Source organism: Streptomyces sp. NPDC045846, assembly GCF_056431605.1.
Window position 1 is genome coordinate 169,471 of the sequence record NZ_JBWKKJ010000002.1, and the last position, 114,608, is coordinate 284,078.

Genomic DNA, 114,608 nt, shown 5'->3' on the forward strand with positions numbered 1-114,608 from the left:
CGACGCGCTGACCCGGATGCTGAAGGCGGAGGCGGAGCCGGTCGGCATCGAGCTGTACTCGGCGCAGCCGACCGGCATCGAGTACGCGCCCGAGGTGGCGGCGGCGATGCGCAGACAGCGGATCGCGGCGATCGACGCCCGCCACCGCGACCAGGTGCTGACCTCGGTGGTCGACGCGGTGGACGACACGGTGCGCCGGCTGACCTCACGCGGTCTGGTGGAGCTCGACGACTACGAGCGCAAGGCCCTGGTGAAGGACCTGACGGTCGCCTTCTGCACGGGACGGGGCGCCGGAGAGAGCCTCTGAGCGGGCCGCGGCCGATCTCGTACGGGGCCTGGACATGACCAAGTCCCGTCCATAGTCTGGGAGTTGGTCTAGACCGGAACATGAAATACCGCACGCGTGCAGCTCCATCCAAGGAACTCCCCCACGTTCTCCAGGAGTGGTCAGCATGCGACACAAGCAGCGGCTCGGTGCCGCTGTGGTGGGGCTCGCCGTCGTCGGCGCGTCCCTGCTCGCGACCGGCAGTGCGAGCAGCCACGGCTACACCGACCAGCCCATCAGCCGACAGAAGCTGTGCGCCAACGGCACCGTCACCGACTGCGGCGAGATCCAGTGGGAGCCGCAGTCCGTCGAGGGCCCCAAGGGCTTCCCGGCCGCCGGTCCCGCCGACGGGACGATCTGCGCGGGCGGCAACGACCGGTTCGCCGAGCTGGACGACCCGCGCGACGGCACGGGCTGGCCCACGACACAGCTGACGGGCGGTCAGACCTACACGTTCCGCTGGCAGTTCACCGCCCGCCATGCGACGACCGACTTCCGCTACTACCTCACCAAGCAGGGTTGGGACCCCACCCAGCCGCTGACCCGGGACGCGCTCGACACCCGGCCGTTCCTCGTCGTGCCCTACGGCGGCAAGCAGCCACCGGGCACCCTCTCGCAGCAGGGGACCGTCCCCACCGGCCGCACCGGCCACCACGTCATCCTCGCCGTGTGGACGATCGCCGACACCGGCAACGCCTTCTACGCCTGCTCGGACGTTCAGTTCTGACGCTCCGTCAACTACGGTGCGGCGCCATGACCGCCATGTCCGAAGTCGCGTCGACCGTGTCGGAGTACGTACAGCGCCAGTGGGGCGACGGGCGCAGGGGACTGCGGTACGGCGGCCTGGAGCTCACCCACCACCAGGTCGCCGCGGGCTCCGCCGCCCGCGCCGCGCTCCTCGCCGAGCTGCTGCCCCGGGGTGTCGAGCCGCACCTCGGGGTCCTGCTCGACAACACCCCCGAGTTCCCGCTCTGGCTCGGCGCGGCGGCCCTTGCCGGGGCCGCGGTCGCGGGCATCAACCCCACCCGGCGCGGCCCCGAGCTGGCCCGCGACATCCTGCACACCGAGTGCCGGATCCTGGTCACCGGACGCGTACACCTTCCCCTGCTCGACGGGCTCCACCTGCCGGGCGTACGCGTCCTGGTGACCGGCACCGAGGAGTACGAGCGGCTCCTCGCCCCGTACGCGGACGCCCGGCCCGGCGAGTGCGCGGTCGGTCCGGTCGGCCCGGCCACCCGCCTGCTGCTGTACTTCACCTCCGGCTCCACCGGCGCCCCCAAGGCCGCGATCTGCACGCAGGGCCGGCTGGCCGCCGCGGGCGAGGCCCTGGTGAGCCACTTCGGTCTTGGCCCGGACGACGTGCACTACATCTGCATGCCGATGTTCCACGGCAACGCGGTGATCGCCAACTGGGCCCCGGCCCTGACCTCGGGCGCCACCATCGCCCTGCGGGACCGCTTCTCGGCGTCCGGATTCCTCGACGACGTACGGGCCTACGGCGCCACGTACTTCACCTACGTCGGCCGGGCCGTCCACTACGTGCTGGCCACGCCCGCCCGGCCCGAGGACCGCGCGCACCGGCTGCGGCTCGGCTTCGGGACCGAGGCGGGCGCGGTCGACGCGGACCGGTTCGCGCGGCGGTTCGGCGTGGAGCTGGTCGAGGGGTACGGGTCGTCCGAGGGCGGCGCCGCGATCCAGCGCACCCCGGGCACCCCGCCGGGCGCGATAGGAAAGCCCGCGCCGGGCGGCGACCTCGCGGTGGTCGACCCGCAGACGGGCCGCGAGTGCGAGCGGGCCCGCTTCGACGAGGCGGGCCGCCTCCTCAACGGGACTCGTGCGGTGGGGGAGTTGGTGAACCGGGGCCCGAACCCCTTCGAGGGCTACTGGCGCAACCCGGCGGGCGACGCGGAACGCCGCCGGGGCGGCTGGTACTGGACGGGCGACCTGTTCTTCCGCGACGAGGACGGCTTCCTCTACTTCGCGGCCCGCGCGGACGACCGCCTGCGCGTGGACAGCGAGAACCTGGCCGCCGCGCTGATCGAGAACATCCTGGCGAGGTGGGAGCCGGTCACGGGCGCCGCGGTGTACGCGGTGCCGGATCCGGTCACCGGCGACCAGGTCATGGCCGCCCTGTCCCTGCCGGACCAGCCCTTCGACCCGGCCGCCTTCCTCGGATTCCTGGGCGCTCAAAGGGACTTGGGCACCAAGATGGCGCCGCGCTTCGTGCGGGTGATGGCGCGCCTCCCGGTGACGGCGACCAACAAGGTGCACCGGGCGGTGCTGCGCGAGGAGGGGTTCTGGTCCGGGGGAGAGGTGTGGTGGCGGCCGCCCGGCGAGGCCGCGTACCAGCTCCTGTCGCCGGTCGACGTCACGCGGCTGCGCGAGCAGTACGCGGCGCACGGCAGGGCCGCGGTGTTCGGCGCGGAAGCGGGCGGAGGGGCGGGACGGCCGAAAGGGCCCGGGCCCGGGGCACCTGATCGCGCGGGCGGGTGAATCACCGGCCAGGGTCCCCCGGCACCCCGCCCGGCGATGGGTGGATGGGCCCGTGAACTCCCGCCTCCTGCCCACCGCCCTCGCCCTGGCCTCCGCACTGTTCGCCACCCCGGTCGCCGCCGCCCGCCCCGCGCCCCCCGGGGCGGCCGCCCGCTTCCACGAGTACGTAGCCCTCGGCGACTCCTGGTCCGCGGACGTCACCGTGCTCGGCATCGACCCCACCTACGCCCCCACGGGCTGCGCCCAGAGCACCTGGAACTACCCCAAGCAGGTCGCCGCCCGGCTCCGGGTGAGGGCGTTCCGGGACGCGACGTGCGGAGGCGCCACCACCGCCGAGATGACCAGACCGCAGAACGTCGGCCGCGTACCGCTGCTCGCGCAGGGCGTGAACCCGGCCCAGTTCGACCGGCTGACGCCCACCACCGACCTGGTCACCGTCGGCATCGGCGGCAACGACGTGGGGCTCGCGGACGTGGTGCCCGGCTGCGTCAACCCGCTGCCCGCCCCGCTGGCCGCCCCGTGCCGGAACAGGTTCACCGGCCCCGACGGCAGCGACCTGGTGTCGCGGCGGATCGCCGCCACCCGGCCCCGGATCGCCAAGGTGCTCGCGGGCATCCACCGGCGCTCGCCCCGGGCCACCGTGCTGGTCGTCGACTACCTGGCCGGGGTCGCCGCCGACCACGGCTGCTATCCGCGGGTCCCGATCCTCGACCAGGACCTGACGTGGCTCGGCGCCCGCCTCAGGGAGCTGAACGCCATGCTCGCCTCCGCCGCCGAGGAAGGCGGGGCCGAGTTCGCCGACACCTATCGGGGAAGCGTCGGACACGACATCTGCGAGCCCGCCGGTACGCGGTGGGTCGAGGGCCTGGTGCCGGTGTCCAGCGACCCGCCGGGGCCCGCCGTCCCGTTCCACCCCAACCGCCTGGGCGCCGACCACCAGGCCGCCACGGTGCTGTCCGCGCTGGGGAGTTGACCCCCGCGGGAAAGCCCCGGAGGGCCGGTCATCGGTGAGATGACCGGCCCTCCGGCCGCGCGGGGGAGCGGTACGGGTTCACGCCGCCGGTTCCGCGACGCGGGTCGGAGCGATGCCGCCGCCCTCGTCCTCGGCGCCCCGCGCCTGCTCCTCGGCCTGGGCCTTGGCCGCCGCGGCCGGGCCCCGCAGCATCCCGGCCGCCAGCACCGCGGCGACGAGCAGGACCGCGGTGCCGCCGACCGCCGCGTACCGCATGCCGTCCACGAAGGCCTCCTGGGCGAGGGAGACAAGGGCCCGGTCGGCGCCGGCGACGGCCGCGCCCAGGGTCTCGCGGGCGGCTGCGGGCGCCGAGTCCGGCAGGTCGGAGCGGTAGACCGCGGTGCCGATCGACCCGAGCACCGCCATGCCGAGCGCCCCGCCGAACTCCTGCCCCGTTTCGAGGAGCGCGGCCGCCGAGCCCGCCTTCTCGGTGGGCGCCGAACCCAGCGCCATGTCGGAGACCAGGGCCATCACGGTCACGATGCCCATGCCGATGACCGCGGTAGCGGCCAGCACTGTCCACAGCGAGTCGGTCCCGGCGAGCGCCAGGAGCGCGTATCCGGCGGCGCCGAGCACGCAGCCCGCGGCGATGACGTAGGCCCGGTTCACCTTCTGTGCCACGGCGGTCGCGATGGGGGCGGCCGCGCCGATGGTGAGCGAGGGGGCGACGCTCCACAGCGCGGCCCGCAGCGTGCTCATGTCGAGGACGGACTGGAGGTACTGGGTGGTGAAGTAGGCCGAGCCCATCATCGCGAAGGCTGCGATGGTGTTGAGGGAGATCGCGGCGCCGAACCCGCGGCCGGGGCGGAACAGTTCACGGCTGATCATCGCGTCGCGCCGGGTGAGCTGACGGCGTACGAAGACCGCGCCGACCAGCAGGCCCGCCGCCACACAGAGCGCGTTCGGCGCGGAGAGGCCGTCGGCCGCGAACTCCTTGAGGCCGTACACCACCGGCAGCACCGCGCCCATCGACAGCGGAACGCTCAGCAGGTCGAACTTCCCGGGCGCCGGGTCCTTGGCCTCCGGGACCAGCACCGGCGCGAGGACCAGGAGCAGCACCATCGCGGGCACGTTGATCAGGAAGACGGAGCCCCACCACAGGTGCTCCAGCATGATCCCGCTCATCACCGAGCCGAGCGCGATCCCGCCCGCCATCGCGCCGGACCAGATGCCGATGGCCCGGCCGCGCTCCTTGTCGTCGCGGAACATGGTGCGGACCAGGCCCATCGTCGAGGGCATCAGGGTGGCTCCGCCGAGGCCGAGCAGGGCCCGGGACGCGATGAGCATCTCGGCGCTGGTGGCGTACGCGGCGGTCACCGAGGCGATGCCGAAGGCGGCGGCGCCGAACAGGAGCAGCTTGCGGCGGCCGATCCGGTCGCCGAGCGAGCCCATCGTGATCAGCAGCCCGGCGAGCGCGAAGGCGTACACGTCGATGATCCACAGCTGCTGGGTGGCGGACGGGGCGAGCTCGCGGTTGATGGAGGGGAGCGCGAAGTAGAGGACGGAGACGTCCATCGAAACGAGGAGGAGGGGCAGCAGGAGGACCACGAAGGCGGTCCATTCCCGGCGCCCGGCGCGGAGGCGGGCCCCGCCGGTGGTGCTCGCTGTGGTGCTCGTCGAGTGCGTCATGGCAAGAAATGTACGAGCGTCTTAAACGCTTGTCTAGTACTTACGTTTAAGACGTACGTATAAATCTCTGGGCACGCGGGTGCGCCGATGGGTCGGTGGGTGATCCGTGCGGGAGTCGCTCTTGGGCGGGGCCGCCGCGGGCACGAAAAAGCCCCCCGCTTTCGCGAGGGGCTTTCTCCGTCTGTGCGCCGCCAGGGACTCGAACCCCGGACCCGCTGATTAAGAGTCAGCTGCTCTAACCAACTGAGCTAGCGGCGCCTGCTGACAGAGAAAATACTACCTGGTCCTCCGGGGTGCTCATGACCACCCCGGGGCCGGGCCGCGAGGGCGGTCAGATGGCCAGCGAGAGCACCACCGGGGCGGCCCGGCGGTTGAGGGTGTCGGCCGCGGCGCGCAGCCGGTGGGCGTGCTCGATCGGCATCGACAGGGCCAGGCAGCCGACGGCCGAGCCCGCGGTCAGCGGCACGGCCGCGCAGACCGTGCCCACCGCGTACTCCTGGAGGTCGAGCACCGGCACGGTGGCGGGCTGGCTGTCGAGCTTGGAGAAGAGGACCTTCTCGCTGGTGATCGTCCGGGAGGTGAGCCGGGCGATCTTGTGGCGCGAGAGGTGGTCGCGGCGGCCGTTCTGGTCGAGCTGGGTCAGCAGGCACTTGCCGACCGCGCTCGCGTGGGCCGCCGACTTGAAGTCGACCCACTCGTTCACCTTCGGCGCGGTCGGCCCGTCCGCGTACTGGGTGATCTTGACCTCGCCGTCGATGTAGCGGCTGATGTAGACGGCCGCGCCCACCGAGTCGCGCAGCGACATGAGGGTGTCCTGGAGCTTGGTCTCCAGGGCCTGCTGGCGGGCGGCGCCCGAGCCGAGCAGGACCATCGAGTCGCCGATCACATAGGCGCCGTCGGCCACCTGCTCCACGTATCCCTCGCGCCGCAGCATGAGCAGCATGGAGGTCAGATGGGCGGTGGGCAGGCCCGTCTCCCGCGCGACCTGGACGTCGGTCACGCCCCCGCCGTGCCTGGAGATCGCCTCCAGGACCCGCAGGACGTACTGCACCGAATGGAACGGCGCGGTCGGCTCCGGCTTCAGCGCCACGGTTTCCCCCTAGCAGGTCGAACTGCGAAGGTGGCAGGTCTGCCGTTCCACGATAGCCGCCAAGACCCGTTTCCGGTGGGGGTGTTGACAAGATTGGTGGCGCGCTCCAGGGCTCTGTCCTGGGACGCGCCACCGTGGCATATGCCAGAGTCACGATCTGGGGGCGCTCGGATGGCCGGAACGTGAGGTCAGCGTCGCGCACGGCGCGTGCTCAGGCGATCGCGCCGAGGAACTCCCTCGTACGCTCGTGCTCCGGTGCGCCGAAGATCTGCTCCGGCGGACCGGACTCGATGACCTTGCCCGCGTCGAACATCATCACCTCGTCCGAGATGTCCCGCGCGAAGCTCATCTCGTGCGTGACGCAGAGCATCGTGATGTCGGTGGTCCGGGCGATGTCGCGCAGCAGGTCGAGCACGCCGGCCACCAGCTCCGGGTCGAGCGCGGAGGTCACCTCGTCCAGGAGCAGCACCTCGGGCCGCATCGCGAGCGCCCGCGCGATGGCGACGCGCTGCTGCTGCCCGCCGGACAGCTGCGCGGGCTTCGCGTCCCGCTTCTCGTCCAGGCCCACCAGGTCGAGCAGTTCGCGCGCCCGCGCCTCGGCCTCGTCGGCGCTCATGCCGAGCACCCGCACCGGCGCCTCGGTGATGTTGCGCAGCACGCTCATGTTGGGGAACAGGTTGAACTGCTGGAAGACCATCCCGATCTTCTTGCGGGCCTCCCGGCGCTCCTTCTCACCGGCCGGGTGCAGCCGGGTCCCGTTGACCTGGATGATGCCGGAGTCGGGCGTCTCCAGGGTCATGAGCAGCCGCAGGATCGTGGTCTTGCCGGAGCCCGACGGGCCGATCAGGGTGACGTGCCTGCCCTTGCGGGCGGTGAAGCAGAGGTCGTCGAGGACGGTGTTGTCGCCGAAGCGCTTGGTCACGTTCTCGAAGCGGATCAGCTCGGCGCCGGTCTTCTCGCGGACGGGGGTCTCGGTCTGGGTTTCAGCGGACAAGGCGGCGCTCCAGGGCTCGTACGAACAGCGAAGCCGGATAGGCGATGAGGATGAAGGCGACGCCGACGACGGTCAGCGGCTCGGTGTACTGGAAGGTGCTCGCCCCCGCCAGGCGGGCCTGCTGGAGCATCTCCAGGACGCTGATCCCGGCGAGCAGCGGGGTGTCCTTCAGCATGGAGATGACGTAGTTGCCGAGCGCGGGCGCGATGCGGCGGACCGCCTGCGGCAGGATCACCGCGAACCAGGTGCGGTGCGTGGGCAGGCTCAGCGCGGTCGCCGCCTCCCACTGGCCCCTGGGCACGGCCTCGATGCCGGCCCGGTAGACCTGCGCGGTGTACGTCGAGTAGTGCAGGCCGATGGCGAGGACGCCGGTGGTCAGCGCGGAGAACTTCACGCCCCACTCCGGCAGCACGAAGAACAGGAAGAACAGCTGCACCAGCAGCGGCGTGGTGCGGACGAACTCCGTGAACAGATGGACGGGCCAGCGCACGAAGCGGGTCGGGGCCCGGAAGGCCAGCGCCCACACCAGGCCCAGGCTGAAGGAGATGAGCGAGCCGAGCGCCAGGATCTGGAGCGTGGTGAGCACGCCGTCCCAGAAGCGCGGCATGAAGTCCCAGACGGCGGACCAGTCCCAGGTCATCGGAGGTCACCTCGCGCTGTCGTGCCGCCCACGGCGACGGGCTTCTTCGCCTGCACGGCCGGGGAGCCGCCGCCCGGGGGCGCGGTGCCCACCCCGAGGTTCGCCTTGGTACGGCGTTCGAGCGCCTTCATCCCGCGGGTGATGCCGAAGGCGAGCACGAAGTAGATGAGCAGGGTGACGGAGTAGATCTGCGCGCTGTCCTGCGTCGCGAGCCGCACCAGGTACGCGGCGAACGACACGTCGCCCACGCCGAGCAGCGAGACCAGGGCGGTCCCCTTGAGCAGCTCGATCAGCAGGTTGCAGAACGGCGGCATCATCTCCGGCACCGCTTGCGGCAGCAGGACGAGGCGCATCCGCTGCCACGGCGTGAAGCTGAGCGCGATGCCCGCCTCGCGCTGGGCGGGGGCCACCGCGTTCAGCGCGCCGCGCACGATCTCCGCGCCGTATGCACCGTAGGAGAGGCCGAGCGCGAGGACCGCCGCCCACATCGGGACCAGCTGCCAGCCCGCGAGCGGCGGCAGCACGAAGAACAGCCAGAACATCAGCACCAGGGCCGAGGTCCCGCGGAAGATCTCCGTGTACGCGGCCGCCAGGAACCGGACCGCGCGGGAGCGGTGGGTGCGGGCGATGCCCACGCCGAAGGCGACGGCCGCGGCCAACGCGGCGCTGTACACCGTCAGTTGGACCGTGATCCAGATTCCCGGCAGCACCCAGTGCTGCCACAGTCCCGCCGTCATCGGCACAGCTCCTTGGCGGTCAAAGTGGTCATCTCGTCCTGCGTGAAGCCGAAGGGCTTCAGGATCCGGAACAGCTCGCCGCTCTGCTTCATGCGGTGGATCTCGGCGTTGAAGGCGTCGCGCAGCTCGCCGTCGGTGGGCCTGAAGCCGAAGCCGCCGCCGTCGATCTTCTTCTTGCCGTCGACGACCGCCGCGAACGGCTGGGTGGCCTCGGCCTTCGCGCTCTTCTTCACGACCTCCCGCACGGTGAGGGAAGTGCCCGCGAACACGTCCACCCGGCCCGACTCGACCGCGTTCAGGCCCGCCACCTGGTCCTGGAGGATGACGATGTCGCCCTCGGGGTAGCCGGCGGCGGTGGCGTGGCCGATCTCGGCGTAGCCGGTGCCGGTCGCGAACCGCGCCTTGGCGCGGACCACGTCCTCGTAGCTGTGCAGGTTCTTCGGGTTGCCCTTGCGGACGATGAACGCGTCCAGCATCTGGTACTCGGGGTCGGCGAACAGGACCTGCGCGCAGCGTTCCTTGTTGATGTACATCCCGGCGGACACGACGTCGAACTGCTGGGAGTTGAGCCCGGGGATCAGCGAGGAGAAGTCGGTGGCCACGGGCTGGACGCGGTCGATGCCGAGCCGCTTGAAGATCACCTTGGCGAGTTCGGGTGCCTCGCCGGTGAACTCGCCCTGCTCGTTCACATAGCCGTACGGAACCTCACCGGCGATGCCGAGGCGCACCGTCCCCTGCGACTTGAGGCGGGCGAGGGCGCCGCCCTGGGGGACGCGGGAGCAGGCGGCGGCGCCGGTGAGCGCGACGGCGGCGGCGCCGGTGAGCAGGGTTCGCCTGGGTATGGAGGGTCTGGGGCGTGAGGTAGCTCGGGCCATGGCGGCGCGGCTACCCCCCTTTATCCAGCCCATGCCCCCCATTTTTCGGGGCGCCGCCCGGCGCCGCCCGCTGGATTCAGCCCGTCGGGTGCTCCCCGAACGCAGCGGCGGCCCGCAGCGCCACCTCGTCCCGGTGGCGCGCCGCGATCAGCTGGAGGCCGATGGGAAGGCCGTCCGCGTCCGTGCCGACCGGGACCGACACCGCCGGCTGCTGGGTCAGGTTGAACGGGTAGGTGAACGGCGTCCACCCCGTCCAGCGGTGCGGCCCGGGGCCCGCCGGTGTCTCCCGGCCCGCCGTGAAGGCGGTGATCGGCAGGGTGGGCGTCGCCAGCAGGTCGTAGCGCTGGTGGAAGCGGGCCATCCGGCGGCCCAGTCCGGTGCGGGCGGTCTGCGCGGTCAGGAGCTCCAGGGCGGACAGCCGGGCGCCCTGCGCGGCGATCTCGCGCAGCCCCGGGTCGAGCAACTCCCGCTGTCGTGCGTTCAGTTGGGCGACGAGATGGGCCGCCCCCGCGTTCCACAGGGTGTGGAAGACGTCCACCGGGTCCGCGAAGTCGGGGTCGGCCTCCTCCACGTACGCCCCGAGGTCGGCGAGGCGGGCCATCGCGGCCCGTACCGCCGCGGCCACCTCGGGGTGCACCGCCACCTGTCCGCCGAAGGAGGGCGAGTAGGCGACCCGCAGCCCCTTGACGCCCGCCGCCGGGTCCTCGGGAAGGGCCGCCGCGTACGACAGGGCCGGGGGTTCGAGCGCCGTGGGGTCGCGCCAGTCCGCGCCGCTGATCACGTCGAGGAGCAGGGCCGCGTCCGCCGCGTCCCGGGCGATGGGGCCCACGTGCGAGAGCGCGCCGAAGGCGCTGGCGGGGTGCAGCGGGACCCGGCCGTACGTCGGCTTGAGGCCGAGCACCCCGCAGAACGAGGCCGGGATGCGGATCGAACCCCCGCCGTCGGTGCCGAGCGAAAGCGGCGCCGCCCCCGCCGCGACCGCCGCCGCGCTGCCGCCACTGGAGCCGCCCGCCGTGCGCGTCGCGTCGTGCGGGTTGCGGGTGACGCCGGTGCGGGGTGAGTCGGTGACGCCCTTCCAGCCGAACTCGGGGGTCGTCGTCTTGCCGACCAGGACCGCGCCGTGCTCGCGCAGCCGGGCCACCGCCGGAGCGTCCTCCTCCCAACTCCCGTTCGCGGACACGGTGTTGGACCCTCTCAGGGTCGGTCCGCCCGCCTGGAGGAGCAGGTCCTTCACCGACACCGGCACCCCGTCGAGGAGCCCCTGCGGCTCCCCGGCGTGCCAGCGTTCGGTGGCGGCGCGGGCCTGGGTCAGGGCCGCCTCGGTGTCGACGCGCACGAACGCGTTCAGGCGGGGTTCCACGGCCTCGATCCGGGCCAGTACCGCCCGGGTCGCGTCGAGGGGGGAGAAGGTGCCCGCCCGGTAGCCGGACAGAAGTTGACGTGCCGTCAGATCGGTGAGTTCGCTCGGCTCGGTCATGAACGATGTCGTACCCACCTTTCCGCCCCGCCACGTGACCGGGTGGCGCGGGCTTTCGCACCGCGACGAGGCCCCGCCCCGGTCCCCGGGCGGCCGGGAATAAAACGGAGACCGCCTCCTGTTTGGCTTGCACGTACGCGGAACGTGAGTGACGCGACGAACGTGAACGACGTGACGAACTGGAGGCGCGGACCGGTGGACGTGGATGCGATTCGAGGGACGGCGGCCGGAACCGCACCCGTACCCCTGTCGGTGCTGGACCTGGTGACGGTCGGCAGCGGCTACACCGCGCACCGTGCGCTGCGGACCAGTGTGGAGATCGCGCGGCTGGCCGAGCGGCGCGGCTTCCACCGGCACTGGGTCGCCGAGCACCACTCCATGCCCGGCGTCGCCTCCTCCGCGCCGGCCGTGATCCTCGCCCACCTCGCCGCGCACACCAGCCGCATCCGGCTCGGCTCGGGCGGGGTGATGCTGCCCAACCACGCGCCGCTGGTGATCGCCGAGCAGTTCGGCACGCTGGAGGCGATGGCCCCGGGCCGCATCGACCTCGGGCTCGGCCGGGCGCCCGGCACGGACGGTGCGACGGCCGCGGCCCTGCGCCGCACCGACCGCCTGAACGAGGGCGCCGAGGACTTCCCCCAGCAGCTCGCCGAACTGACCCGCTTCCTCGACGACGACTTCCCGGACGGGCACCCCTACGCCCGCATCCACGCGGTGCCCGGCCCGGTGCAGGGCCCCTCGGCCCGCCCGCCAATCTGGCTGCTCGGCTCCTCCGGCTTCAGCGCCCGCCTTGCGGGTGCGCTGGGCCTTCCGTTCGCCTTCGCGCACCACTTCTCCGCGGCGAACACCGTGCCCGCGCTCGACCTCTACCGCGACTCCTTCCGGCCGTCGGAGATCCTGGACGCGCCGTACGCCCTGATCGGCGTCTCGGCGCTGGCCGCGGACGACGAGAAGCAGGCCAGGCGGCAGACCCTCACCAACGCCCTGTCGATGGTCCGCCTGCGCACCGGCCGCCCCGGCCTGGTGCCGACGCCGGAGGAGGCGGAGGCGTACCAATTCAGCGCGCTGGAGCGGGAGTTCGTCGACAGCTGGCTCGCCAACGTCATCTCCGGCACGGCGGACGAGGTGCGCGCCGGTCTGGACGCCCTCCAGAAGCGCACGGGCGCGGACGAACTGATGCTGACGGCGAACGCGCATGGCCCCGAGGTGAGGGTGCGCTCGTACGAACTGATAGCCAACGCATACGAATTGCCCTCCCTGACCCCCTGACCCCATTGGCCCGGCTGACCCCAACCCCGCCAGGGGCGCGGGTACCCAATCGGCGCGGCTGCCCCGAACCCCGCCAGGAACGCGGGGAACTGCGCGATCGGCCCCCACGGTCCGCGGGTGGACGGGGAGAGTTGGCGATGCAATCGGCGCGGCTGTCCCCCAACCCTGCCGGGGGGCGCGGGGAACTGCGCGACCAGCCAACGTGGCCCGCGGGTAACCGGTCGGGTGCGGGAGCGCCTGGTCCCAACTCCCTCGGCGGCAAGCGGGGTCGCACCCCGCTCCCGCGTCGCCGCGTGCGCCCGCCGACCGTGCGTGGCTCGTCGCGCAGTTCCCCGCGCCCCGTGGGGGTCGGGGCCCGGCCGGGCCGGAGGGATGGCCCAACTACGCTGAAAGCGGGCCGGATTCGGCTGAGAGCAGGGTGGTGAGTACCCCGGTCAGGGCGCGCCGCAGGGCGGGGTCGGTGATGAGCCCGGCCGGGCCGACGGCGCCCCGCGGCACCGGGACATGAACGGCCGCGGCGTCGACGACGTACGCCCCCGTGTAGCCGAGCACAGTCCGCAGCGCCGCATGCGCCCCCGCCGCCCCGGTCGGGCTGACCGAGGCGTTGACCCAGCCGACGGGCTTGTCGGAGATCTCGGTGCCGCCGACCGTCCAGTCGAGCAGGTTCTTGAAGGAGCCGGGCAGGTCACCCGCGTACTCCGGGGTGCAGATCAGGATCGCGTCCGCCGAGGCGATGAGGGCGCGCAGACGGGCCACCTCCGCGGGCAGCGGGTCGACGTCGTCGTCCGGGTTGAAGTGCGGGAGCGAGCCCATCCCGTCGTACGTGACGGACTTCGCGAGGCCCTCGGCGAGGTCCGCGACCGTGCGGACCACGGCCGAGTTGGTGGAGGCGGCGCGCAGGCTGCCGCTGATGAGCGCGAGGGTGGGGAGACCGGCCATGGCGCCGATCGTACGTCGGTAAAACCTGGGTCACCGCGGCGGACTGGTCCAGCGCCGCTCCCGGGGGCCGGAGGGCCGCAGATGGCTGGACGCTGGCGACGCAAAGCATCTCAACTCGGCCCCTGACAAGGGCGTTCACCACCAGATTGGTCTAGTCCTCAATTTGGTTCAGACCATTGACGTGGCCGGGATTCGATCGCTATCACTTCCTCAACCGCTTCCCCGCACCCCCTGTGCCCCGTCCCCCCGGAGGTCGTCTTGCAGCGCCGCAGACCCGTTGTTGCCGCCTTGAGCACCGCCGTGCTCGCCGCCGGCGCCCTGGCAGCCTTCGCGGGCCTCGGCACCGCGTCGGCCGCGACCACCGCCCAGAACGCCGCCGCACCCTCGACGGGCGGCGTGAAGATCGCGTACTACGACCAGTGGAGCGTGTACGGGAACGCCTTCTACCCCAAGCACCTCGACACCCGGGGCATCGCGGGCAAACTGGACGTCCTCAACTACTCGTTCGGCAACATCGACCCCACCAACCTCACCTGTTTCGAGGCGAACAAGGCGGCGGGCGACGACAACAACCCCAACGCCGGTGACGGCGCGGGCGATTCGTTCGCCGACTACCAGAAGTCGTTCTCGGCCGCCGACAGCGTCAGCGGCGTGGGCGACACCTGGAACCAGCCGATCGTGGGCGTCTTCAACCAGTTCAAGGAACTGAAGGCGAAGTACCCCAAGCTGAAGATCAACATCTCGCTCGGCGGCTGGACGTACTCCAAGTACTTCCACGACGCGGCCCTCACCGACGCCAGCCGCAAGAAGTTCGTCTCGTCCTGCATCAACCAGTACATCGCCGGAAACCTGCCGGTCGACGGCGGGTTCGGCGGCGCGGGCACGGCGGCCGGGATCTTCGACGGCGTCGACATCGACTGGGAGTACCCGGGCTCGCCCGACGGCCACCTCGGCAACCACTACGGCGCCGAGGACAAGGCCAACTACACCGCCCTGCTGGCCGAGTTCCGCTCGCAGCTCGACGCGTACGGAGCCGCGCACGGCGGCAAGCACTACCTCCTGACCGCGGCGCTCCCGGCCGGTCAGGACAAGATCAAGAACATCGAGACCAACAAGGTCGGCGCGTACCTCGACTACGCGAACATCATGACGTACGACATGCACGGCGCCTGGAACGCGACCGGCCCGACCTACCACCAGTCCCCGCTGGTCTCGCCCGCGAACGACCCGACGGACGTCATCAAGCCCGGCACCCAGAAGTACTCGATCTCCAACGCGATCGACTCCTGGATCGACGGCAACGCGGCCTACGGCATCGCGGGCGGTTTCCCCGCCAACAAGATCACGCTGGGGTACGAGTTCTACTACCGCGGCTGGAAGGGCGTCCCGGCCACCAACAACGGCCTCGCCCAGGCCGCGACCGGCCCCTCGGGCGCCCGGCCCACCAGCCAGGTCGCGGGAACCGCGCTCTACAAGGAGCTCGGCGGCATCGTCGACAACCCGGCGACCACGTTCTGGGACGCGGACGCGAAGGCCTCGTACTTCTACAAGGACGGCGAGTTCTTCACCGGCCTCGACAAGCAGTCCATCCAGGCCCGCGCCGACTACGCCCACCAGCGGGGCCTGGCGGGCGCGATGATGTACAGCCTGCTCGGCCTGGACGACAACACCACGCTGCTCAACTACATCGTGGACGCGGTCGGTTCGTCCCCCTCTTCCCCGGACCCGACGCCGACGGCCACCAGCTCCCCGTCGCCGACCCCGACCGCCACCAACAGCCCGACCCCGACGCCGGGCGGCTGCACCGCGGCGGCCTGGGACAGCGGCGCGACCTACACCGGAGGCAACCTGGTCTCCTACGGCGGTCACACCTGGAAGGCCCAGTGGTGGACGAAGGGCGAGCAGCCCGGCACCACCGGCCAGTGGGGCGTCTGGCAGGACCTCGGCGCCTGCTGACCCGGCCCTCCCCGCGCATCCGGACGCCCCGCCCCTCCACTGCGGAGGGGCGGGGCGTCCGTCGTCGTGCGGAGCCTCAGGCGGTCTGCGGGCTGGGGGCGATCATCCTGGCGATCCGGTCCGGCGCGACGGCCCGGGAGTACAGCCAGCCCTGGCCGGTGTCGCAGCCGATCCGGGCGAGCCGGCCCGCCTGTTCGGCGGTCTCCACGCACTCGGCGGTCACGGTGAGCCCGAGCCGGTGGGCGAGCTGGACCATGGCCTCGACGATGGTCTCGTCGGCCGGGTTGGGGTGGGCGCCGCCCTCGTCGTACTGGAAACCGCGCACGAACGACCCGTCCAGCTTGAGGACGGAGACGGGCAGCCGGCTCAGATAGGCGAGGTTGGAGTAGCCGGTGCCGAAGTCGTCGATCGCGATGTGCACGCCCATGTCGGACAGCGCCTGGAGGGCCTGGAGCGGACGGCCCGCCGAGCCCATCACCGCGGACTCGGTCAGCTCCAACTGGAGCAGGTGCGGCGCGAGGCCGGTCTCCGCGAGGATCTCCGCCACGTCCGCCACCAGGTCGGAGTCCCAGACCTGGCGGACCGCCACGTTGACGCTGACGAAGATCGGCGGCACCTCCGGGTGCTCGATCTGCCAGCGCCGGGCCTGCCGGCACGCGGAGCGCAGCACCCAGCGGCCGAGCTGGACCACCGAACCGTCTTCTTCAGCAATTCCGATGAACCGATTCGGCGGAAGCATCCCGAACTGCGGGTGGTTCCAGCGCACCAGCGCCTCGACGCCGTGCACGACGCCGTCGGCCATCCCCACCAGCGGCTGGTACTCCAGCGTGAACTCCCCGCGCTCCACGGCCGGGCGGAGCGTGGAGGACAGCGCCTGGCGGGTCATGCGGTGGGCGTTGCGCTCGGGGTCGAAGAGCGTCCAGCGGGCCTTGCCGTCGGCCTTCGCCCAGTACAGCGTGGTGTCCGCGGCCTGCATCAGGCCGGTCGCGGTGGTGCCGGCGCTGGCCCGCTCCACCACGCCGATCGACGCCGAGACCGACAGGCGCTGGCCCGCCAGGTCGAAGGGCCGCTGGAGCGCGTTCAGTACGGAGCGGGCGAGTTCGGCCAGCTGCTCGGTGCCCGTGGAGTCCTCCACCAGGACGGCGAACTCGTCGCCGCCGAGCCGCGCCACCAGGTGCCCGCCGCTGCGCGCGTATCCGGACTGGTCGGCGCACTCGGTGAGGCGGGCCGCGACCGCGCTGAGCAGCCGGTCGCCGACCCGGTGGCCGAGCGTGTCGTTGACCGCCTTGAATCCGTCGAGGTCGAGGTAGCAGATCCCGATGCGGCCGGTGCCGCCGTTGTCGTACGCGGACGCTTCGAGCGCGGAGTTGAGCCGCTCGAAGAACAGGGTGCGGTTGGGCAGGCGGGTCACCGGGTCGTGCATCTGGAGGTGGCGCAGCCGGGCCTGGAGCTCGCGCCGGTCGCTGATGTCCGCGATGGAGAGCAGCACGCTGGGGCTGTCGGGCACGGGCGCGACGGTGACCTCGGCCCAGAGCGAGTGCCCGTCGGGGTGCTTGAGGCGGCGGGTGCAGCGGAACCGGGTGCGGGCGCCGCGCAGCACTTCGCGGTAGGCGTGCCAGGTGCGGTTGTCGGCGGCCAGGTCGACGAGGTCGGCGGCGTCCTGCTCGTGCAGGGCCGCCGGGTCGGTGCCGAGGAGGTCGGCGAGCGCCTCGTTGGCGGCGACCACGGTGCCCTCGCGGTCGACGACGGCCATCGCGAGGTGGGCGGCGTTGAACGCGGCCTGGTAGTCGCGCAGTTCACAGGCGCTGCGCCCGGCCGTGTACCGCGCGGCCTGCTCGGCGCGCTCGGCCCGCAGCGCGGCGAGGAGCTCGGCGGCCCGGGTGGCGAGCGAGCCCGGGCGTGGGGGCGCGGAGGCGTCCGGGGCGGGGTCGTCCTGCTGTGGCGGGTGCTCGGGCAGGGGGTTTCCGGCGCGTTCCGGGGGGCGCTCCGCCACGGCGCCCGCGGTGCGGTCCTTATGACGCTCTGTGACGGGCGACCGGATGGTTCCGGGCGCCTGGCCCGGTCCTTCGGGGGTTCCGCTCACCGCTGGCTCCCGCAGTGCGATCGAGTTGTGCAGAGGTAGTACGGAGTTGCTCGGGTTCTTCGGCCGGGGTGGACGACAGCCTCGGGAGGCCGCATCCACGCAGGAAAGTGTGCCGATCATAGAGGCTGGCGCGAGGCGCGATCCAGCTTCGTCCTCGTGATCAAGAGCACCCGGAGTTCCGGGTCGATCGTTGGCCGATCGTTTCTGCGCGGCTGTGGCCGGGCTCGGCCCGTCGGTGATCGGTCGTGACTTTCCGTAAGTCGCCGGGGTGTCGGGCGCCTCACTCGTCTGGGGCAGCAGAACAGGGCATATCCGTAGAAACCTGCACAAAGTGGGCGGGATGTTCCGCATCCCGCTCCCGGAGGTCGACGTGCAGCGTCAGCAGACACCCGGGGGAGTGGAGCGTGTCCGGCTGCGCAGTGCGGCGGCGGCGCTCACCTCCCTCACGGCGCTCGCCGCCATCTCGCTGGTGTCGGGTCCCGCTGTCGCGGCGAACTCCGCGGTGCCGTGCGCGCTGCCCCGGACCAAGGCCCACCACTCGCTGGGCGTCGACACCTGGAACGCCGCCTACCCGCGGCCCGTCCGCTCCCTCCGTGCGGTGATGGTCTTCCTGTCCTTCCCGGACTCCAGGCCCGCCACCTCCCCCTCCGACCTGGCCGCCGACTACTTCCCCGCCACCAGCCGCTTCTTCGAGCAGGCCTCGTACGGCAAGTTCCGGCTCGACGCCGAGCCGCAGCGCGAATGGGTGCGGATGCCCGCCGCCTCGACCTCGTACCGCATGGAGCGCGACTGGGACCCGGACCAGCGCACCCGCTACTTGCAGGACGCGATCCGGGCGGCCGACCCGACCACCGACTTCTCGAAGTACGACATCATCTATCTGGTCGCGGACCCGGACGCGCCCGGCGTCGACTCCGACGCCACGAAGGTCGTCAACTTCGACCGGCCCGTACGCGCCGACGGGCGGGACATCAACCGGGTGGTGACGGTCTTCGAGCACCACCCGCCGGACCGCAACGTGCTGGCCCACGAGACCGGGCACGTCTTCGACCTGCCGGACCTCTACCACCGCCCCCAGGACGGCAAGAACGGCGACTGGGACACCTACGTCGGCGACTGGGACGTCATGGGCAGCCAGTTCGGGACGGCGCCGGACCTGTTCGGCTGGCAGAAGTGGAAGCTGGGCTGGCTGGACCGGCAGGAGGTCAGCTGTGTGACCGGCGACGGCACGACCCGGCTCACCCTGGAACCGCTGTCCGCGTCCCCCGCGAAGGCGGGCACGGGCAAGCGGCTCGCCGTGATCCGCACCGGCGAGGACCGCGCGATCGCCATCGAGGTACGGGACTCGGAGGGACTGGACCGGGCGAGCTGCAACCAGGGGCTGCTGGTCTACCGGGTCCGCAGCGGCTCGGCCTCCGGCGGCGGCCCGGTCCAGGTGCTCGACGCGCACCCGGACACGGCGGCGTGCTGGGAGAAGTCGGTGTACCCGCCGCTCGCGGACGCGCCGGTCGCGCTCGGCGAGACGTACACGGTGCCGGGCGAGGGCATCCGAATCGAGGCCGAGGGCCGGACGAAGTCGGGCGCCTGGACGGTCAAGATCTCCCACTGACCGGCCCCGCGGCGCTCCGGCCCCGGACACGAAGAAGCCCCCCGCTTCCGCGAGGGGCTTCTTCCGTCTGTGCGCCGCCAGGGACTCGAACCCCGGACCCGCTGATTAAGAGTCAGCTGCTCTAACCAACTGAGCTAGCGGCGCCTGCTGACGTCGTAGACATTAGCATCCTGATCGGCGCGAGGAAAAATCGATATCCGGGGAACGTCCGTGGACTCGTTCCTGGCCGCCCGCACGCAGGCCCACAGCAGTACGTCGGGCCCCGGCAGCCAGGGGCGGCGGGTGTCGGGGGCCACCAGCCAGCGGGCCGCACCCGCGTTGTCCCGGGCCGGGCGGACCAGGGCCGGGACCGTGACCGCGTCGCCCGCGCCGTGGCACAGGAGCGGTGGGACCGGCACGTCGGCGCCCTGCCACTCCTCCCACTCCAGGAGCGAGGGCAGGCGCTGCGCGGTGCCGGGGGCGGCGAACAGGAGCATGCGGCCCCGGTGCACCGCGACCGGCCCCGAGCCGGGCCCCTCGGCCCACAGCCGGTCGAGCATCCGGCGCCCGAAGATCGACGGCACGTTCACGACGTCGAAGACCCTCCCGCAGGGCAGCACGCCGGGCGCGGTCGGCCGGGCCTCCCAGAGGGAGAGCGTGCTGCGGGCGTGGGTGGCCGCCGACGACAGCCAGGCGGCGCCGGCCGCCGTGACCTCGCCGACCTGGTGACCGCCCTCGTCGCGCAGCGCCCGGAAGATGTCGTACGCGTCCTCGCCCCGGGCGGGCCCGCCGGGGCGGCCCACCGTCGAGAGCGGACTGCCGCCCGTCCTGGTCCCCCGGGTTCCGCCGCCCGTGCCGTTGTCACTGCTCATGCTCTACGTCTACCGGCTGGACAGGTTCCGCTTCGTCGGCTTGGCGGAAACCGGGACAGGGCGGGGCGGGAGGGCGTATCTTGCCCCCCGGCATATGCCCGGGGCGCGTGGGCGGGCCCTAGGGCACTTCCCCGGCCCGCAGCAGGTCCCGGCCGAACTCGATCATCTTCTTCGCGTAGTCCTCGGTCCACTGGGCCCGGTCCGCCACGTCCGCGGGGGTCAGCCGGTCGAAGCGGCGGGGATCGGCGAGCTGGGCCGCCGCGACCGCCTGGAACTCGACCGCCCGGTCGGCCGCCGCACGGAAGGCGAGGGCCAGCTCGGTCGCGCGGGAGAGGAGCGCCCGGGGATCCTCGATGGACTCCAGGTCGAAGAAGTGCTCCGGGTCGGCGGTGGCCTCGGAAGGCTCGAAGAGCAACGGCGCGGGCCTGAGCCGCTGCCGCTCCTCCTTCCGCTCGTGCTCCGGCATGTCTGTCCTCCCAGGGCAGGTCGTAGTTCACGGTCCGGGCGCCCGGGCCACCGTCCATTCTCCCGCCCCGGCGCAAGGGGGCCTTCGAATGCTTCGCGCCGGGGGCGGCGGGATCCGGGGCGGGCCGTGCGGGCGGCTCCGGTCGTGGGGCGGCCCCCGTCCGGCGGGCCGTGCGGAGGCGGTGGGGGCGGTCAGGGGTGCCAGGGGGTTCGGTGTTCTTCCAGGTGGGACAAGACCGCGTGGTTCGCCTCCCAGCCGTCCGGGCTGTGGCTGTTGGCCGCCTCCGGCGGCGTGCCGGACGCTGTCCGGCGGTGGGGGTGGTCAGGGGTGCCAGGGGGTTCGGTGTTCCTCCAGGTGGGACAGGACCGCGTGGTTCGCCTCCCACCCGTCCGGAAACTTCACCGTCACTCCCAGTTGGACCGGCTCGGTCGAGGGGTGGTCGTCCAGGAGGTCGGTCACGCCCGCGCGGCACACCACGATGCAAGCGTGCCGGTGCCGGGAGGCCAGGACGCACAGGCGGCCCGTCTCCAGGTGGAAGGCCGTCGCGTCCGGGCGCCCCGAGAGCGGGTGGAGCACCACCGTCACGTCGAACTCCCTTCCCTGGAGCCGGTTCGCGGTGTCGACGGCCACCCCCGTCACGCCGAGCTCCGCGAGCGCCGCCCGGATCGCGGCCGCCTGGTCGCGGTGCGCGGTGCCGACCGCGATCCGGGCGGCGGTGAGCGGGACCGGCTCGGGCGAGCGCTCGCTCGTCGCCGCCCCGCCCCGGTCCAGGAGGCGCCGTACGACGTGGGCGACGGCGTGGACCGCCTCCGGGTCGGTGCGCGGGGTGTGCCGGGCGGGCAGTTCGAGCAGGGCCCAGCCCGACTCCGCCGCCTCGTCGAGCGCCCGGTCCGGCGCCGAGCCGTTCGAGGCGACGCCGAAGGCGAGCCGCCGGTCACCGGGGCCGGTACCGCTGCGGAACGGTGTGAACGGATAGAACGCGTCCGAGACCAGCGGCGCCGCGGACGCCGGGAGGCGCCACGAGACGGGCAGCCGGTGCTGCGGCAGCTCCGGGTTGTGCGCGAGCAGCGTCGAGACCGCGCTCGCCGACGGGTCGTAGGAGAGCCCCGCCCACTGCTCGGCGTCGGCGATCGCGAAGGGGTCGAGCTGCCCCGGGTCGCCCACGAACAGCGCCCGCTCGAAGAGCCCCGCCACGGCGAGCAGCGCGTCGGAGCGCATCTGGTACGCCTCGTCGACGATCGCGTGCCGCCACGGCTCGACGTCCTTCACGTGCGCCCACTTCGCCGCCGTCGAGATCACGACGTCCAGCCCCGCGAGATCGCCCGCCTTCGACGACTTGCGTACGTTCTCCAGGTCGTCGAGGGCCTTGTCGTACGGGTCGCTCTCACTGCTGTGCAGGCGGCCGACCGGCAGGTCGGGGGCCTTCTCCGCGAGGCGGGCCACCAGGTCGTCGACCTGCGAGTTGGTCTGGGCTACCACCATCAACGGGCGCCCCGCCGCCGCCAGTTCGAGCGCCGCGCGCACCACGAGCGTGGACTTGCCCGCGCCGGGCGGCGAGTCGACGACGACGCCGCGGGCCGAGCCGTGCAGGGTGTCGGCGAGGATCGCGTCGGTGGCCCCGGCCGCGGCCGCGCCCGGATCGAAGGCGGTCACAGGAGGTCCTCGGGGGTCAGCGGGTCGGGCGGTTCGGCGGCGCCGCCCGGCGGGCCGCCGTGCGTCCACGGGGTGGCCTCCGGGTCGGGCAGCTTGGGGGCGCCGCGCTGCTCGTGCTCGAACAGCGTCCAGCAGATCCGGTCGCCCTTCTCGGGCACGGAGCCCGGCGCCGGGTCCTTGCTCCGTCCCATCTTGTCCAGGAGACGCAGCACGAGCACGCCCCCGGCCTCGTACGTCACGAACTCGGCCTTCTGCGGCTTGCCGTCCAGGGCGCGGTAGACCTTCGCGCCCTCGGCGAGGTGCGGGGCGTCGTCCGTGCGCAGGGACACCAGCGGGCGCGGGCTCGGGCGCTTGGACTCCGTCCACGCCTCCGCCACCTCGACGACCTCGCCCACGAACGCCTCGCCCGCGAGCCTGCGGGCCGCCATCACGAGCGGATCGTCCAGCGCCTCGCCCGCCTCCAGCTCGGCCTGCGCGCGCTCGCGCCGCAGCAGCTTGGTGGCGGCCGTCACCGCGTCGTCGCGGCGGGGCTGGGGCGGCTCGCCCGCGGTGACGCGGTCCCGGTGGCCGGTGAACGACCAGCGGTCGCTCGTCCAGCGCGCGGCCGCCCGCTCGCCCTCGGGGAGCTCGCGCAGCAGGTCGAGCGCGTGCCACACCGCCGTCCAGGTGGGCATGAGCTGCGCCGCCAGCAGACGCCGTATCTCCCGCTCCGCCGCGGTCAGTTGACCGAGGCGCTCGTCCGCCGCCAGTCCGTCCTCGGCCGCCTGGAGGGCCTGGCGGGCCCGGTCGTAGCGCTCCACGGCGGGGGCCAGCAGGCGGTTGTCGAACGCCGGGTCGGTGGCCGGACCGGCCGGCGGGCACAGCAGCTGGCCGTCCGCGCCGCGCGCCAGCTCGGCCCGCAGCGCCGCCCGGGCCCCGGACTCGCCCGCCGGCGGGTCGATCCAGGCGAGCAGCGCGCCCAGGTGCTGGTCCTCCAGGCTGGACTGGCCGGTCGCCCAGTGCCGGTTCAGGAGGTCGGTCGCGGCCAGCAGCAGCGCGGCGCCGGGGGTGCGGGCGCGCTCGGCGTAGTGCGTGAACCAGCGGCCGAGCAGCGGGACGCGGGGCGGCGCCGGATAGGGCGCGTCCGGATCCTGCTCGGCGGTGCGGCGGAACCGCATCGAGCGGCCCAGCAGGCGTACGAAGTCGATGCCGGCCCGGCCGGGGACGATCAACTGCGGCGCGTCCGCGCACAGTTCGACCTCGACCTTGGTCTTCTTGCCCGTCTCCGGGTCGGTCTCGGAGCGCTCGGTGAGCTCGACGTCGCCGGCGTACGCCTCCAGGTACGGCAGGACGGCCTCCGCGAGGTCGGCCAGGAAGGTGAAGCGCAGATCGCGGTCGCGGGGCTGGGGCACCACGAGCAGGGTCGGCGCCTCGCGGTCGGTGCCGACCAGCGCGCCGAGCGGGGCGCCCGCCTCGCCCGCCGTGGTGAGCGGCACGAAGACGAGGGGCCGCTCGGAGAGGTGGCGGTGGCGGACGGTGGCCAGCGGCCGGGCCCGGCCGGACTCCACGGCCTCCAGGCGGGCCAGGGTGGCGATCAGCGACATGGCACACCCGCCTCCGCGCGCAGGGCGGCCGCACGGCGCACCGCGGCCACCGTGGGATCGGCGGGGTCGCCCGACTCGCCGCGCGCGGCCGCGAGGACCTCGCCGATCGTCGTCAGGCCGCCGAGCTCGCCGCGCAGGGAGCGGCCCAGCGCCGTCACCGCGCCCTCCTCGCGGGCCCGGCCCCGGCAGTGGAAGGCCAGCTCGCAGGCGGCCAGGCACTCCGGCGCGTACACCGCGGGAACCGCCTCGACGGCCGCGGCCAGGGCCTCGCCGGACTGGCCGTCCAGGTCGAAGGTGGTGCCAGGCGGCAGCGCCTCCGCGATGTCCTCGATGCGGGCCAGGCGGGCCAACTGGCGCCGGGTGACCGAGCGTTGCTTGCGTACGTCGACGACGGAGGCGGTCGGCAGGTTGGAGAAGTCCTTCGGGCAGACAAGGAGGACCGAGTGGTCCACCGAGGCGCCCTCGGTGCGCGCCGCGACCCGCTCCAGGGCCAGCACGTACACCGCGGACTGGCGGGCGGCGGCGCCCACCTTCGACGGGTCGGCCGCCGCGTCGATCATGGGGAAGGACTTGATCTCGACGACCGTCCAGCGGCCGTCGGGGTGCACCACCACCGCGTCCGGCTCCAGATAGGCGGGGGAGCCCGCCACCTCCAGGGCCAGCATCGGATGGTCGAGCAGCGCCCAGCTTCCGGCCGCGGTGGCCTCGCGCAGCGCGAGCGCGGTGCGGGCCGCGCGGCCCTCGGGACCGGCCGCCGCGAGATCGGGGGCCACCGCCTCGCCGGGCGGCTCGGAGCCCGCCGCGCCCATCCGCTCGTGCAGCAGACGGAGCAGCTCGGTGCCGCCGTCGCCCTTCACCTTCGCCTCGAAGGCGTTGCCCCGCATGAACGCGAACTGGGACTGGCCGAACGCGGCCGACGGCGCGCCGATCGCCTCGGCGAGCGCGCCCTTGTCCACCCCGGCGCCGTCGAGCAGGGCGCGTCTGCGGCAGCCCGGGTTCGCCGCGAGGGCCGCCAGCGCGCGGGCGTCCAGCGGCCGGGCCGCCAGGGACGGGCCGCGCAGCTCAGCGAGCCGTCGACGCAGTGCTGTCGTCGGCTTCTGCGGGGGTGTCGGAGGAGGTCCGCTGCCCAGGGATTCGCTCACCCGCCGAAGTCTCGCATCCGGCACTGACAATCGAGGCGCGGGTGGAGGAAGAGACGGGTGCGAAACGGGTGCGGACGCGTTCCGCGAGCCGCATCAGCGGCTTCGAGAGCAGCAGTCCCAGGCCCATCACGGCGGCGCCCGCGACCGCGTCGAGGAGATAGTGGTTGGCCGTGCCCATCACCACGAACGTGATGGTCAGCGGGTACGCGACGGCGACGGTCTTCGTCAGGCGGCTGCCGCCGAACCGCCACAGCATCACCCCGCACCACAGGGCCCATCCGACGTGCAGGCTGGGCATCGCGGCGAACTGGTTGGTCATGCCGCCCATGCCGCGCGGGGCGCTCGCCTCGCCGCCCCACCAGCCGTACGAGCTGTACTGGGCCATCGTGTCGGTGAAGCCGTGCACCGCCGGGAGCAGTCGGGGCGGGCAGGTCGGCAGGAAGGTGAAGCCGATCAGGCCGAGCAGGGTGGAGGTCATCAGCCAGCCGCGGGCGGCCCGGTACCGGGTGGGGCGCCGGTGGAACAGCCAGATCAGGACGGCCGGGGTGACCAGGTAGTGCAGTGACCCGTATATGAAGTCGGCGGGTATGCCCAGCGCCGGGGTGTGCGTGAACAACCGGTTCAGCGGGTGCTCGGCGTTGAGATGGAGGGCCTTCTCGATGCGCAGGATGGACAGCCCGTGCTCGACGGCGAGCGGTTCGTTGCCGCGTACGATCAGGCGTCCTGCGGTGTAGGCCCCGTACACGAGCGCGATCAGCGGGAGTTCGGTCCACCAGCGTGGTCGCGTGGCGTGCTGCGGTGGCTGCATCCGGCAGGTTCCCCCAACTGGTTCTCGGGCTGCCCGCTCGGGGCCTCCGGTTTTTTGGCGTGCGTTCAACCGTACGGTGTAAGTGATCGCCTTCACGCAGCACCCCGGTGTTCGGTCAGACGTCGGGATCCGGCTCGAGGTTGCCTCAAGCGGTACGCGATGATGGTGAGGGAACATTTCGTACGGATCGGGAGAGAACGCTCATGGCAGCCGCCGCACCGCGCATCCTGCTGGCCCGGCACGGGCAGACCGAGTGGTCGCTCGCCGGCAAGCACACCGGCCGGACCGACATCCCGCTCCTGGACGAGGGCCGGCGCGGCGCGAAGCTCCTCGGCGAGCGGCTGCACCGGGAGCCCTGGGGCGGGCTGCCCGGCGTCGAGGTCCGCACCAGCCCGCTGGTGCGGGCGTCCGAGACGTGTGAGCTGGCCGGGTTCGGGGACCGGGCCGAGCCGTGGGACGCGCTCATGGAGTACGACTACGGTGCCTACGAGGGCATGGCGCCGCCCGAGATCCAGGCCGTGCGGCCCGGCTGGTTCATCTGGCGCGACGGGGTGCCGGACGGGGAGACCCTGGCGCAGGTCTCCGCGCGGGCGGACGAGGTCGTCGCCTGGGCGCGGTCCGCCGGGCGGGACGTGCTGGTCTTCGCCCACGGGCACATTCTGCGGTCCATCGCGGCGCGCTGGCTGGGCGAGGACGTCTCCTTCGCGGCCCGCGTCCGGCTCGATCCGACGTCGCTGTCGGTGCTGGGGTGGGCGTATGGGGCGCCGGCGGTGGAGCGCTGGAACGACACGGGCCACCTCGAGCGATAACCCCGGGGCCCGCCCCCGCCCCCCTGCCTCCGGGGCCCTGCCCCACCCCGACCAGCCCTGGGGCTCCGCCCCAGACCCCGGGATGCCCCTCCCCGCCCCTTCCCTAGACCCTCCGGGGGTTGAAGGCGCTCCTGGGGGCTCCGCCCCCAGACCCCCGTTCGCGCCTGAACGGCGCTCGTCCTCAATCGCCGGACGGGCTGAAGATGCTGATGCTGACCAGCACCATGCCGCTAAGGGGCGCGGGGAACTGCGCGAGAAGCGGGCACGGTCCGCGGACGAAAGGGGGTTTCAAGGGGCGCGGGGAACGGCGCGAGCAACCACGTACGGTCCGCGGACCAGAGCGCTCCGAATGCTCAAATCCCTCGGCCCCCCGCCCTCTCGGCCCCCCCCCGCCCCCTCGGCCCCCGGCCCCTCGCCCCCGCCCCCGGAGGGTTTAGGGAAGGGGCGGGGTGGGGGAGGCGAAACCGGGTCAGACTGCTACCGCGGCTCGTCGTTCCAGGAAGGCGGCCACCTCCGGGGAGGCCCGGTGGGGGGCCAGGATGCGGGACGTGTCCGCCAGCATCGCCTGGATCCGGGTGGACTGGACCTGGTTCAGCAGGTCCAGGACCTGCTGCCCCGCCGCGGCGGACTCGGCGGGCGCCCCCGCCCGAGCGAGATCGTCCGCGAGCTCGGCCCGGTACAGCGCCAGGTTGCGGGCGAAGTGCGGATCCTGCAGCGTCGCCGCCCGGTGCGCGTGCCGGGCCGCCCGGGACCAGTCGCCGAGCGCCGAGAAGCACTGCGCCTGGAGCATCTCCAGCTCGGCCTCGACGAAGAAGGTCATCCACTCGGGGTCGGCGGACGAGGCACCCCGGGCGAAGTAGTGGTGGGCGCGCGCGAGTGACTCCTCGCACGCCGAGCGGTCGCCGAGCCCCGACCAGCCCCCGGCCTCGCGCAGCGCGAGCAGCGAGAGGAGCCGGGGCGAGCCGAGCGGGCGCGCCGCGCGTTCGCCCGCCTGCGCCGCCCGCATCGCCTCGCGCGGCCGGCCCATGTCCCTGGCCAGGAAGGACATGTTGCAGAACGCGTGGGCCTCCAGGCCCGGATCGCCCGCGAGGCGGGCCGTGGCGAGGGCCTCGGCGTAGTGCGAGCGGGCCTCGCCGAAGCGGCCCGAGTCGTGCGCCAACCAGCCGACGGAGATGGCCAGTTCACCGGCCCCGGTGTGCAGCCGATCCTGCGTGGAACGCCGTGCCGCGCTGGCGTCGAGCAGCGCGTACGCGGTGCGCAGCGGCTGGGCGGCGCGCTGGTAGAGCCCGTCCGCGCCGTGCCGGTCGTCCAGGAGCCTGATCCGGCGCACCGCCTCTTCGACGGCGTTCACCTCGGCCTCGCCGACGCGCTGGACGGCCTGTGCGGGTGCCAGGCCGAGGCCCAGCGAGACGGCCGCCACCGTGGCGGTGGAGCCCGTCATGAATGCGCGACGCAGCACGTCGCTCTCCTCGTGGTTCTGGGGGTCGTGATCATCGGGCGAATCGTGGTTCGGATGCTCGGGGCGGGGTGCGACCTGAAGCAGGGGCGCACCGGAGAGGGGACGCGCCCCTCGGCCCCGTACCGCCTCCCTTGCCGAGAACCCCAGATCGGCCAGGGTCAAACCGGGGAACATGTGCCGGAAGACCCTCTCGTACGCATAGTTGGGGCAGCGGATCTCGCCGTTCTCCACGCGTCCGATGTACCGGGCGTCGCAGGCCACCTGTTCGCCGATCTCGCGGGCGGCCCGGCGGACCGCGGCCGCGAACTCGCCCGGCGAACGGGCACCCCTCAACTGCCGGAAGGCCACGTTGGGTTCCCGCGTGAGCCGGCGCGGCGTCCGGGTGTTCCGCGCGTTCACCGGGGGGTCTGCCTGGGGATCGGGTGACGGCGCCATGGCTCGACAGCTCTCTCTGGCGGGGTGGTGCGGAGCAAGAACGTACCTGCTGTGACGACGCGTTCACGCAGTGTTTGGCTACAAACCGGATATCTCACCCGCGATCCGCCATGAACTGCCATCCTTTGCGGCGGCGCGGCGCCGTTCCCCTTGACGCGCAAGGGCGTTGAACCATGTGGAGAGCGCCAGACACCGCAGAGACGCGGAGGGCTTGCCTTGTTGGAGGACTGCGTGAACACCGACACCGACATCGACCTCACAGGCTCCGGTACGCAGACGACGGCCGTCCGGCATCCGCATTCACCGCAGGCGAGCGCCCCGCCGGTCCTCGGGTGCCCCGTCGAGGAGCCCTGCGACCTGGTCACGGTGCCCGCCCGTCAGGGCCTGGAGGCCGTCGACATCATCCGCCGCGGCGCCGCCCCGGCCGCCGTCGGGCCCGTCCTGCACGACGGGACCTGCGACACCCTCGGGTTCCTTGTGCCGTCCGGCACCGCCGCCGCCTGGGACGTGCCGGGCAGCGCCTGTACGGAGACCAACGGGCGGGGGCTGCGCATCGAGGGGCTGCCCGTCGCGCCCCCCGTCACCGGCTCGGGCTGGCTCCTCCCCCCGAACACCACCGAGGTCACCGACCCCGGGCTGCTCCGCGCGGCCCTCGGCGAGGCGGCCCGCATGATCGAGGCGGCCGACGGGATCCGCGAGGCCGAGGGCCGCTGACCGGCGCCGCGGCGCGGGAAGGCGGCACCCGCCCGGCCGGTCGATAATGGCCGGATGGCGAAAAGCAGCAGGCGGCGCGGGCCCGAGCCCGTCGTCGAGACGGTGGACGGCGGACTCGCCGAGCTCATACCCGACCGGGACGGGACCGGCGGGTGGACCCTGCTGCTCGACGGGGCGCCCCAGTCGCACGTGGACCTCGAAGCCCCCCAGCGGCTGACCTTCGAGTACCAGCGCCGCCTCGGCCACGTCATCGACCTCGCCGCCCCGCCCGGCCAGGCCCTGAACGTGCTGCACCTGGGCGGCGGAGCCTTCACCCTGGCCCGCTACATCGCGGCCACCCGCCCCCGCTCCACCCAGCAGATAGTCGAGCTCGACGCCGCGCTCGTCCAGCTCGTACGCCGTGAGCTGCCGCTCGATCCCGGGGCCCGCATCCGGGTGCGCGGGGGCGACGCGCGGGCCGGGCTCGCCAAGCTCCCGGACGGCTGGGCCGACCTCGTCATCGCCGACGTGTTCAGCGGGGCCCGCACCCCGGCCCACCTGACCAGCGCCGAGTTCCTCGCGGACGTACGCCGGGTGCTGAGGCCGGGCGGCACGTACGCCGCGAACCTCGCCGACGGGCCGCCGCTCGCGCATCTGCGGGGCCAGATCGCGACCGCCGCCCAGGTCTTCCCCGAACTCGCGCTCGCCGCCGACCCGACGGTGCTGCGGGGCAAACGGTTCGGCAACGCGGTGCTCGTCGGCTCGGCCGTGCCGCTGCCGGTCGCCGAGCTGACCCGGCGGATCGCGGGCGACCCGCACCCTGGCCGCGTCCAGCACGGGCGTGAGCTCGCCGACTTCACGGGCGGGGCCGCCGCGGTGAGCGACGCGAGCGCCAAGCCCTCGCCCGCGCCGCCGGCCGGGGCCTTCCGCTGAGCGTGCCGAGGCGGCGACTCGGCGGCTTCCGCGTCAGGTGTTGTTGATCTCCACCGAGGGCGGGTGGCCGTTCCAGGTGCAGAACACCGAGACCGTCTCGCTGCCGCGCGTGAACGTGACCCGGATCCACTGCGTCTGGATCCAGCGCTCCATCTGCCAGCCCGAGGCGGGCGTCGCGGAGACGAGCTGTGCCGAGGTGTCACCGAGGTCGAAGACCACCCGGCCGCCCGAGACGTTGTACCCCTGCACCGCGCCCGAATTGGCCGGATTGCCGGAAGTGGTCGATGGTGGGGGCGACTTGGCGCCCGACGGGTCGGGCGAGGGCGCGCGGCTGCCCGACGGCTTGCCGTCCCCGGCGTCCTTCGACGGTTTCCGCGCGGCGGAGGACGAAGGGGAGGGCGGGGGCTCCTGGGGGCGACGGGTCGAGGAGGCGTCCGGCCGCGAGCCCTGCGCGAGGTGCGCGTCGCCGCTGATCGGCAGGGCGCGGGGCGGGTCGTACACCGTGCCGGCCATCACCGTGTGGACACCCCACCAGGACAGCGTCACCGCCGCTCCGGTGGCCAGCGACCACGCCAAACCGTGTACGAGTCCTCTGTGCATCCGGGCCATACTGCACCACGAGCCCCACCCGTGTCCCGCCACCGCCGACTCCCCTCCCACGAGGGACTCCGCTGCTGCGGATGGCGTACGGTGCGGGCCATGGCAAGTGTGCTCGTGGTCGAGGACGACCAGTTTGTCCGCTCCGCCCTCATCCGCCACCTCACCGAGGCCTCCCACACGGTACGGAGCGTCGGCACGGCACTGGAGGCGCTGCGCGAAGTGGCCCATCTCCGTTTCGACGTGGTCATCCTGGACCTCGGACTGCCCGACCTCGACGGGTCCGAGGCGCTGAAGATGCTGCGCGGCATCACCGACGTACCGGTGATCATCGCGACCGCGCGGGACGACGAGACGGAGATCGTCCGGCTGCTCAACGACGGCGCGGACGACTACCTCACCAAGCCGTTCTCCGTGGAGCACCTCTCCGCGCGGATGGCCGCCGTGCTGCGCCGGGCGCGCGCCACGGCCGGGGCCGAACCGCCGTCCCGGGTGCTCCAGGTCGGCGGGCTCCGCGTCGACCCGCTGCGCCGCCAGGCCGAACTCGACGGCGCCCAGCTCGACCTGACCCGGCGCGAGTTCGACCTGCTCGCCTTCCTCGCCGGGCGGCCCGGCGTCGTGGTGCCCCGCAGGGAGCTGCTCGCCGAGGTGTGGCAGCAGTCGTACGGTGACGACCAGACCATCGACGTCCATCTGTCCTGGCTGCGGCGGAAGTTGGGCGAGACCGCGGCCCGGCCGCGCTATCTGCACACGCTGCGGGGCGTCGGCGTCAAGCTGGAGCCACCACAGTGAGGTGGGCGCTCGTCAAGGTCTGCCTCGCCGTCACCGTGATGGTCGTGGTGGCCTTCGCGGTGCCGCTCGGCATGGTCATCAAGGAGATGGCCCGCGACCGGGCGTTCTCCAACGCCGAACGCCAGGCCGCGGCGATCGGGCCGACCCTGTCCATCACCACCGACCGCGACGCGCTGGAACGCGCCGTCGCCTCCACCCAGTCCGGCGCCGAGAACCGGATGGCCGTGCACGTCCCGGCGGACCCCGCGGTCCCCGGCAGCGCGCCGGTGAAGATCGGCAAGCAGCGCGCCGCCGACAAGGACCTCGAAGCCACCCGCAAGGTCATCAAGGCCTCGACCACCGACGTCGCGGGCGGCTCCGCGCTGCTCCAGCCCACCGCGCTGAGCTCCGGCCAGATCGCCATCGTCGAGGTGTTCGTGCCGGAGGCCGAGGTGACCAACGGCGTGACGACCGCCTGGCTGGTCCTGGCCGGGGTCGGCATCGGCCTGATCATCGGCTCCGTGGCCGTCGCCGACCGGCTCGGCGTACGCATGGTCCAGCCCGCCCAGCGCCTCGCGGGCGCGGCGCAGGACCTGGGCGAGGGCAAGCTCGGCGCGCGGGTCCCCGAGGAGGGGCCCACCGAACTGCGCTCGGCGGCCGTCGCCTTCAACTCCATGGCCGACCAGGTGGTCCAACTCCTCGCGAACGAGCGGGAGTTGGCGGCCGACCTCTCGCACCGGCTGCGTACGCCGCTCACCGTGCTCCGCCTCAACGCGGCCTCCCTCGGCGACGGGCCCGCGGCCGAGCAGACCCGGGCGGCGGTCGAGCAGCTGGAGCGGGAGGTCGACACGATCATCCGCACCGCGCGCGAGGCCAAGCCCAAGACCCAGCCCGCCGGGCCGGGAGCGGGGTGCGACGCCTGCGAGGTCATCCTGGAGCGGATGGAGTTCTGGTCGGCGCTGGCCGAGGACGAGGGCCGCGAGGTACGGCTCGCGGGCGTCGACCGGCCCGTGCGCATCCCGGTGGCCCGGGCCGACCTCGTGGCCGTGCTCGACGCACTGCTCGGCAACGTGTTCCGGCACACGCCGGAGGGGACGGCCTTCTCGGTGGACGTCCACAACGGCGAGGACGCGGTGATCGTGCTGGTCTCCGACGCGGGGCCCGGCATCTCCGACCCCCAGGCTGCGCTGGCGCGGGGCAACAGCGGGGGGCGGCCCGGGTCCACGGGGCTGGGGCTCGACATCGTGCGGAGGGTCGCCGAGTCGACGGGGGGTGACGTCCGGATCGGGCATTCCGTGCTGGGCGGCACGGAGGTTCGCCTCTGGATCGGGCTCGGGCCTGCGTCGCCGGGGCGCCGCGGTCACCGGGTCCGCGGCCGCTCCCGCCGCCCCCGCCGAGGCGCCCCGGCCTGACCTTTCCCCACTCCGCCCCTTCCCGCTGTGACACTCCGCGGCTCCGCCGCGTGGCCTCCGGGGGAGGGGTGTTCGGCCAACGGCCGTGGGTGGTTGGCCGCGCACTTCCCCGCGCCCCTGTCAGCACTGGTGCTGGTCGGCATGGGCAACCTCAGCCCGTGGCCGGGCTTAACCTCCCCCCATCGCATCCTTAAGCCCACCCTAAGATCCCCAACCCACGCCCTGAACTGGGCATTTGTCCGGTTCGGCCTCGCTAGCGTGCTCCCGCACCCCGGAAACGGAATCCCGCACCCCCGTAACGCAGAGGCAGGCACGGCATGGGCAGCAGTACGCATCGGCGCAAGGCGAGCGGCACGACCAAGGTGATCGGCACGGTGGCCGCCGCCGCGGTCGTCGGCGGCGCGGCCTTCGCGCTCACCGGCACCGCGCAGGCCGCCTCGGTGGGCGCGGCGTACACCAGGACCAGCGGCTGGACCGGTGGTTACACCGGGCAGTACGTCATCACCAACGACACCAACAAGACGCTCCCCGACTGGACCCTGGAGTTCGACCTCCCGGCCGGCACCACGCTCTCCTCCCTCTGGAACGGCGACCAGAGCGTGAAGGGGCAGCACGTCACCGTGAAGCCGCCGAGCTGGGACAGGGCCGGGCTCGCCCCGGGCAAGTCGGTCACCGTCGGCTTCGTCACCTCGGCCAACGGTGCCGCGGGCGACCCGACCGGCTGCCTCATCGACCAGGAGAAGTGCTCCGTCGACACCGGGGCCACCCCGCGGCCCAGCGGCCGCCCCACCGGACAGCCCACCCCCCAGCCCTCCCGGTCGGCGAGCACCAGGCCGACCGCCGAGCCGTCGAAGTCGGCGACCGCGATACCCACCCCCAGCAAGAGCACCGGGGGCGGTACCGCGAGCGGCGCCGGGTTCGCGCCGTACGTCGACACCTCGCTCTACCCGGCGTACGACCTCGTGGGCACCGCCGACGCGACCGGCGTCAAGCAGTTCAACCTCGCCTTCGTCACCTCCGGCGGCGGCTGCGCCCCGCTGTGGGGCGGCGTCAGCGACCTCGCGAGCGACAAGGTCGCCTCACAGATCGGCGCGCTGCGTGCCAAGGGCGGCGATGTGCGGGTCTCCTTCGGCGGCGCCTCCGGCTCCGAACTCGGCCTCGTCTGCAAGAGCGCGGACGAGCTGGCCGCCGCATACGGCAAGGTCATCGACGCGTACAAGCTCAGCAAGGTCGACTTCGACATCGAGGGAGCCGCGCTGCCCGACACCGGCGCCAACGCCCGCCGCGCGCAGGCCATCGCGACGCTCCAGCGGTCCCACCCCGGGCTCGACGTCTCCTTCACGCTGCCGGTGATGCCCGAGGGCCTCACCCAGCCCGGCGTCGACCTGGTCGCCGACGCCAAGAGGAACGGGGTGAAGGTCTCCGCCGTCAACATCATGGCGATGGACTACGGCCCCTCCTACAGCGGTGACATGGGCGACTACGCGATCCAGGCCGCCACGGCGACCCAGGCCCAGATCAAGGGAGTTCTCGGTCTGTCCGACGCCGCCGCATGGAAGGCCGTCGCCGTCACACCGATGATCGGCGTCAACGACGTCGGCGTGGAGAAGTTCACCGTCGCCGACGCCACCAAGCTGGTGGACTTCGCGAAGTCCAAGGGCCTCGGATGGCTCGCCATGTGGTCCGGCGCCCGCGACAAGCAGTGCCCGGGCGGCGCCAAGAACTCCGCCGACCCGACCTGCTCCTCGATCGTGCAGGAGCCGCTCGCCTTCACCAAGGCCTTCGGCGCCTACAAGTAGCCGTCCGTCCACCCCTCAGCTCCCCGGCCGGGACCGCCCTTCCCCCACCCCGGCCGGGGTCCGCTCAGTCGCCCGCCGCCCTGGCCACGAGCGCCAGGACCCCGGCGGCGATCACCACGGCGGGCACCACGCCCCACCCGATCACTCCGAACGCGGCGAGCACGGCCGTCAGAGGCACGATGACCAGCAGGAACGGCAGCACCGAGTACCGGTTCATCCCTCGGCCCCCCGGCGTGCCGCGTCCAGGTAGCCGGTCAGCCCGTCCCACTGGCCCGGCCGTGCCGAGGCGTCGCCGGACAGCGCCGCCGGGTCCTCGCGCCAGGCCTCCCGTACGCCGGCGGAGAGCGACCGGTCGCCGCCGCTGAACAGCGTGCCCAGCTCGTCCATCCGGGCCGCGATCCGGCGTACGCGCGGATCCGTCGGCGGGGCGCCGGATACCCTCAACTCCTCGGCCCGCCGGTACAGTTCGGGCCATTCGACCTCCAGCAGATAGTGCGCGGCCGGGCCGAGGGCCGCGGTGTGGGCGCCGAGCGCCCGTACCTGGTCGTCGTCGAGGTGGCGGCGCACGGCCTGTTCGGCCGCCGGGCCCGCCGCGCCGGTGGCGCGCAGCGCGTCGAGCACCGCCGAGGCCGTCGGTGCCCGGCCGTCCGCCACCTCCCGCTCGATGTGCACGAGCCGGTCGCGCAGGGCGGTGAGGGAGGCGAGCCGCGCCTCGACGCTCTCGCGGTGGTCGCGCAGGACACGCGTCGGGTCGACGCCGGAGTCCAGGCAGACGGCGATGGATTCCAGGCCCAGACCCAGGCCGCGCAGGGCGAGCACCTGGTAGAGCCGGGCGATGTCGTCCTCGGTGTACTCCCGGTGCCCGCCCGCGGTGCGGCGCGAGGGCGAGAGCAGCCCGATGGTGTCCCAGTGGTGCAGCGTGCGGACGGTGAGCCCGCTGGCCTCGGCCAGGGGGCCCACCTTCCAGGTGGATGCGGTCATGGCTCCACTGTGCGTCCTCACGCGGCGTGAGGTTCAAGCCCGGCGCCGGATCGGTGACCCGGCACCGGCCGCCGCCTCCCTCGGGGCGTCACGCCTCGGGCAGCTCTCCCGTCCGGGCCAGCTCCGCGTACCAGTGGGCGCTCGACTTCGGGGTGCGGGCCAGCGTCTCGTAGTCCACGTACACCGCGCCGAACCGCTTGCCGTACCCGTACGACCACTCGAAGTTGTCCATCAGCGACCAGAGGTAGTAGCCCCGCACGTCCGCGCCCGCCTCCATCGCCCGGCGCACCGCCGCGAGGTGGTCGCGCAGGTAGCGGATGCGGTCCGGGTCGTGCACCGAGCCGTCGGGGCCGGGCTTGTCGTCGCAGGCCGCGCCGTTCTCGGTGATCAGGAGCGGCAGTCCCGGGGCCTCCTTGGTGTAGCGCATCAGCAGGTCGTACAGGCCCGACGGGTCGATGCTCCAGCCCATCGCGGTCCGCTCGCCCGGCGGCTGGTGGAAGGCGATGCCGGTGGCGCCCGGCCAGGGCGAGTGCGCGCTCGCGCCGTGGCCGTCCGCGCGGGCGTCGGCCCGGTCCGGGTCGGCCGCCGAGACCAGGGACGTCGTGTAGTAGTTGAGGCCGAGCGCGTCGAGCGGCCGGCGGATCGCGCGCAGGTCGCCGTCGTGCACGAAGGACCAGTCGGTGACCGCGGCGGTGTCCGCGAACAGCCGTCCGGGGTAGGCGCCGTGCAGCATCGGGCCGTGGAAGACGCCGTTGGCCAGGTCGTCGATCCTGCGCACCGCCGCCAGGTCTGCCGGGTCCTGCGAAAGCGGCCTGATCACGGCCGAGTTGAGGCTCACCGCGATCTGGTCCCGGGCGGGCAGCACCCCCCGCAGGGCCGAAGTCGCCTCGCCGTGACCGAGGTTGAGGTGGTGGGCGGCGCGCAGCGAGGCCGCCGGGTCGGTGCGGCCCGGCGCGTGGACGCCGGACGCGTACCCCAGGAAGGCGCTGCACCACGGCTCGTTGAGCGTGGTCCAGCGCTCCACCCGGTCGCCGAGCGCGGCGCCGACCAGCGCCGCGTACTCGGCGAAGCGGAAGGCGGTGTCCCGGGCGGGCCAGCCGCCCGCGTCCTCCAGCTCCTGCGGCAGGTCCCAGTGGTAGAGGGTGAGCGCGGGCGCGATGCCGTGGTCCAGCAGCTCGTCGACCAGGCGCCGGTAGAAGTCGAGCCCCAGCTGGACGGCGGGCCCGCGCCCGGTGGGCTGCACCCGCGACCAGGAGACGGAGAAGCGGTACGAGGTGAGCCCGAGCTCGGCCATCAGCGCGACGTCCTCGCGCATGCGGTGGTAGTGGTCCACCGCGAGGTCCCCGGTGTCGCCGTCGGCGGTCCGGCCGGGGGTGTGGCTGAAGGTGTCCCAGATCGACGGGGTGCGGCCGTCCTCCGCCGCCGCCCCCTCGATCTGGTAGGCGGAGGTGGCGGCGCCCCAGAGGAACCCGGGCGGAAAGCGGTCGGACATACGACACTCCCAACGAGCCGAAGAATGAGGGGACTTGGATCAGCCCTTGACCGCGCCCTGCATGATGCCGCCGACGATCTGCCGCCCGAACAGCACGAACGCGAGCAGCAGCGGCAGCGTGCCGAGCAGGGCGCCGGCCATGATGACCGACTGGTCGGGGATGTAGCCGCGGCCGAGCCCGGTGAGCGCCACCTGGACGGTGGGGCTGCCGTTCTGGGTGAGCGCGATGATCGGCCAGAAGAAGTCGTTCCAGGCCATGACGAACGTCAGCATCCCGAGCACCGCCATCGCGGGCCGGGCGACCGGGAACACGATGTGCCACACCACCCGCCAGCTGCTCGCCCCGTCCACCCGGGCGGCCTCGACGAGCTCGGTGGGCAGCGCCTCGACGAGGTACTGCCGCATGAAGAACACCCCGAACGCGCTGACCAGGGTGGGCAGGATGACGGCCTGGAGCTGGTCGGTCCAGGACAGCTTGGCGACCATCATGTACAGCGGTACGACGCTGAGCTGCGGCGGCACCATCATCGTGCCGATCACCAGGAGCAGCAGCAGGTTCTTGAAGCGGAAGCGCAGCTTGGCGAAGGCGAAGCCCGCCAGGGTGGAGAAGAACACCGTGCCCGCGGCGATCGAGCCCGCCACGATCGTCGTGTTGAGCAGGGCCGTGCCCATGTTGGCGTCGGTCCAGGCGATCCGGAGGTTCCTGAACAGGTTCCCGCCGAACCAGAACGGCGGGGGTGTCTGGGCGAGCCGGGTGTTGGTGCGGGACGCGGCCACCGCCGTCCACACCAGCGGGAACAGCGATCCGGCGGTGAACACGATCAGGACGGCGTAGGTGAGGCGGCCGCCGTGCAACTGGCGGCCGGCGCGCTGGGCCCTCAATTCGTCTCCCCCTTGCGCAGCGTGCGGGAGACGAGCCAGTTCACCGCGCCGATGAGGAGCAGGATCAGGAACATCGCCCAGGCGATGGCCGAGGCCCGGCCGAGGTGCAGGTTCACCCAGCCCTGTTCGTACAGGTACAGGCCGAGCGTCTGGAACTGGTGGTCCGAGCCGCCGGTGGCGCCCGCCGAGCCGTTGAACAGGAGCGGCTCCCCGAACAGCTGGGTCGCGCCGATCGTCGAGACGACGGCGGTGAACAGGATGGTCGGCCGCAGCGAGGGGATCGTCACGTGGCGGAACTGCTGCCACCGCGAGGCCCCGTCGAGCGCGGCCGACTCGTACAGGTCGGCGGGCACCGCCTGCATCGCGGCCAGGTAGATCAGCGCGTTGTAGCCGGTCCACCGCCAGATGACGATGGTGGAGACGGCGAGCTGGGAGGTCCAGCCGCCGTTCTGCCAGTCGACGTGCCCGAACCCGACGAGCCCGAGCGCCCAGTTGACCATTCCGTAGTCGCGCCCGAAGAGCAGCACGAACACGAGCGTCGCCGCGGCCACGCTGGTGGCGTACGGGGTGAGCACGGCGACCCGGAAGAACATCGAGCCGCGCAGCTTGTAGTTGAGCAGGTGCGCGATGCCGAGCGCGACGAGCAGCTGCGGCACGGTGGACAGGACGCCGATGGTGAAGGTGTTGCGCAGCGCGTTCCAGAAGAAGTCGTCGGACAGGAGCCGCGAGAAGTTCCTGAGGCCCACCCACGTCATGTCGTCCGGCGAGGTCAGCTCGACCTGGTGCAGCGAGGCCCAGCCGGTGTAGAGGAGCGGGAAGAGGCCGAACGCCGCGAAGAACGCGAAGAAGGGCGCGATGAACGCGTACGGGCTCCAGCGCACGTCGCGCCGGTAGCGGCGGCTGCGCCGCTCCTCGGCGCGGGCCCGGCCGGGGGCCGTGCCCTCCTGCCCGGGACCGGGGGAGGGCACGGCGGCCGTGGTGTCGCTCGCCATCGTCACTGGTCCAGCGCGTTGTCGATCGCCTTCACCGCGGCGTCCCAGCCCTGCTGCGGCGTCTTGCCCTTCTGCTCGACCTGGAGCATGCCGATGTCCGAGAGGTTCTGCTGGATGATCTGGTCCTTCGGGCCGAGGCTCTGCACCGGGGTGCCCTCGGCGGCCCGCGCGAAGATCTGGCCGATGGGGGCGTTGCCGAAGTAGGCGTGCTTGGCGTCGGCCACGGCGGGCAGCGAGTAGGCGGCCTTGGCGCTCGGGAAGCTGCCGCGCTTCTCGAACAGGACGGCCTGCTGGGCGGGCGCGGTCAGCCAGGCGGCGAGCTTGACGGCCTCCGCCTTGTGCTTGCCGGCCGAGGGCACGGTGAGGAAGGAGCCGCCCCAGTTGGAGGGCTTGGGTGCGGCGGCCACGTCCCACTGGTCCTTGCCGGAGGCGCCCGCCTTGTCCTGGATGTAGCCGAGCATCCAGGCCGGGCAGGAGACGGTGGCGAAGGAGGCGTTGGCGAAGCCCTGGTCCCAGGTGGGCTGGAACTGCTGGAGCTTGGCGGTGAGCCCGTCGGTGGCGAACGCGGCCGCGGTGTCCCATGCCTGCTTGATCGCCGGGTTGGTCTTGTAGACGACCTTCCCGTCGGCGTCGTAGTAGCGGGTGGCGCTGGACCCGGTGATCGAGTTCAGCACGCCGGACGCGGAGTCCACGAAGGCCGCGCCCTGCGGCGCCTTCGCCTTGTACTGGCGCCCCACGGCCAGGTACTTGTTCCAGTCGCCCGCCCACAGCTTGCCGACGGCCTCGCGGTCGGTGGGCAGCCCGGCCTTGGCGAACAGGTCCTTGCGGTAGCAGATGCCGGTGGGCCCGGTGTCGGTGCCGAGGCCGACCGTCCTGTTGTCCTTGGTGGTGGCCTGCGCCCACTTCCAGGGCAGGAAGTCGTCCTTGTTCACCCCGGACGCCTTGGACAGGTCCTCCAGCCTGCCGCTCTGGGTCGCGGTGACCTCGGCGATGTTGCTGACCTCGACGGCCTGGATGTCGGCGAGGCCGCTGCCGGACCCGAGGTGGGTCAACAGCTGGGGGTAGTAGTTCTCGTTCCGCTCGATCGAGGTCTGCTTGATCTCGATGTCCGGGTGGAGCTTCATGTACGCGTCGTAGAGCCCGGCCTCCTTCAGGCCGAAGGCGCCGAAGACGCCGACGGTGAGGGTGGTTTTCGCGCCGCCCCCGCCGCCCGCCGACGGGCCGTCGGCCGCCGGGGCCTTGCCGTCGTCGGCGCAGCCCGCGAGCAGCCCGGTACCGAGCGCGGCCACGGCCGCGAGGGCCGCCAGCCGCCTGGACATACGTGTACGCGTGCGCATGTGCTTCCTCCAACTGTCGTCCGGGCCAAGCCAGTTGAGGCGCGTCGGCGCGGGCGGAAGGTATGCGAAAGGTGTAGGGACCTACTAGTGTGGGAGCGCTCCCAGCCGTGATGTGTTGAAGGGTCGCGGCTGACTGTTGGACTGTCAAGGGACCGCGCAATGACTGTGGATGAGGTTCCCGGCCCGGCCGGAACTGTTACTTTCAGCGGAGTCGCGCGAGTGGGGGAGGCAGACGTGACAGCAGCTCGCACGATCCGGGGCCGCGGTGCGGGGCGGCCCACGCTCGAAGAAGTGGCGGCCAGGGCCGGGGTCGGCCGGGGCACCGCGTCCCGGGTGATCAACGGTTCGCCGCGGGTCAGCGACGAGACCCGCGCCGCCGTCGAGGCCGCCGTCGCCGAGCTCGGCTACGTGCCCAACCGGGCGGCCCGCGCCCTCGCCGCCAACCGCACCGACGCCATCGCCCTGGTCGTCCCCGAGCCCGAGGCGCGCTTCTTCGCCGAGCCGTACTTCTCCGACATCGTGCGCGGGGTGGGCGCGGCCCTGGCCGACACCGAGATGCAGCTCCTGCTCACCCTGGTCGGCGGCGACCGGGAGCGGCGCAGGCTCGCCCAGTACCTCGCCTCGCACCGCGTCGACGGCGTCCTGCTCGTCTCCGTGCACGCGGACGACCCGCTGCCCGAGCTCCTCGAACAGCTCGGGATCCCCGTCGTCATCAGCGGCCGCCGCCGCGAGGACGAGCCGCTCGCCTCGGTCGACTCCGACAACTACGAGGGCGCCCGCACCGCCATAGCCCACCTCGTGGCCCGCGGCCGGCGCACCATAGCGATGATCACCGGCCCGCTGGACGTGTACGGCGCCCGCCGCCGCCTCGACGGCTACCGGGCCGCCCTGGCGGAGGCGGGCCTTCAGGAACTGTCGGTCCCCGGCGACTTCACCGAGGAAGGCGGCCGCCGCGCGATGACCGAGCTGCTCGCCCGCCGCCCGGAGCTCGACGCGGTCTTCGCCGCCTCCGACGTGATGGCCTCCGGCGCCCGCCAGGTGCTGCGCGAGCAGGGCCGCCGCATCCCCGAGGACATGTCCCTGATCGGCTTCGACGACTCGGTGATAGCCCGCCACATGGACCCGCCGCTGACCAGCGTGCGCCAGCCGATCGAGGAGATGGGCCGCACGATGGCCGAGCTGCTGCTCGCCGAGATCACCGCCGCCGAGCCGAGCCGCCCGAGCCTGGTCCTGCCGACGGAACTCGTCGTACGCGCGTCCTCATGAAAGGGCCCCCGGGCCGGGCGGCCCCGGGACACGAAGAAGGCCCGCCCCGCGCGAGCGGGACGGGCCTTCCATCAGGGTGAGTAACGGGACTCGAACCCGCGACATCCTGGACCACAACCAGGTGCTCTACCAGCTGAGCTATACCCACCATGCATGACCGGACTGTTGTGGTCTTGGGAAGTCCCTGGGGGCTTTCCCTACCGGCCGAGAAAAAGTGTACAGGGTCCGGGAGGGTGCTCGCGCACATGTTTCGGGGCACCCTCCCGGACCCCCTGCGAAGGGCTACTCCGCAGGCAGGACGTACTTCGCCGCGATGGCCTTCGCGGTGTCCGAGTCCGGGCCCGGCTGCGGGACGAAGACCGCCTCGCGGTAGTAGCGGAGCTCCGCGATGGATTCACGGATGTCCGCGAGCGCCCGGTGGTTGCCGTTCTTGTCCGGGCTGTTGAAGTAGGCCCGCGGATACCAGCGGCGGGCGAGCTCCTTCACCGAGGAGACGTCCACGATCCGGTAGTGGAGGTGGGACTCCAGGCTCGGCATGTCCCGCAGCAGGAAGCCGCGGTCGGTGCCGACCGAGTTTCCGCACAGCGGCGCCTTGCCGGGCTCCTTGACGTGCTCACGTACGTACGCGAGGACCTGCTCCTCGGCATCGGCCAGCGTGGTGCCGCCGGCCAGCTCGTCGAGGAGCCCGGAGGCGGTGTGCATGGCGCGCACCACCTCCGGCATGGTCTCCAGCGCGGCGTCGGGGGGACGGATCACGATGTCCACCCCTTCGCCGAGTACGTTCAGCTCCGAGTCGGTGACCAGTGCGGCCACCTCGATGAGTGCGTCGTCCGTCAGCGAGAGCCCGGTCATCTCGCAGTCGATCCACACCATGCGGTCGTTCATGTGTCTTACCCTACGGGGCGCTCCGCTGACCGGGCAGACTCGGACGGCCACCGGTGTAGCCGGAGGCGTACAGATCGGAGCTGGGCTTCCCCGGCTCCGGTGCGGTGTGCGAGGTCGCTGTCGGCCCCACCACCGCGCTGGCCGCCGCCGTCCGCCGGGCCTGGGGGAGCGCCTGGGGCGGAACGGTCTCCGGCACCGGAGCCGGCATGGGCACCGCGATGGGGCCCGCACTCGGTTCCGGTTGCGGCCGCCGTGCCCGGTAGGCCGCCCGGTAGGAGGCCGGGGACGAGCCGAGCTGGCGGCGGAAGTGCCCGCGCAGCGCGACCGGGGAGCGGAAGCCGCAGCGGCCCGCCACCTCGTCCACGGAATAGTCGGACGTCTCCAGCAGGCGCTGGGCCTGGAGGACCCGCTGGGTGATCAGCCACTGGAGCGGGGCCGAACCGGTCAGCGAGCGGAAACGACGGTCGAAGGTGCGGCGGCTCATGTACGCCCGCGCGGCCAGGGTCTCCACGTCGAACTGCTCGTGGAGGTGTTCCAGCGCCCAGGCGACGACCTCGGCCAGCGGGTCGGAGCCGATCTCCTCGGGTAAAGACCTGTCGAGATAGCGCTCCTGGCCTCCGCTGCGGCGGGGCGGCACGACGAGCCGGCGGGCCAGCGCACCGGCCGCCTCACTGCCGTGGTCCGTCCGCACGATGTGGAGACAGAGATCGATTCCGGCCGCGGTTCCGGCCGAGGTGAGGACGTCCCCGTCGTCGACGAAGAGCTCCCTCGGATCCACGTGCACCGATGGATAGCGTTTGGCCAGTGTCGGCGCGTACATCCAGTGCGTCGTCGCCGGGCGGCCGTCGAGCAGACCGGCCGCGGCGAGCACGAACGCGCCGGTGCACAGCCCGACGATCCTTGCCCCTTCCTCGTGTGCCCGGCGCAGCGCTTCGAGCGCGGCGGCGGGGGGCGGCGAGGTGATGGAACGCCACGCGGGCACCACCACCGTTCCCGCCCTGCTGATGGCTTCCAGACCGTAGGGCGCGGTGAGTTCGAGTCCCCCTGTGGTCCGCAGGGGTCCTTCCTCACCGGCGCACACCAGCAGTCTGTAACGCGGAACTCCCGCGTCCTGACGGTCGATTCCGAACACGGAGAGCGGAATGGAACTTTCGAAGATGGGGCCGCCACTGAACAGCAGTACGGCGACGACTTCTCGGCGTCGGCGGCCGGCCAGCTTCCTTGCGGTCTCCGGTGATGCGGCAGCGGAGTCCTGGCTCATGGCGCTAAGCCCCCCTCGGTGTTCGCGGCTCCCCGTTCTTGTCGGGCCTGTCGCTCCTGCACTTTTCCCCTCGGTTTTGCACGAGTCCCCAGCCTTCGATACGCATGATCGAATCTACTGCGTCCCGTGGTGCCGGCGTGACAAGTCCGGCACCCAGCGCTATGTCGACAAGGCAACTTGGCGCGAAGCTTTCGATCACGAAGCGTTTCACTCGTGGGCCCCGCAGGGGAAGTGCGCCTCATGGGGATGGCCCGTACCCGTATGGTGCCAGAGGCCGCAATGGTCCTTTCATCCCTGGTGGCAAGGGGGTTGGCAGGCCATTTACCCAAGGAATCCGCCACTGGCGGAACTTGGCCGAAAACATATGGGTCCAGGTGTGCGATCGGCTCATTCGGTGGGTGTACGTCCCCCTCCGTGACGCCCACCGCGCTGCCCCTCGCGGCCCCCTTCGGGGGCCCCTCGGCCGTGCCGCCCCGATGCCCGGAGCGACCGCCGCGCGCGTTCCTCGGCGGCCGCCCGCTCGGACTGCCGCAGCAGCAGTCGGCACACCGCCGTCACGGCCGTCAGGCCCAGCGCCGAGCCGGCCGCCCCCGCGAACGAGGACCCGTACACGACGAGCACGACGGGCACGAGCACACAGCTGAACGCCGCCCAGCGGACGACGTCGCCGGCCGGGTCGGCCGGGGGCCGCCCGGTCGCCGCCCAGAGTGGTTCTGCGTTCACGGACCGGTTGGTACGTACGGTTTCGGCCGCGGACTGCGGTCCGGACGGCCGGCGGCGGGAGCCGGGCCGCGCGAGTCGGGCGGAAGGGTGGGCGACCGGGGGAGGGGGCACGAGGGGGTGCTTCCTGGATCGGGGTCGGGGTGATCACGCGTCTAACGCGGAAGCGGCCGGTCCGGTCACTGGAAGATCATCGATGCCCGGCCCGGACCGGCCGCGGGCGGGACGGCTGTAGAGGGCACCGGGCATTGCCATCCGGGGCGGGCTCGTGCATGCTCCGGGGAACGCCGAGTAGCTTCGGCGGCTCTGGGCAGGAGAGGAGTGTCGCCGTACCCTTGGGGGTATGGGGTTGGGAAGATGATTCCCGGACACAGCTCCGCCGCCGACTCGTTGTTGCTCACTTGTCCCCGCTGTCCCCCGACTGAGGACCTCCTTCGCCGAGACACCCATGGCCGGTCACGAATTCTCCGAACCCGCGGACCGCAAGCAGGTAGCCGACCCCACGTCGGACCTCCAAGCGGCGACAGAACCACGACACTCCTGCGATCCCGCATTCCGGCACGGCGTCGTCGTCGGCTTCGACGGCTCGACCTCCAGTGAGCGGGCCCTCGCCTACGCCATCGGCATGGCCAAGCGCTCGGGTTCCGGGCTGATCATCGTCCATGTCGCCAACCGGCTGCCCACCACGGTGTGGGCGGGCTGCGAGCCGCCGGTCTTCGTGGACGTCCCCGACCACCGCACCGAGGTGCTCGGGCTCGAACTCGCCTGCGCCGACTACCTCGCCGAGGTCCCCTGGATCCTGGTCGAGCGCGGCGGCGACATCTGCCATGAGCTGGAAGAGGTCGGGCGCGAGTACGCGGCGGACGCGATCGTCGTCGGCTCCACGCACGGCCTCGTCGGGCGGATCTTCGGCTCGGTCGCGGGCCGGCTCGCACGGCGCGCGCAGCGCCCCGTCGTCGTCATCCCGTAATCGCGCGTCGTCCCGGCCGAGACCCGGGCGATCTTCGCCTGATGCTGCGTCAACTCCCTTGCCGCGCCAGTGAATCTACCCGTGCGTAGGGGTGGATTGTGCCCTTGTGAAGGGTAGATAAGGATCGCTGGGAAGCAGCACAAACGCGCACGAAGGGAGCCCGCCGTGGACAACGAAGTCTCCGCGGGAAGCATCACCTCCACGCTCGGTCACCTCGCACTCGGACTCACTCTGCTGGCCTTCGGCCTCGGCAACACCCGCGTGATCGACGGCGTGACGGTGGCCGACTCGGTCTCGATCGCGACCTACGTCGGCGGCATTGCCCTGTTCATCCTCGGCGTCCTCGCCTTCCGCGATCAGGACGCGTTCACCGGCACCGCCTTCGCGGGCCTCGGCGCCTTCTGGTTCACCTGGGCCGCGGGCGCGAACACCAAGTTCTCGGCCCACGCGGCCGGCCTCTTCCTGGTGCTCTTCGCTCTCCTGGCACTGAGCCTGGCGGCGGGCTCGGTGGGAGCCGGGCTCTTCCGGCAGGGCACGTACGGCCTGCTCTTCCTGGCCCTGGTGCTCCTGGCCGTCGGCCAGTTCGCGGACAGCGGCTCGCTCGGCAAGGTGGCGGGCTGGGTCGCCGCCGTCGCGGGCGCCGTCGCCTGGTACGGGGCGACCGCCTCGCTCGCCAAGTGGCCGACCGCGATGCCCCGACGCGCTGCCGGCCGGGGGGTGACGGCCACCGGCTGATTCGGCAGCCGCGGGCCGGTGCCTGGGCAGCGCCGACCCGCAGAAGGGCGACCCCCGCCGATGGCAGGGGTCGCCCTTTTCCGTGCGTACGGACTACTCGCTACTCGACGGTGACCGACTTGGCCAGGTTGCGCGGCTTGTCGATGTCGCGGCCCATCGCCAACGCCGTGTGGTACGCGAAGAGTTGGAGCGGAATGCCCATGAGGATCGGGTCCAGCTCGTCCTCGTTCTTCGGCACGACGATGGTGTGGTCGGCCTTCTCCTGGTTCTGGTGGGCGACCGCGAGGATGCGGCCGCTGCGGGCCTTGATCTCCTCCAGCGCGGCGCGGTTCTTCTCCAGGAGGTCGTCGTCGGGGACGATGGCGACCGTCGGCAGCGCGGGCTCGATGAGCGCGAGCGGGCCGTGCTTCAGCTCGGAGGCGGGGTAGGCCTCGGCGTGGATGTAGGAGATCTCCTTGAGCTTCAGGGAGGCCTCCAGGGCGACCGGGTAGCCGCGCACGCGCCCGATGAACATCATCGACTGGGCGCCCGCGTACTCCTGGGCCAGCTTCTCGACCTCCGGCTCCATGGCCAGGATCTCCTCGATCTGGCCGGGCAGCTTGCGCAGGCCCTCGATGATCCGCTTGCCGTCGGCCACCGACAGGTCGCGGATGCGGCCGAGGTGCAGGGCGAGCAGCGCGAAGGCCACGACCGTGTTGGTGAAGCACTTGGTGGAGACGACGCAGACCTCGGGCCCGGCGTGTACATAGGTGCCGCCGTCCGCCTCGCGGGCGATGGCCGAGCCGACGACGTTCACGACGCCGAGCACGCGGGCGCCCTTGCGCTTGAGCTCCTGCACCGCCGCAAGCACGTCGTACGTCTCACCGGACTGGGAGACCGCGATGTACAGGGTGTCGGGGTCCACGACCGGGTTGCGGTAGCGGAACTCGGAGGCCGGCTCGGCGTCCGCGGGGATGCGGGCGAGCTCCTCGATGAGGCCGGCGCCGATCAGACCCGCGTGGTAGCTGGTGCCGCAGCCGAGGATCTTGATGCGGCGCACGCCGCGCGCCTCGCGGGCGTCCAGGTTCAGGCCACCGAGGTGAACGGTCGAGAACCGGTCGTCGATGCGGCCGCGCAGGACCCGGTCGACGGCCTCGGCCTGCTCGCTCATCTCCTTGTGCATGTACGTGTCGTGGCCGCCCATGTCGTAGGAGGCGGCCTCCCACTCGACGGTCTCGGGGGTGGCGTTGGTCTGCGTGCCCGAGGTCGTGTACGTCCGGAAGTCGTCGGCCTTCAGGGTCGCCATCTCGCCGTCGTTGAGGGTGACGACCTGGCGGGTGTGGGCGATCAGCGCGGCGACGTCGGAGGCGACGAGCATCTCCTTCTCGCCAATGCCGAGGATGACCGGGGAGCCGTTGCGGGCGACCACGATGCGGTCGGCGAAGTCGGCGTGCATCACGGCGATGCCGTAGGTGCCCTCGATGACCTTGAGCGCGTCGCGGACCTTCTCCTCCAGGGAGTCGGCCGCGGAGCGGGCGATCAGGTGGGTGATGACCTCGGTGTCGGTCTCGGAGGCGAAGACGACGCCCTCGGCCTCCAGCTTGGCGCGCAGGTCGGCGGCGTTGTCGACGATGCCGTTGTGGACGACGGCGACCTTGTTCTCGGGGTCGAGGTGCGGGTGCGAGTTCTCGTCGGAGGGGGCGCCGTGGGTGGCCCAGCGGGTGTGGGCGATGCCCGTGGTGCCGGCGAAGCGCTTGGGGACGCGGGCCTCCAGGTCGCGCACGCGGCCCTTGGCCTTGACCATCTTCAGGGCCGCGGACTTGGGGCTGTTCACGACGACGCCCGCCGAGTCGTAACCCCGGTACTCCAGCCGCTGCAGGCCTTCCAGCAGCAGCGGAGCCACATCACGCTTGCCGATATAACCGACGATTCCGCACATAGAGTCTCTGCCCCTCCATCGACGTACAAAAGTTCCGGTGTGCCCGGCCGTAGAGCTCAGCCGTAGACGATGCGGCGCAGCTGCCGGAGCGAGAGCTCCGGTGGCGCCACGGCGCGGTGCGGCAGCTCGGCCGCGATCCGCTCGAAGATCTCCGTGTTCACGGCGCCGCCGGACTGCAGTTCGCGGTGGCGCCGGCGGACGAATTCCTCGCACGTCTCGTCGAAGTACGCCAGCACATCGAGGACCACCCGGGCCGCCTCACCGCGCTGGAGCGCGGTGCTGCGCACCAGATGATCTACGAGGTCGTCGTGCGACGACGGGCTGCGGCGTTCGAGCACCCGTCGATACTGCGGGGTCTCGCAGCCGTACGCAAGAATCCTGCCCGATTCCGGGCAGGATTCTCATGATCATCCCACTGGTCTGGACCAGGAGAGGCCTTGAATGCGTCGCCCGCCGGGCCTCCTGTGATTCCCAGGGGCGTTCGCCCTGGGAATCACAGGCGCTTAAGGACCGCCTGCTTGGCCGCCGAGAACTCCTCGTCCGTCAGGATGCCGCTCCGGTGCAGCTCACCGAGCTCGCGCAGGCGGCGCAGCAGCACGTCGTGGTCCTCGGCCGCCGGGGCGGCGGGCGCGGCTTCCAGGACCTTGGGCGCCGCGGCCGCCAGCTCTCGGCGCGGTGCGTGCGGATGCGGCATGCGGGCCACGACCGCCGAGGCGAGCAGCGCCATCAGCGGATCCTTCTTGAAGCCCTTCAGCTCCACCGCCAGCGGGTCGTGCTTGGGGGCGAGCCGCGGGGCGTTCGGCATGGTCACGAAGCGCAGGTGGCCGTCGGCCAGCCCGCGCGCGGGCTGCCACACCACCCCCGTCAGATCGTCGAGCGCGAGGGTGACGGGACCGGCCGCCGTCTTCTTCTCGTCGGTGTGCCAGGTCCACTCCAGGTGCACCGTGCGCCCGTCGAAGGTGACCGTGGCGTCGCCCGCGCCCACCGTCATCGGCAGCGCCGGCCCCGGCAGGAGGTATGCGTCGACCGGGCCGTCCGGCACCTCGTCGAGCAGCAGGGCGTTGCGCACCTCGTCCACCAGGTACTCCGCCACGGCGGCCGTGCGGGTCTCCACGGTCAGGACGTACGGGTCCGAGCCGTCCGGCAGCTTTCCGGCGGTGACCTGGAGCAGCGGATCGGCCCCGTCCCGCAGCCGCAGCCTGAGCCGCCCCGACTTGCGGCCCGGCTCGTACGCGATGCCCGCCACCGCGCGCAGCGGCACCACCGTCTCCCCGAGCGTCCTGCGCAGCAGGCCGACCGACTTGTCGCTGCCCGGCACGATGCGCAGCGTCTCGCCGTCGAAGGTCCAGGTGCCGTCCTTCTGGATTATTTCCGCCATGCGGGGATTCTTTCACCGACCCCCTGGTGTGATGATCGACTTGCGAACCGCCCGCCGCGCGGTCCGGCCCGTCGTGCCGTTCGCCGCCTTGACCACGGCTGGGTACCCGGGTCCCATGGGAAGTGTTCGGTTGCTCAGCCCCCACAGTTGCGCGACCCCTTGGAAGGGAACCGCTTGTGAGACAGAGACAGCGCAGGACATTCGCCCGGCTCCTCGGCTCGCTGGTCCTGGTGGCGGCCGCCGGGTTCACCAGCATCGGCGCATCGGCGGCCCCCGCGGCGGTGGGCGCGCCCCGCCCGCTCGGCCAGATCGTGCCCGCCCCCGCCTCCGTCTCGCCCGGCGGCACCCCGTACACCATCGGCTCGGCCACCCGGATCAGGGTCGCCCCGGGCTCGGCCGAGGCCCAGCGGATCGGCGACTACCTCGCGGGCCTGCTGCGCCCCTCCACCGGCTACGCCCTGCCGGTCACCGGCGCGGCGGGAAGCGACGGGATCCGGCTGCTGCTCGGCGCGGGTGACAGCGGCCTCGGCGACGAGGGCTACCGGCTCACCTCCGACAGCGGCGCGCTCACCGTCACCGCCAACAAACCCGCCGGGCTCTTCCACGGCGTCCAGACCCTGCGGCAGCTGCTGCCCGCGGCCGTGGAGAAGCGGACCCGGCAGACCGGGCCATGGAAGATCGCGGGCGGCACCGTCACCGACTCCCCGCGCTACGCCTACCGGGGCGCGATGATCGACGTCTCGCGGCACTTCTTCACCGTCGACCAGGTCAAGCGGTACATCGACCAGCTGGCCCTCTACAAGATCAACGAGCTGCATCTGCACCTCAGCGACGACCAGGGCTGGCGGATCGCCGTCGACTCCTGGCCCAAGCTGGCCACGTACGGCGGGCAGACCCAGGTCGGCGGCGGCAAGGGCGGCTACTACACCAAGGCCGACTACCAGGCGATCATCGCCTACGCCTCCTCCCGCTATCTGGAGGTCGTCCCCGAGATCGACACCCCGGGACACACCAACGCGGCCCTCGCCTCCTACGCCGAGCTCAACTGCAACGGCGTCGCGCCCCCGCTGTACACGGGCACCAACGTCGGCTTCAGCTCGCTGTGCGTGCCCAAGGACGTGACGTACAGGTTCTTCGACGACGTGGTGCGCGAGGTCGCCGCCCTCACACCCGGCCGGTACGTCCACATCGGCGGCGACGAGGCGCACTCCACCTCGCACGCCGACTACGTCACCTTCATGGACAAGGCACAGCCGGTCGTCGGCAAGTACGGCAAGACCGTGATGGCCTGGCACCAGATCGCCGGGGCTAGCCCGGTCGAGGGGGCCGTCGCCCAGTACTGGGGAACGCTCGGCAACGAGGCGGACGTCGCGGCCGCCGCGCAGGCCGGCACCCGGCTCGTGATGTCGCCCGCCAACCACGCCTACCTCGACATGAAGTACGACGCGAAGTCGCCGCTCGGCACCAGCTGGGCCGGATACGTCGAGGTCGACAAGGCCTACGCCTGGGATCCGGCCACCTTCGTCAAGGGGGTGCCCGCCCAGGCGGTGCTCGGCGTGGAGGCGCCGATCTGGTCGGAGACGCTGACGAACTCCTCCCAGATCGAGTACATGGCGTTCCCGCGCCTCCAGGGGATCGCGGAGATCGGGTGGTCGCCCGCGTCCACGCACGACTGGGCCTCCTACAAGACCCGGCTCGCCCAGCAGGGGCCGAGGATGACGGCGCTCGGCATCAACTTCTACCGCTCGCCGGTGGTGCCCTGGGTCTGACACCGCACAGCGCGAGGGGCCGGTCCGGGCGGAACCGGCCCCTCCCGCAGGGGGACGCGTCAGGCGATCGGGTTCTGGAGGGTGCCCACCAGTTGCAGCGCGCCCGCCGGGTCCGCCAGGTCCACCATCTGCTCGTTGTTGCGGAGCTGGAGGCGGTTCAGGCAGGACAGCGCGAAGTCCGGCGCGAACAGGTCGTACTGCTTGAACCGGTCGGCCAGTTCGGGCTTGGACTCCTGGTAGGCGGTGACGCACTCGGCCACCGTCCCCCAGAACGCGGACTCGTCGAGCACGCCCTCCGTCACCAGCGCCGCGTTCAGGAAGCGCAGGAAGCAGTCGAAGACGTCGGTGAAGACGGACAGCAGCTTCATGTCCTCGGGGACGTCCGCGCGGATCCGCTCGACGGCCGGCGGGAGCGCCGCGTCCGGGTCCATCACCGCGATCTCCTCGGCGATGTCCTTGAAGATCGCCCGCGAGACCGTGCCGTCCTCGGCCAGGACCAGGATCACGTTCTCGCCGTGCGGCATGAACACCAGGTCGTACGCGTAGAAGGAGTGCAGCACCGGCACCAGGTACGCGTCGAGGTAGCCGCGCAGCCACTGGGCCGGGGTGCGGCCCGACCCGGCGATCAGGGCCCCCGCGAAGGAGGCGCCCTCGCGGTCGGTGTGCAGCAGCGAGGCCATGGTGGCCAGCCGCTCGCCCGGCGCCAGGGACGGCACCGGGCTCTCGCGCCACAGCGCGGCCAGCATCTTGCGGTACGGCGAGTAGCGGTCCGTCGCGCGCTCGTACTGCTCGTGGCGGTAGCCGATCGCCGCCCGCTCGCGGATGATCGAGAACCGGGCCGCGCGGAAGGTGTCGTCGGCCGCGACCAGGCCCGCGAGCCAGTCGTTGATGGCGGGCGTCGCCTCCATGTACGCGGCCGAAAGCCCGCGCATGAAGCCCATGTTGAGGACCGAGAGCGCCGTTTTGACGTAGTGCTTGGCCGGGTCGCTGGTGTTGAAGAAGGTGCGGATCGACTGCTGGGCGAGGTAGTCGTCGTCGCCCTCGCCGAGCAGCACCAGGCGCTCCTGGGCGATCTCGGCCGCGAAGGTGACGGACAGCTTGTTCCACCACTGCCAGGGGTGCACCGGCAGGAGGAGGTAGTCGGCCATGTCCAGGCCGCGTTCGGCGAGCCGTGCCGCGAACCGGTCGAGGGTGTCGGGGCCGAGCTCGTCGCGCATCAGCGTCTCGTGGTCCAGGCCCGCCCCTGCCGTGAAGGTGGCGCGGTCGCGGCGGGCCGCGAGCCACAGCAGCCGGACCGGGCTCGCCGTCTCGGGGGCGTACGCGAGGTACTCGTGGATGCCGAAGCCGAGCCGGCCGTTGTTGGCCACGAAGCAGGGGTGGCCCTCGGTCATGCCCGTCTCGATGGCCTGGAAGCCGGACCGGGCGAGCTCCCGGGAACTGACCTGAGGCTTCGTCAGTTTGTATGCGGTGCCGGAGAGTGTGGAGGAGATCTCCTCCAGGTACACCGGCAGGATGGCGTCGCTCAGGCCGAGAGCGCCCCGCAGATCGAGCACGAAGTCCAGTGCGTCCAGCGGGAGTTCACCCTCCGCGCCGTGCCGCGCTATCGACTCCGCCGACACCTGCCAGTGGTCGAGGGCGAGCCGGTCGGCGGTGAAGCGGTACTCGACCGAGCCGTCGTCGGAGCGGACCCGGAATGGGGTCTCCCCTGCTCGAGCGGAGCCGAGAGCTTGGGGAAGGTCGTCGCCGAGCGGCTCGGGGGTCAGCAGGCGCTCGTGGGCGAACTCGGCGAGCGCCTTGCGGACCAGCAGCCGGTTGGCCTCGGCCCACGGCTCGGGGGTGAGGTGGGTGACCGTGGTGTCGGTGGTCATCGTGCTGCGGCCTCTCGGGATCGAACCGTACGGAACTGCTGTCGGGTGCAGAAGGACAGATAGGCGTCCTTCTCGGGCTTGGCGATCCGCTCGGCGACCTCGAAGCCGACGGCCGCGTTCAGCGCGTGCACCGCCTTGTTGGCGACGTCGGGCTCGACCACGACGCGCTCGGTGGCCGGGTCGGCGAACAGCTCCTCCATCACCGCGGTGATGACGGCCCGGGTGAAGCCGTGCACCGGGGTGTCGGTCGGGGCGACCAGGAAGTGCATGCCGACATCGCCGGGCAACGGCTCGTACAGGCCGACGAGTTCGACGTGCGCGGGGTCGTAGCGTTCCATCAGGAAGGCGGGCTCGCCGTCGTGGAGGCCGATGTAGGCGTGGTGGTGCGGGTGGGCGGCGATCGCCATGTACTCGCGCTCGACGTCCTGGAGTCTGGCCTCCTGCATCAGCCAGAACGCGGCCTTGGGGTGGGTCACCCAGGAGTGCACGAGTTCGGCGTCGGAAAGGGGGTCGAGCGGCCGGAAGGTGAAGGATCCGAGGGAAGCCCGGGGGCTTTGGGGGCTCTGGGGGCTCATATGGCGAACTCCTGGAAGGCGATGGACTTCTCGACCGGGTAGTACGCGCGGCCGAGCAGCTCGCCGATGATGTACGCGTTGCGGTAGGCGCCCATGCCGAGGTCGGGCGAGGTGATCGAGTGGGTGTGCACCGCGGCGTTCTGAAGGAACACACCGCGGCCGGTGGTGTCGATGGAGTAGTTGCGGGCCACGTCGAAGCGCCCGCGCGCGTCGCGCCGCAGCCGGTCGGAGATGGGCCCCAGGAACTCCGGCTCGGCGTAGCGGTAGCCGGTGGCCAGGACCAGGCCCTCGGTGGTGAGGGTGTAGTCCTTCTCCTGCTCCTCCTGGCGGAACCCGAGCGTGTACGTACCACTGGTGGTGTCGTAACTCGCCGAGCTCAGCGCGGAGTTGGTGAGCAGCCGGGTGGGGACGGGACCCTTGAGGTTCTTCTGGTACAGCAGGTCGAAGATGGCGTCGATCAGCTCGGAGTCGATGCCCTTGAAGAGCCCCTTCTGCGCCGATTCGAGCCGGTAACGGGTGGCCTCGGGCAGCGCGTGGAAGTAGTCCACGTACTCCGGGGACGTCATCTCCAGGGTGAGCTTGGTGTACTCCAGCGGGAAGAAGCGGGGCGAGCGCGTCACCCAGTTCAGCCGGTAGCCGTGGACGTCGATCTCGGAGAGCAGGTCGTAGTAGATCTCGGCCGCGGACTGCCCGGACCCGACGAGCGTGATCGACTCCTTCCGCTGGAGGCTCTCCTTGTGCTCCATATAGCGGGAGTTGTGCAGGAGGTCACCGCCGAGGTTCCGGCAGGGCTCAGGCAGGTGCGGCGGCGTGCCGGTGCCCAGCACGAGACGGTGGGCGCGGAAGGTGTCGCCGGTCGTGGTGGCGACGGCGTACGTCTCGTCCCGCTCGTCGTACGTCACGGAGGCGACGGTCTGGTTGAAACGGACCGAGCTCAGTTTCCCGGCGGCCCAGCGGCAGTAGTCGTTGTACTCGGTGCGCAGCGGATAGAAGTTCTCGCGGATGTAGAACGAGTACAACCGCCCCGATTCCTTCAGGTAGTTGAGGAAGGAGTACGGCGAGGTCGGGTCGGCGAGGGTGACCAGGTCGGACAGGAACGGCGTCTGGAGGTGGGCGCCCTCCAGGAACATCCCGGAGTGCCACTCGAAGTCGGGCTTGGTCTCCAGGAAGAGGCCGCTCAGCTCGTCGATGGGCTCGGTGAGACAGGCGAGACCGAGGTTGAAGGGGCCGAGCCCGATCCCGATGAAGTCGTACGCCTCGGACGTGCCGCGGGCTTCAGGACGCGTGGACAAGGTTCTCTCCCAGGTACTGCTCGGCGTGGCCGGCGATCAGATCGAGTACGGCGCGAATGTCGTCGACGCTCGTCTCGGGGTTGAGCAGGGTGAACTTCAGGTACTGGCGGCCGCCGGACTTGGTCCCGGCGACCACGGCCTCGCCGGACGCGAAGAGCGCCTTGCGGGCGTAGAGGTTGGCCCGGTCGATCTCGGCGGGCGAGGTGACGGATTCGGGGATGTAGCGGAAGACGAGGGTGGAGAGGCTGGGCCGCACGACCACGTCGTAGCGGGGGTCGGCGGCGAGCAGCCGCCAGCCCTGCTCGGCCAGGTCGCACACCTCGTCGAAGAGCGAGCCGATGCCGTCGGCGCCCATGGTGCGCAGGGTCATCCACAGTTTCAGGGCGTCGAAGCGGCGGGTGGTCTGGAGCGACTTGTCCACCTGGTTGGGGATGCGCTCCTCGACGGCCCGGCGCGGGTTGAGGTAGTCGGCGTGGTACGTGGCGTGGCGCAGCGTGGCCCGGTCGCGGACCAGGACCGCGCTCGAACTCACCGGCTGGAAGAAGGACTTGTGGTAGTCGACGGTGACGGAGTCGGCGCGCTCGATGCCGTCGAGCAGGGCCCGGCGAGTGGGCGAGGCGAGCAGCCCGCAGCCGTAGGCGGCGTCCACGTGCATCCAGGCGCCGTACTGGGCGCAGAGCTCGGCGATGCCGGGCAGCGGGTCGATGGAGCCGAAGTCGGTGGTGCCGGCGGTGGCGACGACCGCCATCGGTATGTTGCCCTCGCTCACACAGCGCTCCAGGGCGCGGGCGAGTCCGACGGTCTGCATCCGCTTGTCGTGATCGGTGGCGACGGAGACGACCGAGTCCCGCCCCATTCCGAGGAGTTGGGCCGACTTCTGGACGCTGAAGTGGCTGCACTCGGAGGCGAAGACGCGCAGTCTGGCGAGGTCGGTCGTCTTGGCCTCCTCGCGGGCCAGCAGCAGGGACTGGAGGTTGGACTGGGTGCCGCCACTGGTGAATACGCCGTCGGCGGCGGGCCCGAGGCCGATGCGCCCTGCCGTCCAGTCGATGAGGCGCCGCTCGATGAGGGTGCCGCCGATGCTCTGGTCCCAGGTGTCGAGCGAGGAGTTCACCGCGGAGAGCACCGCCTCGCCGAGCACGGCCGGTATGACGACCGGGCAGTTGAGGTGGGCGAGGTAGCGGGGGTGGTGGAAGTACACGGCGTCGCGCAGGTAGACGTCCTCCAGCTCGTCCAGGACGGCGGAGGCGTCGCCGAGCGGGGCGTCGAGGTCGATGGCGTCGATGACGGGCGCGAGATCGTCGACCCCCACCCCGGTGAACGGCCGCCGCGTGGCGGCGAGTTTGCGTGCCACCCGCTCGACTCCTTCGGTCACGGAGCGCCGGTAGTGCTCCGCGGTCGTGTCGTTGAGCAGATGCGAACGCATGGGGGTGTCCTCCGGGGTCGGGGGAGCGCGGGCCCTCCGGGCAGAAAGGGGTGTGGGCGAGGGCCGCGATCTCTCGTGGTGAGGTTAGCCTAACCTAAGTTGCGGGGGTGGGGTGGGGGGTTCTCCCACCCGCCCGCCCGTTCGGCTGGGTTGGATCGTTCGGGGACTGGTGGGTTGCTGGTCGCCGTTGGCGGCTGGCGGTTCGTGCGGCTTCTGTGCCTGGCCGCCCGTGCGGTCGAGCTGATCGGTTCGCGTTGGCGGGTGTTGCTCGGCAACTGGCCCAATGCGTCCGATCGTTGACCCGGGGCCGGGTCGCGGCCGGGTCGGGGCCTCCGGTTGGCCGGGACGGATTGGCGCCTTCGCCGCGTGCGTGGTTGCTCGCGCAGTTCCTCGCGCCCCTGAAACCCCGTTCGGTCTGCGGATCGTGCTCGCTTCTCGCGCAGTTCCTCGCGCCCCTTCAGCCCTGTTCGGTCTGCGGATCGTGCTCGCTTCTCGCGCAGTTCCTCGCGCCCCTTGGCGGCACGGTGCTGGTCGGCGCGGGCATCTTCAGCACGTCATGAGGCCCCCGGCCCTTAGGGCCTTGGGGGAGTTTGAAGACGGGGGGCGGAGACTCTCAGGGGGCTGGGGCGCAGCGCCAGGGTTCAGCTGGTCCAACCCGTCGCACGGGTGGGCGGGTGGGCAAGCCCCCCGGGGGGTCTGGGGCAGGGCCCCGGGGAGGGCTACGCCGCTGCGCGGAGCTCGTCCTCCGAGCGCCCCCGCCGCCAGTACCCCACGAACGTGACCCGCCCCCGGTCCACCCCCCGCTCACCGACGAAGTGCCGCCGCAGCGACCGCACTTGGGAGGCCTCGCCCGCGATCCAGACGTACGGGGAGGTGCCGGGCAGGGGCGCCGCGCCGATGGCGTCCAGGGCGGACGCGTCCGGCAGCCATGTCACCTCCGCGTCCGCCGCCGTCGCCAACGGCATCGCGTCACCGGCGGACGGCACCGTGATCCAGACGCGGGCCGGCAGGCCCGGCGGGAGCCATTCGAGGATGGCCGCCGCGGCGGGCAGCGCCGTCTCGTCGGCCCAGATGACGACCGAGTCCGTCCCGGCCGGCGGTCGGAAACGTACCGCCGTGTTGTCCTCGACGGCGGGACCCAGCACGGTGACCCGGGCGCCCGGCTTGGCCGAACCCGCCCAGCGGCAGGCGGGCCCGCCGTCGTCGTGCAGGGCGAAGTCGATGTCGATCTCGCCCGGCCCGCCCGCCGGATCGCGCCGCTGGGCCCGGACCGTGTACGAGCGCATCACGGCCCGTACGTCCTCGGGCAGCGCCCGGTACGCGCCCCACCATCCGGCGGCGTCGTCGGTGGGCGGCAGGACGGGGGCCTCCTGGCCGGGGTGCGGCAGGAAGAGCGACAGGCTCTGGTCGCGGCCCCCGGCGGCGAACGCCGTGAGGTCCTCGTCGCCGAAGCCGCCGAAGGTGACCCGCGTCAAGGACGGGCCGAGCCGCCGGGCCCGTACCACGCGCAGGTCGAAGAGGCGGAAGGGGGCAGGGGCGGTCTCGGCCTGTGCGGGCATCGTCAGGCGACCTTCTTCGCGTTCTCGATTGCCTGGGCGAGCGCGTCGACGATGGGAGCGACGCGCGCGTACGAGTAGATCGGTTCGGTCAGGCGCGGCACGACCTGCTTGGCCTTGACGGCGGGCAGCTGCCCCCAGGTCGGCTTGTTGCCGAGGTCGCCGGGTTGCAGGGTGCCGGTGCGGTTGTCCATGAGAATCAGGTCGGCCGGGTACTTGGCGACGTTCTCCCAGCTGAGCGACTCGAAGAAGCCCTGAGAGTCGACCTTCGGGGTGACGAACCGGACGCCCAGCTCCTGGAAGTACCGGGTGTCGCAGCTCCGCTTGGCCTCGGAGACGTAGAACAGGTCCGGGCTGGCGGAGCCGAGCAGCACCCTGATGCCGGGGTTGGCCTTCGCGGCGGCGCGCAGCCGGGCGGACGCCTTCTCGAAGGCGGCCTTCGCGTCGGTGACCTGCTGCGCGTTCAGGTCCGCGCCGAGGGACTTGGCGAGGTCCGCGCGGCGCTGGAGCGCGGCGGGCATGCTCTGGTCGGCCGCCCACAGCGCGACGCTCGGCGCCAGCTTGAGGATCTTGTCCTTGCTGTTGTCCGGCACGAACCAGAGGGCGTCCTTCTGCCACATGTCCGTGATCAGCACGTCGGGCTGGAGCGCGGCGTACTTCTCGACGCTGAACTCGCCGTAGGTGTTGCCGATGATCTCGACCTTGCTGACGTCGAGCCCGCCGGCCTGCACATCGGCCTTGCCGTCCTTGGTCTTCGTCGGACCGAAGACCCCCTTGACCTGGATCCCGTAGTCGAAGAGGGCGGCCGCGGTGCCGGTGTAGGCGACGATGTTCTTGGGGGTCGCCTTGGTCTCGGCCGTCTGACCGCGGTCGTCCTTGAACGACCAGGGGCCCGACTTCGCGCTCGTCGCGCCGCTGCCCGAGGAGTCGCTCTTCTTGCCGCCCCCACAGGCGGTCAGCGCGGCACCGATGCCGATCGCGCCGCCCATGGCCAGCAGGCCGCGACGGGTGGGCAGGGACGCTCGGGCGAGGGGCATGACGGTGTCCGCTTTCGTACGTGAGGTGCCGGGGACCGGCCACTGACTGACGCGAACAAAGGTTAGCCTAACCTCACTCCGTGTCCAGTGCCCACCCCCGCACCCCACCGGCCTCCCGCCCCGTACGGCCAACCATCCCGGCACCGCGCTCCCCGCGGAGTTGGTGGCCGGGCCCGCCAGGGTGGGACGCGCCCTACCTGCCCAGCAGGGAGGCCTGGCGGTGCAGGGGTGCGTAGGTGAAGCGCACCTTGTGCGAGGGGCTCGGCTCGTAGGTGCGCAGGCAGCTCGCGCAGTGCCAGTGCCAGCGGTCGGCGGCGCCCGGTGCGGTGGCCGAGGTGTCCTTCCACAGGGGTGGACGGCTGTCGCAACTGGGGCAGTTCGGGGGGATCACCCTGACAGGGTGCGGCTCCCGGCCCCTCGTACGGGGACGACGCGGGTCCCACCACTCCTTCGGGGGACCCGCCCCGGGCCGGGCGCCCCGGGGGCCGGGCGGGGGCAATTGCCGCCGCCCGACCTCAACCCCTAGGCGGGCAGGCCCAGTTCGCGGGCGATCAGCATGCGCTGCACCTCGCTCGTGCCCTCGCCGATCTCCAGGATCTTGGAGTCGCGCCACATGCGGGCCACCGGGTACTCGTTCATGAAGCCGTAGCCGCCGAAGATCTGCGTGCCCTCGCGGGCGTTGTCGACCGCCACCGTCGAGGAGTAGAGCTTCGCGAGCGCCGCCTCCTTCTTGAACGGCTCGCCGTGCACCAGGCGGGACGCGGCGTCACGCCAGCCCACCCGCGCCATGTGGGCGCGCAGCTCCATGTCGGCGATCTTGAACTGGATCGCCTGGTTCTCGCCGATGGGCCTGCCGAAGGCGTGCCGCTCCTTCGCGTACTTCACCGACTCGTCCACGCAGCCCTGCGCGAGCCCGGTCGCGAGCGCGGAGATCGCGATGCGGCCCTCGTCCAGGATGCGCAGGAACTGGGCGTAGCCCCGGCCCTCTTCACCGAGCAGGTTCGCCGCCGGGACGCGTACGTCCGAGAAGGCCAGCTCGCGGGTGTCCGAGGCGTTCCAGCCGACCTTCGAGTACGGGGCCGCGACCGTGAAGCCCGGCGTGCCGGACGGGACGATGATCGACGAGATCAGCGGACGCCCGTCGTCCTTGCGGCCGGTGACCGCGGTGACGGTGACCAGACCGGTGATGTCCGTACCGGAGTTGGTGATGAAGCACTTCGAGCCGTTGATGACCCACTCGTCGCCGTCGCGCACCGCCGTGGTGCGGGTGCCGCCCGCGTCCGAGCCGCAGTCCGGCTCGGTCAGGCCGAACGCGCCCAGCATCTCGCCCGAGCACAGCTTCGGCAGCCACTCCCGCTTCTGCTCCTCCGTGCCGAACCGGAAGATCGGCATCGCGCCCAGCGAGACGCCCGCCTCCAGGGTGATGGCCACCGACGAGTCGACCCGGGCCAGCTCCTCCAGGGCGATGCCCAGCGCGAGGTAGTCGCCGCCCATGCCCCCGTACTCCTCGGGGAAGGGCAGCCCGAACAAGCCCATGCGGCCCATCTCGCGGATGATCTCGTACGGGAACTCGTGGCGCTCGTAGAGGTCGCCGATCTTCGGCGCTACGACGTCGTGGGCGAACTCCTCGACGGTACGGCGGAGTTCCTCGTGCTCGGGGGTGAGACGGTGGTCGAGGGGCATGGCTACGACTCCTGGTGGGAGAGGGCACGTACGGTGCGGGAGGGGCTGGGGCGGCCCAGCTGTTCGGCCATCCACACGCTGGTGGCGGTGAGCCGGCCGAGGTCGACCCCGGTGTCGATACCGAGGCCCTGGAGCATCCACACGAGGTCTTCGGTGGCGAGGTTTCCGGTGGCGGACTTGGCGTAGGGGCAGCCGCCGAGGCCGCCCGCCGAGGCGTCCACCGTGCTCACCCCGTGCTGGAGGGCGGCGAGCGTGTTGGACAGCGCCTGGCCGTAGGTGTCGTGGAAGTGCACCCCGATGGAACTGGTCGGCACGCCCTCCTCGTTGAGCTCGGCGAGCAGGCTCTGGACATGGGCCGGCGTGGCGACCCCGATGGTGTCGCCCAGGCTCAGCTCGTCGCAGCCCATGTCGAGGAGGGCCTTGGCGACGCGGACCACCTGGTGCACCGGCACCGCGCCTTCCCACGGGTCGCCGAAGCACATCGACAGATAGCCCCTGACGTGTGCCCTCCGCTCCTTCGCGCGGGTCACCACCGGCTCGAACATCGCGAGCGACTCGTCGACCGTCCGGTTCAGGTTGGCCTTGGCGAAGGACTCGGTGGCGCTGGCGAACACCGCGATCCGGTGGGCGCCGAGCGCGAGCGCCCGGTCCAGGCCCCGCTCGTTCGGCACGAGGACGGGGAGCGCCACCCCGTCGAGGTCGCCGAGCAGCGGGAACAGCCGCTCCGCGTCGGCGAGTTGGGGCACCCACTTGGGGTGCACGAAGCTCGTCGCCTCGATGGTGGTCAGGCCCGCCGCGGCCAGCCGGTGCACGAACTCGGCCTTCACCTCGGTCGGCACGACGGACTTCTCGTTCTGCAACCCGTCGCGGGCCCCCACCTCGTGGATGCGGACCCGGGCCGGCAGGTCAGGCGCCGGTACGACCATGGGCAGCGTCATGCGGACTCCTCGGAGGTCGCCGGGGTGACGACGGCCAGGACCTGGTCCATCGCCACCGTCGAGCCGGGGGTGACGTCGAGCTCGGTGACCGTGCCCGCGTGCGGGGCGGAGATGAGGTGCTCCATCTTCATCGCCTCGACCACCAACAGGCCCTGCCCCGCGGTGACCTCGTCGCCGACCGCCACCTTGACGACGGTGACCGTGCCGGGCATCGGCGCGGCCAGGGTGTCGGCGCCGCCGCGGACCGCACCGGTCAGCGCGGCCTCGACGGGGTCGTGGTCGACGACGTGCCAGCTGTCGCCGTCCCGGCCGAGCCAGCCTTCCGCGCGGTGGAAGGTGTGGGTGACGCCGTCGAGTTCGACCGTGACCCGGTCCGCCGCGACGGTCGCCGCCGCCGGGGCGGACCGCGTGACAGGTTCGTGTCCCGCGACGCGCAGGGGGAAGGCGAGCGGCGCCGCCTCGCCGCCCATCCGCCAGCCGCTCGGGATGGAGAACGGGTCGGTCCAGCCGTCGGCGGGCTCGGGCCGCAGCGCGTCGAGTCGGACCGCGGCGGCCGCCGCGTACACCTCGTCGGGCACGCCGTCGGGGACCAGCGCCCCGGCCTCGCGCTCCACCAGGCCGGTGTCCAACTCGCCCGCCACCACGGCGGGGTGGGCCAGCAGGCGGCGCAGGAACCCGGCGTTGGTGGGCACGCCGAGCGTCACCGTGCCGGCGAGCGCGGCGCGCAGCTTGCGCAGCGCGGTGGCCCGGTCCGGGCCGTACGCGATCACCTTGGACAGCATCGGGTCGTACAGGCTGCCGACCTCGGTGCCCTCGCTCAGCCCCGAGTCCGTGCGCACTCCTCCGAGCTCTCGGCTCCGCTCGGGCAGGGGGGACTCCCACTCCCCTTGCGGCTCGCGCAGCGCCAGGACCGTACCCCCGGACGGCAGGAAGCCGCGGGCGGGGTCCTCGGCGCAGACGCGGGCCTCGATGGCGTGGCCGGTGAGCACGATGTCCTTCTGCTCGTACGGCAGTCGCTCGCCCGCGGCCACCCTGAGCTGCCACTCCACCAGGTCCATGCCGGTAATGAGCTCGGTCACCGGGTGCTCGACCTGGAGGCGGGTGTTCATCTCCATGAAGTAGTACGAGGACGGGTCGCTGCCCGGCACGATGAACTCCACCGTGCCCGCGCCCGAGTAGCCGCAGGAGCGGGCGGCCTGGACGGCGGCCTCGCCCATCGCGGCCCGCGTCGCCTCGTCGAGCAGGACGCTGGGCGCCTCCTCGATGATCTTTTGGTGGCGGCGCTGGAGCGAGCACTCGCGCTCGCCGAGGTGGATCACGTGGCCGTGGCCGTCGGCCAGGACCTGGATCTCGATGTGGCGCGGCCGGTCGACCCACCGCTCGACGAGCAGGGTGTCGTCGCCGAAGGAGGCGCGGGCCTCGCGGCGGGCGGCCGCGATCTCGTCACCGATCAGCGCCTCGTCGCGGACCAGGCGCATGCCCTTGCCGCCGCCGCCCGCGCTGGGCTTGAGGAGCACCGGCATGCCGATCTCCCGCGCGGCGTCGGCCAGTTGGGCGTCGGTGAGGCCGCTGCCCGAGGAGCCCGGCACGACCGGCACCCCGGCCGCCCGCACGGTCTCCTTGGCGCGGATCTTGTCGCCCATCAGGGAGATCGCGTCGGCGGGCGGGCCGATGAAGACGAGGCCCGCCTCGGTGCAGGCCCGCGCGAACGACGCGTTCTCCGCGAGGAAGCCGTAGCCCGGGTGGACGGCCTGGGCACCGGTGCGCAGCGCCGCCTCGATGAGCCGCTCGGGGCGCAGATAGCTCTCGGACGCGGCGGCGGGGCCGATGCGGACCGCCGTGTCGGCCTCGCGGACGTGGCGCGCGTCCGCGTCCGCGTCGCTGAACACGGCGACCGAGCGGACGCCGAGCCGGCGCAGGGTGCGGATCACGCGGACCGCGATCTCGCCCCGGTTGGCGACGAGCACTGTCGTGAACATGGGAGCCCTCAACATAGGAGTCGACATGGACGGCGTAGGGGTCGGCGCGGGGGGCCGCGAGGACGGGAGGGGGGTCGGTGTCGATACGAACGCCGTCGTATCTGTCGCGTCCGGAGCGTCCGGCGCGTCCGGCGCGTTCACTGGGTTCGTCCCCTTCGCCCCGTTCGTCGCGCCCGCCGCGTCCCTCACGTCCGTCACATCCGGAAGACGCCGAAGGCGGGGTCGGCGAGGGGGGCGTTGGCGCAGGCGGTCAGGGCGAGGCCCAGGACCTGGCGGGTGTCGACCGGGTCGATCACCCCGTCGTCCCAGAGCCGGGCGGTCGCGTAGTAGGCGTTGCCCTGCGTCTCGTACTGCTCGCGGATGGGGGCCTTGAAGGCCTCCTCGTCCTCGGCGCTCCAGTCGTCGCCCAGCTGGTCCCGCTTGACGGTGGCGAGGACGGACGCGGCCTGCTCGCCGCCCATCACCGAGATCTTGGCGTTCGGCCACATCCACAGGAAGCGGGGGCTGTAGGCCCGGCCGCACATCGAGTAGTTGCCCGCGCCGTAGGAGCCGCCGACGACGACCGTCAGCTTCGGCACCCGGGTGCAGGCCACCGCCGTCACCATCTTGGCGCCGTGCTTGGCGATGCCGCCCGCCTCGTAGTCCCGCCCGACCATGAAGCCCGAGATGTTCTGGAGGAAGACGAGCGGGATGCCGCGCTGGTCGCACAGCTCGATGAAGTGGGCGCCCTTCTGGGCGGATTCGGAGAACAGGATGCCGTTGTTGGCGACGATCCCGACCGGGTGGCCGTGGATCCGCGCGAACCCGGTGACCAGCGTCTGCCCGAACTCCGACTTGAACTCCTGGAAGCGCGAGCCGTCGACGACCCGGGCGATCACTTCCCGTACGTCGTAGGGCGTGCGCGAGTCGACCGGCACGGCGCCGTACAGCCCGAACGGGTCGGCCTTCGGCTCCTCGGCGGGCTCGACCGACCAGGGCAGCGGGCCGCGTGCGGGGAGGGTGGCCACGATGTTGCGGACGATCCTCAGCGCGTGGGCGTCGTCCTCCGCCAGGTGGTCGGTGACGCCGGAGACCCTGGAGTGGACCTCGCCGCCGCCGAGCTCCTCGGCCGTGACGACCTCGCCGGTCGCCGCCTTCACCAGGGGCGGGCCGCCCAGGAAGATCGTGCCCTGGTTGCGGACGATAACGGCCTCGTCGCTCATCGCCGGGACGTACGCCCCGCCCGCCGTGCACGAGCCGAGCACGGCGGCGATCTGCGGGATGCCCGCACCGGACATCCGGGCCTGGTTGTAGAAGATCCGGCCGAAGTGCTCGCGGTCGGGGAAGACCTCGTCCTGCATCGGCAGGAACGCGCCGCCCGAGTCGACCAGGTAGAGGCAGGGCAGCCGGTTCTCCAGCGCCACCTCCTGGGCCCGCAGGTGCTTCTTCACCGTCATCGGGTAGTACGTGCCGCCCTTGACGGTGGCGTCGTTGGCGACGATCACGCACTCGCGGCCGCTGACCCGGCCGATCCCGGCGATCACCCCGGCGGCGGGCGCCTGCCCGCCGTACATCCCCTCGGCGGCCAGCGGGGCCAGCTCCAGGAAGGGCGAGCCGGGGTCGAGGAGGGTGTCCACCCGGTCCCTGGGCAGGAGCTTGCCGCGCGCGACGTGCCGCTCGCGGGACCGCTCGCCCCCGCCGAGCCGGGCGGCCGCGAGCTTTGCCCGCAACTGCTCGCCGAGGGCGCGGTGCGCCGCCTCGTTGGCCCGCCAGGCCTCGGAGGCGGGATCGGCCGCACTCCCCAGGACCGGTGCCTGCTGCATCGTGTCGAGCCCCCTTGCCCGTACGCGGCGTCGTCAACGGATGTTAATGACCGTTAACTCGTTTCCCTCAGGTTAACGAGCGCTAACCGCGTTGTCTAGAATGAATTCCCATGAGCACCCGTACCGACGCCCCTACCCGCCGCGAGCAGATCCTGCGCGAGGCCGCCCGCCTCTTCGCCGAGCGCGGCTTCCACGGCGTCGGCGTCGACGAGATAGGGGCCGCCGTCGGCATCAGCGGCCCCGGCCTGTACCGGCACTTCGCGGGCAAGGACGCGATGCTGGCCGAGCTGCTGGTCGGCATCAGCGGGCGGCTGTACGACGGCGGGCGCAAGCGGGTCACCGAGGCGGCGGGCGACCCCGAGCGGCTGCTCGGCTCGCTCATCGACGGCCACATCGACTTCGCCCTCGACGACCGGGCGCTGATCACCCTGCACGACCGCGAGCTCGACCGGCTGCGCGACAGCGACCGCAAGCTGGTGCGCCAGCTCCAGCGGCAGTACGTCGAGCTGTGGGTCGGCGTCGTGCGCGAGCTGTACCCGCCGGTGCCGGAGGCGGAGGTGCGCGGGGCGGTCCACGCCGTGTTCGGCCTGCTCAACTCGACCCCCCACCTCGGCTCGTACGGCACCGGGCTGCCGGGGCGCGCGGCCACCGAGGCACTGCTGCGCCGCCTGGCGCACGGGGCCTTCGCCTCCCTGGACGCGCGCTGAGCCTCTTCCGCCGCTCGCCGAAACCCCGTCCGGTGCGCGGGACGGCCCGGTCCCGGGCGCGGCGGGCGGGGCAGAATGGCCGCATGCCGATACCCAGCCGTGCCGCCCTCGTCGACCATCTCGTCCGCACCCGTATCGCCGGTGACGTCGCGACGCCCCGCGACAACAACCTCTCCCACTACCGCAAGCTCGCCAACGGCGACCGCCACTACTGGCTGGGCCTGGAGCTGGGGGACCGCTGGGGCGACGAACAGGACGTGCTGGCGGTGATGGCCGAGCGCTGCGGCGTCGTGGACGACCCCGGGCACCGCACCGGCCAGGACACCATCGACCCCGAGCTGACCGTGGACGGCCTGGAGCGGATGGCGGCCCGGCTGCGCAAGGCGGCCGCCGGGCGGGAGCGGGTGCTGTTCGCCACCGGGCACCCCGGCGCGCTCATCGACGTGCACAGCCGGACCGCCGCGGGGTTGCGGGCGGCGGGCTGCGAGATCGTACGGATCCCCGGCGGGCTCACCGCCGACGAGGGGTACGTCGTGCAGTTCGCGGACGTGGCCGTCTTCGAGCGGGGCGCGTCGTTGTGGCACACCCACTCGCCGGAGCCGATGCGGGCGATCCTGACCGCCCTCGACACCCCGCCGGACCTCGTGGTCGCCGACCACGGCTGGGCGGGGTGCGCGGGGCAGCTCGGGGTGGACGCGATGGGGTACGCGGACTGCAACGACCCCGCGCTGTTCATCGGCGAGGCGGAGGGGACGCTGCAGGTGACCGTTCCCCTGGACGACCACGTCCTGGACCCGCGCTTCTACGAGCCCATGACGGCGTACCTCCTGGACGCGGCGGGCCTGGCGTAGCCACCCCCGGACCTCCCCCGCGGGGGCTCCGCCCCCACACCCCCGCTCGCGCCTGAACGGCACTCGTCCTCAATCGCCGGACGGGCTAAAGATGCCAGCACTGGCTAGCCCCAGTACCGCCAGGGGCGCGGGGAACTGCGCGAGAAGCGAGCACGGTCCGCAGATCGAAGGAGTTCAGGGGCGCGGGGAACTGCGCGAGCGGCCACGCACGGCCCGCGGCCGAAGGCGGGTTGAGGGGCGCGGGGAACGGCGCGAAGGCGACTCCCGGGCGCCCCCGGGACTCAGCCGCGGGGGATGCGGACGACGCCCTCCTGGATCACCGTGATCGCCAGACGCCCGTCCGCCGTGTAGATCCGCGCCTGACCGAGCCCCCGCCCCCCGGACGCGGACGGCGACTCCTGGTCGTACAGGAGCCACTCGTCGGCCCGGAACGGCCGGTGGAACCACATCGCGTGGTCGAGCGAGGCGCCCACCACGTCGCCGACCGCCCAGCCGCCGCGCCCGTGGGCGAGCAGCACCGAGTCGAGCAGGGTCATGTCGGAGACGTAGGTCGCCAGGCACACGTGCAGCAGCGGATCGTCGGCCAGCTTGCCGTTCGTGCGGAACCACACCTGCGAGCGCGGCTCGCGCGGGGTGCCGACGGTGCCCCAGGGCGGCGCGTCCACGTACCGCAGGTCGACGGCCGCGCGGGCCTCGATCAGGCGGTCCACCACGCCCTCGTCCCGGAAGGCGGACGCGTACCGCGGCAGCATCTCGGCGGCCGTCGGCAAGGACTCCGGGTCCGGCGCCGGCGGCATGTCGGCCTGGTGCTCCATGCCTTCCTCGTACGTCTGGAACGACGCGGAGAGGTGGAAGATCGGCTGCCCGTGCTGGATGGCGACGACGCGGCGGGTGGTGAAGGAGGCCCCGTCGCGGATGCGGTCGACGGTGTAGACGATCGGCGCGCCCGGGTCGCCCGCCCGCAGGAAGTAGGCGTGCAGCGAGTGCGCCATCCGCTCGGCGGGCACGGTGCGGCCCGCGGCGACCAGCGCCTGGGCCGCGACCTGGCCGCCGAAGACGCGCGGCACGACCGCCGAGCGGGACCGGCCGCGGAAGATGTCCTCCTCGATCCGTTCGAGGTCGAGCAGATCGAGGAGGCTCTCAAGTGCCTGATGCATGAAGGTAGTTGTACCCGAGGACTGCTACAGGCCCATGTCCTTGGCGATGATCGACTTCATGATCTCGCTGGTGCCGCCGTAGATCCGGTTCACGCGGTTGTCCGCGTACAGGCGGGCGATCGGGTACTCGTTCATGAACCCGTAGCCGCCGTGCAGCTGGAGGCAGCGGTCGATCACGCGGTGCGCGACCTCGGTGCAGAACAGCTTCGCGGACGCGGCCTCGGCCGGGGTCAGCTCGCCCGCGTCCAGGGCCTCCAGGGCGCGGTCTGCGACGGCCTCGGCGGCGTCCACCTCGGCCTGGCAGGCGGCCAGCTCGAACTTGGTGTTCTGGAAGGACGCGACCGGCTTGCCGAAGACGGTGCGGTCCTGCACGTACTCCTTGGCGAACCGGACGGCCGCCTTGGCCTGGGCGTACGCGCCGAACGCGATGCCCCAGCGCTCGGACGCCAGGTTGTGGCCCAGGTAGTAGAAGCCCTTGTTCTCCTCGCCGAGCAGGTCCTCGACCGGGACCTTCACGTCGACGAACGCCAGCTCGGCGGTGTCGGAGGTCTTCAGGCCGAGCTTGTCGAGCTTGCGGCCGATCGAGTAGCCCTCGGACTTGGTGTCCACGGCGAACAGCGAGATGCCGTGGCGGCGGTCCTCGGCGGAGGGGGCGTCGGTGCGGGCGCACACGATCACGCGGTCGGCGTGCACGCCGCCCGTGATGAAGGTCTTGGAGCCGTTGAGGACGTAGTGCGAGCCGTCCGCGGAAAGCTTGGCAGTGGTCTTCATGCCCGCGAGGTCGGAGCCGGTGCCCGGCTCGGTCATGGCCAGGGCCCACATCTCCTCGCCGGAGACGAACTTCGGCAGGAAGCGCTTCTTCTGCTCGTCGGTGGCGAGCATCTTGATGTAGGGCAGGCCGAGCAGCACGTGCACGCCGGAGCCGCCGAACTGGACGCCCGCGCGGGCCGTCTCCTCGTACATCACGGCTTCGAACTTGTACGAGTCGATGCCGGCGCCGCCGAACTCCTCGTCCACGCGGATGCCGAAGACGCCGAGCTCGGCGAGCTTGTAGTAGAAGTCGCGCGGCACGATGCCGTCGGCGAACCACTCGTCGTACGCCGGGACGACCTCGGCCTCGATGAAGGCACGCAGGGTCTCCCGGAACGCCTCGTGGTCTTCGTTGAATACCGTACGGCGCACGGACGCCCTCCTCGGCTCGCAGTTTGGCTAAGCGCTTGCTCAGGTTGAAATACGAAGTTACCCGGCGGTCACCGGCACTGTCCAGAGTGAGACTCAGCACTTCTGAGCGCCAGCCAGAGCTCCGTGCGGACGTCCATGTCGTCGAGATCCGTGCCGAGGAGCGCCGCCGCGCGGCCGATCCGCTGGCGGACGGTGTTGCGGTGCACCCCGAGCGCGACGGCGCTGCGGTCCCAACTCCCGTGCAGCGAGAGCCAGGTGCGCAGGGTGGTGCGCAGGGGATCGGTGAGCGGGGCGAGCAGTTCACGGGCGTACGCGGCGGACTCCTCCGGGTCCATCAGCGCCCCGAACCCGGCGGGCCGGTGCCGGGCGAGGGCGACGCGGGTCGCCTCCGCGCGCTCCAGGGCGCGGGCGGCCTGGGTGTCGGCGACGGTCAGGGCGTCCAACGCGGCCGGGGCGCTGACGCCGAGGGTCCAGCCGGGGTGCGTCGTGACCTCGCGGTCCGCCGGTACGAGGGCCCGCACGCTCGGCCCGCCCGGGTCGACCAGCGGGGTCCCGAGGTCCGGCGGGCTCCCCGCGCCGCGTGCGTGCACCACCACCCAGGGCCCCTCCCCGAGCAGCGCCGCCACCTCCGCGGGGCCGCCCCCGAGCATCAGCCGCACCAGTGCGGCCGAACGGGCGGCCTCGTCCGCGCCCTGCCGCTCCGCGGTGAGCAGGGTGAGCAGCACGGCCGCGACACCGGCGATCGTGTGGTCGCCCGGGGCGCGGTGGGGTGCGGCGACGACGAGGGCCGTTCCTCTGGGCTCGGCGAGGGCGTAGGCGGCGAGGTGTGTGCCGTCCACGGTGTCGGTGGCGGTGAGGGCGTGCGCCTTCGGCGAGCTCTCCCCGCCCCGCCCCCTCCCGAGAGCCTCCGGGAGGGGAAGGGGCGCCTGCGGGCCGGTGGGTGCACTGGGGGCCCTGCCCTCAGACCCCCGCTCCTCAACCGCCGGAGGGGCTGGGGCGGGTCGCCTGTCCTCGCCATCCGCCGGAGGCTTTCGGGTAGGGGCGGGGTGGGGGAGGTCCGCCGAAGGCGACACCACCCGCGCCAGTCCCCGCACCCCGGCCCACGCCGGTCCTGACGGGGCAGGCCCCGCCGAGTCCACCACCGCCCCCTCCGGCATCATCAGACCCGCCCACCCCCCGAGCCGCCCCGCCAGCACCCGCAGCACCGCCCCCACCGGCTCGGGGCGGGACGCCGCCGCGGCCAGGCTCCGCTGCGCCTCGCTCACCCGCCGCAACTCGTCCTCGCGGGCCCGCGCCATCAGGAGCCACACCGCCCGCGCCACCCCGGAGAACGTCGTGCGCGGCGGGACCTCCAGGAGCGGCAGGCCGTGCCGGGCGCACGCCTCGACCAGCGCGGGCGGCACCGAGTCGTACACCGGGGCCACCCCGAAGCCCAGCGCCGCCGCACCCGCCGCCACGACCCTGGACACATAGCGCTCGGGGTCGGTGAGCTGGACGCCCGCCGTCATGAGCAGCTCGCCGCCGAGCAGATACGGGTACGGGTCGGCCATCTCCGAGGTGTGCACCCAGTGGATCGCGGCGTCCGCGGGCCCCGCGATCCGGCGGAGGCCGAGGTCCGCGCGGGCCAGCAGCGCGGCGAGCGCGATGGGCGGAGTGGGCGGGGCGGTCGGTTCCGGCATGGTGGACGATCCATCCATCAGCAGCGTCAGGAGTGGAGGAAACGTACACTTCAGCGTTGCTTTCCGGCCACCTAGGGTCGTGCCGACCGGCGGCCGCGGGTACGGGCGGATGTCCCCGCGAACAGCCGACGGAACCTCGATTCCCCCTGCACGACACGCCACCGAGTGAGCGCGAAGGAGGGCCCCCGCATGGCCGTCGACTACACAGTGATCGTCGTCTATCTGGCCGGGATGCTGGCGATGGGCTGGTGGGGCATGCGCCGCGCCAGGTCGAAGTCCGAATTCCTGGTCGCCGGGCGGCGGTTGGGCCCCGCGATGTACTCCGGGACCATGGCCGCCATCGTGCTGGGCGGCGCCTCGACCATCGGCGGCGTGGGCCTCGGCTACAAGTACGGCCTGTCCGGTGCCTGGATGGTGTTCACGATCGGCCTCGGCCTGCTGGCGCTCTCCGTGTTCTTCTCCGCCCGCATCGCCCGGCTCCGCGTCTACACCGTCTCCGAGATGCTCGACCTGCGCTACGGCGGCCGGGCGGGCCTCATCTCCGGCGTCGTGATGTGGGCCTACACCCTGATGCTCGCGGTCACGTCGACGATCGCGTACGCCACCATCTTCGACGTCCTCTTCGACCTGAACCGCACCGTGGCGATCGTGCTGGGCGGCGCCATCGTGGTCGCCTACTCGACGCTCGGCGGCATGTGGTCGATCACCCTCACCGACATGGTGCAGTTCGTCGTCAAGACGATCGGGGTGCTGCTGCTCCTGCTGCCCGTCGCCGTCGTCAAGGCCGGAGGGTTCGGCGCGATGCGGGCGAAGCTGCCCACCGCCTACTTCGACCCGCTCGGCATCGGCGGCGAGACGATCTTCACGTACGTCCTCATCTACACCTTCGGCATGCTGATCGGGCAGGACATCTGGCAGCGCGTGTTCACCGCGCGCAGCGACCGCGTCGCCCGGCTCGGCGGCACCGTCGCCGGTACGTACTGCCTGGTGTACGCGCTCGCGGGCGCCGTCATCGGCACCGCCGCCAAGGTGCTCTACCCGGCGCTGCCCAGCGCCGACGACGCGTTCGCCACCATCGTCAAGGACGAACTCCCCGTCGGGATAAGGGGGTTGGTGCTCGCCGCCGCGCTCGCCGCCGTGATGTCCACCTCGTCCGGCGCCCTCATCGCCTCGGCCACCGTCGCCAACAACGACATCTGGGCCCGGATCCGGGGGAGGGGCGAGGTCAGCGGGACCGACCACGACGAGGTCCGGGGCAACCGGGTCTTCATCCTCCTCATGGGGCTCGTCGTGATCGTCATCGCGACCCGGCTGAGCAGTGTCGTCGAGGGGCTCACCGTGGCCTACGACCTGCTCGTGGGCGGGCTGCTCGTGCCGATCCTCGGCGGGCTGCTCTGGAAGCGCGGCACCGCCGCCGGGGCGCTCGCCTCCGTCGCGGTCGGCGGCCTCGCGGTCGTCGCCCTCATGGCGAGGTACGGAATCCTCGCCAACGAGCCCGTCTACTACGGACTGCTCGCCTCCCTCCTCGCCTACGTCCTGGTGTCGTACGCGACGAAGCCGACCGACGCCGCGGTGCTCGCCGTCTGGCGCGAGCGGCTCGCAGGAGCCGGACCCGGCGCCGGACAGCCGACGGCCGCCGAAGCGGCGCCGGCGCACAGCTAGAGTCACACTGATAAAGCGCATAAATCGCTGAAACGAAGGGCAATTCCGATGAGCAGCAACGAAACGCCGCGCGGTCCGATCGACTCGTCCCGCATCCCGCGGTACGCCGGGCCCGCGACCTTCGCCCGGCTGCCCCGCCTCGACGAGGTCGGCACCGCCGATGTCGCCGTGGTCGGTGTGCCCTTCGACAGCGGTGTCTCCTACCGGCCCGGCGCCCGCTTCGGCGGCAACGCGATCCGCGAGGCCTCCCGGCTGCTGCGCCCGTACAACCCGGCGCAGGACGCGTCGCCGTTCGCGCTCGCCCAGGTCGCCGACGCCGGTGACATCGCGGCCAACCCGTTCAACATCAACGAGGCCGTCGACACCATCGAGGCCGCCGCCGACGACCTGCTCGGCACCGGCGCCCGCCTGATGACGCTCGGCGGCGACCACACCATCGCGCTGCCGCTCCTGCGGTCCGTCGCCAAGAAGCACGGGCCGGTCGCGCTGCTCCACTTCGACGCGCACCTCGACACCTGGGACACCTACTTCGGCGCCGAGTACACCCACGGCACCCCCTTCCGCCGCGCCGTCGAGGAGGGCATCCTCGACACCGAGGCGCTCTCCCACGTCGGCACCCGCGGCCCGCTGTACGGCAAGCAGGACCTGACCGACGACGAGAAGATGGGCTTCGGCATCGTCACCTCCGCCGACGTCTACCGGCGCGGCGCCGACGAGGTCGCCGACCAGCTCCGCCAGCGCATCGGCGACCGCCCGCTCTACATCTCCATCGACATCGACTGCCTCGACCCGGCCCACGCGCCCGGCACCGGCACCCCCGAGGCCGGCGGCATGACCTCGCGCGAGCTCCTGGAGATCCTGCGGGGCCTCGCCTCCTGCAACCTGGTCTCCGCCGACGTCGTCGAGGTCGCCCCGGCCTACGACCACGCCGAGATCACCTCGGTCGCCGCCTCCCACACGGCGTACGAGCTCACCACGATCATGTCCCGGCAGATCGCGGCCGCCCGCGCCTGAGGCACCCGACGGACCGGGAAAACGACCCGCGTCCGCGGCCCGGCGAGCGGGAAGCCGCCGGGCCGCGGACCGAGCTCCACGGAGAGGACGCGATGACCCACGACCACGACGTCGTGCTGCGGCCCACGCCGCGCCAGGTGGCGGCGGCCCTGAACCCCCCGCCCGGACGCAACGGCGGCGACCTGGTCGTCGAGACGCTCCAGGGCCTCGGCGCCACCACCGTGTTCGGCCTGCCGGGCCAGCACGCGCTCGGCATGTTCGACGCGCTGCGCCGCTCGGACCTCGCCTACGTGGGACTGCGGGTCGAGAACAACGCGGGCTTCGCGGCCGACGCGTACGGCCGGATCACCGGCGAGGCGGCCCCGCTGCTGCTGTCGACCGGCCCCGGCGCGCTGACGTCGCTCGCCGCTCTCCAGGAGGCGGCGGCCGCCTCCTCCCCGGTGATCGCGATCTCGAGTCAGGTTCCCACGGCGGGACTCGGCGGCGGGCGGCACGGCTATCTGCACGAGCTGCGCGACCAGAAGGCCTCGTTCCGCGACGTGGTCAAGTCCGTCCACACCGTGCGCAGTCAGTCGCAGATCCCCTCCGCGATCGCGGCCGCGTGGGAGTCGGCGCTGACCGCCCCGCACGGGCCGGTGTGGGTGGAGATCCCGCAGGACGTGCTGCTCGCCGAGACGGCGCTGCCCGTCGTCACCGCGATGGACGCCTACCCCGAGGACCTGCTCCCGCGCCCCGAACTGACCGCCGTGGCGGCCGAGTTGCTGGCGGGCGCGGCCCGGCCGGTGATCATCGCGGGCGGCGGGGTGGTCCGCGCCGACGCCTCGGGCAAGCTCCTCGCGCTCGCCGAGCGGCTCGACGCGCCGGTCGTGACGACCTTCGGCGGCAAGGGCGCCTTCCCCTGGGAGCACCCGCTCTCGCTCCAGTCCTGGCTGGAGGACCGGCACACCACGGACTTCCTGGAGGACGCCGACGTCCTGCTCGTGGTCGGCTCCGGGCTCGGCGAGCTGTCGTCGAACTACCACACCTTCCGGCCGCGCGGCCGGGTCGTCCAGATCGAGGCCGACCTCGGCAAGCTGGAGTCCAACCACCCGGCGCTCGGCATCCACGCCGATGCCCGCATCGCCCTCCAGGCCCTGCTCGAAACCGTCCCGGAGCGCAGCGACGAGAGCGCGGCCGAGCGGGTGCGGGCCGTTTTGGACCGGGTCCGGGCCCGCATCGACGCGCAGGACCTCGGCGAGGAGCGGCGCGTGCTGGCCGCCGTCCGCGAGGCGCTGCCCGCCGGGGCGCCCAGCTTCTGGGACATGACGATCCTCGCGTACTGGGCCTGGTCGGCCTGGCCCGGCGCGATGCACTCGGCGCAGGGAGCCGGAGGGCTCGGCTACGGCTTCCCGGCGGCGCTCGGCGCGGCCGTCGCCGACCCGGGCCGCCCGGTCCTCGCGGTCTCCGGCGACGGCGGGGCCATGTACTCGATCGCGGAGCTCGCCACCGCCCGGCAGTACGACCTGCCGGTCACCTGGCTGATCGTGGACGACGGCGGCTACGGCATCCTGCGCGAGTACATGACGGACACGTTCGGTGAGGCCACCGCCACTGAGCTGGCCCGCCCCGACTTCGTCGCCCTCGCCGAGTCCTTCGGCGTCCCGGCGGTCCGGACGAGCCCGGACACCCTGACCGCCGACCTCTCCAAGGCCCTGGCCGCCCCCGGCCCCTCGGTGGTCGTGCTGCCCGCCCTCCTGAAGATGTTCGCGCCGACGCATCTCTGAGCCCCCGGGCCGGGGAAACCGGCCCGGCCCGGTCCTGGTCCTCACGTCCCGTCTTTGTTGCGGCGGGATGAAATCCGCAGGCCCCCGTGTTGGGGCTTGCGGCAGGACAGGTACCAACGGGAGGAATCACGTGACGGAGGGTGCGCAACAGGGGTGGGCGCGCAGGCTGACCGGGTACGCCTGGCGGTACCGGCGCAATGTGGTGCTGGCCCTCGGGTCCTCGCTCGGCGGCATGGCCGTCATGGCGCTCGTCCCGCTGATCACCAAGGTGGTCATCGACGACGTCATCGGCCACCACACCCGCTCGCTCGCCGTGTGGACCGGGCTGCTCATAGCCTGCGCCGTCGTGGTGTACGGGCTCACCTACATCCGGCGGTACTACGGAGGGCGGCTCGCCCTCGACGTCCAGCACGACCTGCGCACCGAGATGTACGGGACGATCACCCGGCTGGACGGGCGGCGCCAGGACGAGCTGTCCACCGGCCAGGTCGTCGGGCGCGCCACCAGCGACCTCCAGCTGATCCAGGGCCTGCTCTTCATGTTGCCGATGACCATCGGCAACATCCTGCTCTTCGTGATCTCCATCGTGATCATGGCGTGGCTCTCGCCGCTGCTCACCCTCGTCGCCCTCGCCGTCGCGCCCGCCCTCTGGTTCATCGCCAAGCGCAGCCGCACCCGCCTCTTCCCCGCCACCTGGTACGCCCAGGGCCAGGCCGCCGCCGTCGCCGGAGTCGTCGACGGCGCCGTGTCCGGGGTCCGCGTCGTCAAGGGGTTCGGCCAGGAGGACCAGGAGACCGGCAAGCTCCGCGAGGTCGGCCGCCGGCTCTTCGCCGGACGCCTGCGCACCATCAAGCTCAACTCCCGCTACACGCCCGCCCTCCAGGCCGTCCCGGCCCTCGGCCAGGTCGCCATGCTGGCGCTCGGCGGCTGGCTCGCCACCCGCGGCGAGATCACCCTCGGCACGTTCGTCGCCTTCTCCACCTACCTCGCCCAGCTCGTCGGACCCGTCCGCATGCTCGCCATGGTGCTCACCGTCGGCCAGCAGGCCCGGGCCGGAGTCGAGCGCGTCCTGGAGCTCATCGACACCGAGCCCTCCCTCCGGGACGGCACGAAGCAGCTGCCGCCCGACGCCCCCGCGACCGTCGAGTTCGACGACGTGAGCTTCGGCTACGACGACGAGCGGCCCGTCCTGAAGGGGTTCTCCCTCGACATCCGGCCCGGCGAGACCGTCGCCGTGGTCGGCTCGTCCGGCTCCGGCAAGTCCACCGTCTCGCTGCTGCTGCCCCGCTTCTACGACGTCTCGCACGGCGCCGTCCTCGTCGGCGGCCACGACGTGCGAGAGCTGACCCTCGACTCGCTGCGCGCCGCCATCGGCCTCGTGCCCGAGGACTCCTTCCTGTTCTCCGACACCGTCCGCGCCAACATCGCGTACGGAAAGCCGGACGCCACCCAGGAAGAGATCGACAAGGCCGCCCGCGCCGCCCAGGCCGACCGGTTCATCGCCGAGCTGCCCGAGGGGTACGACACCACCGTCGGCGAGCACGGCCTCACCCTCTCCGGCGGCCAGCGCCAGCGCATCGCGCTCGCCCGCGCCATCCTCACCGACCCCCGCCTGCTCGTCCTGGACGACGCGACCTCGGCCGTCGACGCCCGCGTCGAGCACGAGATCCACGAGGCCCTGAAGTCGGTCATGGCCGGCCGCACCACCCTGCTCATCGCGCACCGCCGCTCCACCCTCGGCCTCGCCGACCGCATCGCCGTCCTCGACGGCGGGCGCCTCGCCGCGATCGGCACCCACGAGGAGCTCCAGCGCGACAGCGCCCTCTACCGCCGCCTGCTCACCGACCCCGACGAGCTCGGCGCGGTCTCGCCCGGCCACCTCCCCACCGCCCCCGTCGCCGAGGAGGAGGACCACTCCGTACGGGACGAGCTGGACGCGGAGTTCGACGCCGAGCGCGGCATCACCCCGCCGCTGTGGGTCCGCGAGGACAAGGCCGAGTCGGCGGCCCCCGGCGGCATGCCTTTCCCCAAGCTCTCAACTTCGTTCGAGCAGGGGAGACCCCAATCCCCCGAACTGCTCGCCCAGGTCGAGGCGCTGCCGCCCGCCACCGACACCCCCGGCATCGACGAGGCCAGGGCCGTCCAGGCCGAGGACTCCTACGGCCTGCGCAGGCTGCTGCGCGGCTTCGGCCTTCCCCTGCTCGTCAGCCTGCTCCTCGTCGCGGTCGACGCGGGCATGTCGCTGCTGCTGCCGGTCCTGATCCGGCACGGCATCGACCAGGGCGTCACCAAGCTCGCGCTCGGTGCGGTGTGGGCCGCCGCCGGGCTCGCGCTCGTGACCGTCGCCGTCCAGTGGCTCGCCCAGACCGGCGAGACCCGGATGACCGGCCGCACGGGCGAGCGCGTCCTCTACACCCTGCGCCTGAAGATCTTCGCCCAGCTGCAGCGGCTCGGACTCGACTACTACGAGCGGGAGTTGACCGGCCGGATCATGACCCGCATGACGACGGACGTGGACGCGCTCTCCACGTTCCTCCAGACGGGCCTGGTCACCGCGTTCGTCTCCGTCGTCACCTTCTTCGGCATCATGGTGGCGCTGCTCGTCATCGACCTCGAACTCGCGCTCGTCGTCTTCGCGACGCTTCCGCTGCTGGTCGTCGGCACGTACGTCTTCCGCAAGAAGAGCGTGCGGGCCTACGAGCTCGCCCGCGAGCGGGTCTCCGTCGTGAACGCCGACCTCCAGGAGTCGGTGTCGGGCCTGCGCATCGTGCAGGCCTTCCGGCGCGAGCACGACGGGGCCGAGCGGTTCGCCGGGCGCAGCGACCACTACCGCCAGGCGCGCGTACGCGGCCAGTGGCTGATCTCGGTGTACTTCCCGTTCGTGCAGCTGCTCTCGTCGGTGGCCGCGGCCGCCGTGCTGATCGTGGGCGCGGGCCGGGTCGACCACGGCACCCTCACCACCGGTGCCCTGGTCGCCTACCTGCTGTACATCGACCTGTTCTTCGCCCCCGTGCAGCAGCTCTCGCAGGTCTTCGACGGCTACCAGCAGGCGGCCGTCTCGCTCAAGCGCATCCAGGAACTCCTCCAGGAGAAGACCTCCACCGCCGAGGCCCCCGAGCCGCTCGACGTCCTGTCGCTGCGCGGCGAGATCGCCTTCGAGAACGTCGACTTCGCGTACGGCGCCCCCGACGGGCCCGACGAGCCCGAGGAGGCGCTCAGCGCGGTCGACCTGCGGATACCCGCCGGGCAGACCGTCGCGTTCGTCGGCGAGACCGGCGCGGGCAAGTCCACCCTGGTCAAGCTGGTGGCCCGGTTCTACGACCCGACGGGCGGGCGGGTCACCGCCGACGGCACGGACCTGCGCGACCTGGACATCACCGCCTACCGCCACCGGCTCGGCGTGGTCCCGCAGGAGGCGTACCTCTTCGAGGGCACGGTCCGCGACGCCATCGCGTACGGCCGTCCCGAGGCGAGCGACGCCGAGGTGGAGGCCGCGGCCCGCGCGGTCGGCGCGCACGACATGATCGCCACGCTGGACGGCGGCTACCTCCACGAGGTCGCCGAGCGCGGCCGCAACCTGTCCGCCGGGCAGCGCCAGTTGATCGCGCTGGCCCGCGCCGAGCTGGTCGATCCGGACATCCTGCTGCTCGACGAGGCGACCGCGGCCCTCGACCTCGCCACCGAGGCGCAGGTCAACCAGGCCACCGAGCGCCTCACCGGCCGCCGCACCACGCTGGTTGTCGCGCACCGCCTGACCACGGCGGCCCGCGCGGACCGGGTCGTCGTGATGGACCACGGCCGGGTCGTCGAGGACGGCACCCACGACGAGCTCCTCGCGCTGGACGGCACGTACGCCCGGCTGTGGCACACGTTCATCGGCACCCCCGAGCCCGCCCGTACCGCGGGCTGAGCCGGGCGCGAGTCCGAAGGCGGTGCCGAGAACCGTCGGGAGCCCTCTCGCGTCCCACCCCACAGACGCTCAAGTGGCGGAAGGGTGCAAGCGTGTTCGGTGGGGTGGGCGGCAGGAGGCTTCTGGGGCCGTCGCTGGCGGTGGCCGCGGCGGCGGGCGGGCTCGTCGTGTTCGGGCCGGTGAGCGGCGGCGCGGACGCGGCGGCGGCGTGTGCCGGGCGGCCGGTGCGGACGGTCGGGTTCAGCACGGGCGAGCTGCGCCTGTACAAGGGCAACGGGTACGCGTGCGCGGTGACCGCCGCCAAGAACCCCGGTGCCCGGCGCCAGATGTCGGTGACGATCCAGGCCCGCGGCGGCGCCCCGGCCGGCGACTCGGGCGCCTATACGCGGCTGGCGGGCCCGGTGACCGTGCACTCCGGCGGCCGCTGTGTGCGGGCGACCGGGTCGGTGGCGGGGAGTTCGGCGGAAACGGGCTGGGTCTGCTGACCGGCGCATGGCCGTGTGAAGGCCGCTGTGGAGATCAACCGGGTCTGGCGGGGCGGGTGTTGCCCCCGCTAGGTTCGCGGAACCACGTTCCGATCCACAGGGACTCCACAGGGGAGTGTGCATGCGCAAGGCGCTCAGATGGCTGCTGTCGCTCGTCGTGCTGATAGGCACGATGACCGCGACGGGAGCCGCGGCGGGGACGGCCACCGCCGCCGAGCCGGACATCAAGGATCGCATCCTGGCGATACCCGGGATGAGCCTCATAGCCGAGAAGCCGTACAACGGCTACCGCTACTTCGTATTGGGCTTCACCCAGCCCGTCGACCACCACAACCCGTACAGCCGGGCCACCTTCCAGCAGCGGATCACCGTGCTGCACAAGGACACCGACCGGCCGACCGTCATGTACACCAGCGGCTACGAGGTCTCCACGACGCCCGGCCGCAGCGAGCCGACGCAGATCGTCGACGGCAACCAGGTCTCCGTCGAGTACCGCTTCTTCCCGATGTCCCGGCCGCAGCCCGCCGACTGGTCCAAGGACGACATCTGGCAGGCGGCCAGCGACCAGCACGCCATCTACCGGGCCCTCAAGCCGATCTACCGCAAGAACTGGCTGACCACCGGCGGCTCCAAGGGCGGCATGACCGCCACCTACTACAAGCGGTTCTACCCGCGCGACATGGACGGCGTCGTCGCGTACGTGGCCCCCAACGACGTGGTGAACAACGAGGATTCGGCCTACGACCGCTTCCTCGCGACGGTCGGCACCAAGGAGTGCCGCGACAAGCTGGCGGGCGTGCAGCGCGAGGCGCTGGTGCGGCGGGCGCCCCTGGAGAAGAAGTACCAGGAGTACGCCACCGCCAACGGCTACACCTTCACCACGGTGGGCACCCTGGACAAGGCCTACGAGGCGGTCGTGCTCGACTACGTCTGGGGCTTTTGGCAGTACCACCTGCTTGCCGACTGCTCCACGATCCCCGCGGACGCGCCGCACGCCACCGACCAGGCGATCTGGGACTCCGTCGACACGATCTCCGGCTTCTCGTTCTACACCGCCCAGGGCCTTGCCCCGTACACGGCGTACTACTACCAGGCCGGTACGCAGCTCGGCTCGCCCACCATCAAGCAGCCCTGGCTCGGCAACCTGAGCCGCTACGGCTACCAGCCGCCGCGCAACTTCGTGCCGCGGGACATCCCGATGCGGTTCCAGCCGTGGGCGATGCGGGACATCGACACGTGGGTCAAGCACCACGCCGACCACATGCTGTACGTGTACGGCTCCAACGACCCGTGGGGCGCCGAGCGGTTCTCGCTGGGGGCGGGGGCCCGGGACTCCTACGTCTACACGGTGGCGGGGGGCAACCACGGCTCCAAGGTCGCGATGCTCGCGGCCGACCAGAAGGCCTCGGCGACGGCTTCCATTCTCCGCTGGGCGGGCCTGGCCTCCGCGCCGGTGCGGCCGCAGGCCACGTTCGACGCGAAGCTGGACGCGACCCCCTTGACGAGGGAGCCCACCCTGCGCCCCTGACCCTGGGCGCCTCCAGCCCTGGGGCCCTAGCCCCGGGGCCCTGACCCTGGACACCCCGGGGGCCCCTGACGCTGGGGGCCACACCCGGAGCCCCTAGGACCGGGCCACACCCCGGGGCCCACAGCCCCGAGGATCCACACCCCTGGGGCTCCGCCCCAGACCCCGGAGGGTTCCCCGCCCCGCCCCTTCCCGAGACCCTCCGGGGGTTGGGGAGGGGCGGGGGCCGACCCCTCACCCGCGGACCGTGCGTGGCCGCTCGCGCAGTTCCCCGCGCCCCTAAAGGCTTCCTCGGCCGCGGACCGTGCGTGGTTGCTCGCGCAGTTCCCCGCGCCCCTGGGTATGTCGGGCCTCGCGGAGTGCCGAGGTGCGCTCCCCGGACCCTTCGGGCTGCGGGCCGTGCGTGGCCGCTCGCGCAGTTCCCCGCGCCCCTCAGCAGTACGGTGCTGGTCGGCATGGGCAACCTCAGCCCGTCCGGCGTTTGAGGACGAGCGCCGTTCAGGCGCGGTACGGGGTCTGGGGCGGAGCCCCAGGAGTTCTGGTCAGTCCTTCAACCCCCGGAGGGTCTCGGGAAGGGGCGGGGTGGGGAAACGTCACGCGCGCCTCGCGCAGCCCACTGGGCCCTGGCCGCCCGTCAGTTGGACGTACAGCGTGGTCGAGGCGGGACACCCCGCCCGGCTAGGGGCGGCCGAGACGACCCGGTACTGGGGAGCCCGCCCCCCGGACCCGTCACACGCGGTCTCCCGAACCTCGTCCACCCCCGCCGCGTACACACAGTCCCCCACCACGGTGTACGGCCCACCCCCCTGCCCCGGATCCCCCGGATGCGGCGGCTCCAGGTTCCGCATGCAGGCGTAGCCCCGCGATCCATCACCACCCCCGGCCGACGCCACGTACAGCACGAAGTCCGTGGGGAGCGGGCAGTCGACGGCCGCCCCCTTCGCCGTCGCCCCCACCCGCCGCACCAGCACCTTCGCCACCGCCCGCTCGCTCGTACAGGGCACCTCGTGGAAGTCCTTGGTGTCGCCCGCCGCGCCCTCGCGCGAGGCGCACCCGCCGGTGGGAAGGAAGGTCGCCGCGGGGCCGGGCGCGGAGGAGGAGGCCGTCGACAGGTTCCCCTCCGTCGCCGAACCGCCTCCCGCCGCGTCCCGGCATCCCAGCGCCGTGAGCAGCAGCAGGCACCCCAACCCTGCCAAACGGTACGTACGCATACGACCCCCCAGAACCCCCCGGATACAACCCAAGCGTGACCCGCCGGAGCGGGTGCACGCCGGGAGTCCGGGGTCTTTGCGTCACTTGGGGGCGGTGCGCCGGGGCCCCGGCGTACGGCTAGTACGACAGCCCGTGGCCGATCGGGTAGAGATCGTGCGTAGGGTCGTCGGCCCGCGGCACCGCGACCGGGAGGCGGCCGCGCGGCCGGACCCGTCCCGCCAACACCCGTGCGGCGGCCCGGAGTTCGACGTCCGTCCAGGAGTAGGTGGCGAGCGAGGCGGCGTACCCGCTCAGGTACGCGATGTCGTACGGGTTGCGCAGGGCGAGGTGCACGACCGGCACGCCGGTCCTGCCGAGCGCCGCCACCAGCCTGCTCTGCGCGCCGCCCGCCCCCGCGTTGTACGTGCCCACGATCACCGCGTCCTGCCCCGCCGTCGCCGCCACCGCCTGGTCGATCCGGGCCTGCGACGGCAGCGTGCCCGTGGGCAACACCGTGGTGCGGAAGCCGAGTTGGGTCAGGGATCGGGCCAGGACCGTGGTGGGCGGGCCGGTGGTGCCGGAGGGGGAGTCCGGGTCGGCGCCCACGACGAGGAGCCGGCGGTGGTGGTGGCGGGAGAGCGGGAGCAGTCCGCGCGGATTGGCGAGCAGGGTCGTGGTCCGCTCGGCGATCTCGTCGGCGGCGGCCAGATGGGCCCGGGTGCCCACGGTGCGCTCCACGCCCCGGGCGGTGACGTACGGCCGCGCGAACAGGCCGCGCCTGTCCTTGAGCCGGAGGATGCGCAAAACGGACCGGTCGAGGCGGGACTCGGGCAGTTCGCCGCCGGCCACCGCCGCGCGCACCCCGCCGAAGGCCACGTCCAGCTTCGGCGGGTCGAGGAGCTGGTCCACGCCCGCCTTCAGGGCGAGCACCGGCACCCGGTCGTCGCCGTACTTGTCGCGCACGCCCTTCATGCCGAGCGAGTCCGTGATGACGACCCCGTCGAAGCCGAGCTGTTCGCGCAGGATGCCGGTGAGGATGGGGCGGGAGAGCGTCGCCGGGTCGTTGCTCGGGTCGAGCGCCGGGAACTGGATGTGCGCGGTCATGATCGCGTCGATCCCGGCGTCGATCGCGGCCCGGAACGGCGGCGCGTCCAGCCGCTCCCACTGCTCGCGCGTGTGCGTGATCACCGGGATGCCGGTGTGGCTGTCGACGCTGGTGTCGCCGTGCCCCGGGAAGTGCTTGGCCGTCGCGGCGACCGAGGACTCCTGGTATCCGCGCACCTCCGCCGCGACCATGCGGGCCACGGCGGCCGGGTCCGCGCCGAAGGACCGTACGCCGATCACCGGGTTGGCCGGGTTGATGTTCACGTCCGCGTCGGGGGAGTAGTCCTGGCGGATGCCGATCGCCGCGAGCTCCGCGCCCGAGATCCGGCCCAGGGTGCGGGCGTCGCCGGTCGAGCCGCCCGCGCCCATCGCCATCGCGCCGGGGAAGAGCGTGGCGGGCCTGCCGACCCGGCAGACCGCGCCGTGCTCCTGGTCGGTGGCGATGAGCAGCGGCAGCGGTACGCGCTGGGCGAGCCCGGCGGCCTGGATGCCGTTGGAGAGTTCGGCGATCTGGTGCGGGTCGCGGGTGTTGTGCGCCCAGGTGAAGTAGATGATGCCGCCGACGTGGTACCTGGCGATCAGCTCGGCGGCGTCGCGCACCCCGAGCTCGCGGAGGTTGGCGTCGATGTCCGCCTGGTCGGGAGCGGTCGCGGAGTGCCCGTAGACCCGCGTGACGAAGAGCTGGCCGATCTTCTCCTCGACCGACATGCGGGCGATGATCGCGCGGAGTCGGCGGTCGGTGCCGAAGGCCTCGTCGACCTGTGCGGCGCGGGCGGGGAACCGGGGGCCGAGGGCGGTCATGGCGGCCGCCGCGGCGGTGGTGGTGAGGAGGCTGCGTCTTGAGGTGCGGTGCTGCACGTGCGCTCCTTCCGGTCATGGTGCCCGGGAAGCCAGGGAACTGGAAGAAACTTCCAAGGCGAACCGATATCCGGAAAGTTACTGCCAGTCAAGGCTATGCGCACGAGGCAGCGCGGCGTGGCTCGCGAGGGGTGGTGCCGCCACCGGTGCAGTCGGAGGGGTTCGCACCGGTGGCGGCGTGCTGCCGGCCGCAGGCGGCTGGAGAGGGGGTCGGCGCTCGCGGCCAGCAGCGATGCCGACACCGCTCTGCGGAGACTCACCGGCAGTACGTGCGTTGGACGGACGCACCCTCGCGCGGGTTCCCCGACAGCCGCCAATTCGCCGAATTGGTACGGGAGTTGACGGTGTGGTGGACCCGGTCAGTCCGACAGGCCGACCGTCTGCCCGAACGTCGCCGGATCGTCCAGGACCTCCAGCATGCAGTGCGCGACATCGGCCCGCGAGATGATCCCGCCGCCCCGCACGTTGCGCCCCACCTCCGTGCGGTAACGCCCGGTCAGCTCCTTGTCGTTGAGGCGCGGCGGCCGCAGCGCCGTCCAGTCGAGGGAACTCGCGCGCAGCACGTCCTCCATCCGCGCGAGATCGGCGTACCGCTTCCTCAGGATCGCCTTCACGATCGGGTACGCGATGCTCCGCTGCACGAACGCGTCCCCCGGGTCGTGCCGGGGCGGGTTCGGCCGCCCCGGCGACGGTACGGTGCCGATCGGCGCAGCACTGATCACGACGATGCGGCGCACCCCCGTGGCGCGCATCGCCTCGCATATCGCCCCGGTACCGCGCTCGGCGACCCCGAAGTCCGCCTTGGTGGCCGCGCCCAGCCCCGACAGGACCGCATCGGCCCCGGCCAGTGCCGTGCGCAACGCGCCCGGGTCGGGCCGGGACAGATCGACGGCCACCGTACGGACGACGTCGGCCGCAACCTTGGCGGGGTCGCGGACCACCGCCGTCACGTCGTGACCGGCGGCGACCGCCTGGAGCAGGGCGAGGCGGCCGATCCCGCCGCTCGCCGCGAAGATGGTGAGCTTCATGAACGCGCCTTCCGCGAGTCCCGCCTCCTACCAGGTCGCCCCGGCGACCTGACGGGTCGTGGCGTTGAGCCGGTTGAAGAGGTTGGTCACCGCGACCATGAGGATGAGCGAGGCGAGCGCCTTCTCGTCGTAGTGCCGGGCCGCCTCGTCCCAGATCTCGTCCGGCACCGCGTCCGGCCGGTCGGCGATCCGGGTGGCGGCCTCGGCCAGCGCGAGGGCCGCCCGCTCGGCGTCGCTGAAGTACGGCGCCTCCCGCCAGGCCACGACCATCGTCAGCTGGTCCTCGCTCACCCCGTGCTTGCGCGCGCTGGCCATGCCGCCGTAGACGCACGGGGCACAGCCGTTGATCTGGCTGGCCCGCAGGTGCACCAGCTCCAGGGTGGACGCGGGCACTCCGCCCTGCTTGGCGGCGTTCAGCAGATCGAGGATGGGCTTCATCGCGCCGGGAAGGACCTCGGCGGGGTTCGTCATACGTGCCTGCATGGCTGCGGCTCCTGTGTCATGGGCAGCGGACTGCTTCTTCGTCGTTCGCCTTCACTGCCCTGACACGCGGGCGCACGGGGATGTGACAGCCCCGCCGGAATTCTTTTTCAGCTCTCCTCGCGCTCGCGCTGCGGGTCCCGCACGGGCTCCGTCTCCAGCCCGTGCCGCCGCATGACGTACGGCTCCCACGTCCGCCCGCCGTCCCACGACACCCGCAACGCCAGGGCGGGCCCCGCTACCAGCTGCCCCCATGCCGGGCGCTCTTCCGCGTCAGCCATGCGCGTACCTCCGCTTCCTCCTGCGGAGAGGCGGTACGCAGATCACGTACGGCGACCGACGCCACGAAGTACACGAACCGAACGCGCCGCCAGTCACCGTCCGTGCCGATCACCTTGCCCGGCCCGTACACATCGGTACCGGTGTGGGCGACGTACGCCCCCACGCCGTGCGCTCCCATCGCGCCCCGCCTCTCACTGTGTGTGCTGTTCCGCTCACAGAGTGGGGTCACCTTCCGTACGCTGAACAGTGCACGGAGCGTGACAATCGAGCCTGCACAGAGGGGAGTTGATGTCGTGGCGATCGAGGACAACCCGGTGTCCCGCATCAAGTACGGCGAGGAACTCAGGGCGCGGCGCGAGGCGGCCGGTCTCACCCAGGAGGAGCTGAGCCAACTGGTGGTGATGTCGCGCACGCACATCGCCCACATCGAGGCGGGGAGGAGGCGCCCAACCCTGGACGACGCCCGTCGGCTGGACAGGGTGCTGGGGACCGATGGGTTCTTCGAGCGGTTCCTGCCGACCCTGGATGGTCGCGTGGTCGCCGAACACTTCGCTGAGGCGCTGGAGTTTGAGGGCCAGGCGACGGTGATCCGGGAGTACGCGCCCAAGCTCGTTCCGGGCATCCTGCAGACGGAAGCGTACGCACGCGAAGTGCTCGGCTCGGGGCACCCGCCGAAGAGTGACGAGGAACGTGAACGGCTGCTCGCCACGCGGCTTGAACGGGGCTGCATTCTGGACAGGTTCGACACGCCTGTGGTGTGGACGCTACTGGACGAGGCGGTGCTGCGGCGACCGATCGGCGGTCCGGCCGTGATGTGCGAACAGCTGCGTCACATCGCGAGGTTGGGGAAGAGCCGACGCATCCGCGTCCATGTGCTCCCGTTTTCGGTTGGCGTCCACGCCATGCTGGAGGGGTTTGTCTCACTGATGTGGTTCGCGGATCTCCCGCCCATTGCCTACGTGGAAGGACTGAAAACGGGCAGGGTGTGGGAACTCCCGTCCGTGGTGCGGCAGTGCCAGGAGGTCTACGATCACGCCCTGGGTGACGCGTTGTCGCACCGCAAATCTCTGGCGCTGATCACGTCCGTGGCGGAAGATTATGAGAATGAAGCGCAGTAAGCACATCGTCCCCGACGCCTCAGCACTGACCGCTTGGCGTAAGTCCACTTACAGCGGTGGAAGCAGCGGTGAATGCCTCGAAATAAGCGAGGCGTACGCGACCTGGCGGAAGTCCACGTACAGCGGCGGAACCAGCGGTGATTGCCTGGAGTTCAGCGACAGCTGCGCGGCGTGCGTGCCGGTGCGGGACAGCAAGAACCCGACCGGGCCCGCCGTGGTGTTCGGGCCGACGGCCTGGACGTCGTTCGTGGACGGGGTCAAGGGCGGGGCCCTCGGTCGCTGAGGGCGTCCCACGCTTCCCGGAGGGCGTGGACCGTTGCCGTGATCGCGGGGCGGCGGGCGGCTCCGGTGCGCCACAGGGCGTACAGGTGACGGGTCGGGACGGGGTCGAGGCGTAGGGCCACCACGCCCTCGGGAAGCGGGCCCCGGCCAAGGCGCGGTACGAGGGCGATGCCCAAACCGGCTTGCACGAGGGCGAGTTGGGTGTGGTACTCGGCGGCCTGGTGGCGCAGGTCGGGCTCGTGGCCGTCGGCGCGCAGGGTGCGTACGAGCCAGTCGTGGCAGACCGAGCCGGGCGGCTGGCAGATCCAGGGCTCGTGGGCGAGGTCGCGCCGGTGGAGGGCGGGGCGGGCGGCGAGGGGATGGTCGGCCGGGACCAGTACGTCGCAGTGGTCGTCGCCGATGGCCGCGTGCTCGACGCCCTCGGGTGCGGGCAGGGGCGCGATGTCCCAGTCGTGGGTGACGGCGAGGTCGATGACGCCCTTGGCGACGAGGTCGACGGAGATGTGCGGATCGACTTCGGACAACCGCGTCTCCAGGGTGGGGTGTTGGCGGTTGAGCGAGGCGAGGGCGGCCGGGAGGAGTCCGCGTGCGGCCGTGGCGAAGGCGCCCACGGTGAGGCGTCCGGTGGGCAGGCCTCGCCGCTCTTCGAGGGTGGTCTCCGTGCGCTCGACGAGGGAGAGCAACTCCTGTGCGGCGGTGGCGAGATGGAGGGCGTCGTCGGTGAGGGCGATGCCGCGGCCACGGCGTTCCAGCAGGGTCGTGCGGGTCTCGCGTTCCAGCTTGGTGATCTGCTGGGAGATCGCGGAGGGCGTGTAGCCGAGGGCGGCGGCAGCGGCGGCGACCGAGCCGTGGACGTGGACGGCGTGCAGCGCGCGAAGGCGGGCCAGGTCGAGCAAGAGAGCCTCCCCGGGCCTCTGGATTAAGCGATGCTTCATCCCATCATCCATGAATCCGCGCTGGTGCTAAATGGTCGGGAGCGGTGATCCTCGACGCATGCGTCCCGTACACATCGCGCTCGCCGTGCTCGTCACCGCCGTCTGGGGGGTCAACTTCGTCGTCATCGACGTGGGTCTCGGCCACTTCCCGCCGCTGCTCTTCTCCGCCCTGCGCTTCCTCGTGGCGGCGCTGCCCGCCGTGTTCTTCGTGGGGCGGCCCAAGGTCGCCTGGAAGTGGATCGTGGCGGTGGGGCTGGTGCTGGGGGTGGCGAAGTTCGGGCTGCTGTTCATCGGGATGAGCCAGGGGATGCCCGCAGGCCTGTCCTCCCTCGTACTCCAGGTGCAGGCGGTGTTCACGGCGGTCGTCGCGATGGCCGTGCTGGGTGAACGGCTGGGCGGCGCAAGGCTGTTGGGGATGGGTGTGGCGCTGGCGGGGATCGTGGTGGCGGGGGTGGACGAGGGGTCGGGCGGCCCGCTGCTCGCCTTCGCGCTGACGCTGGGCGCGGCGGCGTGCTGGGGCGTGTCGAACGTCCTGACCCGCAAGGCGGCCCCGCCGGACGCGCTGAACTTCATGGTGTGGGTGTCGGTCGTCCCCGTACTCCCGCTGCTCGCCCTGTCCCTCCTGTTCGAGGGGCCGGACCGGGACGCGGAGGCGCTGGCGGGGTTCGACTGGGGCGGGGCGGGGGCGCTGGTGTATGTGGCGTGGATCAGCACGGTGTTCGGGTTCGGGGCGTGGGGGATGCTGCTGCGCCGCTACCCGGCGTCGTCGGTGGCGCCGTTCAGCCTGCTGGTGCCGGTGTTCGGAATGTCCTCGGCGGCGCTGCTCCTGGGAGAGTCGGTGACGCCACTGCGCTGGTGCGCGGCGGCGCTGCTGGTGGGCGGGGTGGCGCTCACGTCGCTGTCGCGGTCAGGCGGGTCAGGTGGTCGCGTCCTGCGGCGAGGAGTCCCGGCAGAGGGGCGGCCCGCGGATACCACCGCTTCTCGTACTCCCAGCACAGCCAGCCGTCCGGCGGGAGCGGGGCGAGGCATTCGGTGAGGGGGAGGACGCCGGCGCCCAGGGGGAGGGGAGTGGTGTCCTCGGCGGACGCGACGTCCTTCACCTGTACGTAGCCGAGGTGGGGGGCCAAGTGGGCGAAGGACTCGGCCGGGGTCTCGCCGCCGAGCCAGGTGTGCAGGACGTCCCAGAGCGCGCCGACGCCCGCGTCCCCGACGCGGTCCAGGACGCGGGCGGTGGCTTCGCCCGTGCGGTGGGAGTCGTGGGTTTCGAGCAGGATGCGGATGCCGGTGCCGGTCGCTTGTGTGGCGGCTTCCTTCAGCCTGCGGACGGCTGTGGCGTCGTCCCCGGAGGTGCCTCTGCCGCCGGGGAAGACGCGGATGTATCGCGCCCCCAAGTCCCCTGCGAGGTCGACGAGTTGGGGGATGTCGGTGGTGTCGTCCGGGTCTGCGACTCGGGCGTACGCGGCGAGGGTCAGGATGTCGACGCCGGACGCCCTGAATTCGGTGGCGATGGCTCTTCTCTGGGTGGGGGTGAGGTCGGGGTGGACGCCGGACTCGGGGTGCGTGCGGAGTTCTACGCCTTGGTAGCCGGATTCGGCTGCGAGCCGGGCGATGGTGGGGAGGGGGGTGTCGGGGAGGCCGAGCGTGGAGAGGGCGAGCTTCATGGTGTTCCCTTCGCTGGGAGATCCTTTCCCCATCCCGCCCCTTCCCACTGTGACACGCTGCGGCTCCGCCGGTTCGGCTGTCGACCGTGCGTGGCTGATCGCGCAGTTCCCCGCGCCCCTAACCCCGATGTCGTCCGTCGGCCGTGCCCGCTTCTCGCGCAGTTCCTCGCGCCCCTAACCCCGTTCGACGTGCGGACCGTGCCCGCTTCTCGCGCAGTTCCCCGCGCCCCTAACCCCGTTCGACGTGCGGACCGTGGTCGCTTCTCGCGCAGTTCCCCGCGCCCCCAAAACCCGCTTTTGACCGCGGACCGTGCGCGGCTGGTCGCGCAGTTCCCCGCGCCCCTAACCCCGTTCGACGTGCGGACCGTGGTCGCTTCTCGCGCAGTTCCCCGCGCCCCTGGCGGTACTGGTGTGGGCCGGTGCTGGCATCTTTAGCCCGTCCGGCGATTGAGGACGAGCGCCGTTCAGGCGCGAACGGGGTCTGGGGCGGAGCCCCAGGGGCGCCTTCACCCCCGGAGGGTTTAGGGAAGGGGCGGGGTGGGGGGTCACGACAGGGCCGTCGTGAAGCGGCGGGCCGTCTGCTCCAGCAGGGCCACCCCGTCCCCCGCCCACAACGCCTCGTTGAACAGCTCCACCTCGATCGCCCCCGAATACCCCGCCGCGTCCACCAGCGACCGCCACCACGCCAGGTCGACACACCCGTCCCCCAGCTGGCCACGCCCATGCAGCACGCCCGCGGGCAACGGCGTGACCCAGTCCGCCAGTTGGAACGCGTGGATGCGCCCCGCCGCCCCCGCCCGGGCCGCGGCCGCCGGAGCCGTGTCGTCCCACCAGACGTGGTAGGTGTCGACCACGACCCCCACCTGGGAAGGGGGGAAGCGCGAGGCCAGGGCCAGCGCCTGGTCCAGCGTGGACACCACGCACCGGTCGGAGGCGAACATCGGATGCAGGGGTTCGATGGCGAGGCGCACCCCCCGCGAGGCGGCGTACGGCCCCAGCGCGGACAGCGCCTCCGCGACCCGCTCCCGCGCGCCGACCAGGTCCTTCGACCCGGCCGGAAGCCCGCCCGAGACCAGCACCAACGTATCCGTGCCCAGGGTCGCCGCCTCGTCGATCGCGGCCCGGTTGTCGTCGAGCGCGGCGGTGCGGGCGGCCGGGTCGAGCGCCGTCAGGAAGCCGCCCCGGCACAGCGTGGTGACCTCAAGGCCCGCCGCCCGCACCAGCTTGGCCGTCGCGTCGAGTCCGTACTCCGCGACCGGCTCGCGCCACAGCCCGACCCCCCGCACCCCGAGCCGTACGCACGCGTCCACCAGCCCCGGCAGGGACAGCTGCTTCACCGTCATCTGGTTGATGCTGAAGCGGGAAGAAGGAGAAGGGGTCATTGGGGTACTCCGTACACATTCAGGAGGGACCTCATGCGGGATTCGGCCAGCGCCGGATCGGGGAACAGGCCGAGCCCGTCGGCCAGTTCGTACGCCCGCGCCAGATGCGGCAGCGACCGTGCCGACTGGAAGCCGCCCACCATCGTGAAGTGCGCCTGGTGCCCGGCCAGCCATGCCAGGAACACCACGCCCGTCTTGTAGAAGCGGGTGGGAGCCTGGAAGAGGTGGCGGGAGAGCGGGACCGTCGGATCGAGGAGGGCGCGGAAGGCGTCCGTGTCGCCCTTGTCCAGCACCCGGACCGCCTGCGCGGCCAGCGGGCCCAGCGGGTCGAAGATGCCCAACAGGGCGTGGCTGAAGCCCTGTTGGTCGCCCGCGATCAGCTCGGGGTAGTGGAAGTCGTCGCCGGTGTAGCACCGTACGCCGTCCGGGAGGCGGCGCCTCAGCTCCACCTCGCGGCGGACGTCGAGGAGCGAGACCTTGATGCCGTCGACCTTGTCGGGATACGCCGCGATGACCTCAAGGAAGGTGTCCGTGGCCGCGTCCAGGTCGGCCGAGCCCCAGTAGCCGTCGAGCGCGGGGTCGAACATCGGGCCCAGCCAGTGCAGGATCACCGGCCGGGAGGCCTGGCGGAGCAGGTCGGCGTAGACGGTGAGGTAGTCCTCGGGGGAGCGGGCCGCCGCCGCGAGGGCGCGCGACGCCATCAGGATCGGCTGTGCCCCGGCCCCCTCGACGACGCCGAGCTGCTCCTCGTACGCGGCCGTCACCTCGGCGAGCGTCCCGGACGGGCCGAGTTGGTCCGTGCCCACCCCGCACGCGATGGGGCCGCCGACCGCCGTGGCCTCGGCCGCACTTCGGGCGATCAGCTCGGCCGCGGCCGGCCACTCCAGGCCCATGCCGCGCTGTGCGGTGTCCATCGCCTCCGCGACGCCGAGCCCGTGCGACCACAGATGGCGGCGGAAGGCGAGCGTGGCGTCCCAGTCGATCGCGGCGGGCGCGTCCGGCGAGGTGTCGGCGTACGGGTCCGCGACCACGTGGGCGGCCGAGAAGACCGTACGGGACAGGGGGGCCGGGCCCGGCGGAAGGGCGAGCGGGGCGGCGCGCGGTTCGTACGCCCGCGTCGTGCCGTCGGCGCACGGAAGCAGCAGGCTCACAGCGCGATCTCCGGCACGTCGAGGCGGCGGCCCTCGGCGCAGGAGCGCAGGCCCAGCTCGGCGAGCTGGACGCCGCGCGCCCCGGCGAACAGGTCCCAGTGGTACGGCTCGTCCAGCGCGACGTGCCGCAGGAACAGCTCCCACTGCGCCTTGAAGCCGTTGTCGAACACCTCGTTGTCCGGCACCTCCTGCCACTGCGCGCGGAACGGCTCGGTGGCGGGCAGGTCCGGGTTCCAGACCGGCTTCGGCGTCGAACCGCGGTGCTGGATGCGGCAGTTGCGCAATCCCGCGACGGCCGAGCCCTCGGTGCCGTCCACCTGGAACTCGACCAGCTCGTCGCGGTGGACGCGCACCGCCCACGAGGAGTTGATCTGCGCGACCGCGCCGCCCTCCAGCTGGAAGATCCCGTACGCGGCGTCGTCGGCGGTCGCCGTGTACGGCTTGCCCTGCTCGTCCCAGCGCCGCGGGATGTGGGTGGCGGTGTGCGCGGTCACGGAGGTGACCCGGCCGAACAGCTCGTGCAGCACGTACTCCCAGTGCGGGAACATGTCCACGACGATGCCGCCGCCGTCCTCGCGGCGGTAGTTCCACGACGGGCGCTGGGCGGACTGCCAGTCGCCCTCGAAGACCCAGTAGCCGAACTCGCCCCGCACGGACAGGATCCGGCCGAAGAAGCCGCCGTCGATCAGGCGCTTCAGCTTCAGCAGGCCCGGCAGGAAGAGCTTGTCCTGGACCACGCCGTGCTTGACGCCCGCGTCCCGGGCGCGCCGGGCGAGGTCGAGCGCCCCGGCCAGGCCGGTCGCGGTGGGCTTCTCGGTGTAGACGTGCTTCCCGGCCGCCACGGCCTTCCCGAGCGCGTCCTCACGGGCGGAGGTCACCTGGGCGTCGAAGTAGATGTCGACGGTCGGGTCGGCGAGGACCGCGTCCAGGTCGGTCGACCACTCGGTGAGGCCGTGCCGCTCGGCCATCGCCCTGAGCGCGTGCTCGCGGCGGCCGACCAGGACCGGCTCGGGCCACAGGGCGGTGCCGTCGCCGAGGTCGAGGCCGCCCTGCTCGCGCAGCGCGAGGAGGGAACGTACGAGGTGCTGGCGGTAACCCATGCGTCCGGTGACGCCGTTCATGGCGATCCGCACGGTCCTTCGTGCCGTCATCTGATCCCTCCGAGGGGCGAGCCGAGTACGGGTTGCCCGGCGGTTCCGCAGCCGGGCACGGCGGCGCCGAAGGCGCCCGGAATCTGGGAGAATCCTGATAGCAAGCGCTTTCTGCGAAGCTGGACGCTAGCCTGCGCAGAGCGCCTCGGGCAAGAGGCCGAAAGCTTGAACGGCGCCCCTGGGGCCCGACCGGTTCGGAGGCAGAGATGACAGCGACCCTGGCGGATGTGGCGGCCCGGGCCCAGGTGTCCCCGGCGACGGTCTCGCGGGTCCTGAACGGCAACTACCCGGTGGCCGCGGCCACGCGCGAGCGGGTGCTGCGGGCCGTCGACGAGCTCGACTACGTCCTGAACGGGCCCGCGAGTTCGCTCGCCGCGGCCACCTCGGACCTGGTCGGCATCCTGGTCAACGACATCGCCGACCCGTTCTTCGGGATCATGGCGGGTGCGGCCCAGTCCGCGATCGGCGAGCAGCGGGGGGCCCGCGAGAAGCTCTCCGTCATCTGCAACACCGGGGGTTCGCCGGAACGCGAACTCACCTATCTGACGCTGCTCCAGCGCCAGCGCGCCGCCGCCGTCATCCTGACCGGGGGCGCACTGGAGGATCCGGCGCACGCGGCGGCCGTCGGCGCGAAGCTCGCGCGGCTCGCGGACGCGGGCACCCGCATCGTGCTGTGCGGCCGGCCGCCGCTGCCCGGTGACAGCGTCAGCGCGACCCTCGCCTTCGACAACCGGGGCGGCGGGCGGCGCCTCACGGACCACGTCCTCGGCCTCGGTCACCGCCGGATCGGTTACGTGGCCGGGCCCCCCGAACGCACCACGACCCGGCACCGCCTGGAGGGCCACCGGGCCGCCCTCGACGCCGCGGGGCTCGACCTCGACCACCTCGTGGTGCACGGCTCGTACGACCGGCGTTCGGGATACGACGCGGCGCTGGAACTCCTGCGCAGGGAGCCGGAGTTGACGGCCGTGGTGGCGGCCAACGACACGGTCGCGCTGGGGGCGTGCGCGGCGCTGCGGGACCGGGGCCTTCGGGTGCCCGAGGACGTCTCGGTGGCGGGGTTCGTGGACCTCCCCTTCAGCGCGGACGCGGTCCCGGCCCTCACGACGGTGCGGCTGCCGCTGTCCGAGGCGGGGGCGCGGGCGGGGCGGCTGGCGCTGGGGCTTGAGGGGGTGCCGCCCGGGGGGCTCGCCACGGTGCACGGCGAACTGATGGTCCGGGCTTCCACGGGCCCGGCCCGCGCGCGGTGACCCCGCGGCCGTCGTCGCCCTTGCGCCGTTCCGCCGCGCCTTCGTGTGACTCCGCGCTGCGCGCGGGGGCTTGTGCCTTGCCCTCGGGCCGTACGGGGTTCTCGCGCAGTTCCCCGCGCCCCTAGCTCCGGTGTCGTCCGCCGACCGTGCGTGGTTGCTCGCGCCGTTCCCCGCGCCCCTAACCCCGTTCGACGTGCGGACCGTGCTCGCTTCTCGCGCAGTTCCTCGCGCCCCTAACCCCGATGTCGTCCGCCCACCGTGCGTGGTTGCTCGCGCAGTTCCCCGCGCCCCTTGAAACCCGCTTTTCGTCCGTCGACCGTGCCCGCTTCTCGCGCCGTTCCCCGCGCCCCTTGAAACCCGTTTTCGTTCGCCCGCCGTGGTCGCTTCTCGCGCAGTTCCTCGCGCCCGTGGCGGTGCTGGTGCGGGCCGGTGCTGGCATCTTTAGCCCGTCCGGCGTTTGAGGACGAGCGCCGTTCAGGCGCGAAGGGGGGTCTGGGGGCGGAGCCCCCAGGAGCGCCTTCAACCCCCGGAGGGTTTAGGGAAGGGGCGGGGTGGGGGCCCTCCGGGGTCTGGGGCGGAGGGCCGGGGCCGATCGGGGGTGCTCTGGGGCATGCGGGGCCCGGATGTGGGAAGTGATGCCGGGACACGATCGGAGGCAGTCATGGCAGGTTTTCTCGACCGGGCCAAGGAGCAGGCGCAGAGCGCACTGAACCAGGGCAAGCAGAAGGTGGACGAGGTCCAGCAGCAACGCGCGGGCAACGACCTGCTGAAGAAACTCGGCGCCGCGTACTACGCCGAGCGCCACGGCAGCGGAACTCCGGACGCCACCCAGCAGGCCCTCTCGGCCCTGGAGGCTCACATCGCCACACACGGGGACGGATTCCTGAGGGCCTGAGGGCCTGAGGGCCTGAAGCACATCCCGGCCCGGCGCGGCGTAGGGGCGGCCAACTCCCTTGAGAGCTCGGCCAGTTGAGGGGGGGCGCTACTTCTTTGGTGCCCCGCCCAGAAGCTGGCCCAGGATCTCGCCCAGGCCGCCCCCGGCGGGACCGGCGGGACCGGCGGGGCCCGGCTTCGAGGCCGCCCGCTTCGTCAGGACCGCCAGCGCCACCGGCAGCAGTACTTCCAGCGCCTTGGCCACCGTCGCCGGAGGCAACCCCGTCTTCTTGGCGACCGCGTTCGCCACCGGCCGGGCCACCTTGGCCAGCATCCCGGCCGCGAGGCCGCCGCCCAGCATCCCGCCGAGGCCGCCGCCCAGCGTGGCCACGCCCTGCAAGGGGGCTTCCTCGGGAGGCGCCTGGGCCACCGCCTGGCGGACCTCCTCCGTGGTGTCCGGAGGCAGCCCGTCCGCCAGCGCCGACATCGTCGTACCGACCACGTCCTGCGCGCCCGCCGCGTCCGTACCGAGCAGCCCGGCGATCTCCTGGAGCCCGTCGTCGCCCAGCTCGTCCAGGACGTCCTGCTGGAAGGAGGGCTCGGCTGAAGAAGGGGAGGGATTGTCGTTCATGCGGCAAACGCTACGTTCCACCCGCTTCGTCAGCACCTCGGAAGCCGGGAAAAAATTACCGCGCGCAGTCGTGCAACCCTTCCGGGGTGACGGAGGTCTAAGGGGCGTCGGTGCTTCAGGGGAGGGATCCGGGGGGATTTCGAGGAAGCGCTGACGGGGAGGGAATCGAGGGGCCCGGTCGACGGACCGGGCCCCCTTGACTTGGCCCCCGCGTCCCGGACTCCCGCCGTACGTGGCGGTGTTGTCAGTGCGGGACGGTAGCGTCGGGGCATGGGCAGTCTCGTGGGTGCGACCGTGGTGGAGGGGGTCCTCGAACGGATCACGTACGCCAACGAGGAGAGCGGGTACACGGTCGCGAGGGTCGACACCGGCCGGGGCGGCAACGACCTGCTCACCGTGGTGGGCTCGCTGCTCGGCGCGCAGCCGGGCGAGTCGCTGCGGATGGAGGGCCGCTGGGGGTCCCATCCGCAGTACGGCAAGCAGTTCACCGTGGAGAACTACACGACCGTCCTGCCCGCCACCATCCAGGGCATCCGCCGCTACCTCGGCTCCGGTCTGATCAAGGGCATCGGCCCGGTCTTCGCCGACCGCATCACCCAGCACTTCGGCGCGGACACCCTCGACATCATCGAGCAGGACATCGGGCGCCTGATCGAGGTCCCGGGGCTCGGTCCCAAGCGGACCAAGAAGATCGCCGCCGCCTGGGAGGAGCAGAAGGCCATCAAGGAGGTCATGGTCTTCCTCCAGGGGGTCGGCGTCTCCACATCGATCGCCGTGCGCATCTACAAGAAGTACGAAGACGCCTCGATCTCCGTCGTCAAGAACCAGCCCTACCGGCTCGCCTCCGACGTCTGGGGGATCGGGTTCCTCACCGCCGACCGGATCGCCCAGGCCGTCGGCATCCCGCACGACAGCCCGGAGCGCGTGAAGGCGGGGTTGCAGTACGCGCTGTCCCAGTCCACCGACCAGGGCCACTGCTTCCTGCCCGAGGAGCGCCTGATCGCCGATTCGGTGAAGCTGCTCCAGGTCGACACCGGCCTGGTCATCGAGTGCCTCGCCGAGCTGATCGCCGAAGAGGGCGCCGTGCGCGAGAAGGTGCCCGGGCCCGACGGGGGAGAGCCGGTCGCCGCCGTCTACCTCGTGCCGTTCCACCGCGCCGAGCTGTCGCTGGCCGCCCAGGTCGGGCGGCTGCTGCGGACCGGGGAGGACCGGATGCCGTCCTTCGCCGGGGTCGACTGGGACAAGGCGCTCGGCTGGCTCGCCGGGCGCACCGGCGCCGAGCTCGCGCCCGAGCAGCAGGAGGCCGTGAAGCTCGCCCTGACCAGCAAGGTCGCGGTGCTCACCGGCGGCCCGGGCTGCGGCAAGTCCTTCACGGTCCGCTCGGTCGTGGAGCTCGCCCGCGCCAAGAAGGCCAAGGTGGTGCTCGCCGCGCCGACCGGCCGGGCCGCCAAGCGCCTGGCCGAGCTGACCGGCACCGAGGCCTCCACCGTGCACCGCCTGCTCGAACTGAAACCGGGAGGCGACGCGGCGTACGACAAGGACCGGCCGCTGGACGCGGACCTGGTGGTGGTCGACGAGGCCTCCATGCTCGACCTGCTGCTCGCCAACAAGCTGGTCAAGGCGGTGGCCCCCGGCGCCCATCTGCTCATGGTGGGTGACGTCGACCAGCTGCCCTCGGTCGGCGCCGGGGAGGTGCTGCGCGACCTGCTCGCCGAGGGCGGGCCGGTGCCGAGCGTGCGGCTCACGCGGATCTTCCGGCAGGCCAAGCGGTCCGGCGTCGTCACCAACGCACATCGCATCAACTCCGGCTCCCAGCCCATCACTTCGGGCCTGGACGACTTCTTCCTGTTCGTGGAGGAGGAGACGGAGGACGCGGGCCGTCTCACCGTCGACGTCGCGGCCCGCCGCATCCCCGCGAAGTTCGGGCTCGACCCGCGCCGCGACATCCAGGTGCTCGCCCCGATGCACCGGGGCCCGGCCGGCGCCGGGGCGCTGAACGGTCTGCTCCAGCAGGCGATCACGCCCGCCCGTCCCGACCTGCCGGAGAAACGGTTCGGTGGAAGGGTGTTCCGCGTCGGCGACAAGGTCACCCAGATTCGCAACAATTACGAGAAGGGCGCCAACGGCGTCTTCAACGGCACCGTCGGCGTGGTCACCGCGCTCAACCTCGACGACCAGCGCCTGACGGTCCGCACCGACGAGGACGAGGAGGTGCCGTACGACTTCGACGAGCTGGACGAGCTGGCCCACGCCTACGCGGTGACGATCCACCGCTCCCAGGGCAGCGAGTATCCGGCCGTCGTCATCCCGGTCACCACCGGCGCCTGGATGATGCTCCAGCGCAATCTGCTCTACACGGCGGTGACCCGCGCCAAGAAGCTCGTCGTCCTGGTGGGGTCCCGCAAGGCGATCGGCCAGGCGGTGCGTACCGTCTCCGCAGGCAGGCGCTTTACCGCACTCGCTCACCGGCTGTCAGGGGGCACTTTGGTGTGAAAGATCACCCAGGACTTTCCTAACTGGGGCGAACGGGGCAGGATGAGCAGGTTGACGGCACTGAGTGCCGTGAATAAGCCCAATGGGCGACCCCGAGTGCACTCTGCTGAGCCAAATGGGGGATGGTAGAGACAGTCAGGGCACCTCGAAGAAGAGGCACTACGTCGGTGAGGGATGACGTGAGCGAGAACGCGAACAACGCTGTAGTACTGCGGTTCGGCGATGGCGAGTACACCTACCCGGTGATCGACAGCACCGTCGGCGACAAGGGCTTCGACATCGGGAAGCTCCGAGCCCAGACCGGACTGGTCACCCTCGACAGCGGATACGGCAACACGGCCGCCTATAAATCCGCCATTACCTACCTGGACGGTGAGCAGGGCATCCTGCGCTACCGCGGGTACCCGATCGAGCAGCTGGCGGAGCGCTCGACGTTCGTCGAGGTCGCGTACCTGCTGATCAACGGCGAGCTGCCGACCGTCGACCAGCTCGCCAGCTTCAAGAGCGAGATCACCGGGCACACGCTGCTGCACGAGGACGTCAAGCGGTTCTTCGACGGCTTCCCGCGCGACGCCCACCCGATGGCGATGCTGTCGTCCGTGGTCTCGGCGCTGTCCACGTTCTACCAGGACAGCCACAACCCGTTCGACGAGAAGCAGCGCCACCTGTCCACGATCCGGCTGCTCGCCAAGCTGCCGACGATCGCGGCGTACGCGTACAAGAAGTCGATCGGCCACCCCTTCGTCTACCCGCGCAACGACCTCGGCTACGTCGAGAACTTCCTGCGCATGACGTTCTCGGTGCCCGCCCAGGAGTACGAGCTGGACCCGGTCGTCGTCTCGGCGCTCGACAAGCTGCTCATCCTGCACGCGGACCACGAGCAGAACTGCTCGACCTCCACGGTGCGCCTGGTCGGCTCGTCGCAGGCGAACATGTTCGCCTCCATCTCGGCCGGCATCAGCGCCCTGTGGGGCCCCCTGCACGGCGGCGCCAACCAGTCCGTCCTGGAGATGCTGGAAGGCATCCAGGCCAACGGCGGCGACGTGGACTCCTTCATCCGCAAGGTGAAGAACAAGGAGGACGGCGTCCGCCTGATGGGCTTCGGCCACCGGGTGTACAAGTCCTTCGACCCGCGCGCGAAGATCATCAAGGCCGCCGCGCACGACGTCCTCTCGGCCCTCGGCAAGTCCGACGAGCTGCTCGACATCGCGCTGAAGCTCGAAGAGCACGCGCTGAGCGACGACTACTTCGTCTCGCGCAACCTGTACCCGAACGTGGACTTCTACACGGGTCTGATCTACCGCGCGATGGGCTTCCCGACCGAGATGTTCACGGTCCTGTTCGCCCTCGGCCGCCTGCCGGGCTGGATCGCCCAGTGGCACGAGATGATCAAGGAGCCCGGCTCCCGCATCGGCCGCCCGCGCCAGATCTACACGGGCGAGGTCCTGCGCGACTTCGTGCCGGTCGAGGGTCGCTGACCCCGATCGCCAGGGTCCGGGGAATGCCCCCGGGCCGATCCGGCGGCCGGTGAGGTCCTGCACGACCGCGTACCGGCCGACGCCTGCCGAACTCCCGCCCGGGTGCGGGCAGTTCGCGCTCAGTACAGCGGAAAGCGCCCCGCTGCCGATCCCCCCACGGGTCGGCAGACGGGGCGCTTCCCTGTTTCCCGGTGCGGATTCCCCCCACGGGATCCGGGCCGGGGGTCTAGGCGGTCTGCCGGGGTACGTACCTGTCGGGTGGGCCGCTCAAAGCTCCCGACGTACGTGCCCCGGCCAACGCGTTGCCTGGAACGTCCCCCAAGACATTCCATGGACGTCCCCCAAGACATCCGTGGCATCGCCCACTTAGACTCCCGACCCCTCCCGATGGTTACCTCAAAACCTCTGTGATCTAGATCTCTTTGTGGAGGTCAGGTGAAGGAACGCAACCGTAGGCTGTTGGTTACCACGAACACCGAGGAGAACGCCATAGCCGCGCCCGCGATCATGGGGTTCAGCAGGCCGGCGGCGGCCAGTGGCAGCGCGGCCACGTTGTAGCCGAATGCCCAGAAAAGGTTGCCTTTGATGGTGGCCAGGGTGCGCCGCGACAGCCGGATCGCATCCGCGGCAACCCGCAGGTCACCCCGTACGAGAGTGAGATCACCGGCCTCGATCGCCGCGTCCGTGCCGGTCCCCATGGCCAGACCCAGATCGGCGACGGCGAGAGCGGCCGCGTCGTTGACGCCGTCACCCACCATGGCGACGGCGTGGCCCCGCTCCTGGAGGCGCCGGACGACGGCGGCCTTGTCCTCGGGCAGGACCTCCGCGTACACGTCGTCCGCGGCGATGCCGACCTCCGCGGCCACGGCCGCCGCGACCGTCCGGTTGTCGCCGGTGAGCAGGACGGGGGCGAGCCCCAGCGCCCGCAGCCGGGCGACGGCCTCGGCGCTGGTCTCCTTCACGGCGTCCGACACGGCGAGCACGCCCCGCGCCGCCCCGTCCCACGCGACGACGACGGCCGTACGCCCCTCGGCCTCCGCGGCACTCCGGGCCGCGGCGAGCTCGGGCGGCAGCTCAAGGGCGCTGTCCCGGCCCACGTACACACGGTGGCCCTCGACCACGCCCTCCACGCCCCGGCCGGGCAGCGAGCGGAAGCCCTCGGCGGGCGGCAGCACCCCGGCCCGGTCCTCGGCCCCGGCCGTGATCGCGCGGGCGATCGGGTGCTCCGAGGCGTGCTCCAGCGCACCGGCCAGCCGCAGCAGCTGCTTCTCGTCGACGCCCTCGGCGGCGTACGCCTCGTACAGGCTCATGCGGCCGGTGGTCACCGTGCCCGTCTTGTCGAGGACGACGGTGTCCACGCGGCGGGTCGATTCGAGCACCTCCGGGCCCTTGATCAGGATGCCGAGCTGCGCGCCGCGTCCGGTGCCGACCATCAGGGCGGTCGGGGTGGCCAGGCCGAGCGCGCACGGGCAGGCGATGATCAGCACGGCGACCGCGGCGGTGAAGGCGGCGGTGGCGTCGCCGGTGACCAGGAGCCAGGCCACCAGGGTGGCCAGCGCGATCGCGAGGACCACCGGCACGAACACGCCCGCGATGCGGTCCGCGAGGCGCTGCACCGCGGCCTTGCCGTTCTGGGCGTCCTCCACCATGCGGGCCATGCGGGCCAGCTGGGTGTCCGCGCCGACCCGGGTCGCCTCCACGACGAGGCGGCCGCCCGCGTTCACCGTGGCGCCGGTGACCGGGTCGCCCACGCCCACGTCCACCGGGACGGACTCGCCGGTCAGCATCGAGGCGTCCACGGCCGAGGCGCCCTCCACGACGGTCCCGTCCGTGGCCACCTTCTCGCCGGGCCGCACGACGAACCGGTCACCGGTACGCAACCGGCCCACCGGGACGCGCACTTCGGCCCCGTCGCGCAGCACGGCGACGTCCTTCGCGCCCAGCTCCATCAGGGCGCGCAGGGCGGCGCCGGACTTGCGCTTGGCGCGGGCCTCCAGATGGCGGCCGAGCAGGATGAACGTGACGACACCGGCGGCGACTTCGAGGTAGATGGTCCCGGCGCCGTCCCCGCGCTCGGTGGCGAAGGCGAACCCGTGCCGCATGCCGGGCTCGCCCGCCGTGCCGAAGAACAGCGCCCACAGCGACCAGCCGAACGCGGCGAGCGTGCCGGTCGACACGAGGGTGTCCATCGTGGCGGCGCCGTGCCGGAGGTTGGTCCACGCCGCCCGGTGGAAGGGGAGGCCGCCCCAGACGACGGCGGGGGCGGCGAGGGTGAGCGAGAGCCACTGCCAGTTGTCGAACTGGAGCGGGGGGATCATCGCCAGCGCGACGACGGGCGCGGAGAGGAGGGCCGTGACGATCAGCCGCCCGCGCAACGCGGCCGACCGCATCGCGACGCGGTCGTCCCCCGGCTGCGGCGGTGTGGTGGCTTCGGGGTGCTCCGCCTCGCCTCGGTTCGGGATCGTTTCGGGGTGCGGGCGAGGGGTGGCTCCCGGGGGCTCCGGGTTCGCGTCCTCGGTCGGGCCGATTTCCGGGTGCGGCCCGGTGGTTGTCGCCCGGGCTTCGCCCCGAACCTCGTTCGCGCCTGAGGGGTTCTCGCCCTCAAGCTCCCCCGGGGGACCCTCGTGGGCCCCATCGGTGCTGGGCGGCGGGCCCGGCACCGCGGAGCCGGGCCGGGGTTCGGCCGTGTAACCCGTCTTCACCACCGTCGTGACCAGGTCCGCCACCGTCACCCCGGGTTCGAAGGTGATCCGGGCCTTCTCGGTGGCGTAGTTGACCGTGGCGGAAACCCCCTCCATCCGGTTCAGCTTCTTCTCGACGCGGGCCGCGCACGACGCGCAGGTCATGCCGCCGATGGTGAGTTCGACCTGCTGAGCGGGGTCGGGGGTGCGCACGATGGGCTCCAGAAAGAGGGCCGGGCCGCACCGGGCCGGCGGAGGCCGGCCGGGTGCGGCCCGAGGCGGTTCGAGGGGGGCGAGGTCAGGCGCGGCCGACCAGCTCGTAGCCCGCCTCGTCGACGGCGGCGCGGACCGTCTCGTCGTCGAGCGGGGCGGCCGAGATCACGGTGACCTCGCCGGTGGCGGCGACGGCCTTCACCGAGCTCACGCCCTCGATCCCGGAGAGCTCGCCGGACACCGCGCCCTCGCAGTGGCCGCAGGTCATGCCGGAGACGCGGTAGACGGTGGTGACGGCGCCCACCTGGACGTCGGTCGCCTCTCCGCTGTGGCAGCCACCGGCGGGCGAGCAGCAGGAACCGGTCGCGGCGGGGGTCTCGATCTCGGCGGTCATGGCGTTCTCCTCTTCACGGGCGTACGGATCCATGGTGCATCAGAGGGCCACGGGGAAAGCCGGGGCACCCTCACACCGCACAGACTATACCCCTAGGGGGTATGAAGGTGAGCCGCTGCCGGAGTGATAACGACGGGGTCGCCGGCCGAGAACACGGTGAACGGGTGTTTCCGCCCCTTCGGCGGGTGCGGCACCGGGCGGGCGGCCGGGACGGGGGCCGCCCGCGGGCCAGGTCACGCGTCGCGGCGGCCTCTGTTGCCGGGGCGCCGGGCGACCCACGCCCGGATCGTGTCGGCGAACCAGTAGGGCTTGCCGTTCTCCACGAGGTCCGGGGCGGGCAGCAGCCCGTGCTTGCGGTAGGAGCGCACGGTGTCCGGCTGCACCCGGATGTGCGCGGCGATTTCTTTGTAGGACCAGAGCCTGCGGTCGGTCATGTGGGGCACCTCCCTGCGTACGTCGCAGCGGCGGCCGGAAGGTCGTCGGGGGAGCTGCGACGCGAACGCTTGGCGATCACTCAGCCTGTGCCCGTTGAACGACGGAGAGTGAGGGCAGGGCGGCTCCTGTCGACCGCCTGTGACGCAAGACCCGCGTAATCGAGACATGTGTGACGGGAGGGAGATCCTTGTAACGCATCGGGCGAACAGGGTGGTTGGGGCGAATGGGTGAAGCGCCGCCCGTCAGGTGCCGTCCGGCCCGGCCTACGCGTACAGGGCGGGCCGCTCGGGGAGCCCCACCTCGACCCGCTCTCCGGTCCGCTGCGCGCGCACCCCCGCCTCGCAGGCCAGCGCCGCCGCGCAGGCGTCCCAGGCGCTCGCCCCCTCCACACGGCCCCGCCGGACCGCGTCCACCCACGCCTGCACCTCGCGGTCGTACGCCTCGGCGAAGCGGACCGTGAAGTCCTGCGGGACGTCCCGGCCCGCCCGGCCCGCCGCGCGCGTCACCGGCCCGCCGCTCTCGCCGATCGAGGCGGTGCCGCGTTCGCACACCGCCTCGCACCGCACCTCGTACCCGAAGCCGCAGTTGACGAAGATCTCGACGTCGACCACCACCCCGCCGGACGTCTCGAAGAGCACCAGCTGGGGATCGCCGAGCCCTTGCGGGGCGTACGAGGACGGGCGCGGGCGCAGCACCTGTACGGCCGTGATCTCCTGGCCGAGCAGCCAGCGGGTGGCGTCCGCCTCGTGCACCACCGAGTCGCGGATCAGCATCTCGGTGGTGAAGAAGGAGGGCGAGGACGCGTTGCGGTGGCGGCAGTGCAGCATCAGGGTGCGGCCCAACTCGCCTTGCTCCAGGGTGCGTTGGAGTTTCTGGTACTCCCGGTCGAAGCGGCGCATGAAGCCCACCGTGACCAGCCGGTGGCCGAGCCGCTGCTCGGCCTCCAGGATGCGCAGGGTGCCCGCCGGGTCCGGGGTGAGCGGCTTCTCGCACAGGACCGGCAGTCCGCGCGCGAAGGCTTCGAGCAGCGCCGCCTCGTGGGCCGGTCCCGAGGAGGCGATCAGGACGGCGTCCACGCCGGGCGCGGCCATCGCGGCGGCCGGATCGGCGAGCACGGCGCACCCCTCGATGCCGTGGGCCGCGGCCCGGGCCCGCTCCGGTTCCAGGTCGGCCACGGCGGCCACGCGGGCGCCGCCGATGACGGAGTCGATGCGGCGCACATGGTCGGCGCCCATCCGGCCGGTGCCGATGACGGCGATGCCCAGGGTCACGTCAGGCCCCGCAGGAGCGCAGGAAAGCGCGGGTGCGTTCGGCGATCGGGAGGGGCTCGTCGGGATCGCACGGGTACATGTCCTGCTCGACGATCGCGAAGAGGTCGACGTCCAGGCTCTGGGCGGCGGCCAGCACCGGTTCGAGCGCGGGCACCCCCTTCGGCGGCTCGCACATCACGCCCTGCGCGACGGCGGGCCCGAACGGCGTTCCCGATGCCCGCACTTGGGCCAGCACCTGCGGATCGACCTGCTTGAGGTGGAGGTAGCCGATCCGCTCCCCGTACGTCTCGATCAGCTTGACGCTGTCGCCGCCGCAGTACGCGTAGTGCCCGGTGTCCAGGCACAGCGAGACCAGGTCGGCGTCGGTGGCGTGCAGGAAGCGGGCCACGTTCTCCTCGCTGTCGATGTGCGTGTCGGCGTGCGGGTGCACCACGACCCGCAGGCCGTGGCGGTCCCGCACCTCGCGGGCCAGGCGCTCGGTCTGACCCGCGAGATCGCGCCACTGCGCGGCGGTCAGGGTGCTGTCCTCCAGGACCTCGCCGCTCTTGTCGTCGCGCCAGAACGACGGGATGACCACGAGGTGCCCGGCGCCCATCGCCCGGGTGAGCGCGGCCACCCGCGACACGTGCGCCCAGGTCTCCTCCCACACGGCGGGGCCGTGGTGCAGCCCCGTGAAGACGGTCCCGGCGGAGACCCGCAGGTCGCGCCGGGCGGTCTCCTCGGCGAGGCGCGCCGGGTCGGTGGGCAGATAGCCGTACGGTCCGAGTTCGATCCACCGGTAGCCCGCCCCCGCGACCTCGTCCAGGAAGCGCTGCCAGGGGACTTGGCGAGGGTCGTCGGGGAACCAGACGCCCCAGGAGTCGGGGGCCGAGCCGATCCGGATGCGGGTCTTCGCCGTCGTCATGGGGTCAGCCTTCCGGGGGCGCGCGAGGAGTGTCAAGGCCACGTCCGAATGTAAGGACAAAAGATTGACAGCGGTGGTGGGAGGCGGCTAGACCTGGGGGCACCGGCGATCCGGCGACCCGAGGGGACGTGCATGGACGAGGCTCCGTACGGCACCGAGCGCGGCCGCGGGCACGACCCCGGAGACGCGCGGTCCGGCTCCGCCGATGCGGGGAGCGGTGCCGGGCATGGCCCCGCTTCCGGTACGGGGTGCGATCCCGTGTCCGGTGCGAGGTATGACTCCGCGTCCGGTGCCGGGCGCGACCCGGCGTCCGGTTCTGGGGACGGCTCTGCTTCTGGTGCGGGGTGCGATCCCGTGTCCGGTGCGAGGTATGACCCCGCGTCCGGTGCCGGGTACGACTCCGCGTCCAGTTCTGGGCACTACTCCGCGTCCGGTGCGGGGTGCGACTCCGCTTCCGGTGCTGGGTCCGGTGGTTCGTACGACGTGATCACCATGGGCCGGATCGGTGTCGACCTCTATCCCCTCCAGACCGGGGTCTCGCTCGCGAAGGTCACCTCCTTCGGGAAGTTCCTCGGCGGCTCGCCCTCCAACGTGGCGGTCGCCGCGGCCCGGCTCGGCCGCCGTACCGCCGTCGTCACCCGCACCGGGCGCGATCCCTTCGGGGACTATCTCCGTGCGGAGCTGGGGGAGTTCGGGGTGGACGCGCGCTGGGCCACCGCCGTGGACGGGCTGCCCACGCCGGTCACCTTCTGCGAGGTGTTTCCTCCGGACGACTTTCCGCTGTACTTCTACCGGCTGCCCAAGGCGCCCGATCTGGAGCTGCGGGAGGGGGAGTTGGACCTCGCGGCGATCCGGGGGGCGCGGATCTTCTGGATGACCGGGACGGGGTTGTGCGCGGAGCCGAGCCGGGCTGCGACGCTGGCCGCGCTGCGGGCGCGGAGTCTCCCGGGGGTAGGCCGTGCGCCGGGGGCTCTGACCCCGGACCCCCGCTCCTCGAACGCCGCAGGGGCTGAACCGGCTCGCTTCACCGTTTTCGATCTTGACTGGCGGCCCATGTTCTGGAGGGCTCCCGAGGAGGCTCGGGGTTATTACCGCGAGGCGCTCGGCCTTGCCACCGTCGCTGTCGGCAACATCGACGAGTGCGAGGTGGCCACCGGGGAGCGGGAGCCGCGGGCCGCTGCCGAGGCGCTGATCGGGAGCGGGGTCGAGCTCGCCGTCGTCAAGCAGGGGCCCAAGGGGGTGCTCGCCGTGCACCGGGACGGCACCGTCGCCGAGGTGCCGCCGGTGCCGGTCGACGTCGTCAACGGGCTCGGCGCGGGCGACGCGTTCGGCGGGGCGCTCTGTCACGGTCTGCTCGCCGGGTGGGAGCTCGAACGCGTCATGCGGTACGCCAACGCCGCCGGGGCCATCGTCGCCTCCCGGCTCGCCTGCTCCTCCGCCATGCCCTTCCCCGCCGAGGTCGAACGCGTCCTGGAAGGCGGCCGGGCGTGAGCACCGACACCGGGCCCGCCGGGCTCGCGCGGATCCGGGCCCGCCACCCCGAGGCCGTCGCCGAGGCCGCCGGGCGCCGGGTGCGCAGACCGCTGCTGCGCGGCGACGGCGGGCGGCTGATGGTGATCGCCGCCGACCATCCGGCCCGGGGCGCGCTCGGCGTCGGCGCCGACGCCCTCGCCATGGCCGACCGGGGCGAGCTGCTCGACCGGCTCCGCCTCGCCCTCTCGCGGCCCGGCGTCGACGGGGTGCTCGCCAGCGCCGACATCCTGGAGGACCTGCTGCTGCTCGGTGCCCTCGACGACAAGGTGGTCGTCGGCTCCATGAACCGCGGCGGCCTCGCCGGAGCCGCCTTCGAACTCGACGACCGGTTCACCGGCCACCGCGCCCAGGACCTGGCCCGGCTCGGCTTCGACGCGGGCAAACTGCTGCTCAGGATCGACTACCAGGACCCGGGCTCGCTCGACACCCTGCACGCCTCGGCCCGTGCCATCGACGAGATGGCCGAGCGACAACTCCCGGTGTTCGTCGAGCCGTTCATCTGTCGGCGCAGTCACGGCCGGGTCCGCAACGACCTGTCCGCCGAGGCCGTCATCCGCTCCATCGCCATCGCCTCGGGCCTGGCCGGCACCTCCGCGTACACCTGGCTCAAGGTGCCCGTGACCGAGAACGCCGACGACATGGCCGAGGTCATGGCCACCAGCACGCTGCCCGCCGTGTTGCTCGGCGGAGACATAGGGGACGACCAGGACGCCGCCTTCGAGAAGTGGCGCGGCGCGCTGCAACTGCCCACCGTGCAGGGCCTGGTCGCCGGGCGCTCGCTGCTCTATCCGGCCGACGGCGACGTGGCGGCGGCCGTCGACACCGCCGTCGGACTGCTGTAGGGGGTAGGACTCGGACATGGATCACCAAGGACTGCTCGTACGGGCCGGGGAGAGTGCCCGGAACGCGTACGCGCTCGACATCGACCCGGAGCGGGCCGGCTGGGACTACTCGGCCCTGCGGGTGCTCGACCTGCCGCCCGGCGGCTCGCACGCGCTGGCCGCCGGGGACAGCGAGTGGCTCGTCGTGCCGCTCGGCGGCGGCTGCACGGTCCGCACCGAGGGTATCGACCTCGAACTGCGCGGCCGCGCCGACGTGTTCGAGGGGCCCACCGACTTCGCCTACGTTCCGCGTGACGCGGACGCCCTGATCACCTCCGGCGCGGGAGGCCGCTTCGCCCTGGCAGGAGCGCGGTGCGAGCGACGACTCCCCGCTCGCCGCGGCCCCGCGCCGGAGGTACCCGTCGAGGCGCGGGGCTCGGGAACCTGTGCGCGCACGGTGCGCAACTTCGCCGCCGCCGACGCCTTCGCCTGCGAGCGGCTGATCGCCGTGGAGGTGATCACGCCCGGCGGGAACTGGTCCTCCTACCCGCCGCACAAGCACGACGAGCACCTCCCGGGCCGCGAGAGCGAGCTGGAGGAGATCTACTACTTCGCGTTCCAGCGCCCGGGCGGCTACGGCTACCAGCGGATCTCGCCGTCCCGCGACGGCGGCGCCGACCTCCTCGCCGAGGTGCGCGACGGCGACGTGGTCCTCGTGCCGGACGGCTGGCACGGGCCGTCCGTCGCCCAGCCCGGCAACGCCATGTACTACCTGAACGTGATGGCGGGCCCGGGCCGGGAACGGGAGTGGAAGATCTCCTTCCACCCCGACCATGTGGAGGGATACCAGTGACCGGTACGACGCGTCGACTCACCACCGCACAGGCGCTGATCGCGTTCCTGGCCCGCCAGTACACCGCCCGCGACGGAGTCAACCACCGCCTGATCGCGGCCACTTGGGGCATCTTCGGGCACGGCAACGTCGCCGGGATCGGGCAGGCGCTCCTCGAATCGGGGCCGGACGCCATGCCCTTCCACCAGGGCCGCAACGAGCAGGCCATGGTGCACGCCGCCGTCGGCTACGCCCGCCAGTCGGGCCGGCTCTCCGCGCACGCCGTCACCACCTCCATCGGGCCCGGCGCGACCAACCTGGTCACGGGCGCCGCGCTGGCCACCGTCAACCACCTCCCCGTGCTGCTGCTGCCCGGCGACGGCTTCGCCTCCCGCCCCGCCGACCCGGTGCTGCAACAGCTCGAAGTCCCGTACGCGGGCGATGTGTCGGTCAACGACTGCCTGCGCCCGGTCTCGCGCTACTTCGACCGGATCGCCCGGCCCGAGGCGCTGATCCCGGCCGCCCTGAACGCGATGGGCGTCCTCGCCGACCCGGCGAACACGGGCGCGGTCACCCTCGCGCTGCCCCAGGACGTTCAGGCCGAGGCGTACGACTGGCCCGAGGAGTTCTTCCGGGAGCGGGTGTGGCAGGTGCGGGCCCCGGCCGTCGAACCCGACGAACTGGATGGCGCGGCAAGGGAGTTGAGGCAGGCGCGGCGGCCGCTGATCGTCGTGGGCGGCGGGGTGCGGCACGCCGGCGCCCAGGACGTGCTCGCCCGGTTCGCCGAGGACACCGGCATCCCGGTCGCGAGCACCCAGGCGGGCAAGGGCGCGCTGGTGCACGACGACCCCCGCGACGTCGGGGGCATCGGCCACACCGGTACGGCCGCCGCCGACGCGCTGGCCCGCACCGCCGACGTGGTGCTCGGCGTCGGCACCCGCTGGACCGACTTCACCACCGCCTCCGCCACGCTCTTCGAGAACCCCGGCGTCCGCTTCGTCAACCTCAACGTCCGGCCCGCCGACGCGCACAAGATGGGCGGGCGCCAACTGGTCGGCGACGCCCGCACCGGCCTGGCCGCGCTGCACGAGGCGCTGAAGGGACATCGCGTACCGGCCGGATACGAGGACGAGTACACCCGGCTCAAGGCGGACTGGGAGCGCCGGGTCACCGCCGCGTACACCCCCGCGTCCGACGGGCTGCGCCCCACCCAGGCCCAAGTCCTGGGCGCGCTCGACACGTTGGTCACCGGGGACGACATCCTGATCAACGCGGCGGGCTCGCTCCCCGGCGACCTGCACAAGCTGTGGCGGACCCGCTCGCACGACCAGTACCACGTCGAATACGGCTACTCCTGCATGGGCTACGAGATCCCGGCCGCCATCGGTGTGGCCCTCGCGGCGCCGGGGCGGCCGGTCTGGGCGCTGGTCGGCGACGGTACGTATCTGATGAACCCGACCGAAATCGTCACCGCGGTGCAGGAGAACATCCCCATCAAGGTGGTGATCCTCCAGAACCATGGGTACGCCTCGATCGGCGGGCTCTCGGACGCGGTGGGGGGTGAGCGGTTCGGCACGGCGTACCGGTTCCGCGCACCGGACGGGACGTACGGCGGCGAGGCACTGCCGGTCGACCTGGCGGCCAACGCGGCCTCGCTCGGGATGCGTGTGCTGCGCGCCGAAACCGTGCGTGACCTGCGGGAAGCCCTCGCCGAAGCACGCCGGTCCGACGTTCCCACATGTGTCTACGTGGAGACCGAAACGCCCGACACAGTGTCGGGCCCGCCCCCGGCCCAGGCGTGGTGGGATGTGCCCGTGGCCGAGACCGCGACCCGCACGTCGGCGGTCACGGCCCGCGAGGAGTACGAACGGCACGTCACCGCCCGACGCCGTCATCTGTGAAGGAGCACTTGGACATGACGAAGACCGTCCACCACTGGATCGGTGGCAAGCCCTTCGAAGGCACCGCGGGCACGTCGGGCGGCTTCGGCCCGGTGACCGACCCGGCGACCGGGGCGGTGACCACCCGGGTCGCCTTCGCCTCGGTGGCGGATGTGGACCGGGCGGTGGCCGCTGCCAAGGCGGCGTACGCGACCTGGGGCACGTCCTCGCTCGCCCAGCGCACCACCGTGCTGTTCAAGTTCCGGGCGCTGCTCGACGCCAACCGGGACGCCATCGCCGAGCTGATCACCGCCGAGCACGGCAAGGTGCACTCGGACGCGCTCGGCGAGGTCGCCCGCGGCCTGGAGATCGTCGACCTGGCCTGCGGCATCACCACCCAGCTCAAGGGCGAGCTGTCCACGCAGGTCTCCAGCCGGGTGGACGTGGCCTCCATCCGCCAGCCGCTGGGCGTCGTCGCGGGCATCACGCCGTTCAACTTCCCGGCGATGGTGCCGATGTGGATGTTCCCGCTCGCCATCGCGTGCGGCAACACCTTCGTCCTCAAGCCGTCGGAGAAGGACCCGTCGGCGTCGATGAAGATCGCCGAACTGCTCGCGGAGGCCGGTCTGCCCGACGGCGTCTTCAACGTGGTGCACGGTGACAAGGTCGCCGTCGACGCGCTGCTCGCGCACCCCGACGTGGCCGCCGTCTCCTTCGTCGGCTCCACCCCCATCGCCCGGTACATCCACACCACGGCCTCCGCCAACGGCAAGCGGGTGCAGGCGCTCGGCGGCGCCAAGAACCACATGCTGGTCCTGCCGGACGCGGACCTGGACGCGGCGGCCGACGCCGCGGTCTCGGCGGCGTACGGCTCGGCGGGCGAGCGCTGCATGGCGATCTCCGCGGTCGTCGCGGTGGGCTCGATCGGCGACGAGCTGGTGGAGAAGATCCGCGAGCGCGCCGAGAAGATCAAGATCGGCCCCGGCAACGACCCGGCCTCCGAGATGGGCCCGCTGATCACCGCGGCCCACCGCGACAAGGTCGCCTCGTACGTGAAGGGCGCCGCCGCCCAGGGCTCCACCGTCGTCCTGGACGGCACCGGCCACACCGTGCCCGGCTTCGAGGACGGCCACTGGATCGGCCTGTCCCTCCTGGACCACGTGCCGACCTCCTCCGACGCCTACCGCGACGAGATCTTCGGCCCGGTCCTGTGCGTGCTGCGCGCCGAGACGTACGAGGAGGGCCTGGCGCTGATCAACGCCTCGCCCTTCGGCAACGGGACCGCGATCTTCACCCGGGACGGCGGCGCGGCCCGCCGCTTCCAGCTGGAGGTCGAGGCCGGCATGGTCGGCGTGAACGTGCCGATCCCGGTGCCGGTGGGCTACCACTCCTTCGGCGGCTGGAAGGACTCGCTCTTCGGCGACCACCACATCTACGGCAACGACGGCACGCACTTCTACACCCGCGGCAAGGTCGTCACCACCCGCTGGCCGGACCCCTCCGAGGCCCCCGAGGGCGTCGACCTGGGCTTCCCCCGCAACCACTGACCCGCCCCGCTCCACGACGGCCGCCGTCCGCCCCCGACCGAGGGAGCGGGCGGCGGCCGTCGTCCGTGGGCCGTGCGGCGGGCCCGGGGTGTCCATACCGCGAAAAGTTGCGGACGAACTTCGGCCCGGGCGCTGCGGTTCCCGCACCGGCCGATCGTGCTGCCTTGACACGTCCTTAACGCCGGAAACCGGTGTCCAGCCGTGTCGGATCTTCGGATTCCGCAGGTAACCAGCTATTGACCTGCGGTTCTCCGAAGGATTGCATGTCGGCAACCCGGGAGCCGACGAACCACTTCACCACCCCGCCCCTGGAGGCGATACCGCTCCCGCGCATCAGAACCGCACCAGTCGATCGGAACCGCACGATGACGGAAACGCTCAGCGCCCCCCAGGCGCTCGCCCCCGCGACCGGCCCCACCCCGCAGAAGCTCAAGCGTTCCATCGGCGTCGTGGGCGGCACCCTGCTCACGCTGTCCTGCGTGACCCCCGCCTCCACCCTGTTCGTCGTCGTGCCCGACCTGTTCGCCACGCTCGGCACCTACACCGCCCTCACCATCGCGATCGGCTCGCTGCTCTGTATCGGCGTCGCCTTCTGCTACTCGGAGCTGGGCACCCTCATCCCCAGCGCGGGCGGCGAGTACGCCATGGTGTCGACGATGGCGGGGCGCCTCGCGGGCTGGCTGGTGTTCGTGCTCTCGCTGCTCGTCGTGATGATCGTGCCGCCCGTGATCGCGATGGGCACCGCCGACTACCTCGCGCCGATCGTCCACATACCGGCCCCCGTCGCGGGCGCCGGAGTCATGATGCTCGCCACCCTGGCCGGCCTGCTCGACCTGCGCGCCAACGCCTGGATCACCGGCATCTTCCTGGTCCTGGAGGTCATCGCCGCCGGACTGGTCGCGGTGCTCGGCTTCGCCCACAGCGAGCGCGGCGCCTCGGCCCTGGTGCACGGTTCGGTCGCGGGCGACGGGGGCGCGCCCTCGACGGTGACCGCGATGATGGTGATCTCGGGCCTCGCCATCGCCCTCTTCATCACCCAGGGCTTCTCCACCGCCGTGTACCTCTCGGAGGAGCTGGAGCACCCGCGGCGCAACGTGGCCCGCACCGTGCTCGCCACCCTCGCCATCTCCACCGCCGTGATCCTGGTGCCCGTCGTGGCCATCACGTTCGGCGCACCCGACCTCGCGGCCCTCACCAGCGGCAACCTCAGCGAGATGGTGACCGCCTGGTCGAACTCCGCGGTCGGCACCTTCGTCAGTCTCTGCGTCGCGCTCGCCATCATCAACGCGGGCATCGTCATGGTCATCCAGAACTCCCGCGTCCTGTTCGCCTCCGCCCGCGACAAGGCCTGGCCCGAGCCCGTCAACCGGGGCCTGTCCCGGCTCGGCCGGTTCGGCTCCCCGTGGGTGGCCACCCTCCTCGTCGGCGTCCCCGGCGCGGCCCTGTGCTTCGTCAAGCTCGACACCCTCTACGGCGTCACCGGGGTCTCCGTCACCGGCATGTACCTCCTGGTCGCCGTCGCCGCCCTGCTGT

Annotated in this window: 95 protein-coding genes, 3 tRNA genes and 2 pseudogenes (2 of these 100 only partly in view); 38 read left to right on the forward strand and 62 right to left on the reverse strand. The window is 72.2% G+C overall.

Features of this window, described 5'->3' with window-relative positions; genetic code table 11:
* From AC07F3_RS05800 to AC07F3_RS05815, 4 genes and pseudogenes are all read left to right on the forward strand, one after another.
* Positions 1-307: pseudogene (locus AC07F3_RS05800) on the forward strand (SPFH domain-containing protein) (its annotated part extends 944 nt beyond the left edge of the window); the annotation flags it as partial.
* 145 nt (positions 308-452) lie between these two features.
* Positions 453-1,052 carry a lytic polysaccharide monooxygenase auxiliary activity family 9 protein gene (locus AC07F3_RS05805; protein WP_479110856.1) on the forward strand — a complete coding sequence of 200 codons (600 nt, stop codon included), beginning with the start codon at positions 453-455 and terminating at the stop codon, positions 1,050-1,052.
* Positions 1,053-1,078: 26 nt separating this feature from the next.
* Entirely contained in the window at positions 1,079-2,818 is a 1,740-nt protein-coding gene (locus tag AC07F3_RS05810; protein WP_479110857.1) for an AMP-binding protein, read from the forward strand.
* A 52-nt stretch (positions 2,819-2,870) separates the two neighbouring features.
* The gene (locus AC07F3_RS05815) at positions 2,871-3,791 is read left to right on the forward strand and encodes an SGNH/GDSL hydrolase family protein (RefSeq protein ID WP_479110859.1); all 921 of its coding nucleotides are present in this window, start codon (positions 2,871-2,873) and stop codon (positions 3,789-3,791) included.
* 78 nt (positions 3,792-3,869) lie between these two features.
* Here AC07F3_RS05815 and AC07F3_RS05820 read toward each other — a convergent pair whose 3' ends face one another.
* From AC07F3_RS05820 to AC07F3_RS05855, 8 genes are all read right to left on the reverse strand, one after another.
* Complete coding sequence (locus AC07F3_RS05820) at positions 3,870-5,459, reverse strand: MFS transporter (protein WP_479110860.1); 1,590 nt, start codon at positions 5,457-5,459, stop codon at positions 3,870-3,872.
* Between the two features lie 184 nt (positions 5,460-5,643).
* A tRNA-Lys gene (locus AC07F3_RS05825) sits at positions 5,644-5,717 on the reverse strand.
* 73 nt (positions 5,718-5,790) lie between these two features.
* Complete coding sequence (locus tag AC07F3_RS05830; RefSeq protein ID WP_479110862.1) at positions 5,791-6,549, reverse strand: IclR family transcriptional regulator; 759 nt, start codon at positions 6,547-6,549, stop codon at positions 5,791-5,793.
* Between the two features lie 211 nt (positions 6,550-6,760).
* The gene (locus tag AC07F3_RS05835; protein ID WP_479110864.1) at positions 6,761-7,543 is read right to left on the reverse strand and encodes an amino acid ABC transporter ATP-binding protein; all 783 of its coding nucleotides are present in this window, start codon (positions 7,541-7,543) and stop codon (positions 6,761-6,763) included.
* A complete protein-coding gene (ehuD, locus tag AC07F3_RS05840; protein WP_479110866.1) occupies positions 7,533-8,183 on the reverse strand; it encodes an ectoine/hydroxyectoine ABC transporter permease subunit EhuD in 651 nt (216 codons plus the stop codon). Before ehuD ends, AC07F3_RS05835 begins: the two co-directional genes overlap by 11 nt.
* Positions 8,180-8,920 carry an ectoine/hydroxyectoine ABC transporter permease subunit EhuC gene (ehuC, locus tag AC07F3_RS05845; protein ID WP_479110868.1) on the reverse strand — a complete coding sequence of 247 codons (741 nt, stop codon included), beginning with the start codon at positions 8,918-8,920 and terminating at the stop codon, positions 8,180-8,182. Before ehuC ends, ehuD begins: the two co-directional genes overlap by 4 nt.
* Complete coding sequence (gene ehuB / locus AC07F3_RS05850; RefSeq protein ID WP_114036697.1) at positions 8,917-9,795, reverse strand: ectoine/hydroxyectoine ABC transporter substrate-binding protein EhuB; 879 nt, start codon at positions 9,793-9,795, stop codon at positions 8,917-8,919. The genes ehuC and ehuB overlap by 4 nt, the downstream gene beginning before the upstream one ends.
* Positions 9,796-9,871: 76 nt before the next feature.
* Complete coding sequence (locus AC07F3_RS05855; RefSeq protein WP_479110870.1) at positions 9,872-11,272, reverse strand: amidase; 1,401 nt, start codon at positions 11,270-11,272, stop codon at positions 9,872-9,874.
* 171 nt (positions 11,273-11,443) lie between these two features.
* Here AC07F3_RS05855 and AC07F3_RS05860 point away from each other — a divergent pair, with 171 nt between their 5' ends.
* Positions 11,444-12,541: an LLM class flavin-dependent oxidoreductase gene (locus AC07F3_RS05860; protein WP_479110872.1), complete on the forward strand. Its 1,098-nt coding sequence runs from the start codon at positions 11,444-11,446 to the stop codon at positions 12,539-12,541.
* A gap of 381 nt (positions 12,542-12,922) precedes the next feature.
* On the opposite strand, the gene AC07F3_RS05865 is transcribed toward AC07F3_RS05860, so the two are convergent.
* Positions 12,923-13,480, reverse strand: coding sequence for an NADPH-dependent FMN reductase (locus AC07F3_RS05865; protein ID WP_479110874.1), 558 nt, complete (start codon positions 13,478-13,480; stop codon positions 12,923-12,925).
* A gap of 288 nt (positions 13,481-13,768) precedes the next feature.
* Between AC07F3_RS05865 and AC07F3_RS05870 the strand changes: the two genes are divergently transcribed.
* Positions 13,769-15,436, forward strand: a complete 1,668-nt coding sequence (locus AC07F3_RS05870; RefSeq protein ID WP_479110876.1) for a glycosyl hydrolase family 18 protein — start codon at positions 13,769-13,771, stop codon at positions 15,434-15,436.
* 76 nt (positions 15,437-15,512) lie between these two features.
* Here the strand turns inward: AC07F3_RS05870 and AC07F3_RS05875 are convergent, their stop codons facing one another.
* Positions 15,513-17,519: a putative bifunctional diguanylate cyclase/phosphodiesterase gene (locus AC07F3_RS05875; protein ID WP_479110878.1), complete on the reverse strand. Its 2,007-nt coding sequence runs from the start codon at positions 17,517-17,519 to the stop codon at positions 15,513-15,515.
* Positions 17,520-17,859: 340 nt separating this feature from the next.
* Here AC07F3_RS05875 and AC07F3_RS05880 point away from each other — a divergent pair, with 340 nt between their 5' ends.
* Positions 17,860-19,128, forward strand: coding sequence for a M6 family metalloprotease domain-containing protein (locus AC07F3_RS05880; protein WP_479110880.1), 1,269 nt, complete (start codon positions 17,860-17,862; stop codon positions 19,126-19,128).
* Positions 19,129-19,198: 70 nt separating this feature from the next.
* Here AC07F3_RS05880 and AC07F3_RS05885 read toward each other — a convergent pair.
* The 7 genes from AC07F3_RS05885 to AC07F3_RS05915 form a co-directional block, all read right to left on the reverse strand.
* Positions 19,199-19,272: transfer RNA gene (locus AC07F3_RS05885), tRNA-Lys, on the reverse strand.
* The gene (locus AC07F3_RS05890) at positions 19,263-19,979 is read right to left on the reverse strand and encodes a bifunctional DNA primase/polymerase (RefSeq protein ID WP_479110882.1); all 717 of its coding nucleotides are present in this window, start codon (positions 19,977-19,979) and stop codon (positions 19,263-19,265) included. The genes AC07F3_RS05885 and AC07F3_RS05890 overlap by 10 nt, the downstream gene beginning before the upstream one ends.
* Before the next feature lie 118 nt (positions 19,980-20,097).
* A complete protein-coding gene (locus AC07F3_RS05895; protein WP_114036703.1) occupies positions 20,098-20,445 on the reverse strand; it encodes a hypothetical protein in 348 nt (115 codons plus the stop codon).
* Positions 20,446-20,766: 321 nt separating this feature from the next.
* Complete coding sequence (locus AC07F3_RS05900; RefSeq protein WP_479110884.1) at positions 20,767-22,098, reverse strand: AAA domain-containing protein; 1,332 nt, start codon at positions 22,096-22,098, stop codon at positions 20,767-20,769.
* Positions 22,095-23,681, reverse strand: a complete 1,587-nt coding sequence (locus AC07F3_RS05905; protein WP_479110886.1) for a hypothetical protein — start codon at positions 23,679-23,681, stop codon at positions 22,095-22,097. Before AC07F3_RS05905 ends, AC07F3_RS05900 begins: the two co-directional genes overlap by 4 nt.
* Positions 23,672-24,823 carry a hypothetical protein gene (locus tag AC07F3_RS05910; protein ID WP_479110888.1) on the reverse strand — a complete coding sequence of 384 codons (1,152 nt, stop codon included), beginning with the start codon at positions 24,821-24,823 and terminating at the stop codon, positions 23,672-23,674. The genes AC07F3_RS05905 and AC07F3_RS05910 overlap by 10 nt, the downstream gene beginning before the upstream one ends.
* Positions 24,744-25,631, reverse strand: a complete 888-nt coding sequence (locus AC07F3_RS05915) for a phosphatase PAP2 family protein (RefSeq protein WP_479110890.1) — start codon at positions 25,629-25,631, stop codon at positions 24,744-24,746. Before AC07F3_RS05915 ends, AC07F3_RS05910 begins: the two co-directional genes overlap by 80 nt.
* 203 nt (positions 25,632-25,834) lie before the next feature.
* On the opposite strand from AC07F3_RS05915, the gene AC07F3_RS05920 reads away from it, so the two are divergent.
* A complete protein-coding gene (locus AC07F3_RS05920) occupies positions 25,835-26,440 on the forward strand; it encodes a histidine phosphatase family protein (protein WP_479110892.1) in 606 nt (201 codons plus the stop codon).
* Positions 26,441-26,909: 469 nt separating this feature from the next.
* On the opposite strand, the gene AC07F3_RS05925 is transcribed toward AC07F3_RS05920, so the two are convergent.
* Entirely contained in the window at positions 26,910-28,334 is a 1,425-nt protein-coding gene (locus AC07F3_RS05925) for a tetratricopeptide repeat protein (RefSeq protein WP_479110894.1), read from the reverse strand.
* A gap of 231 nt (positions 28,335-28,565) precedes the next feature.
* Between AC07F3_RS05925 and AC07F3_RS05930 the strand changes: the two genes are divergently transcribed.
* Together AC07F3_RS05930 and AC07F3_RS05935 are read left to right on the forward strand one after the other, a co-directional pair.
* Positions 28,566-29,048, forward strand: a complete 483-nt coding sequence (locus AC07F3_RS05930) for a hypothetical protein (protein WP_479110896.1) — start codon at positions 28,566-28,568, stop codon at positions 29,046-29,048.
* A gap of 54 nt (positions 29,049-29,102) precedes the next feature.
* Positions 29,103-29,960, forward strand: coding sequence for a spermidine synthase (locus AC07F3_RS05935; RefSeq protein ID WP_479110898.1), 858 nt, complete (start codon positions 29,103-29,105; stop codon positions 29,958-29,960).
* 33 nt (positions 29,961-29,993) lie between these two features.
* Here the strand turns inward: AC07F3_RS05935 and AC07F3_RS05940 are convergent, their stop codons facing one another.
* Positions 29,994-30,560: a hypothetical protein gene (locus AC07F3_RS05940; RefSeq protein ID WP_479110900.1), complete on the reverse strand. Its 567-nt coding sequence runs from the start codon at positions 30,558-30,560 to the stop codon at positions 29,994-29,996.
* A gap of 99 nt (positions 30,561-30,659) precedes the next feature.
* Between AC07F3_RS05940 and AC07F3_RS05945 the strand changes: the two genes are divergently transcribed.
* From AC07F3_RS05945 to AC07F3_RS05955, 3 genes are all read left to right on the forward strand, one after another.
* Positions 30,660-31,349 carry a response regulator transcription factor gene (locus AC07F3_RS05945; RefSeq protein WP_479110902.1) on the forward strand — a complete coding sequence of 230 codons (690 nt, stop codon included), beginning with the start codon at positions 30,660-30,662 and terminating at the stop codon, positions 31,347-31,349.
* Positions 31,346-32,740: a sensor histidine kinase gene (locus AC07F3_RS05950; protein WP_479110903.1), complete on the forward strand. Its 1,395-nt coding sequence runs from the start codon at positions 31,346-31,348 to the stop codon at positions 32,738-32,740. The genes AC07F3_RS05945 and AC07F3_RS05950 overlap by 4 nt, the downstream gene beginning before the upstream one ends.
* Before the next feature lie 317 nt (positions 32,741-33,057).
* Positions 33,058-34,539: a cellulose binding domain-containing protein gene (locus AC07F3_RS05955; protein WP_479110905.1), complete on the forward strand. Its 1,482-nt coding sequence runs from the start codon at positions 33,058-33,060 to the stop codon at positions 34,537-34,539.
* A 64-nt stretch (positions 34,540-34,603) separates the two neighbouring features.
* On the opposite strand, the gene AC07F3_RS05960 is transcribed toward AC07F3_RS05955, so the two are convergent.
* The 6 genes from AC07F3_RS05960 to AC07F3_RS05985 all read right to left on the reverse strand — a co-directional run bounded on the left by AC07F3_RS05960 (position 34,604) and on the right by AC07F3_RS05985 (position 40,223).
* The gene (locus tag AC07F3_RS05960) at positions 34,604-34,756 is read right to left on the reverse strand and encodes a hypothetical protein (protein WP_479110907.1); all 153 of its coding nucleotides are present in this window, start codon (positions 34,754-34,756) and stop codon (positions 34,604-34,606) included.
* The gene (locus tag AC07F3_RS05965; protein WP_479110909.1) at positions 34,753-35,520 is read right to left on the reverse strand and encodes a MerR family transcriptional regulator; all 768 of its coding nucleotides are present in this window, start codon (positions 35,518-35,520) and stop codon (positions 34,753-34,755) included. The genes AC07F3_RS05960 and AC07F3_RS05965 overlap by 4 nt, the downstream gene beginning before the upstream one ends.
* An 88-nt stretch (positions 35,521-35,608) precedes the next feature.
* Positions 35,609-37,012 carry a GH1 family beta-glucosidase gene (locus AC07F3_RS05970; protein ID WP_479110911.1) on the reverse strand — a complete coding sequence of 468 codons (1,404 nt, stop codon included), beginning with the start codon at positions 37,010-37,012 and terminating at the stop codon, positions 35,609-35,611.
* 39 nt (positions 37,013-37,051) lie between these two features.
* Complete coding sequence (locus AC07F3_RS05975) at positions 37,052-37,933, reverse strand: carbohydrate ABC transporter permease (protein ID WP_479111889.1); 882 nt, start codon at positions 37,931-37,933, stop codon at positions 37,052-37,054.
* The gene (locus AC07F3_RS05980; RefSeq protein WP_479110913.1) at positions 37,891-38,886 is read right to left on the reverse strand and encodes a carbohydrate ABC transporter permease; all 996 of its coding nucleotides are present in this window, start codon (positions 38,884-38,886) and stop codon (positions 37,891-37,893) included. The genes AC07F3_RS05975 and AC07F3_RS05980 overlap by 43 nt, the downstream gene beginning before the upstream one ends.
* Before the next feature lie 2 nt (positions 38,887-38,888).
* Positions 38,889-40,223: an ABC transporter substrate-binding protein gene (locus AC07F3_RS05985; RefSeq protein ID WP_479110915.1), complete on the reverse strand. Its 1,335-nt coding sequence runs from the start codon at positions 40,221-40,223 to the stop codon at positions 38,889-38,891.
* 234 nt (positions 40,224-40,457) lie between these two features.
* On the opposite strand from AC07F3_RS05985, the gene AC07F3_RS05990 reads away from it, so the two are divergent.
* Positions 40,458-41,489: a LacI family DNA-binding transcriptional regulator gene (locus tag AC07F3_RS05990; RefSeq protein WP_479110917.1), complete on the forward strand. Its 1,032-nt coding sequence runs from the start codon at positions 40,458-40,460 to the stop codon at positions 41,487-41,489.
* Between the two features lie 75 nt (positions 41,490-41,564).
* Here AC07F3_RS05990 and AC07F3_RS05995 read toward each other — a convergent pair.
* From AC07F3_RS05995 to AC07F3_RS06010, 4 genes are all read right to left on the reverse strand, one after another.
* A tRNA-His gene (locus tag AC07F3_RS05995) sits at positions 41,565-41,637 on the reverse strand.
* Between the two features lie 134 nt (positions 41,638-41,771).
* Entirely contained in the window at positions 41,772-42,374 is a 603-nt protein-coding gene (orn, locus tag AC07F3_RS06000; RefSeq protein ID WP_120723249.1) for an oligoribonuclease, read from the reverse strand.
* Between the two features lie 10 nt (positions 42,375-42,384).
* A complete protein-coding gene (locus AC07F3_RS06005; RefSeq protein ID WP_114036720.1) occupies positions 42,385-43,635 on the reverse strand; it encodes a helix-turn-helix domain-containing protein in 1,251 nt (416 codons plus the stop codon).
* 387 nt (positions 43,636-44,022) lie between these two features.
* Positions 44,023-44,358: a hypothetical protein gene (locus AC07F3_RS06010; protein ID WP_479110920.1), complete on the reverse strand. Its 336-nt coding sequence runs from the start codon at positions 44,356-44,358 to the stop codon at positions 44,023-44,025.
* A 445-nt stretch (positions 44,359-44,803) separates the two neighbouring features.
* Between AC07F3_RS06010 and AC07F3_RS06015 the strand changes: the two genes are divergently transcribed.
* Together AC07F3_RS06015 and AC07F3_RS06020 are read left to right on the forward strand one after the other, a co-directional pair.
* Positions 44,804-45,325 carry a universal stress protein gene (locus AC07F3_RS06015; RefSeq protein ID WP_114036721.1) on the forward strand — a complete coding sequence of 174 codons (522 nt, stop codon included), beginning with the start codon at positions 44,804-44,806 and terminating at the stop codon, positions 45,323-45,325.
* 165 nt (positions 45,326-45,490) lie between these two features.
* Entirely contained in the window at positions 45,491-46,060 is a 570-nt protein-coding gene (locus AC07F3_RS06020) for an acetate uptake transporter (RefSeq protein WP_479110922.1), read from the forward strand.
* Between the two features lie 100 nt (positions 46,061-46,160).
* Here AC07F3_RS06020 and glmS read toward each other — a convergent pair whose 3' ends face one another.
* The 3 genes from glmS to AC07F3_RS06035 all read right to left on the reverse strand — a co-directional run bounded on the left by glmS (position 46,161) and on the right by AC07F3_RS06035 (position 49,356).
* Positions 46,161-47,978 carry a glutamine--fructose-6-phosphate transaminase (isomerizing) gene (gene glmS / locus AC07F3_RS06025; RefSeq protein WP_479110924.1) on the reverse strand — a complete coding sequence of 606 codons (1,818 nt, stop codon included), beginning with the start codon at positions 47,976-47,978 and terminating at the stop codon, positions 46,161-46,163.
* Between the two features lie 56 nt (positions 47,979-48,034).
* Complete coding sequence (locus AC07F3_RS06030; RefSeq protein ID WP_114036724.1) at positions 48,035-48,316, reverse strand: hypothetical protein; 282 nt, start codon at positions 48,314-48,316, stop codon at positions 48,035-48,037.
* 155 nt (positions 48,317-48,471) lie between these two features.
* Positions 48,472-49,356, reverse strand: coding sequence for a DUF4429 domain-containing protein (locus AC07F3_RS06035; protein WP_479110926.1), 885 nt, complete (start codon positions 49,354-49,356; stop codon positions 48,472-48,474).
* 176 nt (positions 49,357-49,532) lie between these two features.
* Between AC07F3_RS06035 and AC07F3_RS06040 the strand changes: the two genes are divergently transcribed.
* On the forward strand, positions 49,533-51,125 hold the full coding sequence (locus AC07F3_RS06040) for a beta-N-acetylhexosaminidase (protein WP_479110927.1): 1,593 nt from the start codon (positions 49,533-49,535) through the stop codon (positions 51,123-51,125).
* A 59-nt stretch (positions 51,126-51,184) separates the two neighbouring features.
* Here AC07F3_RS06040 and AC07F3_RS06045 read toward each other — a convergent pair whose 3' ends face one another.
* The 11 genes from AC07F3_RS06045 to AC07F3_RS06095 form a co-directional block, all read right to left on the reverse strand.
* The gene (locus AC07F3_RS06045) at positions 51,185-52,993 is read right to left on the reverse strand and encodes an IucA/IucC family protein (protein ID WP_479110929.1); all 1,809 of its coding nucleotides are present in this window, start codon (positions 52,991-52,993) and stop codon (positions 51,185-51,187) included.
* Positions 52,990-53,568: a GNAT family N-acetyltransferase gene (locus AC07F3_RS06050; RefSeq protein WP_479110930.1), complete on the reverse strand. Its 579-nt coding sequence runs from the start codon at positions 53,566-53,568 to the stop codon at positions 52,990-52,992. The genes AC07F3_RS06045 and AC07F3_RS06050 overlap by 4 nt, the downstream gene beginning before the upstream one ends.
* A complete protein-coding gene (locus tag AC07F3_RS06055; RefSeq protein WP_479110932.1) occupies positions 53,565-54,860 on the reverse strand; it encodes a lysine N(6)-hydroxylase/L-ornithine N(5)-oxygenase family protein in 1,296 nt (431 codons plus the stop codon). The genes AC07F3_RS06050 and AC07F3_RS06055 overlap by 4 nt, the downstream gene beginning before the upstream one ends.
* Positions 54,844-56,286, reverse strand: a complete 1,443-nt coding sequence (locus tag AC07F3_RS06060) for a pyridoxal phosphate-dependent decarboxylase family protein (protein ID WP_479110934.1) — start codon at positions 56,284-56,286, stop codon at positions 54,844-54,846. The genes AC07F3_RS06055 and AC07F3_RS06060 overlap by 17 nt, the downstream gene beginning before the upstream one ends.
* 719 nt (positions 56,287-57,005) lie before the next feature.
* Positions 57,006-57,845, reverse strand: coding sequence for a siderophore-interacting protein (locus AC07F3_RS06065; RefSeq protein WP_479110936.1), 840 nt, complete (start codon positions 57,843-57,845; stop codon positions 57,006-57,008).
* 2 nt (positions 57,846-57,847) lie between these two features.
* Positions 57,848-58,879, reverse strand: coding sequence for an ABC transporter substrate-binding protein (locus AC07F3_RS06070; RefSeq protein WP_479110938.1), 1,032 nt, complete (start codon positions 58,877-58,879; stop codon positions 57,848-57,850).
* Between the two features lie 193 nt (positions 58,880-59,072).
* Positions 59,073-59,270: a hypothetical protein gene (locus AC07F3_RS06075; RefSeq protein ID WP_479110940.1), complete on the reverse strand. Its 198-nt coding sequence runs from the start codon at positions 59,268-59,270 to the stop codon at positions 59,073-59,075.
* Between the two features lie 131 nt (positions 59,271-59,401).
* The gene (locus tag AC07F3_RS06080; protein ID WP_479110942.1) at positions 59,402-60,562 is read right to left on the reverse strand and encodes an acyl-CoA dehydrogenase family protein; all 1,161 of its coding nucleotides are present in this window, start codon (positions 60,560-60,562) and stop codon (positions 59,402-59,404) included.
* Positions 60,563-60,564: 2 nt separating this feature from the next.
* Positions 60,565-61,500 (reverse strand): hydroxymethylglutaryl-CoA lyase, encoded by a 936-nt coding sequence (locus AC07F3_RS06085; RefSeq protein ID WP_479110944.1) that lies wholly within the window; start codon positions 61,498-61,500, stop codon positions 60,565-60,567.
* On the reverse strand, positions 61,497-63,479 hold the full coding sequence (locus AC07F3_RS06090; protein ID WP_479110946.1) for an acetyl/propionyl/methylcrotonyl-CoA carboxylase subunit alpha: 1,983 nt from the start codon (positions 63,477-63,479) through the stop codon (positions 61,497-61,499). The genes AC07F3_RS06085 and AC07F3_RS06090 overlap by 4 nt, the downstream gene beginning before the upstream one ends.
* A 194-nt stretch (positions 63,480-63,673) precedes the next feature.
* Positions 63,674-65,281, reverse strand: a complete 1,608-nt coding sequence (locus AC07F3_RS06095; RefSeq protein ID WP_479110948.1) for a carboxyl transferase domain-containing protein — start codon at positions 65,279-65,281, stop codon at positions 63,674-63,676.
* Positions 65,282-65,391: 110 nt separating this feature from the next.
* Between AC07F3_RS06095 and AC07F3_RS06100 the strand changes: the two genes are divergently transcribed.
* Together AC07F3_RS06100 and AC07F3_RS06105 are read left to right on the forward strand one after the other, a co-directional pair.
* Positions 65,392-65,988 (forward strand): SACE_7040 family transcriptional regulator, encoded by a 597-nt coding sequence (locus AC07F3_RS06100; protein ID WP_469838609.1) that lies wholly within the window; start codon positions 65,392-65,394, stop codon positions 65,986-65,988.
* Positions 65,989-66,071: 83 nt separating this feature from the next.
* Complete coding sequence (locus AC07F3_RS06105; protein WP_479110950.1) at positions 66,072-66,839, forward strand: phosphatase; 768 nt, start codon at positions 66,072-66,074, stop codon at positions 66,837-66,839.
* 281 nt (positions 66,840-67,120) lie between these two features.
* Here the strand turns inward: AC07F3_RS06105 and tesB are convergent, their stop codons facing one another.
* The 3 genes from tesB to AC07F3_RS06120 form a co-directional block, all read right to left on the reverse strand.
* The gene (tesB, locus tag AC07F3_RS06110) at positions 67,121-67,996 is read right to left on the reverse strand and encodes an acyl-CoA thioesterase II (RefSeq protein ID WP_479110952.1); all 876 of its coding nucleotides are present in this window, start codon (positions 67,994-67,996) and stop codon (positions 67,121-67,123) included.
* Positions 67,997-68,020: 24 nt separating this feature from the next.
* Positions 68,021-69,178, reverse strand: a complete 1,158-nt coding sequence (locus AC07F3_RS06115; protein WP_479110954.1) for an acyl-CoA dehydrogenase family protein — start codon at positions 69,176-69,178, stop codon at positions 68,021-68,023.
* Between the two features lie 68 nt (positions 69,179-69,246).
* A complete protein-coding gene (locus AC07F3_RS06120; protein ID WP_479110956.1) occupies positions 69,247-70,857 on the reverse strand; it encodes a PucR family transcriptional regulator ligand-binding domain-containing protein in 1,611 nt (536 codons plus the stop codon).
* A 189-nt stretch (positions 70,858-71,046) separates the two neighbouring features.
* On the opposite strand from AC07F3_RS06120, the gene AC07F3_RS06125 reads away from it, so the two are divergent.
* The 6 genes from AC07F3_RS06125 to AC07F3_RS06150 all read left to right on the forward strand — a co-directional run bounded on the left by AC07F3_RS06125 (position 71,047) and on the right by AC07F3_RS06150 (position 81,219).
* On the forward strand, positions 71,047-72,519 hold the full coding sequence (locus AC07F3_RS06125) for a sodium:solute symporter family protein (RefSeq protein WP_479110958.1): 1,473 nt from the start codon (positions 71,047-71,049) through the stop codon (positions 72,517-72,519).
* Positions 72,520-72,567: 48 nt separating this feature from the next.
* On the forward strand, positions 72,568-73,533 hold the full coding sequence (speB, locus tag AC07F3_RS06130; protein WP_479110960.1) for an agmatinase: 966 nt from the start codon (positions 72,568-72,570) through the stop codon (positions 73,531-73,533).
* A gap of 92 nt (positions 73,534-73,625) precedes the next feature.
* Positions 73,626-75,296: a thiamine pyrophosphate-binding protein gene (locus tag AC07F3_RS06135; RefSeq protein ID WP_479110962.1), complete on the forward strand. Its 1,671-nt coding sequence runs from the start codon at positions 73,626-73,628 to the stop codon at positions 75,294-75,296.
* A 130-nt stretch (positions 75,297-75,426) separates the two neighbouring features.
* Positions 75,427-79,206, forward strand: coding sequence for an ABC transporter ATP-binding protein (locus tag AC07F3_RS06140; protein WP_479110964.1), 3,780 nt, complete (start codon positions 75,427-75,429; stop codon positions 79,204-79,206).
* Between the two features lie 92 nt (positions 79,207-79,298).
* Positions 79,299-79,691, forward strand: a complete 393-nt coding sequence (locus AC07F3_RS06145) for a hypothetical protein (RefSeq protein ID WP_479110966.1) — start codon at positions 79,299-79,301, stop codon at positions 79,689-79,691.
* Positions 79,692-79,812: 121 nt separating this feature from the next.
* Positions 79,813-81,219 (forward strand): S28 family serine protease, encoded by a 1,407-nt coding sequence (locus tag AC07F3_RS06150; RefSeq protein WP_479110968.1) that lies wholly within the window; start codon positions 79,813-79,815, stop codon positions 81,217-81,219.
* Between the two features lie 590 nt (positions 81,220-81,809).
* Here the strand turns inward: AC07F3_RS06150 and AC07F3_RS06155 are convergent.
* The 5 genes from AC07F3_RS06155 to AC07F3_RS06175 form a co-directional block, all read right to left on the reverse strand.
* A complete protein-coding gene (locus tag AC07F3_RS06155; protein ID WP_479110970.1) occupies positions 81,810-82,427 on the reverse strand; it encodes a hypothetical protein in 618 nt (205 codons plus the stop codon).
* Positions 82,428-82,545: 118 nt separating this feature from the next.
* On the reverse strand, positions 82,546-84,312 hold the full coding sequence (locus AC07F3_RS06160) for a glycoside hydrolase family 3 protein (RefSeq protein WP_479111890.1): 1,767 nt from the start codon (positions 84,310-84,312) through the stop codon (positions 82,546-82,548).
* Between the two features lie 416 nt (positions 84,313-84,728).
* Complete coding sequence (locus tag AC07F3_RS06165) at positions 84,729-85,397, reverse strand: NAD(P)-dependent oxidoreductase (RefSeq protein ID WP_479110972.1); 669 nt, start codon at positions 85,395-85,397, stop codon at positions 84,729-84,731.
* A 27-nt stretch (positions 85,398-85,424) separates the two neighbouring features.
* Complete coding sequence (locus AC07F3_RS06170; protein ID WP_479110974.1) at positions 85,425-85,880, reverse strand: carboxymuconolactone decarboxylase family protein; 456 nt, start codon at positions 85,878-85,880, stop codon at positions 85,425-85,427.
* A 107-nt stretch (positions 85,881-85,987) separates the two neighbouring features.
* Complete coding sequence (locus AC07F3_RS06175) at positions 85,988-86,158, reverse strand: hypothetical protein (protein ID WP_479110976.1); 171 nt, start codon at positions 86,156-86,158, stop codon at positions 85,988-85,990.
* 294 nt (positions 86,159-86,452) lie between these two features.
* Here AC07F3_RS06175 and AC07F3_RS06180 point away from each other — a divergent pair, with 294 nt between their 5' ends.
* Complete coding sequence (locus tag AC07F3_RS06180; protein ID WP_479110978.1) at positions 86,453-87,277, forward strand: helix-turn-helix domain-containing protein; 825 nt, start codon at positions 86,453-86,455, stop codon at positions 87,275-87,277.
* Positions 87,264-87,560: a DUF397 domain-containing protein gene (locus AC07F3_RS06185; protein ID WP_479110980.1), complete on the forward strand. Its 297-nt coding sequence runs from the start codon at positions 87,264-87,266 to the stop codon at positions 87,558-87,560. Before AC07F3_RS06180 ends, AC07F3_RS06185 begins: the two co-directional genes overlap by 14 nt.
* Here the strand turns inward: AC07F3_RS06185 and AC07F3_RS06190 are convergent.
* Positions 87,535-88,455: a LysR family transcriptional regulator gene (locus tag AC07F3_RS06190; protein WP_479110982.1), complete on the reverse strand. Its 921-nt coding sequence runs from the start codon at positions 88,453-88,455 to the stop codon at positions 87,535-87,537. The two genes, AC07F3_RS06185 and AC07F3_RS06190, sit on opposite strands and share 26 nt — an antisense overlap.
* A gap of 97 nt (positions 88,456-88,552) precedes the next feature.
* Here AC07F3_RS06190 and AC07F3_RS06195 point away from each other — a divergent pair, with 97 nt between their 5' ends.
* On the forward strand, positions 88,553-89,530 hold the full coding sequence (locus AC07F3_RS06195; protein WP_479110984.1) for an EamA family transporter: 978 nt from the start codon (positions 88,553-88,555) through the stop codon (positions 89,528-89,530).
* On the opposite strand, the pseudogene AC07F3_RS06200 reads toward AC07F3_RS06195, so the two are convergent.
* From AC07F3_RS06200 to AC07F3_RS06215, 4 genes and pseudogenes are all read right to left on the reverse strand, one after another.
* Positions 89,472-90,188 (reverse strand): annotated as a pseudogene (locus tag AC07F3_RS06200) (sugar phosphate isomerase/epimerase family protein); the annotation flags it as partial. The gene AC07F3_RS06195 and the pseudogene AC07F3_RS06200 sit on opposite strands and share 59 nt — an antisense overlap.
* Before the next feature lie 512 nt (positions 90,189-90,700).
* Positions 90,701-91,498 (reverse strand): sugar phosphate isomerase/epimerase family protein, encoded by a 798-nt coding sequence (locus tag AC07F3_RS06205; RefSeq protein WP_479110986.1) that lies wholly within the window; start codon positions 91,496-91,498, stop codon positions 90,701-90,703.
* 35 nt (positions 91,499-91,533) lie between these two features.
* A complete protein-coding gene (locus AC07F3_RS06210) occupies positions 91,534-92,688 on the reverse strand; it encodes a dihydrodipicolinate synthase family protein (RefSeq protein WP_479110988.1) in 1,155 nt (384 codons plus the stop codon).
* Positions 92,685-93,839: a Gfo/Idh/MocA family protein gene (locus AC07F3_RS06215; protein ID WP_479110989.1), complete on the reverse strand. Its 1,155-nt coding sequence runs from the start codon at positions 93,837-93,839 to the stop codon at positions 92,685-92,687. The genes AC07F3_RS06210 and AC07F3_RS06215 overlap by 4 nt, the downstream gene beginning before the upstream one ends.
* Positions 93,840-94,045: 206 nt before the next feature.
* Here AC07F3_RS06215 and AC07F3_RS06220 point away from each other — a divergent pair, with 206 nt between their 5' ends.
* The gene (locus AC07F3_RS06220; RefSeq protein WP_479110991.1) at positions 94,046-95,089 is read left to right on the forward strand and encodes a LacI family DNA-binding transcriptional regulator; all 1,044 of its coding nucleotides are present in this window, start codon (positions 94,046-94,048) and stop codon (positions 95,087-95,089) included.
* 661 nt (positions 95,090-95,750) lie between these two features.
* Positions 95,751-95,984, forward strand: a complete 234-nt coding sequence (locus AC07F3_RS06225) for a hypothetical protein (protein ID WP_479110993.1) — start codon at positions 95,751-95,753, stop codon at positions 95,982-95,984.
* Positions 95,985-96,071: 87 nt separating this feature from the next.
* Here AC07F3_RS06225 and AC07F3_RS06230 read toward each other — a convergent pair whose 3' ends face one another.
* A complete protein-coding gene (locus tag AC07F3_RS06230; protein ID WP_479110995.1) occupies positions 96,072-96,593 on the reverse strand; it encodes a DUF937 domain-containing protein in 522 nt (173 codons plus the stop codon).
* A gap of 270 nt (positions 96,594-96,863) precedes the next feature.
* Between AC07F3_RS06230 and recD2 the strand changes: the two genes are divergently transcribed.
* Together recD2 and AC07F3_RS06240 are read left to right on the forward strand one after the other, a co-directional pair.
* A complete protein-coding gene (recD2, locus tag AC07F3_RS06235; protein ID WP_479110997.1) occupies positions 96,864-99,086 on the forward strand; it encodes an SF1B family DNA helicase RecD2 in 2,223 nt (740 codons plus the stop codon).
* Positions 99,087-99,265: 179 nt separating this feature from the next.
* Positions 99,266-100,564: a citrate synthase gene (locus AC07F3_RS06240; protein WP_114036765.1), complete on the forward strand. Its 1,299-nt coding sequence runs from the start codon at positions 99,266-99,268 to the stop codon at positions 100,562-100,564.
* A 431-nt stretch (positions 100,565-100,995) separates the two neighbouring features.
* Here AC07F3_RS06240 and AC07F3_RS06245 read toward each other — a convergent pair whose 3' ends face one another.
* The 5 genes from AC07F3_RS06245 to AC07F3_RS06265 all read right to left on the reverse strand — a co-directional run bounded on the left by AC07F3_RS06245 (position 100,996) and on the right by AC07F3_RS06265 (position 106,462).
* Positions 100,996-103,410, reverse strand: a complete 2,415-nt coding sequence (locus AC07F3_RS06245; protein ID WP_479111891.1) for a heavy metal translocating P-type ATPase — start codon at positions 103,408-103,410, stop codon at positions 100,996-100,998.
* A gap of 133 nt (positions 103,411-103,543) precedes the next feature.
* The gene (locus tag AC07F3_RS06250) at positions 103,544-103,852 is read right to left on the reverse strand and encodes a heavy-metal-associated domain-containing protein (protein WP_479110999.1); all 309 of its coding nucleotides are present in this window, start codon (positions 103,850-103,852) and stop codon (positions 103,544-103,546) included.
* Positions 103,853-104,085: 233 nt separating this feature from the next.
* Complete coding sequence (locus AC07F3_RS06255) at positions 104,086-104,286, reverse strand: helix-turn-helix transcriptional regulator (RefSeq protein ID WP_479111001.1); 201 nt, start codon at positions 104,284-104,286, stop codon at positions 104,086-104,088.
* A gap of 264 nt (positions 104,287-104,550) precedes the next feature.
* Positions 104,551-105,558: a Gfo/Idh/MocA family protein gene (locus tag AC07F3_RS06260; protein WP_479111003.1), complete on the reverse strand. Its 1,008-nt coding sequence runs from the start codon at positions 105,556-105,558 to the stop codon at positions 104,551-104,553.
* 1 nt (position 105,559) lies between these two features.
* A complete protein-coding gene (locus tag AC07F3_RS06265) occupies positions 105,560-106,462 on the reverse strand; it encodes a sugar phosphate isomerase/epimerase family protein (RefSeq protein ID WP_479111004.1) in 903 nt (300 codons plus the stop codon).
* A gap of 492 nt (positions 106,463-106,954) precedes the next feature.
* Between AC07F3_RS06265 and AC07F3_RS06270 the strand changes: the two genes are divergently transcribed.
* From AC07F3_RS06270 to AC07F3_RS06295, 6 genes are all read left to right on the forward strand, one after another.
* On the forward strand, positions 106,955-107,953 hold the full coding sequence (locus AC07F3_RS06270) for a 5-dehydro-2-deoxygluconokinase (RefSeq protein WP_479111892.1): 999 nt from the start codon (positions 106,955-106,957) through the stop codon (positions 107,951-107,953).
* Entirely contained in the window at positions 107,950-108,837 is an 888-nt protein-coding gene (locus tag AC07F3_RS06275; protein WP_479111006.1) for a Cgl0159 family (beta/alpha)8-fold protein, read from the forward strand. The genes AC07F3_RS06270 and AC07F3_RS06275 overlap by 4 nt, the downstream gene beginning before the upstream one ends.
* Before the next feature lie 16 nt (positions 108,838-108,853).
* Positions 108,854-109,669, forward strand: coding sequence for a 5-deoxy-glucuronate isomerase (gene iolB / locus AC07F3_RS06280; protein WP_479111008.1), 816 nt, complete (start codon positions 108,854-108,856; stop codon positions 109,667-109,669).
* Positions 109,666-111,549 carry a 3D-(3,5/4)-trihydroxycyclohexane-1,2-dione acylhydrolase (decyclizing) gene (gene iolD, locus AC07F3_RS06285; RefSeq protein WP_479111010.1) on the forward strand — a complete coding sequence of 628 codons (1,884 nt, stop codon included), beginning with the start codon at positions 109,666-109,668 and terminating at the stop codon, positions 111,547-111,549. The genes iolB and iolD overlap by 4 nt, the downstream gene beginning before the upstream one ends.
* Positions 111,550-111,563: 14 nt before the next feature.
* On the forward strand, positions 111,564-113,075 hold the full coding sequence (locus tag AC07F3_RS06290) for a CoA-acylating methylmalonate-semialdehyde dehydrogenase (RefSeq protein WP_479111012.1): 1,512 nt from the start codon (positions 111,564-111,566) through the stop codon (positions 113,073-113,075).
* Positions 113,076-113,440: 365 nt separating this feature from the next.
* Positions 113,441-114,608, forward strand: the 5' portion of a protein-coding gene (locus AC07F3_RS06295; protein ID WP_479111014.1) for an APC family permease. The gene runs 230 nt beyond the window's last position; 1,168 of the gene's 1,398 nt are visible here — the first part of the coding sequence; the start codon lies at positions 113,441-113,443; its stop codon lies off the right edge, out of view.

Coding starts and splice junctions, on each gene's coding strand:
- AC07F3_RS05895 (WP_114036703.1), bottom strand. CDS start 20,445: ATGCCGGAGCACGAGCGGAAGGAGGAGCGGCAGCGGCTCAGGCCCGCG.
- AC07F3_RS06045 (WP_479110929.1), bottom strand. CDS start 52,993: ATGACCACCGACACCACGGTCACCCACCTCACCCCCGAGCCGTGGGCC.
- AC07F3_RS06185 (WP_479110980.1), top strand. CDS start 87,264: ATGAAGCGCAGTAAGCACATCGTCCCCGACGCCTCAGCACTGACCGCT.
- AC07F3_RS06120 (WP_479110956.1), bottom strand. CDS start 70,857: ATGCCGGAACCGACCGCCCCGCCCACTCCGCCCATCGCGCTCGCCGCG.
- AC07F3_RS05945 (WP_479110902.1), top strand. CDS start 30,660: ATGGCAAGTGTGCTCGTGGTCGAGGACGACCAGTTTGTCCGCTCCGCC.
- AC07F3_RS06160 (WP_479111890.1), bottom strand. CDS start 84,312: ATGACCGCCCTCGGCCCCCGGTTCCCCGCCCGCGCCGCACAGGTCGAC.
- AC07F3_RS06215 (WP_479110989.1), bottom strand. CDS start 93,839: ATGACGGCACGAAGGACCGTGCGGATCGCCATGAACGGCGTCACCGGA.
- AC07F3_RS06135 (WP_479110962.1), top strand. CDS start 73,626: ATGACCCACGACCACGACGTCGTGCTGCGGCCCACGCCGCGCCAGGTG.
- AC07F3_RS05925 (WP_479110894.1), bottom strand. CDS start 28,334: ATGGCGCCGTCACCCGATCCCCAGGCAGACCCCCCGGTGAACGCGCGG.
- glmS (WP_479110924.1), bottom strand. CDS start 47,978: ATGTGCGGAATCGTCGGTTATATCGGCAAGCGTGATGTGGCTCCGCTG.
- AC07F3_RS05820 (WP_479110860.1), bottom strand. CDS start 5,459: ATGACGCACTCGACGAGCACCACAGCGAGCACCACCGGCGGGGCCCGC.
- AC07F3_RS06095 (WP_479110948.1), bottom strand. CDS start 65,281: ATGCAGCAGGCACCGGTCCTGGGGAGTGCGGCCGATCCCGCCTCCGAG.
- AC07F3_RS06070 (WP_479110938.1), bottom strand. CDS start 58,879: ATGCCCCTCGCCCGAGCGTCCCTGCCCACCCGTCGCGGCCTGCTGGCC.
- AC07F3_RS06090 (WP_479110946.1), bottom strand. CDS start 63,479: ATGTTCACGACAGTGCTCGTCGCCAACCGGGGCGAGATCGCGGTCCGC.
- AC07F3_RS06270 (WP_479111892.1), top strand. CDS start 106,955: ATGGGCCGGATCGGTGTCGACCTCTATCCCCTCCAGACCGGGGTCTCG.
- ehuD (WP_479110866.1), bottom strand. CDS start 8,183: ATGACCTGGGACTGGTCCGCCGTCTGGGACTTCATGCCGCGCTTCTGG.
- AC07F3_RS06005 (WP_114036720.1), bottom strand. CDS start 43,635: ATGAGCCAGGACTCCGCTGCCGCATCACCGGAGACCGCAAGGAAGCTG.
- ehuC (WP_479110868.1), bottom strand. CDS start 8,920: ATGACGGCGGGACTGTGGCAGCACTGGGTGCTGCCGGGAATCTGGATC.
- AC07F3_RS05955 (WP_479110905.1), top strand. CDS start 33,058: ATGGGCAGCAGTACGCATCGGCGCAAGGCGAGCGGCACGACCAAGGTG.
- AC07F3_RS05935 (WP_479110898.1), top strand. CDS start 29,103: ATGGCGAAAAGCAGCAGGCGGCGCGGGCCCGAGCCCGTCGTCGAGACG.
- AC07F3_RS05940 (WP_479110900.1), bottom strand. CDS start 30,560: ATGCACAGAGGACTCGTACACGGTTTGGCGTGGTCGCTGGCCACCGGA.
- AC07F3_RS05980 (WP_479110913.1), bottom strand. CDS start 38,886: ATGGCGAGCGACACCACGGCCGCCGTGCCCTCCCCCGGTCCCGGGCAG.
- orn (WP_120723249.1), bottom strand. CDS start 42,374: ATGAACGACCGCATGGTGTGGATCGACTGCGAGATGACCGGGCTCTCG.
- ehuB (WP_114036697.1), bottom strand. CDS start 9,795: ATGGCCCGAGCTACCTCACGCCCCAGACCCTCCATACCCAGGCGAACC.
- AC07F3_RS06245 (WP_479111891.1), bottom strand. CDS start 103,410: ATGACCTGCGCGTCGTGCGCGGCCCGCGTCGAGAAGAAGCTGAACCGG.
- AC07F3_RS06170 (WP_479110974.1), bottom strand. CDS start 85,880: ATGCAGGCACGTATGACGAACCCCGCCGAGGTCCTTCCCGGCGCGATG.
- AC07F3_RS06155 (WP_479110970.1), bottom strand. CDS start 82,427: ATGCGTACGTACCGTTTGGCAGGGTTGGGGTGCCTGCTGCTGCTCACG.
- AC07F3_RS05965 (WP_479110909.1), bottom strand. CDS start 35,520: ATGACCGCATCCACCTGGAAGGTGGGCCCCCTGGCCGAGGCCAGCGGG.
- AC07F3_RS06250 (WP_479110999.1), bottom strand. CDS start 103,852: ATGACCGCCGAGATCGAGACCCCCGCCGCGACCGGTTCCTGCTGCTCG.
- AC07F3_RS06165 (WP_479110972.1), bottom strand. CDS start 85,397: ATGAAGCTCACCATCTTCGCGGCGAGCGGCGGGATCGGCCGCCTCGCC.
- iolB (WP_479111008.1), top strand. CDS start 108,854: ATGGATCACCAAGGACTGCTCGTACGGGCCGGGGAGAGTGCCCGGAAC.
- AC07F3_RS06050 (WP_479110930.1), bottom strand. CDS start 53,568: ATGAGCCCCCAGAGCCCCCAAAGCCCCCGGGCTTCCCTCGGATCCTTC.
- AC07F3_RS05915 (WP_479110890.1), bottom strand. CDS start 25,631: ATGCAGCCACCGCAGCACGCCACGCGACCACGCTGGTGGACCGAACTC.
- AC07F3_RS05890 (WP_479110882.1), bottom strand. CDS start 19,979: ATGAGCAGTGACAACGGCACGGGCGGCGGAACCCGGGGGACCAGGACG.
- AC07F3_RS06205 (WP_479110986.1), bottom strand. CDS start 91,498: ATGACGGTGAAGCAGCTGTCCCTGCCGGGGCTGGTGGACGCGTGCGTA.
- AC07F3_RS05960 (WP_479110907.1), bottom strand. CDS start 34,756: ATGAACCGGTACTCGGTGCTGCCGTTCCTGCTGGTCATCGTGCCTCTG.
- AC07F3_RS05920 (WP_479110892.1), top strand. CDS start 25,835: ATGGCAGCCGCCGCACCGCGCATCCTGCTGGCCCGGCACGGGCAGACC.
- AC07F3_RS06060 (WP_479110934.1), bottom strand. CDS start 56,286: ATGCGTTCGCATCTGCTCAACGACACGACCGCGGAGCACTACCGGCGC.
- tesB (WP_479110952.1), bottom strand. CDS start 67,996: ATGCATCAGGCACTTGAGAGCCTCCTCGATCTGCTCGACCTCGAACGG.
- AC07F3_RS06265 (WP_479111004.1), bottom strand. CDS start 106,462: ATGACGACGGCGAAGACCCGCATCCGGATCGGCTCGGCCCCCGACTCC.
- AC07F3_RS05985 (WP_479110915.1), bottom strand. CDS start 40,223: ATGCGCACGCGTACACGTATGTCCAGGCGGCTGGCGGCCCTCGCGGCC.
- AC07F3_RS05805 (WP_479110856.1), top strand. CDS start 453: ATGCGACACAAGCAGCGGCTCGGTGCCGCTGTGGTGGGGCTCGCCGTC.
- AC07F3_RS06150 (WP_479110968.1), top strand. CDS start 79,813: ATGCGCAAGGCGCTCAGATGGCTGCTGTCGCTCGTCGTGCTGATAGGC.
- recD2 (WP_479110997.1), top strand. CDS start 96,864: ATGGGCAGTCTCGTGGGTGCGACCGTGGTGGAGGGGGTCCTCGAACGG.
- AC07F3_RS06230 (WP_479110995.1), bottom strand. CDS start 96,593: ATGAACGACAATCCCTCCCCTTCTTCAGCCGAGCCCTCCTTCCAGCAG.
- AC07F3_RS06195 (WP_479110984.1), top strand. CDS start 88,553: ATGCGTCCCGTACACATCGCGCTCGCCGTGCTCGTCACCGCCGTCTGG.
- AC07F3_RS06225 (WP_479110993.1), top strand. CDS start 95,751: ATGGCAGGTTTTCTCGACCGGGCCAAGGAGCAGGCGCAGAGCGCACTG.
- AC07F3_RS05880 (WP_479110880.1), top strand. CDS start 17,860: ATGTTCCGCATCCCGCTCCCGGAGGTCGACGTGCAGCGTCAGCAGACA.
- AC07F3_RS05810 (WP_479110857.1), top strand. CDS start 1,079: ATGACCGCCATGTCCGAAGTCGCGTCGACCGTGTCGGAGTACGTACAG.
- AC07F3_RS06085 (WP_479110944.1), bottom strand. CDS start 61,500: ATGACGCTGCCCATGGTCGTACCGGCGCCTGACCTGCCGGCCCGGGTC.
- AC07F3_RS05970 (WP_479110911.1), bottom strand. CDS start 37,012: ATGTCCGACCGCTTTCCGCCCGGGTTCCTCTGGGGCGCCGCCACCTCC.
- AC07F3_RS06175 (WP_479110976.1), bottom strand. CDS start 86,158: ATGGCTGACGCGGAAGAGCGCCCGGCATGGGGGCAGCTGGTAGCGGGG.
- AC07F3_RS06255 (WP_479111001.1), bottom strand. CDS start 104,286: ATGACCGACCGCAGGCTCTGGTCCTACAAAGAAATCGCCGCGCACATC.
- AC07F3_RS06100 (WP_469838609.1), top strand. CDS start 65,392: ATGAGCACCCGTACCGACGCCCCTACCCGCCGCGAGCAGATCCTGCGC.
- AC07F3_RS06220 (WP_479110991.1), top strand. CDS start 94,046: ATGACAGCGACCCTGGCGGATGTGGCGGCCCGGGCCCAGGTGTCCCCG.
- AC07F3_RS05905 (WP_479110886.1), bottom strand. CDS start 23,681: ATGTCGCTGATCGCCACCCTGGCCCGCCTGGAGGCCGTGGAGTCCGGC.
- AC07F3_RS06105 (WP_479110950.1), top strand. CDS start 66,072: ATGCCGATACCCAGCCGTGCCGCCCTCGTCGACCATCTCGTCCGCACC.
- AC07F3_RS06035 (WP_479110926.1), bottom strand. CDS start 49,356: ATGGCGGAAATAATCCAGAAGGACGGCACCTGGACCTTCGACGGCGAG.
- AC07F3_RS05855 (WP_479110870.1), bottom strand. CDS start 11,272: ATGACCGAGCCGAGCGAACTCACCGATCTGACGGCACGTCAACTTCTG.
- AC07F3_RS06015 (WP_114036721.1), top strand. CDS start 44,804: ATGGCCGGTCACGAATTCTCCGAACCCGCGGACCGCAAGCAGGTAGCC.
- AC07F3_RS06290 (WP_479111012.1), top strand. CDS start 111,564: ATGACGAAGACCGTCCACCACTGGATCGGTGGCAAGCCCTTCGAAGGC.
- AC07F3_RS06125 (WP_479110958.1), top strand. CDS start 71,047: ATGGCCGTCGACTACACAGTGATCGTCGTCTATCTGGCCGGGATGCTG.
- speB (WP_479110960.1), top strand. CDS start 72,568: ATGAGCAGCAACGAAACGCCGCGCGGTCCGATCGACTCGTCCCGCATC.
- AC07F3_RS06080 (WP_479110942.1), bottom strand. CDS start 60,562: ATGCCCCTCGACCACCGTCTCACCCCCGAGCACGAGGAACTCCGCCGT.
- AC07F3_RS06065 (WP_479110936.1), bottom strand. CDS start 57,845: ATGCCCGCACAGGCCGAGACCGCCCCTGCCCCCTTCCGCCTCTTCGAC.
- AC07F3_RS05865 (WP_479110874.1), bottom strand. CDS start 13,480: ATGGCCGGTCTCCCCACCCTCGCGCTCATCAGCGGCAGCCTGCGCGCC.